A 115,343-nucleotide genomic window follows, 5' to 3' on the forward strand; every position below is an offset into this window, starting at 1 on the left:
GCCAGATATGGAAGGCTTCCAGCNNCGTGCTGGCCCCCTGCTGGAAGCCTTCCATATCTGGCTCACGGAAACCCAGATGCAGGTGGCACCGAAAAGTGGCATCGCTAAAGCCATCGGCTATGCGCTGAAGCGTTGGAAGGGGCTGACGCTGTACCTCGAAGAAGGTCAGCTCAGCATCGACAATAATCCGGTAGAGCGGGCGCTGCGGGGTGTGGCCATTGGTCGCAAGAATTTCTTGTTCGTGGGCAATGACGCTGGTGGTGAACGGGCCGCGTCCTTCTACAGCATCATCGAAACGTGCAAGCTTAACGGTATCGAGCCCTTCGCGTACCTCTGTGATGTCCTCGAAAAGCTCCCGACCTGGCCCAACAAAAAACTCCACGAACTCTTGCCGTGGAACTGGAAAAAATCTGCATTAGCCTGATTGGCGCCAATCCGCAAGGGTGGGTTCGCTGAACGCTTACCAACAGACGGCTAATCAGGCAGATCGCGCAGCGAGCGGTACTCAGTAAGCTGGAATGGGGCATCATACTCGTTGAGTAAGATCCTGACGCCCTATCCGTTTCATGCTTACAGCAAACATAAGGAATGAACAATGCGTATTCAATATCCAAACTATGGGAAACAATTCAGCTGGATGGTTGCAGCTCTCTGTGTAGGGGCGGTACTGCCTTTAAGTGGCTGCGTTGCTATTGCTGCAGCCGGTGCGGGAGCCGGTAGCGTCGCTGCTGTCAATGCCGGAATTCTGTCCGACTATCATGCCTATTATCCAAGGCCACTCGGAACGGTTCAGGCTGCCGTTCTGCAAGTCTTTTCGGAAATGCATATTACCTATGTGGGTAATGTGAAGAAAAATCCAGACAAATGGATCATTGATGGAAAAACGGCAGCAGGCACGGCTGTCAACGTCATTTTGAAATCTACGAGTCCAGGGGTTACCAAAGTGACGATGGGTGTTGGACTATTTGGCAATAAAACGCTCTCCAGACAGTTTTTCTCGTTATTGAACCAGAAGCTGGGTGTCCAGGCTACCGTCAAGGCTCCATCTATTTGATGGTAGTTAAATGATAAAGGAGAGGTGGATGCAATTTTCAAAACTTACCGAAAACCAAAAGTTTTTGGGTGCTTGTATAGCGATTTTCATGTTGGGTACAGGAAGCGCTATTGCGTCAACAGGTAATGCGCCTGACAGCGTCGTGGCCAAGTTCAACATGGCGCTCATTCACTCCATGAAAATGGGACCATCCAGTAGCTATGAGAGTCGTTTTCACGCATTGTATCCCGAAATGATCCAAGCCTATGATTTTCCAAAAATCGCGCACTACAGCCTGGGGACCGCGTGGGATAAACTGTCTGCTCTGGAAAAGAAGCAGTTTGTGCAGGCACTGACCCATTATTCTGTGGCAAATTATGCCGCGCATTTCACCCATTACGCCGGTCAAAAGTTTAGCAACCCCGTCTCCAAGAGCGTGCCTGGCCACCGAATGATGGTCAGCACTACGTTGAAGTCCGGCAATGGCGGTAAAAACAACACGTTTGATTATCTGCTCAGTCAAAACCATGGCCAATGGAAAATTGTCAATGTAATGACAGACGGCGTCAGCAACCTGGCGATGCAGAAAGCGGAATTTACGGGTGCTCTGAAAAAAGGCGGGATCCATGCGCTGATGAATGGCATCAATAAACGCTCGGAAATGTTGGCCCACGCAGCGCGATAATAGCTCCGTTCATTGGATGAATGGCGCTATCCATAAAGGAGATTATGATGAATAAAACACAGGTGAAAGGTCGGGTAAAACAGGTCAAAGGTGCCGTCAAAGAAGTCGCCGGTAAAATTTCCGGAAACGCTCAGCAAGAGGCTGAAGGTAAAGTCACAAAGAAAGCAGGAGAATTACAGGAAAAATGGGGTAAATTCAAAAAGAAGCTATCCGATTAAATGTTTTCTCGTCCTCTCTTGGTTGAGAAAATTATTCCATGAGTAACTACTGGAGTTTAAGATTATGAGTACCAATCCTATTATTGCCATCAACCAGTCAAAAGTAACCAACCGGCCGGAAAGTTATGAAACCATGATGAAGGTTGGGCCCAAGGTTTGTATCACTACGGCCTCTCATCCCGGTTTTTTAGGTTTTGAACAATTGTTGCAGACGGGTATACATCCCATGGCTGGGCGCTATGGTGGTGGCGCTATTGATATGCATGAAACCCTGAATCCTATTTCCATGTTTCAGTACACCGCATGGAAAGACGTGAAGTCGCATGAAGAGATGCATCATGAAAACTTCAAGGAAATTTTTGAATTATGTGGAAGCTGCCTGGATATGGTCATAGAGGGGCCATGGGAACCCTACTATGAAGTCATTCGTTCCGATCTCCCCCTGATTATGGGTATGACCGATATCCCAGCAGTTTTAGGAAAGTCTTTCGCAGAGCAGAAGCCCGTGCCTAAAGTAGCATTATCGGCAAAGCGAAGTATTGCCATTGGTGACCATTGGGTGATGGACGGGCATGAGGAAGCTTTTGAAAAAGGGGCCATAGAGACGCTCACCTGGATGAAAGAAAATGTTCCGGGCATGATCGGCTGGATGGTCATGAAACAGTTTGGCGTTTCTGCCATTGGATCGCTTCAGCTCGATCCCAAAGGGATGCTGAAGGCCACACTGGGCGCCAACCCACCAGAGTACAACACCAACTATGGCAGCCAGGTGCCTGATAAGCCGCTGATTCCGGGACAGAAGCCAACGCAGTACTTGGTGCATATGGAATGGGAGTCTCCTGAACATGCGCATATAGGCATAGCCCATGCGATGCTGGATTACGAGTTGCGTCAGATTCACAATGAGGGTGTACTTGCCCATTTGGATAAGGGGCCTTACTACATGCTTTTTGAGCCCATGATGGAACAGGGACAATGGCGTAAAAAATTAGTAAGTTAATGGCAAGCTGGAAAAGATCTGTCATTTTCACTTACAGATCTGAACTTTTTAAAAACAGCCCTTGGGGAATTGCTTCGTAATGGGTAATGATGGGGTTGTACATCATGGTCAACTTAATTAAACAACTAAATCAAAAAGTTATGACCGCAAATTGGTTTGATGCCGTTCACTACTAACTAAGGGGGCAGGGCTGTGTAATCGACTTTCCCACCGCTGGCTAAAGTCGGTGGCTTCAAGCCACGGCTGAAAGCCGGATTCGTCGGCACCAAGACCGGAAGTGGACAAGGAAAGGACAAATCGCTTAAGATTATTATTCATATAAAAATATATAAATTATCTATTATGTAGTACATATTAAAATTTCAGATGTGGATTGCTAAGCGTGCTCAATCATTTTTTTACATTATGTCATTACCATACGTAATAACCTGCCCTCTTGATTAATTGAGATTTTTTAGAATCAAAAACCCTACGCCTTGGGTTTAACATTCCACCTGACTTAAGGATCACTCAATTGAAGCTTTTTTCGCATGATCCGCGAGAGAATTATCTCCTTGCGGCGCTTCCCTCAAATACGGAGGCAGAATGGCTATTCCCTCAACTACAATTAGTGGAAATGCCCCTTGGCATGACTCTATACGAACCGGGTCGCCCGATCATGTATGCTTATTTTCCCACGACCACCATCGTCTCTCTGCTGTATCTTACAGAAGAAGGTGGATCGGCTGAGATCGCTATTATTGGTAATGAGGGCGTCGCTGGGGTTGATCTTTTTCTCGGTGGACAGTCGACGACCAGCCAAGCAGTTGTACAAAGAGCTGGTTATGGATATCGCTTGCGTGGTGAAGGACTCGTTACAGCCTTTACGCGGGGCGGCCCGATGCAACGCTTGCTGCTCAGATACACCCAAGCATTATTGACACAAATGGCGCAAACAGTTGTTTGTAACCGCCATCACTCTCTGGACCAACAATTCTGTCGCTGGTTGTTGCTGAGTTTGGACAGATTGCCGCGCAATCAACTACAAATGACGCAGCAACTGATTGCGAATATGCTGGGTGTCCGCCGCGAAGGTGTTTCCGTGGCCGCCAAGAAATTACAAGATGCGGGCCTCATCCGTTATCATAGAGGTAAAATCGTGATCCTGGATCGTCCCGGACTGGAAGCTCGTGTCTGTGAATGCTATTCCGTGGTAAAACAGGCGACAGAACATCTGATGAACGATTTATGCATTCCGTAAAGGCGCCTGGACACCCGCAATCAGCCTCCCTTTAAAATCATGTAGCCGCAGTGGGTAATCGCTCACCGTTTCGTAATAACACCTCAAACTGTTCAGCGGCTAAGGGATGGGAGAAATAGTAGCCTTGACCTTGGTCGCAATGCAAACTAACGAGTATTGCTTGTTGTTCGGCGGTTTCGATGCCTTCAGCAATCGTGCGTTTCTTCAGATTGATTCCCAAACTGACCACAGCACTTACGATCGCATAGCTATCCGGATGGTTAACCATTTTGCTGACAAAGGATTGATCAATCTTAAGGGCATAAATAGGGTACTGCTGAAGATAGCTGAGACTGGAATAACCTGTACCAAAATCATCAATGGCAAGCTTGACCCCCATATCTACCAGTGCAGACAAGACGATATGATTGGATTCCGCATTGGTCATGAGCACTGTTTCAGTAATTTCGAGCTCAAGCAATTTGGGATCCAAACCCGCTTCAGCCAGTGTTGTAGCCACATAGCCGACAAAATTCTTACTCTGGAACTCCAACCCGGAAGTATTGATAGCAATGGTCAGAGGTGGAAGCCCGCTATCGTTCCAATGCTGGCCCTGGATACAGGCCTCGCGCAAAACCCAGCGACCGATCGGCAAAATCAGTCCTGTCTCTTCGGCAATGGAGATAAAAACCTCAGGAAGCAGGAGTCCGCGCGTAGGATGCCGCCACCGCAAAAGTGCTTCAAACCCGATAATGTGACCCGTTGGAAGGCTTACAACCGGTTGGTAATAAAGGAGGAATTCCTGTCGTTCCAACGCAGCTCGAATATCTGCCTCGATCTGACGTCGTTCCAATGCGTTGGCTTGCATATCCGGTTGAAAAAACCGGTAAGCCCCGCGCCCCTCACCTTTGGCGTGATACATCGCGGTATCCGCATTTCTGAGCAGCGTTTCTACATCCATTCCATCGACGGGGTAAAGACTTATTCCGATACTGACACCAATATGTATTTCATGGCCGCCCAGCGAATGGGGTCGGGCCATCTCGGCAATAATTTTATCAGCAAATATTGAAACGTCTTCTAAACGCTCAATTTCGGGAAGCAGTACCACAAACTCATCACCACCTTGACGAGAGATCGTATCTGAGTGCCGCAGGCAGGATCTCAACCGGTCCGCGACGGATCGGAGTAGATCATCCCCCAGTCCATGCCCCAAAGAGTCATTTACATATTTAAAGTGGTCCAGATCAAGAAACATGGCCGCGAGCGGCTTGCCCTGCCGCCGTGCCACTTCGATGGCTTGAGATAAACGATCCTGCAGCAGCAAACGGTTGGGAAGAGCCGTGAGTGCGTCATGCTGTGCGGTATAGTCCAGCTGATCACGAGCCACCTTTAATTGATCGGCTAGTTCATGGGCTTCAATAGTTGCTATCACCAACCGTGCATTTGTTTGTCGTAAAAGCAAAATCTGCTCATCGGAGAGCGTCAGCCGCGTTGCAATCGCCTCTTGATGCTGCTCCCGGCCTAACACCTTATGTTCTCTGGTGCTCATCGCCTCTTCCCGATGATGGATAGCATCCTCACGAACCTCTGCGACAGATTCTCGCGCCTCCACAATATCTTCACGAACACCCAGCATGGCCTGCGCTTCGCTCTGGAGAGCATCCTCCTGGCGTTTGCCGATAAGTCCTTCGGCTGCTTCTGCATCTTGCAAGTGATCTTCCATGAGATGATCTCCATCAGGCGGTTATATTTTCTGAGCCCGGTGGTTTTTGTTCCAGAACAAGGTGCCCTGATAAAATCCCCGAGTAATTGGTGAGCGGCAAACCGATCTCGATCCCGTCGCTGGTAATGTCAAAGAAACGGATTTCTTTGCTATGTGCGCTACCACGTACTTTGGCGACGGCCATCACTCGTGCCAGGCTACCGCCAACCTCGACATACCGCTGCATGATGATGGCATCCGCCAAAAAAGCGCTGCCAAAGGGGCTAAAACGCAACTCCGTGTAACAATCCGCAAGTTCTGAAGTCATCAAAACGGCAACCCCCATACCCGTTAGCACGGCCACCATGCGATAGAGAGACCCGCGAAAGTCTTCATGGAATTCGGGTGCCAATATGAGTTCAAAGCCAGAAAGCGAATCAAGGACCACACGTTTTGCCTGCATCTGCAGAATTAACGCCACCAGATGGTGAAGTGTTTCATCAATCGATAAGCTCAGCGAATGGGCGTCAAAGAGGCCGACATGCCCCTTTTCAACCAAAGTGCACAGGGTATTATTCAATAGCTGACTTGGACTTTTTTCAAAGGCTGCTATCACTCCTGGCTCACCTTGACGCGCACCTTCGGCAAGAAATTGCGTGGCAAGAATCGTTTTCCCTGATCCTGATGGCCCCACTACCAGTAAGCCATAGCCCATTGGCAAGCCACCTCCGAGCATGGCATCCAGACCTGGCACACCCATCGGGATACGTTGTTCTTCTTTAATGACACTACGATAAGCCGCCGCAGAATGCTGCAAGGTCACTTCTGCTCGTGGAAAAATCGCTAACCCGTCGCTTTGAATACGAAAAGAGTGCAATCCCGTTTGCTGACTTTGTCCACGCATTTTTAAAACTTGTATTTTGCGCACCATAGTATCGCGATATAGGCTCTGAGTAAGCCAAATAATACCGTCAGCAACGGTAAATATGGGGCTGGAGTCCGCCTCAGGAACCGTATATTCCCCGATTAAAAAAGTGGTTGCCTGCCAACTTGTCATGGTAATCCCAAGCTGCTGTAAGAAACGCTGCATGGCACCAGGACTATTGGTGTTGTGGAGGCTTGAATCGGCTACAGAACGAAAGGAGTCTACGAAGACCAGACTCGGCGAAAAAGCTTGCACTTCCTCAGTAATCCGCTTCAATACCCGATCAAAATCACCTTGCAGGAGATCCTCTGCCAGGTTGACGTAACGGATCGAGGCATTCACTTTGGCCGCATCAAAAAAACTGAATTGCTGCTGATATCGCAGCATTTTCAGAGACGGCTCACCCAGAACCGTAAAAAAAAGCGCACGATGATCCGGATCAGCCTGACTGAACATGATCTGATGGGCCAGAGTAGTCTTTCCACCACCAGGTACCCCGGCAATCAAATTAAAAGAGAACTCAGGAAGTCCCCCTCCCAATAAATCATCCAAACCGGGAACCCCGGTGGGCAACTGACGTATGATTACTTTAGAGTTCATGCTTAACCTTTAACCCGATGGTTCATGAGATTCTTCCAGGCAACTTCCAGAAGGCGCGTGGTCAATTGTTCGCCAATCAGCGTCGATAACAACTCTGTGAAAATAATCAGTAATTGTCTGTTTGTTTCGCGAAATTGCGAGGCGGTATTAGCGGATTCAGAGACCGCATCTGGCAATAGATTTTCAATCCCCAAAGCCCCCCCCTTCCTTGATTCTGTTGAAGACCTTTTTGCGAGAAATTGAGCTCGTGCATAGAGCGCATCGTATCCGTCCTGTCCCACTATGGAAATAATTTCAACGGCAAGACATTTCCAGAGATCCTTGACGAAATCGGTTATCTCCTCATCAGGACAGGTGTCCAAAAGCCTATTAATAGATTGCTGAATGATCAAAATGCCCGGTCTCCAATAACATTGAACATGGACGGCACACTGCTAAGCATTGCTGACGGTTCAACTACCAATCTGTGGAAAAAGAATACGAACGTTTGAGAGACGAGGAAGGGCTCTGTTTTCAACTTGAGGTGTAGCTGTAATGGGTCGGTAATATGACGCCACCGAAGATCGTCTTAATGGCATCACTCCAAAGTGCCAAAATTGAGGACCCAAACAGATTAAAGAATGAACTTTTTTTGGTTGTTTCGCAACCGTTTTTTGGGGTTCCCTGGTGGGAGCCTGGCTTGCGCTGAAAAACTTGCAGATGACCAAGGCAACAGCCTTCGTGGGCGTTTATGTGAAACATTCGGACAACGTTGCCAGTATTGTGACACCCCTCTTCCCGCAGGGCCAAATCATCCCTCGTATACCCGTCATGGGAGACTCCCAGACCAGCATCCAACATCAATCGGAATTTGGGAAGGATTTCCGCCGGAATCCCATCACCGATTTGATGATACAGTAAACCAAAATGGTCGCAATTCTCGAAAACTGTTCTCAAAAGACTTCTACGGTTTACGGCCACCGTGACGAGTTGCGAAAACAGGATGGGCAATCCACCGAATGACCGCTTCCGCTGCTGCAAAGCGACCCTTCGCAAGGATAAATGTAGTATTACCCAAACCCGCTTTTCAGCCTTGTCCAATATGAAATGAGTCTGAAGGATGGAACGTGTTTCCGTGCTTATCCGGTTAGCTCCCAAGGCTACTAGTGTAGTGTTGCATTCTGTTTGCTGCTTAAGTGGCTGTTGGCGCGAATGACCTTTTGCAGGATGTCGCGTGCGGTTTTGGTCCAGATAAAGGGTTTGGGATGGGTGTTGTGGTGGTCGATGTACCCCTCAATGGCCTGGATGAGTTCAGGCACACTGGTGAACACCCCACGACGTAACCGCTGGGTCGTGATATCCCGAAAGAAACGCTCGACCATGTTGAGCCAGGATGCCGAAGTGGGCGTGAAGTGCATGTGAATACGCGGGTGCTTGTCGAGCCACGCCTGTACTACCGGGTGTTTATGGGTCGCATAGTTGTCGGCGATCAGATGCAGAGCCTTGTCCTTGGGCGTCTGCCGATCAATTTTCTTCAGGAACTTCAGCCATTCCACATGGGTATGGCGCTGTTGACACTGTCCGATGACCTGACCATCCAGCACGTTGAGTGCGGCAAACAAGGTCGTAGTGCCATTACGTTTGTAGTCGTGGGTCATCGTTTCTGCGCGGCCCTTTTTGAGGGGGAGTCCCGGTTGGGTCCGGTCCAGGGCCTGTACCTGACTTTTTTCATCCACGCAGAGCACCAAGGCATGCTCCGGGGGAGACATATACAACCCCACAATATCTTCCAGCTTTTCCACAAAATGCGGGTCTCGTGACACCTTGAAACCACGCAGCAGATGAGGCTTGAGGCCATGCTTGCGCCAATGCCGCGACACACTGGCGGCACTGACACCCAGTTCTGCCGCCATCCTGCGCGTACTCCAATGCGTCATCGCTTCCGGCTTACTCTGCGTGGTCAATTCTACCAGACGGGCCAAATCCATTTTCACCGGAGGGGCGCCGCGCGGTAAATCGCGTTCAATGCCCGACAAGCGGTGTTCCAGATAACGCTTGCGCCAACGTGCGACTTGCAGGCGATCCACCCCCAGGCGCTCCGCAATTTCTTTGTTCTGCAAGCCCTCTGCCGCCAGCAATATCATCCGTGCCCGTAATGACAAGCGGACACTGCTTAATCGGGAGGCGACGATACGCGACTCCATTCATACCCTCAACATGAAGCCATTTTATCATAATCAATTTTATGATTCAGCAAGAATGTAACACTACACTATGTCTTTGTTTTACCTGTATCAAAGACGATATCTGACACCGAGCAAGTCGGATTATTCCATAGAAGGAACCTGAACTGGTGTAGCTTCGGATTCTGCTATGGGCGGTGCAGCTTTCGGCGCAATCACGGGTGGAGTAGCTGTATTCTTCTCCATTAGTTCAAGAAAGGGCTTTACGAGATCAATTGGCATCGGGAAAATGACGGTTGAATTTTTTTCTGCGCCAATTTCAGTCAGCGTCTGCAAATAGCGAAGCTGCATCGCCGCTGGAATGCTTGACAAAATTTGCGCCGCGTTCACCAAGGTCTGGGATGCTTGAAACTCGGCTTCTGCGTGAATAATCTTGGCTCTACGATCACGTTCAGCTTCCGCCTGCTTGGCAATCGCACGGATCATATCATCGGTCAACTCAATCGTTCTAATTTCGACATTACTGACTTTAATCCCCCAAGTATTGGTCTGTGTGTCCAGAATTTCTTGAAGATCATCGCTGAGTTTTTTTCGGTCCGACAACATCTCGTCAAGGGTATGCTGCCCCAATACTGCACGTAGCGTAGTTTGGGCAAGCATCATGGTCGCAGGTACAAATGATTCCACCTTGATAATCGCATGTTCAGGATCTATCACATTGAAATAGAGGATGGCATCAACCTTCATTGAGACATTGTCACGAGAAATAAGATCCTGAGCTGGAATTTCGACGACATGTATTCGTAAGTCTACCCGTACGATCTCCTGAACAAAAGGAATTATAAAAACTAACCCAGGTCCTTTTACGTACTGAAACCTACCAAAAGTGAAAATCACGGCTCGTTCATATTGGCGTAGAATTTTTACCGATGCCTTAATGAGAATAACTAGAATTACGAGTACAACTATGGGCGCAATAAAGTTCGTGGCAACATCGTGCAGTATATCAGACATGTAGCACCTCTTAGATCCGTGAATGCAATGAAGGATAATTAAAATTATCAAATTAGGTGCAAAGAAAACCGCTTTCTTCACAATGGACCCATGAGTCAGGACTGTCAAACAGCGCTTTTGGTTGATCAGATTTCAGCATGGACCAGCGTTAAGATTTTTCTACTTTTTAATATAGCCAACATTCTGTAATTTAGTTAAGTTAATAAGTAAGTTATCGATAATATTTTCACGATATGGGATGGTAAAACTTGATATTGACGGCTAACTAATGCTGCTGATTAACAGTCTGCTGGAGTGGCGTATGTGTCCTACCGTACAGACGACTCACTATAAACTGCATATGATAGATCAGTCAGTCGGCCTAAAACATTATTGGTCCTAACAGGTATAGAAAGGGATGATCTGGCGTTTAAACGCACCATACGTCAAATCTATTCCAAATACGGCAATACCAAGGATGCTGAGCAAGATGATAGAGGCCACTGAGTGTACAGCGCAAGGGTCTGAACACCGCTTCTTGGTTTCCACACCCACTTCTCTGACAAGCCAACATCGCATGGGCGGGAGTGTGCGGTTTTGAACCCGTTTTGCATGATAACCAGGTCTGTCATGATGGAGACGCTGATGACAAACCAGGCGGTGTTAGCATGCAAATAAAATGATCTAGCAGCCTGTCGGACTTTCGGTTTTGAAGAAACGCAACACATTGATTACTAAACGGTTTAATAAATTTCCAGAAAACGGCAGGTGCAATATAATCAGTGGGTTACGCGAATAATCCGACAGGCTGCTAGGCAACAGAATATCTGTATCAACGGCCGGGAACTTCAGGGCTGCGGAAAAAAGTCAAAGTGATCGTCCCGATGCTCTTCAGAAAGACGTCCAGAAAACTTTGCAACCGCTGGTTGAATATGTCTATGGATTGACACAAGTTCAGCAAATTAGCCAGCGAAAAACGCCCGATGTCATAACCTGAAAATCCATCTCACTAGATACGACCGCCGAACACTACCTGAGGAAGCACAATTATGGAATCAACCTTCAGTCATCAGATGAATCCCAATGAAGTCCCATCGACGACCCTTGCAGATTCTGTGCGCATTGATTTAGCCAATCACCAAGGCCACACACGGTATTTACAAATTCCACATTCGACCTTTGATCAACTGAGTCTATGGACCGGCAATGTGAACAAAGCCAAGCAATGGTGCATTGCGCACTATCACGATGTAGACAATCTGTCGGTCTCAGCGATTGAGAGCTACCTGAGCCTGATGCTATGCGCATACCTACAACAGGAACGACAATTAACGGTCTGCCTCATGGAGCAATGAAAAATGACCGTCCCTTTAACACAGTTGTCCATATGGCAGGATTTACAGGTCTACTGGGTGGCTACTTCGGCGAGAACCTGCCGGGATTGGATGCAAAGAAACCCTAGATCTTTGCCCTAATGATGCGCAACATCTCTTTCTGGACTCAATTATCTCGGCACGACGAAAAACTCAGTATCCGCAGCATGCGGAGTGGGCGAACCAATTTGCAGCCACATATGCGCATTCTTAATTGGCTGTCAGGGTCATCAGAATATCGGCGTACCAAGTGCAATTAAGGCCCAGCGATTCATCTACCTCGACATCTCTCCCTCCCATATCAATACGTGCTGAGTGCACCCCCAGCAGTTTCCACGGTAAATTCTGGTCCCTGTTCGCAGAGCGCAGGACCACTGGGGCGCCACTGCTGCCCCGATGTGTCCGGGCATCCGTTAGAAAATACCCCTGACCCTGAAAACGTAAACCGAAAGAAGAGGCAATAACGGCTTGCCGTACTACCGGTAAATGGTGCAGCGTATCATGGAACCCCAGCGGAAAGCCCACAACCAATAAAAAACTACCCACTTCAATTTCTTGGAACGCACTCTGCAAATGTGCGGGTGTAAAACACTGGATCACCACGGACTCCGGTAAGTCGTTACGATTGATTTCAATCACTGCTACATCAATTTCACCGCCGCTATCTTTACCCTGACGCCATAGACTCTTACCATCATGGTATAGATCAATAGATAATGCGGTTGCACAGGTCAAATTTTCAGCATCGGTATGCAGTTCAATCTCAATGCGGTTGGGGAAATGTTTGCTGGGCTTATCAGTCAATACATGCCGGCTGGTCACAAAAAAAAGGTGGTCGCCCCGGGCGAAAAAAAAACCACTGGCGCGCGTGAGTAGACGCGTATTGTCAAACGTCGACACGCGAACCGTGGTTAAGAGCAATGGTTCAATCATGGGAATCCTTAGTGCCAGTCATCCGTCGACAGGGCGGAGGGCACCCTCTGCGGCAAGACAAGAGAACCATTGGCATCGGCAATGGCCTCAATACTTATCCATGGTGGGGAAGATACCACCTCTCCAAAAATCGTCGCGAACGCTACATCAGCGGCATCACGGCCCGTACCCAATCGTAACAGTCCCATAGGAATCGCGATGCCAGAAGGGTCGAATAAATACCAGCCTCCAACCAAGTAAACCTCTACATAAGCATGGAAGTCGAAAGTGTCATAGGTCAGATTTACGCCATAATTAATACCTGTCGCAAACCGTGCGGGAATATTGCTGGCACGGCAAAGCGCAATCATCAAATGCGCGAAGTCGCGACAAACCCCCGCCGTTTCTATAAGTGTGTCAATAGCAGAACTGTTGGAGTCGGAGGTGTTTTTTACATAGGTAATACGCCCCGCCACCCAGTCACAAATTGCCTGCACACGGCTATATCCTGTTTGACAGTGGCCGAATTCTCGCATGGCGAGCAGATAGAGACGATCTGATTGACAATATCTACTTGGGTATAAATACCTCAGCGACTGAAATGGCAATTGCGCCACTGGAATCTCGCCTACCTGTTCCGGTTCAGCTATGTGATGGCTTAGTTCGATAGACGCCGTGTACCTTACCTGCAGAAGTCCCGTTGCCGCGCTTAGGCGTAAAAAGCGGTTACCCGTTGAAGGATCGTCTTCGACGTTCCACGGTACATTCTGGTTGATGATTAAATATTCATGAACCACTTTCTGCCGCTTCGTTTGCGCGGCATGAATGTTGAAAATAAAATCGCTTCCGGGCGCATTCACTTCATAACTCAGCGCCAAGGATAGTTGCAGATGAATCATAGCCAAGGCATCTCTCTGCGCAATAACTGGGCGGCTCTGGTTTCAAGTCTGGCCCTATCGTATATCTCTTTGTCATGCTGAGCCAGCTTTGTTGCTGCAACCAGTTGAAAAATATAATTTATATGATTGATTTGAAAGGGGCTTCTTCAAAATATGAGTCAACAGTCATAGTGACGGGTTTTGAGAACGTGATGGTCAGTCCACCGAACGACCGCTTCCGCTGCAAAATCGCCCATTATTCACCTTATCAAGCTGCGTGGCGTTCAAGCACCTCATAACCGATACAGGCCAGCCAAACGGTCTTTGGTATCGGGCGAGAGCCATTTTTGTAGTAGGCCATCATGCGCCGAGTCATACCGATGGCTTCCGCCGCACGGCTTAAGCTGAGCTTGTTCCGCTCCATCCAAAGGATGAAGTCCTCACGCGTTGGTAATCCGTTCTGTTTCCTCCCCAAGGCATAGAGACGGTCTGCGCCCAGATCCAGTCCGCCGGGCCAACTCAGGCCATCGCCCCAGTCATCTGCATGCCCCTGAGCAAAGAAAGCCAGATCATGAAGTGCACAAAAGGGATCTTCCTCCCGTGGCGGGCCAATAAGATCCTTAAGATCTGTGGTAAACACTTCGCCGGTGGACCAATGGATTTCTACCTGGAACAGGCCAGTAATCGTCGCCGTTTCAATTTTGGGTGCTTGATTCATGGATTCAACCTCCGATATTCCGTCAATAGGGCATCCCGATGCGTCTCAATCCAGGTCCGCACCGGTTCCAATCGCTTTCGGGGCGAGACATGGCCGACTAGAAGCGCGCCTGTTTCAATGGCCAGCGACACACGGGATCCGTCACGAAACTGCACATGGACGTGCGGAAGCGGATGCTGCTCCCGGCCATTGATGCGTACACGCCAGTCATCCCCTACGGAGTAGTTGGTCATGGCTTCATGATAGGGAAAACATTGCACTATCTCAAGGCCAAAACCAATTCTGCTACACTTCCGTCTGTTCGGCCATTTCCAAAGCATCATCGACCTCAATGCCCAGATAACGGACGGTGCTCTCCAGCTTGGTGTGCCCCAGCAGAAGTTGCACGGCGCGGAGATTCTTGGTGCGCTTGTAAATCAATGTGGCCTTGGTTCGGCGCATGGTATGCGTGCCATAGGCGGACGGATCCAACCCTATGGAAATAACCCAACGCTCTACAACACGCGCATACTGACGGGTGGAAAGATGAGGTGAGGCGTGTTTCCTGCTGGGGAAGAGAAATTGGTCATCCTTGAGTTTGGCATGGGCGATCCATGTGGTCAGGGCCTCTCGGGTTTGCTCGGTGATCTCAAATTGGACGGGCCTCTGAGTTTTTTGTTGGAGCACGATGGCGCGGTGCATGACGGTGTGACCATGTGCGATATCGGAAACATGCAGTCCCACGAGGTCGCAGCCCCGCAATTTGCTATCGATGGCGAGGTTGAAGAGGGCTAATTCACGGATCTGTTGGGCCAGTTGCAGGCGAATTCTAATGGCCCATACCTCCTGTAGTTTCAAGGGCCGTTTCTGACCTATAATTTTGTCTTTGTTCCAAGGGGTTTGAAGGTGTTGGTTTCCGTTGTGTTCTGTTGGCATGACACGGTCTCCATGGTTGTGAGAAGAAGACCATTGTTTGCGAACTCAAAGGGCGGTGCCAGACTGGAAGCGGACGTCTGATTATGGGTCGCTTTTTAGAAGCATTGACGAACGCCAGGCCGTCAAGGTAGCATTTTTTGTTTCAAGATCTGACGACAAATGACGACGCATAATTTGTGCGATCTTCTTATGTCCCAGTTTCGCGATTCAATATGGCCTCGCGTGCGACCCTAAGCTAAAAATAGGTAATACAAGTTCTATGTCGCATTAGAATTAAAGGGGGAAGATAACAATGGCGAACGATGTGCATATTTTTATAGACACCAATATTTTTCTTGGTTTTTTTGAAACAAAGCCAGATAGTTTAGCCGAATTAATAAAATTAATTGAAATGGCTAAAAATGGGAATGTAGTCCTGTGGCTTCCAGAGCAGACAAAACGCGAATTTTGGAGGAATAGAGAAAAGAGCATAAAAACACACTTAAAAGAATTTGAGCAGAGGGATTCTCTTGGTGCGGCTCCGGTTTTAGTTAGAGAGCATGAAGAATTTGAAAAACTAGTTAAATTTTGCAGAGATGCAGACAATTTAAGAAGATCAATATCAAGCTCTATAAAAAATGAAATAGATAACCAGAACACATATGCCGACAGGATTATACGACAATTATTTGAAATATCACGACCGATAAACACGGATGAAGATGAAATTTTTAGTGGGGCGCGAAAAAGAGCTTTATGCCATATCCCGCCGGGGAAAGAAGCCGATATTGGAGATAGACTGTGTTGGGTTGGTTTACTAAAATCTTTACCCGAAGATTCAACTTTCTATGTAGTGTCAGGCGACAATGATTATAAAAGTGAGGGCTTTTCTGAGAACATCAGGCCATACCTTGAATATGAATGGAGAGAAAAAAATGGTGGCACCGTAAAATTGTTGAGCAGAATATCTCAGCTTGTCGCAGAATTATTTATTGACGCTGAAAAAACCATAGAGGAAGAAAAAGACAGTTTGGCAAAGGAGTTAAAAGAAAGTAGTTCTTTTGCTGAGACGCATGCCATAGTTGCAAACCTTAAAAAGTATAATGGCTTTAGCGATAATCAATTGAGACAGATTATTGACGCAATCATAGATAATACTCAGGTTAGGTGGATAAGAAGCGATGAAGACGTTGCTGATTTTTACCTATCAATCCTAGAGGAATATAAGGACAAAATCGGCTCTGATTATGTTGATGCGTTAAATGAGTTGCTAAAAGTCAGGGTAGGCATACTCGTTGACGAAATAGGATGTGAAAAAAACAATATTGACATTGATAAATATATCGAGCATTTAACAAAGAGTTTATCTGAGCATTATGATGTTAGGATAACAAAAACGCAAGCGGTCTTTGGCGTAGATTATAGCAACACCTATCACTTAACATCAATTGTTGCAACTCCTCTTAAAGAAGAGCATCGTGCTGAAATAGAAAGGCGAGTGTACGACGAGGCGAAATCATTTTTTTTGATCCAAAAAAATTGATCGTAAGAATGAAGCCTACATCTTCAATTCCGGCGTTAATTTTGCATATTATTCTGTGCGCTTTTCAGTTTGCCATAAATGAATGGGTAAGGGGGAACGTTGGGGTGATCAATGACCGCTTCCGCTGCCCTGCCGCCGTTGAGTCCTGATGGTCGGCAGCAGACTGATAACGGTCATTCGCTCACACGTCTGGCTGGTTTGTACCTCAGGCGTTTTTGGCATTTACTCAACGGGGTATCGCATCGCTCCTTATTCTGCATAGCGGCCAGGCGTTTGATTTCTGGTTTATGAACGTCGATGTTGTGCTGCCGGACCAGCCGCCTTGCCGCAAACTGCACACCACGGGTATGCTTGTGCCCGTTGCGGACAGAAAGATCAAGCAGCACGAGATAAATGGAGCTTGCCCCAAATTTCCAGACGCGCCTTAACATGTTCAGGTTTCTACGGATGTGGTGAATGGCCCATGGTATGCTCTTATAACCCATTCGCGCTTCGGCCCAGGCCGCGAATGCGTCTGTCAGTGTCCTGGCGATGATGAGTGAATAACTGTCTCTTTGCCGTGCTTTCTGTGCGATATGCCAGGTGTCTTCCGGACTGTCTGCCCAATAACCCATGGCGATCTCCACTGCCCACAGAATAGCTTGTATGTTCCCGTATTTTGCATCCGGTAAGGTGTGTCGCACCTGTGCCAATCGTGCCCATCCTTCGGCAGAGCGATCCTGCAGAGCATCAATGATAGACAAATAAGCCATGGCATATTCTCGATAACGGTCACCGATGGCGAGGAACAGGGGTTCTGCCCACGCTTCATGCCATCCGTCCACTGCCTGTTGCAGGTGGGCTTTTGCCTGTTCCAGATGCCCAAGCCATAAGTTATTCCACCCCAGTACATAATGCCCAACACCGGCCACCAGTTGCGGATCCACCTCTGGATCAAACCGGGTATTGGCCAGTTTTCGGGCCTGATGCAGGCCGGCTAGGGCTCCCTTTGCGGCATTCTCGGCAATCCATCGCCCATATTGGGCCGCGAGTAAATGCCATCCCCGGTGATTTTGGCAGAGGCAGGTGTTTTCCAGATCATCGAGCGCTTGCGCCATTTCGGTGGAATGCCCTCGCTGCAAGCGTAACAAAAGAAAATAAGTGGTTTGCGCTCTCAGCAGATCCGGATCTTGCGGTCGATCACGCAACAGAGCGCCTGCACGGCCATAATGAAGCGCGGCCACCTCGTAAAGACTGAAACGTAAAGCCTGCTGCCCCGCCAGGAGGTGATGTCGAGCAGCGATGTGGGGTTCTCCCCCTTTTTCAAAATGATCAGCCAGGACGCCATGGTCAAACGGCCCCTGATTTTCCAGCCATTGCGCCACCTTTTTGTGCAGCCATTGGCGTCGATCGCCGGGAATGCGGTCATATACCGCTTCTCTGAGCAGATCATGACGATAGACCCAGCCCCGGTCTGTGCTGACCCACAAGCCATGGTCCACCAGACGGCCCGCCGTGTGGTCCAGTACCTCGGTCGTCCTATCCGGAAGCAACGACTGCAGATCACGCAAGCTCACTTCGATGCCCAGCGTGGCCGATATCTGCACCAGGTCCTGGGCAAAATCGGTCTGCGCAATGGTGAATTCCAGAATGCTCTGGATGTCCTGGGGGAGTTCGGAAGATGTGCCTCTAAAAATCGTTTGTCTGGCCAGACTATCGAGATACAAAGGAACACCGCAACCCTGGTGAATGAGGGAGTCTTCGGTAGGGAGGTCGGCTGTCCAGTGGGGAAGACTCCGCAAATAGCGGCGTGCGGTGTGCGTGTCCCACGGTGCAAGCGTCAATGTCGTTTCATGACGGGCGATTTTTTGCAAACTGGGTATGGGCCGCCGGGTGCTGACCAGCAGGAGTGCCGGGTGTTCGTGCAGATGCACCAGATAAGCTTGTATCCATTCCAAAGAGGCGGAGTCCGCCCAATGGATATCCTCAAGCATCAAAACGCGATCCATGGGGAAAAGGTGGCTCGTCAATGCCAGCATGAGGCTATCGAATAACAGTTTCTTGTAGTCCCGCAGGAGTCCCATTTCGGGGTGCTCGCCTTCCAGACCGAGCCAGGCGCACCAGACCGAATGCACCAAACCATCCTCTTCACCGATGGCCTGCAGGAACTTTTGAAGCGCGTCACGCGCCTTTTCGGGAGATAAGGCCGATAAATTCAACGCGTCTCGGATCACCACGCGGATAGGATGGAGCAGGCTGTGCTGATACATCGGCAGACAGGCATAACGCACCACCCGCATATTCTGGGACAAACGTTCGGCCATTTCCTCCATAAGCCGGGTTTTGCCGATTCCGGCTTGCCCTTCGATCCAAAGAATTCGGCCCTGCCGTTCCGTTAAAACCGTCGCCGCCAAGCGGAGAATGCGCAGGCACTCTGCATCACGCCCCATAAATGCAGCCCTTCCAGATTTTGGAAGGGATGACGGTTGCGTGGTGCTCAGCCAAAAGAGCGAGATGCCTCTGCCGGCGACATGAACAGGAGCGCGGGTCTGGGCAGCCCCCTCCATGGGAAAGGCATGCGCCAATGCTTCATGGGCGGCCCCGGTGAGGATGAGCCCCACATGTTCTGTGTTCGCCAGCGCGGCGGCACGTACCACCTGCAAGGGTAACCCTGTCAGGGTGTGATCAGGGGCCACCAGAAGGCGTCCACAATGCATGCCGATTCGGGGGAAGTGTCCAGGATCCGCGAGACGACGTAATTCAAAAGCAGCACGCAAGGCGTGACGCGGACTGTCTTCCAGTGCGTTCTCCAAACCAAAGCGCAATTCTATGACCCCATCGGGGGCACGGTGTGCAACGCCGCCACAGGCATGGCCCACCTGACTGGCCAGACTCCAGCATTGCAGCAAGTGCGCTTCCAGAAGATCCTCCGGGATCTCTTCCGTGTCCGCATCCACACAGATGGCCAGTAGGGTAATGAACCGATGGCGGGTCCCCTCAGCAGGAACGGTCATCGGCTCCGGCGTAAACGTGTGTATGTGCGTCAGCCGTAAATAGTCATGAAAAGCCTGTACCTCATTTCCCGGCTTTTTCCCCATCTGGGTGATCCGGCGCGCCTGGTAAGCCGAAAAAAGGGCTTCGGCCTCATTACTGCGCCCCCTGCGCACGAGTAATTGCATGGCCAGCAGATGGGGTGCGTCGGACAACGGCTGTTGGTCCATCCAGCTTTCGGCCCAGTGCAGCGCCTGTTCAGCATCATACAGCGTTTCGGCCTGGCGAATCAGATACGCATAAAAACGGGCAAGTTGCTTGTCGACCGCCTGGCGTCGATCTTGTACCCACTCGTCCCAGGCGCTGCGATTATTGTCGGTCTCCTCGTCGAGAAAGGGACCCCGGTGGTGATCCAGGCGGGAAGTATCCTCGACAACGTCAGCCATGCTGAGGTCCATAAAGTCGGCATAGTCACTGGTGATCGGGAAGTCCGGGTTCCGGGTCACGGAATCCCGGGTGGCTATCAGGGGTGACCCATAGCGTGCACCTATCCCTGACAGGCGGAACAAGGCCTGCCGTAATAAGGTTCGGGCGTTTTCCGCAGTGCGATACGGGTAGAGCAATTCTGCCAGAGACGGTCGGGCATAGGGCCCTTCCTCCAGGCAGAGATACACCAGCAGGCGTCGCGGTATGCGCTGCGGCAAGGGCACCAGTTTTCCGGCGAAAGTGATTTCCAATGGACCCAGAAGAGAGAGATGCAACGTGGGGGTTCTGCGCTGTGCCATGGTTGCTGCATCCGCTCGTGACTTTTATCGCATTGAATAATAGATGAAAACGAGGAAACGGACAAACGATGTCAGGTTGTGCAAGAATATCAGCATAATACGACTTGTAAGCTAAAAGGTCTGCGGGTTTTGTGAATCGAATCTGCACACTTTATTTTCATCATCGTAACTGAAGCGCGCACAAGCCTAAACTGCCGTCATCGAAATACAGGAAGACATAACCGTGAATAGAATTTATCGTCTCGTTTTTAATGTTGCGCATGACGAACCACAGGTGGCCTCAGAGCATGCCAAAGGGCGCGGTAAAGGCGGTCATAACTCGGACGGGGTATTAAAAACCCGTTTCTCGACACCCATACTTGGTGCTAAAAGGCGACGCTTGTCGCCTGTTTTTATCGCTATAGCAACGATGTTGCTGGCGACATCACCTGTATCGGCTTTTGCTGCTTGGAATGTCACCATTAAAACGGGCGGAACAACATCCTTTTCCAATCCGTTCAGTGCTACGAGCCAATCCACCATTAGCCCAACCAGCATTGATAGCGCACTGACGAATGGAAGGACTGTTGAGGTTTTTACCGGCTCAGGTGGGGTTCAGAACGGTGACATCACTGTGGATAGTCCAATCACAGCCGATGGAAGTGGTTCGCTCTACTCGGAGGCAACGGGCAATATCCCTGTCAATGCCAATATCAGCAGTTCTAGCAGCACGTCTCCACTCAACCTGTACCTCTGGGCAGGTTATTCAGATCCATCAATAAGTCAAACATATACTGCGGGTGCTGACCCCACTGCTGCTGTCGATATTGGACAGACAGCTAATGCGAAAATAAATACTGGCGGTGGTAATGTAGATATAAATACCGGTGATGCCACGCACGCCGGAGGCGCCGTCAACATTGGTATTGGCAGCATTGCAGGCAACATCAATACAGGTGGCGGCGCGCTGACGGTGAACGCGACTGGGATCACGCAGGGTACCGCGAGCGGTGATGCGCTGACGGTTGGGGGTACATCTACGTTCAACGCCGGTGCGGGTGTGCTGGATTTGGGCAGTAGTGTCAATGATTTCACCGGAGCGGTAAGCCTCAACAACAGCGGTACGAACGGCGTCACGCTGAACAACGGCAGTCACGCCCTGGAATTGGGTACTTCCAGCGTGGGTAGCAGTCTGGATGTTACGGCAGGTAATATTTCGCTAACCAAAAATGTAACTGTCGGCAGCACGGTGGTTCTGGATTCGGGAGGCACCATTGATCAGACGGGCGGGATTCTAACGGCTGGGACGCTAACGGGCCGTTCGGCGGGAAGCACGACGCTGGATGGTGCCAATCTGATCACCGATCTGGGAAGTTTTACGGCCGCCGGATTCAGCTTGAGCGATGCGAATACAAATGGATTGACGGTTAATGGGCCAGTTGATTCTGTCAATGGCACGACTCCCGAGGACGTCACATTATCGACGACGAAGCAGGATGGCGACCTCACGATTGACGGCACGGTGGATGGAGCGAAGACCACCCTGACCTCAGACGGGGATATTTCGGAAGGCGCAAACGGAGTAATTGACGCTTCTAACCTGACGGGCAGTTCGGTGGGAAGCACGACGCTGGACGGAGTCAATCTGATCACCGACCTGGGAAGTTTTAAAGCAGACGGATTCCGCCTGACCAACGCACAAAACCTGACGGTGTCCAGCGGTGCCACGGTGAACGGTGGTAACAGTACAGATCTGACGACGACGAAGGGTGGCAACCTCACGATTGACGGCACGGTAGATGGAACGACGACCACCCTGACCTCGGCGGGTACGATAGGAGAAGGCGCTGGCGGTGTGATCAGCGCCACCGATCTGACGGGCAGTTCGGTAGGAAGCACGACGCTGGATGGTGCCAATCTGATCACCGATCTGGGTATCTTCACGGCTGCCGGATTCAGTCTGACCAACGCACAGGCGCTGACGGTCAATGGTCCGCTGACGACGACTGGCAATACCGGGACGATTGATCTGACCACAACCAAAGGTGAGTTAGACGTGAATACGGGCCTGACAGGTGGTGCGATTACTCTGAATTCGGCGGGAAATCTTCCCCTGACTCAAAACATCAGCGGCAGCACGGTGGTTCTGGATTCGGGAGGCACCATTGATCAGACGGGCGGGATTCTAACGGCTGGGACGCTAACGGGCCGTTCGGCGGGAAGCACGACGCTGGATGGTGCCAATCTGATCACCGACCTGGGAAGTTTTAAAGCAGACGGATTCAGTCTGACCAACGCACAAAGCCTGACGGTGTCCAGCGGTGCCACGGTGAACGGTGGTAACAGTACAGATCTGACGACGACGAAGGGTGGCAACCTCACGATTGACGGCACGGTAGATGGAACGACGACCACCCTGACCTCAGACGGAGATATTTCGGAAGGCGCAAACGGAGCCATTGTTGCTTCTAACCTGACGGGCAGTTCAGTAGGAGGCGCAACCCTGAACACTAGCAACAATAGCATTGCCAACCTGGACACATTTACAAATACGGGTTCGGGTGGGCTTACGCTGACGGATAATCAAGCCCTCAATATCGTTGGTGCGATTAGTGCAAAGAGTTTCATCCTGAACGACTCCAATGGCGTTACCCTAACCAGTTCCATTACCGCCGCTACTACTTTGGCTTCTGGAACAGAATTGCAAATTGGGAATGGAAGTACATCGGGTTCTATTACGGGCGCAATAACTGATAATGGAGCCTTAAATTTTGACCAACCTCAATCCGATGTTGCCACATTAAATAATATCATCAGCGGTAGTGGTAGTGTTATTCAATCAGGCACAGGTTCTTTAACCCTCTCCGGTGTCAATACCTATAGCGGCGGCACCACTTTGAACAGTGGCACCACATCTATCGGATCTGCAGACAATCTGGGTAGCGGGGCTATCACCTTCGATGGTGGCACTCTCGAAACCACCGCTGCGCTTACGGATGCCGCTGCCATCGACTTAAAGACGACAGGCACGCTGAACAACGGCGGCAATAACGACACGCTCTCTGGCATTATTTCTGGTTCGGGCAGCATAGCCCTTGCCGGCTCGGGAACTACCACCCTCTCCGGTGTCAACACCTACAGCGGCGGCACCACGATCAACGGTGGCACCCTGGCTCTCACTGGCACGGGCAGTATCGCCGACTCTTCCGGTGTTACCGACAACGCCAGCTTCGACATCAGCGGAGTAACCAGCAAGGGCGGAGCCAGAATCGCCAGTCTCAAGGGTACGGGCACCACGACGCTGGGCAGCAACAACCTGACTCTGACCAACGCCAGTGGTACCGACAGCGGGTCGATCAGCGGCACAGGCGGACTGGTTCTGACCAAGGGCACGGAAACCCTCTCCGGCGCCAACACCTACAGTGGTGGCACTACCGTTGATGCGGGCACTCTGAATGTCGCCAGTGGCGGAACGCTGGGTGACGGGGCATTGAACGTCGCCAGTGGCGCTACCACCAATCTGGATAATACGGCTCAGACCATTACGGATCTGAACGGTGCAGGCGTCCTCAATCTTAATGGCGACACTCTCACCACGACGGGCAGTGGCACGGACAGCTTCTCCGGTGTCATCGGTGAAGCCTCAGGAACCACTGGTGCCCCCATCATGGACGGCACAGGTTCTTTGACCCTCTCCGGTGTCAATACCTATAGCGGCGGCACCACTTTGAACAGTGGCACCACATCTATCGGATCTGCAGACAATCTGGGTAGCGGGGCTATCACCTTCGATGGTGGCACTCTCGAAACCACCGCTGCGCTTACGGATGCCGCTGCCATCGACTTAAAGACGACAGGCACGCTGAACAACGGCGGCAATAACGACACGCTCTCTGGCATTATTTCTGGTTCGGGCAGCATAGCCCTTGCCGGCTCGGGAACTACCACCCTCTCCGGTGTCAACACCTACAGCGGCGGCACCACCGTTGATGGTGGTGGCCTTCTTAGTGTTGATTCCGGGAACAGCGTGGGTACCGGATCGATAACGCTCAACAGCGGTGCGCTTGGTAGTAGCGCGGGCGTGGCTTCCGTTGCGCTGAGTAACGTTATCAGTATCGGGGGCAATGGCGGCGCACTTATCGGCACAGATCAAACCAGCATAGACCCCACTACCAGCAATGCACTAACCCTCACCGGAAAACTATCCGGCACAGGAACCCTTCAGACCCAGGGCACTATTATCGATAATGGCACGGGGGGTACCAGTGGCGGGACCACGGTCGCCAACGGGTTACTGGAAGTTGGAGACATCAACCATGCTGCGGCCTCCCTCAGCGGACCTGTCACCGTCGATAGCGGCGCTTATCTACGCGGCCATGGCACCATCATCGGCAACGTCACCAACAGCGGCACCGTCTTTCCTGGCGGCACCATCGGCATCCTGACGGTCAACGGTAATTATGTGCAGAATCCAGGCAGCACCCTGGACATCGAGGTAACGCCCAATGACAGCACTCCGGGTGTGGGCTACGATCAGTTGAATGTTACGGGCACGGCAGCGCTCAATGGCAAACTCGCTGTGCAGGTAGGCTCTGGTACCTACACCGTCGGCGAACAGTATGACATTGTCCATGCAGATGGTGGCGTCTCCGGGACCTTTTCGGGGGAGACCTACAACCCGCTTTTCGCCGGTTACCTCACACCGCAAATCAGCTATGGTGCTCAGGATGTCTACCTGAAACTCACAGGCACCCCGCAATCCTACAACTCTGGTAGCGGCGTTGCAGATAATTTGTATGGTGTGAATGAAAGCCTGCAAAGTGCCATGGGAAGCGTGATGGATGGCTCCCAGGGTGTCGGTGGGTCTTCCCCAACATTCACAGCTACGCACGTCGGCAGCTGGGCCAAAGGTCTGGGTGGCTTCGGGCGCGCCAATGGGGCCGATGTCATGGATTATGGCGGGGTAGCCGGATACGGTAAGGCAATCACGCATCACCTGGTCCTCGGTGCCGCGTTCTCCGGCATGGGCACCCAGACCCGCACACAGCAACAGGCGGTCAGTGGTAAATCTTTTGGCCTCTACGGCTACGGGATATATGCCCATGGTGCTCTCAGGATTTCCGGCACACTCGGAACCGGCCTGTTGTCCGCCAGCTCCAACAGGAATCTAGATCCCACGGGCATGAGCGCATCGGGCTCCACCAGCGGCTGGTTCTTCGGTTCCGGCGTCCAGGCGCAGTATCTGGTGCCGCTGGGGCAGACCTTCCTCATGCCTTATGTGAGCGCTACCTACCTGCATGCGCATCTCAATCCTTTTGCGGAACAGGGTGCCGGACTACTGAATCTCTCCTATAGCGGTCAGACAGCCAACCTGGGCACCTTCACGGGTGGACTCCGGGCGGGCACAGATATAAAAGCGAGCGGCCTCACCTGGATACCCTGGGTGGAAGTAGGTGGCACTGGCACTGCGGGCAACCGGCATAACGCCAACATTGAGACGTTAGGACTTACCACCTCGACGGAAATCGGCCAGATTGCGCCAGCAGATAGTCTTGATACGGGAGCAGGGCTGACCATTAAAGGCAAGGGGCCCTGGACGGCAAAAGTCGCCTACGTCGGTCAGTTCGCCGGAAACACGCATTTCAATACATTTGATTTAACGGCGAATTATCGCTGGTAAAACGTCGGCAACAATACCATGCAAGGGCCGCCTTCGTGCGGCTTTTGTGTTTTTAAGGAACGTTTAATCGACAACACTTCGCTTCTGGACACGTTTGGGTTCAGATTCTGTCCATCAACTTGTCGATTTATCTGTTTGTAGTAAACATCACCGGGCGATTTTGCTTGCTGCCCACTAATTTCTGGACGACTGCTTCCGCTGCCCTGCCGTCGTTGAGTCTTTTTGGACGACAGCAGGACAGCGGTCGTTCAGCAGTGGAAGGGCTCTCAAAGGAACGAAGTCTGCTTCAGTATGTGAAGCCTTTGATTACGGCTTGGCATTTACGAGCTTATCTTGCGTGCGTAGATCAAAGTCACGCGCATCATGGCGTTCATGCAACTGGCTGGAAAGTTCGCCAACGATGCGGTTCACTTTGATTCCGCGTTGCACCTCAGGACGGGCGTAGATATTGTCTGTCCAGCGCCGAACATTCGGGTAGTCCTCCACCGAAAGAAACTCCGCAGCATCGTACAGCCAGCCTTTAACCAAACCACCATACCAGGGCCAGATGGCCATATCAGCAATCGTATATTCGCTACCTACGATATATTCATTTTCCGAGAGCCGTTTATCGAGCACGTCAAGTTGTCGCTTGGCTTCCATAGCAAACCGATTGATTGCATATTCAATCTTTTCGGGGGCATAGGCGTAGAAATGACCGAATCCGCCACCCAGGTAAGGGGCGCTTCCCATCTGCCAGAATAGCCATGATAGGCACTCGGCGCGCCTACTTGGATCGGTAGGCAGGAACGCCGCAAATTTCTGGGCTAAATACAGCATGATCGCCCCAGACTCAAAAACCCGAATAGGCTGTGAACCGCTGTAGTCTACGAGAGCTGGGATCTTGGAGTTTGGATTCACCGCTACAAAACCACTTCCAAATTGATCCCCGTCACGGATACGGATTAGCCACGCGTCGTATTCTGCACCGACATGACCCTGTGCTAACAACTCTTCTAGCAGGATTGTCACTTTTTGGCCATTGGGCGTCGCCAGAGAGTACAGTTGCAATGGGTGATGACCGACGGGGAGTTTTTTATCGTGGGTTGCTCCTGAAACAGGACGGTTGAGAAGCGTGACAGCACTAGCTGCTTCAGTCTTGTTCCAGACCCAAATCTTAGGGGGCACGTAGTCCGTTGAATTGGTCATGAATGATTCTCCTTGGATTGAACCAGGTTGCAATTTAACCATACTCGGTCATCACAACAATCGCTTCAATGCAACCCATGCGCATCAAACGGACAGGTTGCCGCATCTCGCCTTTGACGTGCTCAAATTTGGCAACCATTCTACTCTAATCAAGCCCTTGTATAAATTGAATTCAAGACGTTATCCACATCGTCAGGAGCTATGCGCGCCACGCAAAAGCAGGGATGTTGTGGTAAAATGAAGGGATTGATGGGGTACTATTCTCACTGACAAGCCCAAAATTATCGGATTTTCATTCGCGAGGTGAATTGATGGAATATCGTCAACTTGGTCGAACCGGTTTAAAGGTGTCTTCTCTTTGCTTAGGAACCATGACATTCGGCTCCACGTTTTACAATATCGCGACAGTTGGTCAGTCGGAAGCCGACGAGATGGTGCGTCATGCATGGGAGTCGGGAATTAATTTCTTCGATACGGCTGATGTTTATTCCCGTGGAGAGTCCGAAGAAATTCTTGGGATCGCCATGAAAAATAATGGGATACATCGGGACTCTACCGTTATAGCTACCAAAGTACGCGGCATCATGAGTGATGTAGACCCCAACGGATCTGGTCTTTCTCGCAAGCATATCATGACCGCTTGCCATGCCAGTCTGCGTCGCCTCGGAACAGACCATATCGATCTTTACCAAGTCCATGGCTGGGATAGCCACACACCCATGGACGAAACGCTGCGCGCCCTGGATGATTTGGTGCGTAGCGGCAAAGTGCTGTATGTGGGTTGTTCCAATTGGCCGGTTCGACACATCGCGCGTGCGCAAGCGTTAGCGGATGTCGGGCAGTGGACAGGTTTTTCTTCATTGCAAGCGTACTACTCTTTAGTTGGTCGGGATCTGGAACACGAACTGCTTCCTCTTTGTCGCGAGTTGGGTCTTGGAGTTCTTCCCTGGTCACCGCTATCCGGCGGCTTTCTCACGGGTAAATACCGTCGTGATGCCACCGCACCTGCCGAAGCAAGGCGGAAAGACTTTGATTTCCCGCCCATCGACCAGGTCCATGGCTATGATGCTGTGGAGGCTGCTGAGGCTATCGCCAGAAATATTGGTGCAACCATCCCTCAGGTGTCCATTGCTTGGCTTCTTGCCCAGACTGGCGTCAGCTCCGTTATTATCGGTGCAAAAAGAATGGAGCAATTAAGGGACAACCTGGGCGCTATTCAGGTTGAGCTAAGCGAGGAAGACGTGAAAATTCTATCCGCATTGACTGCCCCTGCGCCTCTCTATCCGCAATGGATGGTAAGTAGACAAAATGGCGATGCGTAGAGTAAGTATCTCTCAGAAAAGCTGGGAAATATTACTAACGTGTGATGCACAAAGATGACATCTGAATGGTAGGATTTAGCTCGACCTGGTCGCCGTAACTGTCGAAAAAAAGCATCTAGAAAGTTATTTGTCTTATTCATTTTTTGAAACTATTAGACTTTATTAGGATAGGTTTATGGCTGAAACCAGGGGATTATTAATCATCGATCTGCAATATGGGTTTTCACCAGATCCTGATTTGGTGGAGAGCGTCCGCGACGTGGCTACAAATTACCCCGTGGTGGTTGCGACACGTTTTGCTCCTCCTCCAGATCAAAACCCCGTCACTATCCAGGTCGCTGCAGATGGTGTCATTGATGTGGGGCATGACCTCATTATTGAAAGACCGGGCTATGGCCTCAATGCACCCGCTATTGATGCCCTTCAAAGCTTTTCTGAAATTACAGAGTGGGATCTTGTCGGTAGCCGGACAGGCGTTTGTCTGCTGGCCTGCGCCTTTTCCCTATCGGACGCCAGCATTCCATTCCATATAGTCCGACCCTTTCGCATATTGGAACCGGAGCCAGTATGTGAAGCCGTGGACCAGATTTTACAGCAGCATTTTAACGTCTGAGGCGATCTTCGGGTTCAGGCGAATAGAGATACTGCGTCCAGTCCGACGGCTTCGATACACCCGCGCAATATTTCCAAGGCCTCTGCCTGGATTTGGCGGACACTTTCTCGGGATATCTCAAGGTAGCGGCCTATTTCTTCCAGAGTAGCCCCTTCCGAGCCATCCAGCCCGAATCTCCAGAAGAGTATCTGCCGATGGTTATCCGGCATCTTTCTCAGACAATGATGAACCTGCCGCAAGCAGTCACGATCAGCGATATCCGCCTCTATGTTGCTGCCGGTATCGGCCATGCGCTCTACTAAAGCCTGGCCGTCCTCAGATCCATGCGCATCGTCCAGGCTAGTCATCCGTATGGTTCTGTCAAAACATTTATAGATTTCCCCTACCGGTAGGTTCATGGCCCCAGCAATTTCTTCCGGCGTAGGCTCGCCTTGTAAAACCTGTCGCAGGTGGCGTGTAGTCCGTAAAAACGCACTGATTTGTTTGACAACATAAATGGGAACCCTGATTACTTCTGTCTGGTTCATCAGCGACCTTTCGATATTCTGTCGTATCCACCAGGTGGCATAGGTCGAAAAACGGAATCCTTTGTCCGGATCAAATTTTTCGACGGCATGAATCAGGCCCAGATTCCCTTCTTCAATCAAATCGAGCAGGGGAAGCCCCCGGTGGAGATAGCGTCGGGCCAAATTGACTACCAGACGTAAATTGCTTTCAGTCATGGCGTTGCGCGCCGCCATATCCCCGGCTTTGACCCGGCGTCCAAGGGTGACTTCCTGTTCAGCAGTCAACAGCGGGGCACGTCCTATTTCCTGCAGATAAAGACGCACGGCATCGCCATGGGCGGTTCCTTCTTCATCGTCTTTGCTCGCCGCTGGTCTATCTGCAGCGTTCACCGAAAAGCACTGGCTATCGCTTCTGATCGCGTTGTCCATTTTTGATGTTCTCCAGAAGCCCGTTTGAAGCTTTCCGATGGTTCGGCAGAGGTCTCTAACCGAAAAAGTTTTCGATCATTACCCGCATATAAATGCCGCGTACCTCGGCACTTAACCCAGACACTTCATGCAGGCGTGATCTGACCCAGGCATTGGCCTTCGTCTCATTGCCTTTCGCTACAACCAGCCTTTTCCAGTTTTCTTTACTGATCCCAATATTAATGAGGGGAGGATTTTTATCCGGGGTAATCTCTATCAGAGTTTCTGCGTTATCCCTATGTTCCTGTCGGCCGTTCTGATTCATGTGTTTTGAATAGCCTCCAGTTGCTCGGTTCATGGATGAAACCGCATTTGCATAGAGGGTATGCTTTTTGTCGGGATAAGCATACCCAGAGTTATTGAGGGGGGTATTCACAGTACAGCGCTTCCATAAAACGCCGCATCCGTTTTTTTCTAACTTTTTACGATTTCCAGAAACTTGTCCAATGCTCTGGAGCGACGACTGGTCAGCGGCGTGGCCATAAAATTCAGACAGAGCATGTCATGACTTTCCAGCGTGGCTGCCGAAACCTGCCAGTCCGGACGGAGTTCAAGCACTTTTCTGTTCATAAATCCTATACCCAGATCGGCATGGATCATGATCCCTACCGACTCAATGTCGGCCACCTCGATAAAATGTTTGGGTGCAATACCACGGATCCGAAATTCTTTTTCAATGGCCGTGCGAACACCATTGCCTGGCTCTCTCCAGATGATCGGATAGTCATTGATTTCGTCAAACGAGACCTTCTTTTTTCCTGCCAGCGGATGATGTAAGGGCGTAACCAGGACAATTTCACTATCCCGCCAGAGGGTACTTTCAAAATAATCAGGTAACTCTGGCATCTCACCTTCCCCCTCAAAAAAGAATACATCCACTTCTCCGGCTGCGGCATGTTTCCAATACATTTCTCCACTTTTGATGTGCAGGTTTATTTGTGGATAGGCCTTTCGATAGCGTGTGAGGTAGGGAGGAAGATAGTAATTGGCGATGAGACTGGTGGAAACAATGTTGAGCTCTCCTTCCACCAGATTTTTCCGGCGGGCAATGACACTATCGATATCGCGTAACACCCTGCGTAAACGTTCGATGTCAGGAATCAGTGCCTGGCCAGCCGAGGTAAGCTTTACCCCGTTGACCTCGCGAGAGTATACGGGCTCGCCGACTAACTCCGTGAGCTTCCTCAATCGTTCCGAAATGGCTGACTGACTACGGTTCAGATGCTCTGCGGCGGCACTGATGCTGCCGTATTCCGCGATAGCCAATAGGGAAAGTAACTGCTCTTCATCTGCCATGAAAGAATTCTCCGGTTGTAGGGTTGTTGACTTTGATGCTGCATTTACAAGTTGATTTTTTGGAGCGGATGAGTAGTGGTTAATAACTGCGTCATGGACCCGTCCGGCCATCCGAACGCTCATTTTAGAATATTTTTGGGGGGGAGACATGCAGGCTTGTTTGTTGGGTAAGTATCTCTAACGTTGGGCTTCACTTCGCAACGTCCAGTCAAAAGGGAGGGCTTTGGAGCAAAATCCAGGATTAGTGATTTCTTCATCGTGCGGTACCCGTCTCCTGCCATGGTAGAATAATGTGGTTTCACAGATTTTTTCTCTACAAGACATGAAGCGCTCATAAGGCGCGCATAGGAAACCGATGCCTTCCAAGCTTTTTGTGAATTATCCATGATTACGGCGTATGACCGTGAAATTCTCCAGTTAGATCCGGTCAAGGATCACTGCCGAATCACCTTTCTGATGGCAACTTGTGCGTATCCTTTTGATATACCGCGTGCGCTTGAACTAGCCCTGTTTCGTACGTATGCGGTACCCCGCATTTCTGGTCTCCTTCGCCACACAGGAGAACTCACTGAACGCACCCGCAAACGTTACGATGATACCGACCTGCTCCTCAGTATTCATAAATAAATAACTTGTACTCACTATATAGCGGGTATAGTCTTGCGGCATGGAAGCAGACGCACTGATAGCCGCTCGACACCAAGCGCTCGAAGGGATACTGGATGAGCGGCAGAGACGGCTATATGCGGCAGTAGAAGCGAAGGTGCTGGGTCATGGCGGTGTCAAGCGGGTGAGTGAGGCTACCGGAGTCGCGCGGGGGTCCATCATGGCGGGTCTCAAAGAGCTCAAGGATCCGGAGAACAGGCTCCCGCAAGGCAGAGTTCGTCGATCGGGTGGCGGGAGAAAAAGGCTGGTGGATCGCGATCCGGACTTGCTGGTGGCCTTGGAGGGTTTGGTAGATCCTGCGGCACGCGGTGATCCCCAGTCACCGCTGCGCTGGACTTGCAAGAGCCTCAAGCAATTGGCACGGGAACTGGGCGAACAGGGGCACCGCATCAGCCATGTTTCTGTGGGCATTCTGCTCAAGGAATTAGGGTACAGCTTGCAAGGCAATCGCAAGACCTTGGAAGGCACTGATCACCCAGACCGAGATGCCCAATTCCGGTATATACAGGAGAAGACGCAGCAGGCACTGGACGCAGTGCAGCCCGTCATTTCGGTGGACACCAAGAAAAAAGAATTGGTTGGCAACTACAAAAATGCGGGTCAGGAGTGGCGGCCGCAGGGCGAACCGGAAGTCGTCCAGGTGCATGATTTTGTGGATAAGGAACTGGGGCGGGCCAACCCCTATGGGGTTTACGATCTCGCCCAAAACGCGGGGTGGGTGAGCGTGGGCACAGATCATGATACCGCCAGCTTTGCGGTGGCCACTATCCGGCGCTGGTGGTTAGGCATGGGTCACCCCCTTTATCCCGACGCCAAGGAGTTGATGATCACGGCCGATGGGGGCGGGAGCAATGGTTCTCGGGTGCGCCTCTGGAAGCTGGAATTACAAGGGCTTGCCGATGAACTCAATCTGCCGATTCGGGTGTGCCACTTTCCTCCGGGCACCAGCAAATGGAACAAAATCGAGCACCGTCTGTTTTCCTATATCAGCATGAATTGGCGGGGGCGACCTTTGGTGAGTCACGAAGTCATTGTCAATTTGATCGCGGCTACAACCACCAGCAAAGGCTTGAAAGTGTACGCCGCCATTGATCCTACACCCTACCCCAAGGGTATCAAAGTCACTGACGCTGAATTCGCTACCATCCAAATTGATCGCGATAACTTCCATGGGGAATGGAATTACGTCATCTCACCAAACAAAAAGTCCATGTAGTTTATTTATGATTCCTCAGTGAATTGATTGAACACGGCTACGATAGTCCACGAGGGCAGGCTGCCATTGAAAACATCAACCGCCAGCACGCCAGATATACGATTCGCAATGAGGACTATCTATATGTATTGTCTACGTTTATTTTTGAACCGATACGATGGATAGCGCGTTTCGGGCACCGCCCCCTGTCAGAAAAAGAACGCTTGGCCTGGTTCCACTTCTGGCGGGCCATAGGCATGCGCATGAACATTCAGGATATTCATGATGAATATGCTCAACTGGAGCAGTTTAATCGTTCCTATGAGGCAGAGCGTTTTCATTATTCCAATTCAAACCGGTATGTTGCAGACAAAACGATAGACTTGCTGCTGGGCTTTTATATGCCGCCCGTACTGTTTCGACTGGGACGGCCTGCCGTTTATGCGCTACTGGATCGCCCCTTACTCAATGCCTTGGGCTTATCTGGACAATCAATCTGGTTGAGCCGGGTGCTCACCCGTGCATTACTTTTGCGAGGACGAATAGCCAGTGCGCTACCGCTCAGAAACAAACCCGTGATGCGTACGCAATTGCACCGGCCAACCTACCCAGATGGCTATCGCATTGACGATCTTGGTCCAGAAAAACCTATGCAGAAGCGGGATTGAAGGTCCACCAAAGGCATGCTCTAGCCTTTTTCAGCCACCACCATGATTTTCTAAATTCAAGCTCAAAAGACTGCCACGATTTACAGTCATATAGACGAGTTTCGAGAACATGCTGGTCAGTCCGCCGAATGACCGCTTCCGCTGCAATATAGCCTTTCAGCCCACCTGCCACAGAGTGTGGCAAACTCAACCTGCCGAAGTCGTTACCAGCGGATTCTGGTCGTTACGCCGCATGCACGTCGTATCGTTGAATCTTATTGAGAACTGCCTGCATCGCGTGGCGCGTCACGGCGAGATCGTAATCGGTTTGCAGGCCCACCCAGAAACCGTCGCTCATCCCGAAAAACCGGGACAGCCGCAGCCCGGTATCCGGGGTAACGGCCCGCTTTCCCATCACGATCTCCCCGATACGGCGCTGCGGGACGCCGATTTCCTTGGCTAGACGATACTGGGTGATGCCCATCGGCTTCAGAAAGTCTTCCAGCAAGATCTCGCCGGGGTGAATGGGGGCAGACCGACCTTCGCGCAGATTCGCCACATCGGAAAAATCCATCTTTTCGATCTCGTCCACACGAATGCTCACGATATACCTCCATCCATCAGTGATAATCCACGATCTCCACGTCCCAGGCGTTGCTGTCGCGCCATACGAAGCAAATCCGCCACTGGTCATTGATGCGCATGCTCCATTGGCCGCTCCGATCGCCGGAGAGCTTCTCCAGGCGGTTGCCTGGCGGTACAGCCAGATCTTCGATCCGGCCGGCGCGATGCAACTGTGCCAGTTTCCGCTGCGCCATCCTCAATAATTCCGCTCCAAAGCGGCGCACTTTCAGGCCAGCGAAGACTGCGGCGGTTTGCTTGTCCGCAAAACTCATGATCATCGGTGAATACTAACGCGATCCGATAGTAGCGTCAAATAACGGTGTCTGTTAGTCCCGCACTTCTCAGTTTCCATACTGGATCGCAGGAAACAGCGCCGTCTGATGGCTGGCGCAGACTGAAAGCGGTCATTCATTATCCATGACCACTTGCAGAATTTGGTTTTGTTTCATGGCGAATCGCATCTCATATTCTTGATCTATCAGTGATGCCAATTTCCATGGTGCCAGGGTCCGTGGTGCCAATTGCCATGTTGCCAAGGCCCTGGCCTTCCATGCCCTGCCCATGGTGGCGGCCCCCGCCGAAGCCAAGGTCTGGGTCCATAGGCAACGACAGGAGGTGGCACGGGATAATATCTGACCACTGGTGGCGGCGTGTAATAAGCGACGGGGGGCGGCGCATAATACACCGGCGGTGGCGCGTAGTAGACGGGAGGCGTACCCAATTGCACGCTCAGTCCGGGAACCGCCAATCCTAAAGAAACGGCTGCCATGGCCGATGAACTGGTTAAACTCAACATCGCTGCTGCAAGGACGCAAGCAAAAATTGTCGTGCGTTTTATCGTGCGGGATTGTGGATTATTCATAAATATCTCTCGAAAAATCTCAATGGGCCGGATGGGTAATGTGCTTTCATGCATAGATTGTTATTGATAACCCGCATGCAAGCTCTCTGGAAATAAGCCTGGTGCCCTAACACTCAGTGCAGTAACAGGTCAATTACCGTTCAGGCTGTTTTCTATTTGGGGGAGAGCAGCACCTACACCCGCACCCACCGCACCACCTACCGCAGCACCGACGGCAGGATTGCCCGCAGCGACTGTTCCCAAAACCGCACCGCCAGCAGCGCCGATAGCTCCGCCACTCAGAGCACGCTGGCCCGTTGGGCTCATGTTGGCACAACCGGCTAATGCCATCACTGTTGTCAAAAGTAAGGCTGCCCGGACCCACGAAGCAGCAGGATTTGCACTTTTTATATCCGTTCCAGACATTGTAACCTCCTGTTCAGGTATTTCTCTATCAGACAATAGTCCGTAGAAATCTGCTCACACTACATTATAGCCAACATCTGAGACTTTCATCTGGCTATGATTCTCGTAGATCCAGGCTGTAAAAACCAAAGAGGATGCGGACTGGCAGGCCATAAGGCGTCAACTGTACGGTCTGCCGTGATCACTGCCATGTGTTGATATTTCATTTTTTGTTCCTATTTTTCAATGTGCTGAACGGGTATCGTTCTCCACTGTTCTTTCTTAGAACTGATAATGCAAGTACTGTGGTTTGATTTTCCAGGCACCATGTGGAATATCTAATGCAGAATGCGTGCCCCAAATTTACAGCCAAAGCTACCCCCACGAAGGATCGAATCATGACGCAAAAAACACGGCCAGACGATCACTGGACGTTAGAGAAACTGCGAAGCCTGCTGGGTTTTATCCTACGTATATTGATCGCTTGCGGCACCGCCATGATGATCAGTGGCTGCTTGCCGTTAATGGCGGCAAGCGCTGCAGGCAGTGTCATTTACTATAACATGCCGCATTCCAATAAAAATGCTGATTAAGCGTATTGTCTGACGCCCGTCCCCTGTTGCCCTGCTGTGCGCTACATGTGGCCAATGATCGCCTGACGGCGGCTATTATTCCGGGGAGATTCTCAACCTGACTGAAGAGCGACAACACAAATACTTAAAAATTAACCAGATGGAATAAGTCAGCGTCCCACTGTAGTGGACTGACTACAGTACAGTAGGGCTCGACCGAATGAAAACTGGCTGAAATCTTGTAGGAATGCTTTTTGCTGGTACGCCTTTGGTCTTTTTTATGGGAGCATCATTATGAAATCCATTCCCTCCCCCTCAACAGCTCGACGAAAATCGATGCTATGGGCGGTGGCTACCACCCTCGTCCTTTCATCGGCCGTTGGGATCGCTCCAGCACTCGCCGATGATCTTTCATTAGGCCTGGCCGTTCCGGGTCTGAGTGTTTCAGTAGGCGGAGCACCGGCCTATTATCCCGTATCCCCACCAGTAGTTTATGTGCCACCCCCACAACCCGTGTATTATTATGCGGCTCCGCCACCCCCGCCACCTCCTCCGCCGCCGGGACCTCCTCCACCAGGCCCGCCTCCACCGGGACCCGGGCCTTGGGGAGGGCCGCCACCACCGCCCCCACCTGGGCCTCCATCCGGCTATTACGCGGCTCCTACGCCTGTAGTGGGTTATGTATCCACTCCCTGGTAGGAATGTTGCGTGTATTCGCAAAACAGGATAAGAGAAAGGCCGTATTATTGGCTGATTGCGGGCACTTTATTGTTGAGCGGCTGCACCTCAACGATAGCGGCCCCACCTCCAACACCCACGTCGACGCACTATCGGCCTGAACAGATCTTACCTTATCCACCCGCCTCAACCATCTTGGCACCCACGCATCCAATCCAGAGAACATCAGGACTACAGCGCGATTGCCAGCAATACCAGGCGCAGGTGCGTCTATTGCAACAAAAGCTGACAAAACGACCGCACGCAGAAGGTCAAAGGGACGACCTTGACCAAATTAAGGCGGTCGTACAGCCGTTATGCACCAAACCGCTTTCTGGAACGTCCTATCGGATTGCCCGACAAGAAATTCTTCAGGCAACCCGGGATGTGGAACAACTATCCGGATCCCCTTCCACTACTACACCATAAGGAGCCTAATCCCCATGCAATATCCCCTTCGATTAAAATTCGGTCATCACCGGTACGGGTTAAAAGTTCTGGCGTTGGGTTTTTGTCTGATCGCCATGACTGGCTGCGCCAATATGAGCCCCACAGGACAACGCGCACTGAGTGGTGGGGCTATCGGTGCTGCGGGCGGTGCAGTGCTGGGTGCTGTTGTGGGTGGCAATCCGGCCGTAGGGGCCGCAGTGGGCGGTGCAGCAGGAGCAGCAACCGGCGCTTTGATGCACTGAAATCCTGATTCATGACCGGAGGAAACGCCCCATTTCAGAAAAATGGGGCTTTTTTTAGTGACTTTTACAGGGCATACGCGCCCATAAAATCCTTCACGGAGGGGGTGGCGGGGGCGGCGGCCCGGGTTGCTGGTAATACGCCCCGGGACCCGCTGGCCCTCCGGGCGGTGGTGGTGGGGGCGGTGCAGGATGCGCATAATATCCGCCAGGGCCTGGAGGCGGTCCAGGGGGGTACGCATAACATCCCGCCAACGCCATCAAGGTGCCGAACAAGGTCGCTACACGTAAAGCTGGTTGCCAGATGTTACGGCGCTTCAGTGACTCCATTTCATGGAACATACGGTTCTCCTGTAGGAAGATCGGTTTTTTATCTTTCCCCGAACAAATAGCTCAGGGGTTACGGTATAAAAAATGTGCATACCTCCTTTCCGCTTTGCGGTCACGCTTTTCGGACTTGTGTAGCGCTTTCCGATAATTGAGAAAGCAATAAGCGTTCCAGCACAGCGGAAGGATCTTGCGACAGAAGCGACATACTGAGCCGTGCCCGATTCCAGAAGAGAAGGGATCCGTTTTTATGGTAAGGGCATACAACAGGGACGCTATAGCCCCATATTGTCGCTAAAGTACAACAGATCTGCTGAAGAAAGGGTCATGTAGTCGCACCCTTTCTTCAGCAGACGGCGCAGACCACTGATTACATGAAAAATCTATCCCACGGGAACCTTTGGCATAAATTCTGCTGTCTTAGTCTCTGGACTCGACAGGGAGATTGTCTGCTTCTTGTCTATCCCGAGTGGCTTGATCGTAACGGGGTGACTTAGAAAGTCCTGCCATCACTTTCCGGCTGTTTTTTGACTCAACCAACAGGAGTGTTCCGATGATTCAGAAAAAAATATGGCTTACCGCATTGACCCTCGCACTGGCATTACCCCTGGGCGCAGAAGCGTCCGTATATGGCGTCATGAATCAGGTCGGGGTTTCCGGCAATGTACAAGGGGCCACCAATCGGTATGGGAACACCAACGGTGGACTCGGTCTACGGGCCAGCCTTTACAATGGTGGCTTGTTCGGCACGGCGAAATACCGCCATGAGTTCGGGGCTACCTACCAGGGTTACACCGGTGGCAATACCAACACCATTGGGCTCAAGCTCGGATATCTTTTCAACGCCAGCAATATCCTGGCTGTCGGGCCTTATGTCGGGTATGAGTATAACCGCTTTGCGCAGTCCAATGGCTATTATGGTTACCACTCTTCGCTGAGCACCAACGGTCTGGGTGGTGGTCTTTATGCGGCAGCATCTCTGCCAGGTGTCAATTTCACCGGATATGTCGGATACCTTGGCGGTATTTCGGAAACCCAGCATCTCTCTGGATTCGCACCAACCACGTTCAATCGTACTTCAGACCTTCTACAAATGGGGGTGAACGCCTATTATCCCCTAATGGCCAATGTCTCCCTGTACGTCGGATTACATGATGATGATTTTACACAGCGAGGCGCGCCGAATATTCTTCGCGGCGATGTGGGCTTGGGTATGCAGTTTTAAGGCACCATGCGGGCAGGATGGTCTGAAGCATACATCAACCCAGAGACAGCGAACCGTGCTCTGGGTTGATGCCCTTATGATTCATTGATTTTACTGAAAAGTAACGAAGCGTCTTTTAATTTCAGAAAATGCCCATGCACCGTAATAGACCATGACTCTCAAGTCATACATATATGAAAAGACCAAACCACAATGAATTTCAGGACTATATCTCGGCGGAAATCAATACCTACTTGAAAAGTCGAGCAAAAGGAGTGCCTATTTGAGCAGAGGTATAAGTAAGGCGTGCTTGTTGATTGCTTGTATGGTCTGGATATTTGCGGGCATTCCGGCCGAGGCTTACGGGAGTTATTTTCGACCTGGGCCGAAAGGAAAGGACGTCACCATTTCGAACGGCAGCCTTTCGATAACTTTGAATATTCCTTGGGACGGAGTGGTGGTTTCGGTGTCGAATCGACACGTAGCCCATGGGCTGAACATTGTCGACACCCATGATCCGGGGCGTGAATTACAGGTGGATCAGTTTTTATTTTTATCGGATGGAACGTCATCTGTTCTGCTTTTCATTGGAAATCATCACTGGACAGCTTCAGCGCGGAATGTCTTTTGTAGGATCCTCCCTGCGTCATGGGCACATCCATCAGCATTAGGATCTACAAATTGATACGTGGCCGTATTTCCGGGGTAGTTGTAGCTGTTGACAATATAACCAGGCGCTTGAACAGGGGCATCCCATCCGTAAACGGTTATCCCAATAGCATGCGCTGGGAGATATCGCTGAATAAAGTATCGGGTGATGGTCTGATTCGGATCATTCGGACAATGTTTGAGGCCCTCGTCCCATTCTGTAGCGATGACGGCGTGACCGCTGGCTGCCAGATTTCCAAACCGTGTATTCCATAAGTGGATACTGTCGGTTAGATTTCCGCGCACCACATATTGATAGGGATGCACGCTGTAGGCTGAGTTAGGCGGCATTCCATGCGGCACAGTGAAGCCGGAGAAGCCAAAATCCACACCGTCACCCATGAAAAGAAGGACATTTTCTGGAGCTTGCTGACGTAGCCATCTCCCCACCGTGAGCATGCCCTGATCGGGCTCTCTGCCACAGCCATGCGCCCAGGATTTCCAGTCAGGATGCCTGAAGGTACCGTCAGCGCATGCGCGAGTCGTTGAAGGCTCGTTAAAGACTTCCAGTATCACCTCCTTATCATGCGTCAACCGCGAATCCAGGAGTTGTTTCCAGGCTTGTTCGGTCCGGAGATCTGGCAGCTTCTGGAGTCCTCCATCCTCATAAGGCGTACAACTGTATCGCTCGGTTTGCATGCACAAGATAACAATAAGGCCGGCGCTTCGCGCCTGTTCAATCACGTTACGCACCATGTCAGTGTAGGCAGAAAGCCCATGGGTATATTCGTACTGGAGTGCTCCCTGGCTGAGGTTGAAGCGTACCGTATTGGCGTGCCAGTCCTTTACCATTGCTTGCAGGGACGCGTTATAACCGAAACCAGGCATTGCTGTTGCCGTCATGGCGGCCTGCGCTTCCTGAAGATTGGCTGCTGCGGGAGAGGCACGAAAATGGCTGCTACATAAAGAGGCAGCGTACTGCGTGGGATAGGCCAAGGAAACCGAGGTGAATCCTCGCGGTATAAATAATTGATTGGTTCCAGCCACGACTAACCGTCCGTCCACGACGGCCACTCCTGAAGTCGCAGCAGATGGAGCGGGGGTTTGCGCAGGCGTGGTATTGGCCAGAGCCTGATTGCTCACGCACGCGATACACGCAAGAACTAGCGCCGGGAGTGCAGCAGCAAGGGCGATACGCAGGGATTGTTTCATTTGAGTTCAGTTGCCTCCGACATGGGTACATATGCGAGAGTGTCGTCTCTCGTCCCCGCATTTTTGCTAAAGAGTTTTTGTACGTACTGACTGCACCTGTGCGCAGAGCAGTTTTGAAATCCCGATTCAGGTATTCGTCGGGGTTGGATTCTGGCGCGTAGGGCGGCAGAAAGGCCAGTTCAATGCGGTCTTTTTTATCTGCCAGCCAAGCCGTTACCACTTTGGCATGATGCACCCGCAGATTATCGACGACCAGATAGATTTTCTGGGGCGCGTCCTGAATCAAGGCGGTGAGAAAAGTGATGAAACGCTCCGCATCAATGCTGCCTTCGACAATCTGGAAAGCGACTTTGCCCTGCGGAGAAATCGCCGAGATCATGGAGAGCGTGGTCCATCGGGCGGGAACCGCCAATACCGGCGTTTGTCCCCGAGGCGCATACCCGCGCACCCAATGGGCATCTTCCTTGACGGCCGTCTCGTCCCCCCAATAAATCACCGCTCCCTCTTGGGCCGCTTGCGCGCGCAGGCGGGAATAATCCTGCTCCAACCACTGACGGACTGCTCCTGGATTCTGCTCCAATGCCCTTTTGACAGGGCGTTGCGGAGTGAAGCCCCAACGTTTGAGATACTTACCCACCAGACGCTCCTGTAGATCCACCCCAAAATGGTCTCGAATCAGCGCGCGTATCGCCGGTCGCGTCCAGAGCGCAAAAAGCAACTTTATTTGCTGAGGGTTACCCTTGACGATCTGATCGCGTATCCAGGCCTCGGCGGCCAGGGTCAGTTTGCGACAGGCAACTACCCGCCGACCTCGGCGCTTCTCTCCCAGCCCTTTTTCTCCTTCTATACGGCGCCCGCGCCAACCAGCCTTTAATGGTCGTAGGATGTGCGCCAGATAGCTTGGACAACTCTTTCACGCTCATCCCGGATTGCTTGCGCAGACGAACCACCAACTGGCGAAGCATCCGCCTCCCTTCCATCGTCAAGCTGCGCACGTCGATCCATTCCATGATCTATATATTATCACAGGATGGTCGGGTATTTAAGTGCCGTATTAATAGAAGGATTAGGAATAAAGCTCATAATCACCATTACTTCCGCTTTATAATAGCCGCGCAAGTACCTCCCCCAGAAGGTCCTTGATGCTCTGCACCACCAGAAACATAAAGTGTTGTTTTACCTGTTAATGCCGCCAAAACCCCGCCCACAGCCGCACGAGCGTGGCGGGTTGAAGTGACATCGGAATCAGTAAGCATAGTGTGCCGTTCACCACGTATCAAACCATCAGGACTAGCTTCTGCCTTAACAAAAATATTTACCAAGCGGTCAGAAATAACTGAATAACTCTTCAACAAATCAAGTCCAAAGTCATTGGAAAACATTTCAAGTACGCTTTTAATATCGATTGAATCATGCATGATAGTATGCGAAATAAAATATGGTGATGAAGATCCAACTAAGTTGCCAAATACAATTACAACGTTATTATCAACCTCAATGCCTGCTGAAATAGATGCACAGCCACTGTATTTATTAAAATCGGAAAGAATCGTTGAATTGTCTATTTCATTTTGCCTTGCATCACCAAGCGCAATAGCGACACCCAATGCAGAAGCAGCACGAGAGTAAGCCATCGATTTATATGTATCCTGTGTTACAGCCATTGCACCTCTAATTAATAAGTTATTTATTTTTTCATTGGTAAGTAAGGGACATTTAACCTGAACCAGATGAATATCATCAGAATTATTTAAACCAGCATCTTGCATAGCTAATTTGACAGCCTTTGCTGTCTCTAGAACTTGAGCCATAGTACCAATTTCTTCTGGAAGGAATTTTTTAGTATGAGAAATGCCTATTACAAGACCTTTTTCAGAAGATGATAAGAAGGGAATAAATGATCTAGTGAAAACTGTAAAATGTGGTGACAGTACCCCTTCTGTTCCACCAGACATAACTAAAGCAACCCGCTCTAAAACAGATTCAGGACTACAATTAAAATATGCACAAAGAAATGTGCACCAACTTTTAACAGCTAAATCACGCGCAAAATCATTTACTCCACCATTACCTTCAGTTTTTCCCATTACAGCAACTATTTCATTGGGATTCAATTCATTCTTATCGACTAACATTCGCACACCATTTAAATCAGCGGGACCGCTACAGGCTATAACATAAACTTTAACTTGCTGGCTTAATTTTTCATTCATATTATCTCTCCATAAATTCGATGCTATCAAACGATAAAAGATCATTATAAAAAGAATTAGAATCTTCTAAAAATAACTCTTTAGTTATACCATAACAAAGCCGATCAATCCCAAACTTTAAAACTGTAATACTGGAATTGCTAGCAAGGCTCATCATTGCTCCATAATTATAACAATATATACGGCGAAGAAATGGTGCAGAACCAGGTAACTTTTCGGTAAACTGAAATGAACTTGAAAGATATGGATACCTTTCAAGACCAAATTTAGTGGGATCGGTTGATTCTTTAAATTTATCACCCCATGTTGCTATTACATCATGAAAGTTTCTGAGTTCAGGTCTAGAGCTTAAATCCACAATAAAACCAGTAGCAATAATTAAATAGTCAAATTCTTTTTCCCATGCTTCTGCGGTCAATTTAATCAAGTTATTTTTATACGATACATCCTGAATATTGCAGCCTGTTTGATAATAAAAATTATTATAGGCTATACACCGATTGTAGCTGTCTTGAGTCGGCGGTTGACTTCGCTCAAAGATTAAATTCATAAACTTCCATTTTATTTCATCATCAAGATCTGAATAATGGCGTAAAAAACCAGAAAATTCCATCCATTTATTTGGGTTAACTTTAGGAATGGTTTTTCTGCGAATAAATAGTTCAACCTTACTAGCTCCATGATCTAATGCTACAGCTGCATTATCAAATGCAGATGCACCTCCGCCTATAATCGCAACCCTCTTTCCTGTTAGAGCGTTAAAATTTATTGATTCTGACGAATGAGAATAGCTATATGCTGGTAGGTTATCATGAAATATCTTGGGTGAGTACCAGGTTCCACATCCCTCTATGCCGTTTGCAAACACGACATTTCTGGCTAAAATAACATCTTTTGAATCTATTGTGTCTAAGTTAACACTTAGTATTGATTCTGAAATTGGATTAATATTTGTAACCTTTAAGCCATTTAAAACCTCAACACCAGTTGTCTTTTTAAACCATTGTAAATACTCATGCCAATCAACTTTCGGAATTTTGTCTAATTTAAACCATGATTTTACACCATGAATAGCCTCCCACCAGTATCTAAAAGAAAGACTTGGAAAACCATATTCAGGCCCGCATATATATTTAGGTGATCTCAAGGTTTTCATCCGTGCAAATTCAGTCCATGGACCTTCCCTAAATTTGGGCTCCTGATCTATAACTTTAATGTTATTGACACCTTCGCGCATCAACCTAAATGCCAAAGATATACCATTCTGTCCACCACCAATGATTAATACGTCAACAATCTTAGTACCATTAAATAATTTTTTTTTAACCCAATTACTTTTTGGATATAATAGGTACTCAAGCTCTTTTTTGACTTGTGTTTCTAACTTTTCTAATCGCATAGATCGGGATTTAAGTTTTTTCACCTTAACCTCTCAATACTTTTTAAATCTAAAGCTCAATCGCTATGGGTTTAGCCAGATGACTCATTTTACAATCTTTTAGCTTGAAAGAAAACTTAATCTCCCTTGATTATTCGGTGAAGCGTTAGACAAATTTAAACTGGAGTATCAACAATAACTGCCGGTAACTAAAGGAAAGTGTCTATGACACTGAATTGGAATTAATTTCCGATCTTCAATACTAAATAGCACAGATGGAGATTTCCTTTGTTAACAAAACTCATTTTTGATCCAGAAGCTGGGATATTATAAAATGATTTATCACCTGAAATGCATCGTGCAGAACAAGCAAGTAAAACCGAAGCGGTAATTTAGGTTTCGATTTGCTGCGGAACGTAACTTCCACAGAATCCGGTGAGCAGTAACACAGAATACTGTTCGCAGAAAGCGAAACCTGATCCGATCGTACAAAACGTTAAAAAGATTCCCCCGCAATATATTTTTTTTCAAGATAGTTTCTTTCACTTAATCTCTCCCTACTACTCAGAAATGTTAACTCCAAGAGCACACCATTGGGGTCATAACAAAATACTTGGTATAAATCCGTATTAGGAACTCTGAATTCGCGCCAATCAATATGATTACTTGTCAATCTGGATAATAGCTCTGTGAAACCTTCACACATAATCGATACATGGTCTATAGAACCTGTGTCTGTAAATGGATTGCCATTACTAGCAAGACCTTGTCTTCCACCATAAAGATGAATAATTGGATTTTTTTCATGATTAGCTAACCAAGCACCCGGATATCCGAATGGAGGTCTTTCAATGGGAATCAAACCTAAAACTACACAATAAAATTTAATTGTTTTACTTAGGTTTGAGCACTTAATGGCTATGTGAGATATATTCTTTAAGTTAAATACATTTTTCGCATCGGTAGTAGGTAGCTCTTTATCAATCATTGTCATGCCTATCGGGTAAAAAATCTTTTCATCTTTCTGACAAGTAATATCTATCTAAATGCACTAGAGCTGCAACACTATTAACTAATACATAAAAAATCAAACCAATTACAGCTGAAAACAAAATGGCGGCAAATAAAAGGGGTGTATTCATCTCATAAGATGCTTGTATAATTACGTATCCCAGACCAGCATCTGCTGTTACCAATTCGCCAACTATGGCGCCAACAACTGATAATGCCACTCCAAACTTTAAGGCTGACATTATTCCCGGAAGAGCAAGTGGCAGTGTCACAGAGAAAAAAGTTCTAATTTTACCAATGCCAAAAACTTTAAAAAGATCTATTCTTCCTCCATCTTCTACTGAAAAAGATTGTGCTATTGTTATTGTCATTGGAACAAGCGTAACTGCAAACGATGAACATATTCTAGATTCTATACCTTCTCCAAACCAAAGGACAAACAATGGAGCTATTGCAACAATTGGAGTTGTTTGCACTACTATTAAATAGGGCATTATCATTTTGTGTATAACAGTCACTCTTCCAACAAGCGGTGCAATTACCATGCTTGCAATAAAAGCAAAGACCAAACCAAAAAAACTTTCCTTAAACGTCATCATAAAAGCTGGCATCAAAATAGTATAATTGTTATTTATTGCATTAATTATTTGTATAGGTGTAGGAATGACATAACTCTTTATTCCCATAATGGTAATGCCTACCTGCCACGCACAAGCGAACAGTACACCAAAAATTAATGAAGGATAGATTTTTCTTAAATTTCTTGTCATTTCTATAATTTTTCCCAATCATTCAAACGCATGATATAATTAGTTTGCCATACCCGCTTTTTTAATTGCATTTGTAACCTCCAGTTTGGTTTTAAAATATTCAGAAACATGTTTGTTTTGTGCATCTAGCTCGAACTTCTGCAAAATACTTCTACCATCTTTTTTTGCTAAAATTATTATCTCTGAAGAAACTTTAATTGCTTCTTCAATAGAGTGTGTGTTTAATATAATCGTCAATTTTTTATCTTTAGCTAAAGTTGCAACTAAATCGGTTAAGGTTTCTCTAAGGTGATTATCTAGTGCTGAAAATGGTTCATCCATTAAAATAATTTCGGGATTGGCAGCTAAAGCTCTTGCAATTGCAACTCGTTGTTGCATTCCTCCTGATAGCTCTTTAGGGAATTTCATCTCTGCGCCCGATAAACCAACTGCTTTAATTTTCTCATTTGCTTCATGCATCCTTGTCTCCATATTTATTTTAGAGGCCTGAGAGCCAACAAGGACATTTCTTAATACATTCCTCCATGGCAGCAATGTTGGATTCTGTGGTACAAATGAAGTTTTTAACGTTATTTCTTTTCCCTTTTTAACCTCCTTATATATGTATCCTTGTGTAATATTTTCTAATCCTGCAAGTGTTCTTAGTAAGGTTGTTTTACCAACACCGCTTGGTCCCATTATACTGATAAATTCTCCCCTTTTTATATCAAACGAAATGTCTGTAAGAACTTTCTCATCGCCATATTCAACATATATGCCATCAATTTTCATAAGGTAGTTATCCATTTCACTTATTGCACCTAAGAAAATCGTTAGTATAAAAGATGTTAGGGGATGGAATCTTTGATTCTTTCCATCCTCCAAATTTTATCATTGCATTTTCCATGCTATACACCCTTTTATTTGACATCCTTCCAAAGCAATCTTGTCCTGCCATTTTTGATGTAAATAATGGTATAACAGCGCTAGCTTCCTGTTCTAATTGCTTACGCGTTTTTTGAGGATTATCTTTTAATATTATATTTATAGTCTTTTGAGGGTGTTTTATTGAAAACAACCAACCTTTTTGTGAAGCTTCTACAAACTTCTTCACTGTGTTGGGATGATTTTTTATATAGCTAGAAGTGCTGAATAAGGTATCACCATACCAATTAGGTGCATACTTAGCAAGCTTAAACTCTCTTACAGGTACTCCTGCATCCATTGATTCAAATGGTTCATTTCCAACATAACCATTCCATATCGGAATTCTACCAGAAAGAAATGGTGCTAAACTTAAAGTTTTTCTAACCGTCCTAACCTCATCAGGTTTTACTCCATTTTTCTCTAATATATATGGTAAAAGGAGTTGTGACATACCACCAATATTTATCCCGATTGTTTTTCCTTTGAAATCCTCTATTGATTTAATACTTGAATTTTTTTTCACCATAAACTCTTCATATGGTTTTTGGAAATCAGTCATCAGCATTTTCAACTTTAAACCGTGTTCATAAGCATAAAATATTGGTTCTGGGGTTTGAATGCCAAACTGAGCCGCTCCGTCAGCAACCTCCTGTACAGTATTAATATCGGGCCCACCTGAAATAATTTTTACATTCAAACCCATTTTTTTGTAATAACCGTTTGCTTTTGCGACTAAATATCCTGCAAATTGATACTGTGGAACCCATTTTAGATACAAAGAAATATTTGTATCGCCAGCATTTGCGTTCGAACTCATGAATCCAACCAGTGAGATTCCAATAAAAGCATTTCTTAACATCATTTTTCTGTTCATATCAATAACTCCAATTTAAATATTTGACCATTGTCATCATCTGCGATATGTATTCACTCTAAGCACTATTTTTTTCTAAAAACATTATCAGCTTGGTAGACCGTCTTTACAATTGCCTTTTTCGCAGATATATAAGGATAAAAATGCAACACCACTTTTCTTGTCGCCCAACAGAGTAGGACACCTCAAAAAACTTAATATCATTTGTATATGATATAATATAACTAATTGAAATAAATGAGATATGGCTGATGAAGTCCAGAAAGACCGCGATCAAAATAGATCTGTTTGCCGCAGACCTGCACCATCAGAAACTGGATCAGTTGGGAGATCCGCTTCTACTCATTGGCGCCGGTATCGACTTTACGGCACTGGCAGCACAGGTGGATGGATGCAGCGCCTCGACCGGTTAGTCCCCAGGGTGGCCCGCCCGCCTTATCCCACTGAAGTCATGGTGCGAATTCTGGCCTTGAAACGCCTGTATAATTTTTCGGATGAACAGATGGCATTCCAGCTTGTGGATCGCCACAGCTATCAACGCTTCTGCGGCCTACTGGATGCCCGCGCGCCTGACTGACCGCACGACCATCTGGCATTTTGAGAACCGCATCGGAGTAGGCGGTGCTGAAGCCCTGTTTGCAGCGGTGGAGCAACAAATTCTACAGCACGGTTATCTGGCGCGAAGGGGTATGATCATTGATGCCACCCTGGTTCCTGCACTCAAGCGTAAGCGTCTAAGCAACCCACCTTTCCAAATTTTCTGGACTGAGCAATCGTGATCTGCATTCAGCACGGAGGGATGGGGATGAAGAAAGCAGAGAAAGTCGCTTATTGGCGGCAACAAGTGGATGCCTTTCAGGCGAGCGGCCTTACGGTTAAGCATTATTGTGCGCAGACGGGGATCGCCGTTGCCACGCTGCATTACTGGCGCAAACGCTTTGCTGATTCTGAGAGTACGCCGTTGCTGGCCGCCGTGCCTGAAGGGTTTTTGCCGGTAACTCTGGCTGCACCGGTCAGGACGCCTGCTTCACCGGTAGAAATCTACCTGTTATCCGGTCGCAGCCTGAAGCTTGCAGCATCGGTAGATMCTGCGGCAGCGGTGACTGGGGATCACCGCGTGCCGCAGGATCTACCAAACCCTCCAAGGCCACCAGCAAGTCCGGATCGCGATCCACCAGCCTTTTTCTCCCGCCACCCGATCGACGAACTCTGCCTTGCGGGAGCCTGTTCTCCGGATCCTTGAGCTCTTTGAGACCCGCCATGATGGACCCCCGCGCGACTCCGGTAGCCTCACTCACCCGCTTGACACCGCCATGACCCAGCACCTTCGCTTCTACTGCCGCATATAGCCGTCTCTGCCGCTCATCCAGTATCCCTTCGAGCGCTTGGTGTCGAGCGGCTATCAGTGCGTCTGCTTCCATGCCGCAAGACTATACCCGCTATATAGTGAGTACAAGTTATTTATTTATGAATACTTAGTATTGGAAAAGGACGTCAGCAACACGATGGATATCATTGGGATCATGCAAAGGGTTCAAGCGGCAATGCGCATTTCGGAGAGACTTAAAATACAAACCGCGTTAGGATATAGTGAAGCGGAGTGAATTATCATTCTGTTTGTTAAGACTATCGGAGAAAACTGTGAAACCGTCTGCGAAAGCGAGTACCAAGGGCCCTGATGTTGAAGTTTCAGCTCGGGGCATAAGGCGTGTTAATGCGTTATACGCAAAAACCGAGCTTCGGGCTGAGGTCTATGCTGATAAAGCTCGCATGATACGAAAGAGAATTCATAAAACACCGCTTACGGTTTCGAATCCCAATAAACAGGGTATACTCAGAGATATTGAGTGTCTTCCTGATGTTCAGCCATTGCATTTCAGTGTTCAAAGCGCAGTTTTGTCTCTACTAAATAACGCTCAGGAAGTAGCACCCAAATATACATTGCGTGATTGTGCGGCTGTTTTGGATTCTTTAGACGCGGAGCCAAGTTCCCTGTCCGAGTTGGAATCCATGGTGGCTCGTTATCGAGAAGTTGTTCTGAGTGACGCTTAGTGCATTTTGCCTTTGCCCCATTGTGTAGAAAGCAACCTCGTGACAACTTCCAGTGTGGTGAAGCAGAGCTTGAACGTTGGATTAAAGAGAAAGCTCTTCAACAGCAGAAAAAAGGACTTTCAAGAACGTTTGCTTTGCTTGATGATGAACATCCAGAAGTTATGGTCGGCTTCTATAGCCTTTCTGCCGATTCACTATCACCAAGCGTATTCCCTGACCAGTTTTCGCATCAATACCCTAGTCAATATCCCATCCCAGCGATTCGTTTAGTACGTTTAGCAAGACATAATGAATATAAAGGCAAGAGAATTGGTGGACTATTGCTTATTGACGCCCTAAAATGTTCGGTGGATTCTTCGAAAAAAATAGGTGTGGCAGTAATTGTGGTAGATGCTAAAACTGTCACTGCAAAAAATTTCTATCAAAGATATGGGTTCAGGATATTCCCCGACAATTCTATGATGCTTTGGATGCGTATAAAAGATGCTGAATTAACATTAGCACCGATCACAGAAACACCAGCACTCTGATTGGGTTAAAATGATGACGGACCACTACCGTTTGGGCTGTATGGGACTCGCTGCCGGGGTCCATTAAACCTTGATCCAAGACTGGGCCTTCTGCTCCGGTTGCTTTTACCCATTACCTCCGTAAACGACAGGTTTTACTGGTCAGGCAGCCAGTTCCTCCCTGAAATGGGGGGCGCTTACTCGTGAGTTAGAGCAACTGTTTGATGTCTGTCATTCCAGTATCTATTGGGCGAAATCAGATGAAGCCCGCTGCTGCGCATTGGCGATACGGGCGCGACTTGCGCACTCTCGGTCAGGACAGGAGCTGATGACCCCCGTTACAGTAGGCTTCGTATTGAGGAGACAGACTAGTGACAGAACGCAGAGCCAAGGTCTATGCAGCTCGTTTTGAACGGCTGCTCGATTACATTGACCGGAACCTCGACCAGACGCTATCGGTAGATGTGTTGAGCCGTTACGCTAATTTCTCTCGCTTTCACTTCCAACGGCAATTCTCCCATTTTGTTGGGTTGAGCGTATACCGCATATGTGCAGATGCTTCGCTTGCGCCGGGCCTCATACCAACTGGCGTTTGATCCCCATCGAGCTATGCTCGAAAGTGGTGTACGGGCGCGTTACAACTGGCTTGAATGAGGTGGCGTACTGTTGCTACAAAGGGTTTCCGACTCAAAGAGCAACATAAGGAGTACGCCGTGGAAAAGAATACCGTAATAGCAGGTGGGATGGGAGAGTTGGGTCTGGGCATTGAAGGGATACTTCGACGCGCGGCACGCTCTCTGATTGAGCAGGCCATAGAGGCAGAGGTGGCGGTATTGCTGGAAGAATTTGCGACGGTGCGGATGGTTGATGGGCGTCAGGCGGTCGTGCGTAATGGGCATCTGCCGGAGCGCGAGATCATGACCGCTCTGGGTCCGGTACCCGTCAAAGTACCCAAGGTGCGGGACCGCTCAGGATCGGGGATCAAATTCAATTCGGTACTGGCGCCTCCGTATGTACGCAAATCACGAACGGTAGCCGCTACAGTACCTTGGCTCTATCTGCATGGGGTGTCTTCCGGCCACATGCAGGAAGCCCTTTCCATTTTGCTGGGTGATGAGGCCAAGGGACTTTCACCTGCGGTGTTGGGACGTCTCAAGGCGGAGTGGGCGCAAGAGTATGCCGATTGGCAACACCGCTCCCTACAGGGAAAGCGCTATGCTTACTGGTGGGTAGACGGTATTTATACGAACCTCCGTGCGGAGGAGGATCCGCGTATCTGCCTGCTGGTGATTATCGGCGTGACGGCAGAGGGCAAGAAAGAGCTGGTCAGTGTCAGTGACGGCCTGCGCGAATCCAAAGCTTCCTGGCTGGAGATCCTGCGTGACCTGCAGGCGCGCGGTCTGGAGACGGCCCCTTTGCTCGCCATTGGGGATGGTGCCATGGGGTTTTGGGCCGCACTGGATGAAGCCTATCCCGAAACTGGTCAGCAACGCTGCTGGGTGCATAAGACCGCCAACATTCTCAACGAACTTCCCAAAGCCCAACAGAGCAAAGCCAAGGCAGCGTTGCAGGAAATCTGGATGGCCGCCAATCGCCAGGCTGCGGAAAAAGCACTGGACGTGTTTGTGCGCAATTACCAGGCAAAGTATCCCAAGGCTGTGGCTAAACTGGAAAAAGATCGGGCTGAATTGCTCGCCTTCTATGATTTTCCGGCCGAACACTGGCGGCATATCCGGACCACCAATGCCATTGAGTCCACCTTCGCTACGGTACGCCACCGGACTACCCGGACGAAGAACTGTGTATCACGCAGCAGCTTTCTGGGATTGGGTTTCAAGATGCTGCAGCAGGCTGAAAAACGCTGGATTGGAATTTATGCTCCAGAGAAAGTCCTGCAGCTTTTTGCAGGGGTGAAATTTATCGATGGCATACCGGCTAACCTCACCCTGCTGGATGATCAACAGACCGCCGCCTGATCTATGTCAGAAAATGCTCATACACCAGATTTGACTATAGCTCGGCAATGCAACGAATTTGCATCCAGCGTTCGAGAACCGCGCGCCTTTGCTGCCAGAGGTTATTGATGCCCCACCAGCGTTTCAGATTATGGAAGAGGGGTTCGATCTGCCAACGATTGCCATAGAGGGTGACGATTTCAGGGGCGGTCAGATCGGTTTCGGAAGCGAGATAAAGGCGTGTGGGCGACCATCGATGGTGTTTTGTATCGTAGATAGCGCTCCAGACTGCCCGGACGGGATGGCCGTTGAGGAAGCGTGCCTGGGCGACGATGGATTGAAGACGGACTTTCTGCCATTTCCCATAGACAAACAGGGTGAGGATCTCCGTGGGGAGTGAGGTCAGGGCTTCCGGGGTCAGTTTGTCCCCATATTTCCGGGGCCGACCCCGTTGCGCTTTGGCGGGTTTGGGCGGGGGCTGCCGATACAGTGCGGTATCCTGGCGCACCTGGCCGATGAACTGGCCGCGCTGACGCAGCAGGGGCAAGAGCAGGCGGCGGCGCATGAACCAGGCATCGGTGAGCAAACGGACGGGTACGGGGATGTGGGGTATAAAGGCCCGCAGTAATGCCCCGGCGATTTTCAGCTTGTGGGTATTACCGGTGCGGGGCACGAGGCGCAAGCGAATGGGAAAGGAAAGGGCTTTGCCGGAGCGGCTCCGCAGGGTCAACGCCAGCCCTACCCAGTTCTGGGCGAGGACATAACGGGGGCGGTTGTGCTTATGGCTGTGATCGAAGTGGATGGTCGCGCCTGGGGCCTTGGTAGAGTGTCGCAGGACCAGCGTATCGTCGATGATCAACTCGACGATCGGCAGTGGCGGCAAAACGGACAGGAGCCATCGGACTTGGGCAATGGCCAGAACCTGGGTCCGCAAGGATTCACGCTCCAGGAGTTTGTAATAAGTGGTCCAATGGCAGCGCAGCGAAATATGGCTGAGGGCACGGGTGACCCAGCCATCAGGGGAGATCAGGCACCCGCAAAGCAGTTCGAGGAAGCTGCGCCGCGAGCGGGGCGGCACGGCCGCGAGAAAGTAGGAAATCCATTCTGAAAGGCGGAGGGTAACGAGACGCTGAAAGGACATGGCAGTGATTCCGAGAAGCCTAAAACGCTTCTCATTGGCCGACCCTTTTTTCCAAAGGGTCGGCCGCACGGCACTATCACGGTGTCAAGCACTTTCGTAGCAAAAATAGAAAATAAAAACCCGGCGGAGCCGGGCTGAATGTCTAAACTAGAGTTTTGAAAAAACACCCTTTTTCTGTCAGGCACTAAGTAGTACTACCCACGCACCGGCGACGGCAAGTACGTGATATCCTGTACAGCGTCTGGATGACCTTCTGGGTATGCAGAATATGGAAAACAATCGCCTCGAAATGGCAGAGCCTGCCGCTCGCGCGTCCATTGAAGCCCTTTTGGTTACCATCCATCAGCAAATTGACGTCGTCCGCCGACAAATCCAGGATCATATGGATGATCACCCGGACCTGAAATCCCAAAAGGCGCTCCTGCTGAGTATTCCCGGCATCGGCGAGGCTACCGCAGCTATGCTGCCGGCTTTCCTCAGTCCACTCACGCGCTTTCATTCCGCCAAACAGGTCGTCGCCTATGCGGGACTCAACCCGCGTATTCGTGAGTCGGGCCAGTGGGCCAGTAAAGGGCGCCGCTATAACGACCCTGTATTCACTAACTGGAATTCGCAATATTCTGTGAAATTCTTCACCACTGCGCGGAGCTTAGTTCGCTGCAAATAAGCCACGCCGAGCGTCAAGGCACGGAGTTTTTCGGAAATTTGGGCAGTCGCGAACTCTTGGTTATCCACTGTATGGGTTGTATGCACCGGGTAATTCAGAATACTAAAGCCGAGACCATTCGCAACCATGCATCGCACCATTTCCGGCTGAGAAGATTTGAATGCGAGTGAAGGGCGTAGCTCATGGCCTTCGAACAACGAGGCAAAATACTCACGACTATACGGCAAATCGAGCATCACGTAGGGTATGCGGGCTAGCTCGGCCAAAGAGATGCTTTTCCGTGACCCAAGTTGGTAGTCGCGCGGAAGTATTGCGTAAGGGGGCAAAGTCAACAATGGGCGGAATTCGATATCGTTGGTCAGGTCGAGATCGTATGTAAGTGCTACGTCGAGCAGCCCGTTCTTTAGCCCCTCCAACAACTCCTTCTGATGTTCTTCATACGTGTTGAAAGTGACGCCAGGATGTCTGGCGACAAAACCCCTGATTAGCGATGGAAGAAGCAAGGGGGCAATAGATGTCATGCACCCAAGTGAGATGGTACCTGTGGTTCCTAGATCAAAATCTTTTGCTGCCAAATGTAACTCCTCGGCTTGTTTGATCAGGACACGTGCTTTGACTAGTATGAACTGTCCAGCCTTCGTTAACGACAGACCTTGCGCGTGGTGGCGTATAAAAAGCTGTACACCAAGTGCCTCTTCAAGATCGGCTAGTGCCGATGAGATCGCCGGCTGCGAAATATTTTGTCGCTTCGCTGCAAGGGAGACCGATAGTACGTCGGCTGCGGTCACGAAGTAACGCAACTGACGCAATGAGAAGCGAAGTGGTAGAGGATCCATCTGCAACCTCAAAGATCAGTGTTGGTTATGCAGGAGTCTAATTGAAAAGCTAAAGTTTGACATGTATGAGCCGCTCCAGCTTTGCAAGATGTCATAAATCCACCCGTGCTTATCCGGGAGAGTGAACCATTCCGGGGGCTGAAGCCACTTATGCTGCATCCTTTGGCCTCGCCTGCTCATCCGTGCTCATCCCAGGGAACCAGCAGATGAAAGTTTTTCGTAGGTCATCGTTCAGGACCTGCACTCTTGTTTGCAGCAACAAATGCGCACCGCGTTGGGTCCAGCGCATCTGCTGCTTTTTCACGATGCGTTTACTGACCACGTAGTTCACCGTGAATTCGACAAAGGACGTGGAAATTACCTCATCATGCCGGTAGCGGTCGCGAGCTATGCTCGAAAGTGGTGTACGGGCGCGTTACAACTGGCTTGAATGAGGTGGCGTACTGTTGCTACAAAGGGTTTCCGACTCAAAGAGCAACATAAGGAGTACGCCGTGGAAAAGAATACCGTAATAGCAGGTGGGATGGGAGAGTTGGGTCTGGGCATTGAAGGGATACTTCGACGCGCGGCACGCTCTCTGATTGAGCAGGCCATAGAGGCAGAGGTGGCGGTATTGCTGGAAGAATTTGCGACGGTGCGGATGGTTGATGGGCGTCAGGCGGTCGTGCGTAATGGGCATCTGCCGGAGCGCGAGATCATGACCGCTCTGGGTCCGGTACCCGTCAAAGTACCCAAGGTGCGGGACCGCTCAGGATCGGGGATCAAATTCAATTCGGTACTGGCGCCTCCGTATGTACGCAAATCACGAACGGTAGCCGCTACAGTACCTTGGCTCTATCTGCATGGGGTGTCTTCCGGCCACATGCAGGAAGCCCTTTCCATTTTGCTGGGTGATGAGGCCAAGGGACTTTCACCTGCGGTGTTGGGACGTCTCAAGGCGGAGTGGGCGCAAGAGTATGCCCATTGGCAACACCGCTCCCTACAGGGAAAGCGCTATGCTTACTGGTGGGTAGACGGTATTTATACGAACCTCCGTGCGGAGGAGGATCCGCGTATCTGCCTGCTGGTGATTATCGGCGTGACGGCAGAGGGCAAGAAAGAGCTGGTCAGTGTCAGTGACGGCCTGCGCGAATCCAAAGCTTCCTGGCTGGAGATCCTGCGTGACCTGCAGGCGCGCGGTCTGGAGACGGCCCCTTTGCTCGCCATTGGGGATGGTGCCATGGGGTTTTGGGCCGCACTGGATGAAGCCTATCCCGAAACTGGTCAGCAACGCTGCTGGGTGCATAAGACCGCCAACATTCTCAACGAACTTCCCAAAGCCCAACAGAGCAAAGCCAAGGCAGCGTTGCAGGAAATCTGGATGGCCGCCAATCGCCAGGCTGCGGAAAAAGCACTGGACGTGTTTGTGCGCAATTACCAGGCAAAGTATCCCAAGGCTGTGGCTAAACTGGAAAAAGATCGGGCTGAATTGCTCGCTTTCTATGATTTTCCGGCCGAACACTGGCGGCATATCCGGACCACCAATGCCATTGAGTCCACCTTCGCTACGGTACGCCACCGGACTACCCGGACGAAGAACTGTGTATCACGCAGCAGCTTTCTGGGATTGGGTTTCAAGATGCTGCAGCAGGCTGAAAAACGCTGGATTGGGATTTATGCTCCAGAGAAAGTCCTGCAGCTTTTTGCAGGGGTGAAATTTATCGATGGCATACCGGCTAACCTCACCCTGCCGGATGATCAACAGACCGCCGCCTGATCTATGTCAGAAAATACTCATACACCAGATTTGACTATAGCTCATTCAACGCAGCATTCAGACGCTCAGTGGCAAACTGCTGGAAGAGTGTGTCGCCGTCCTGCTCGTGACTTTGCTGTTTTTATTACGGATCCGTTCGGCGCTGGTGGTCCTGATTGCATTGCCGATCGGTATACTTGGCGCCTTTATCGTGATGTATGCTCTCGATATACCGGCGAATATCATGTCTCTTGGGGGAATCGCCATTGCGATTGGCATTATGGTCGATGCGCCCGTGGTAATGATCGAGAACATGCATAAACATATGGAGAAAGGAGAAGCCCTCAATCCTTGGCAGACTGCCGGGATAGCGGCGATGGAAGTTGGCCCCGCGCTGTTTTTTTCCTTACTGATTATCGCGGTTTCCTTTCTGCCCATCTTTGCGCTGAGTGGACAGGAAGGTAAATTGTTTGCGCCGCTCGCTTTTACCAAAACCTTTGCAATTGCCGCCGCCGCCATTCTCGCTATCACCCTGGTGCCCGTCCTGATGGCCTGGTTTATTCGGGGGAAGATTCCCGTTGAACGAAAGAATCCTTTAAACCGGGTGTTGGCGAGGTGGTATCGTCCTGTCATACACGGCGTATTGCAAGCCCCTTGGATGGTCGTTATCGGGGCCGTACTGGTGGCTGCGACGCTCGTTTATCCCTGGCAAAGACTGGGTACCCAGCTCATGCCGCCCCTGGATGAAGGGACGCTGCTGTATATGCCCGTTGCCCAGAATCCTGCCATTTCTTACGGTGAATCTGCGGCGCTTTTGCAGTTGACGGATCGCATTATCAAAACCTTTCCAGAAGTGAAAACCGTTTTTGGAGAAGCGGGACGGGCGCAGACCGCCACCGATCAGTCACCCATTTCCATGTTTGATACCGTGGTCACCCTTAAACAGCCCGATCATTGGCCCGCCCACATCAGCATGAACAAACTGCGTGACCAGCTGAATCAGGCCTTGCAGATTCCCGGTCTGAGTAATAACTGGACACAACCCATCAAGGGGCGGGTGGACATGTTGACGACCGGACTGCAAACCCCTCTCGGCCTCAAGATTACGGGACAGAATTTGGCTACCTTGAGTCTTCTGGGGCAGAAAGTCCAAGCAGCGCTCCAAAAAGTGTCCGGTACCCAGACCGCCTATGCCGCCAGAGTAACCGGCGGACGTTATATCGTCGTCCATACGGATCGGGCCGCCGCCGCCCGCTATGGCATTTCAGTGGCCGACGTGAACCGGCTGGTGGAAACGGCTATCGGCGGTAAAGTTCTGACTACGGCCGTAGAGGGTGTGCAACGTTTTCCGGTGGATTTGCGCTATCCTCGCGATCGTCGGCAATCACTTTCAGCGCTGATGGACAGTCGTGTGGCAGCGCCCAATGGTGCGCAGATTCCCCTCGCACAGTTGGCGCGGGTAGACATGGTCAATGGGCCAGCCATGCTCACCAGTGATGATAGCCAACTGAACAGTTGGGTCACCATTGATCTGAAACCGGGGACGAGTATTGGCACTTATGTGGCCAGGGCGAAACGGATGCTCGCGCATCAGGTCCATCTGCCACCGGGATATACCATAAACTGGGTCGGCGAATATCAGAGTATGCATCGCGCCAATCAGCGTTTGCAGATTGTCGTGCCGATGGTTTTGTTACTGATTGCCTTACTGCTCTATCTCAATTTTCGTAATGTGGTCGAGGTGGCTATTGTCCTGGTCACTTTGCCATTCTCTCTGGTAGGTGGCCTCTGGCTGGTTTATGTACTTCATTACAAGCTCTCGGTAGCGGTGGTCGTGGGTTTTATTGCCCTCGCCGGTGTGGCCGTCGAATTTGGGGTAGTTATGCTCCTTTATCTGGACCAGGCCCTGCAGCGTCGGCGGGCCCGCGATGCCTTGCAAAACTGGCACGATCTGCAGCTGGCGATCATGGAGGGAAGTATGCTCCGTCTGCGTCCGCTGGCCATGACGTTTACCCTGGTCGTTGTGGGCCTGCTGCCCATCATGCTCAGTGAGGGCACAGGGGCCGATATGATGAAACGGATTGCCGCACCTATCATCGGCGGCATGTTGAGCGCAACGCTGTTGGCCTTGCTCGTTATCCCTGCGCTGTACGCCTTATGGCAACGGCGTCGTTTAAGATCGCAGTAATACTCAGAAAAGGAGAAATGTCATGAACAGAAGGCAGTTGTTGAAGTCGATATTATCGGCACTGGCTATAGCAGGTTATGTGCAGGCAGACCGGGCTAGTGCCTCGGGTATGGGCAGTATGATGGGAAACATGATGGGGGGTGATTCGCCTGACCACGAAGGCATGCGTGCCATGATGTCACCGGAGAATCGTGGACCCATGCGTACCGGGATGGAATTGTTCCAAGTGCATGCAGAGGTGCATCGCAAAGTGACTTTTCTGCCTAATGGGATACACGCGGTCACGATTTCGGCCGTGCCACATACGGTTGCTTTACTCCAGGCGCATGTGACCCGGATGTATCAGCGCCTGGCGGAAGACCAACCTTTCCCCTATCCGGCCAGTCGAAGCGTTCCCGTCATGTTCGCTCATCCAACGCTATACCAGCGAAAACTGGACTACCTTAAGGATGGTGTGGCGGTGACAGAAACGTCGTCAGATCCGGAAATGATCCGTGTGATTCATGCCCACGCGCGTGAAATTACGCGCTTTGTCAAAGAGGGCATGCCTGCGATGATGCGGGGAATGATGTCCTCATGAGACGCAGGGATGCGGACTCAATTTTTGGGGCATCCATACATGGAGGGTGAACCATTCCGAGGGCTGAAGCCACTTATGCTGCATCCTTTGGCGTCGCCTGCTCATCCGTGCTCATCCCAGGGAACCAGCGGATGAAAGTTTTTCGTAGGTCATCGTTCAGGACCTGCACTCTTGTTTGCAGCAACAGATGCGCACCGCGTTGGGTCCAGCGCATCTGCTGCTTTTTCACGAAGCGTTTACTGACCACATAGTTCACCGTGGATTCGACAAAGGACGTGGAAATTACTTCGTCATGCCGGTAGTGGTCGCCGTAGTTGGGGATAAACGCCTGGTTGGCATCAATATAGGTGCGAAATTCCCGTACCACCTTGCGCATTTTCTTCTTGTTCGCCGGATTCGCCTCCAGCCTCTCCAGATCGTCTTCTAAATGATTTTTCTCAATGCGACCCTAGCCTGGCTGTGACACGCTAGGCCATATTCGGAATTCACTGCAGCCTCCGGGTAAAGGGATAACGTCATGTATTTTCGACAACTGTTTCATATCGAGAGCAGTACCTACACCTACATTCTCGCGGATAGTACCTGGCGCGATGCCGTGGTCATCGATGCTGTGGCCGAGGGCAGTGCCGAAGTTTTGCAGATTTTGCATAATGAAGGCCTGCACCTGACTCATATTCTGGAAACCCATTTGCACGCCGATCATATCAGCGCTGCCCACAAACTCCGCGAGCAGACGGACGCACAGGTAGTCCTCAGTGTCCGAGCTCAAGCCGACTGTGCCGACATTGCGGTGGATGACGGCGATTTCCTGGTCTTGGGAGACGATGTCATTCGCGTAGTCGCTACCCCTGGGCATACTCCTGAGTCTCTGAGTTTTCGCTGGCATGACCGGGTTTTTACCGGCGACGCTCTGCTTATTGGCGGCTGTGGGCGCACTGACTTCCAGGGCGGCGATGCCGGTACCTTATACGACAGCATTACCACAAAACTTTTCACCTTACCTGACGAGACGTTGGTTTATCCCGGTCACGACTATCGTGGTCGCCGGGTGATCTGTATTGGCGAGGAAAAACAGAGCAACCCGCGCCTCGCCAACAAATCGCGAGAGGAATTCATCGCTATCATGGCCGCACTCAATCTGCCGCTTCCGAAATTGATCGATGTCTCCGTCCCGGCTAATCGTCTTTGTGGTGCCAAACCTTGATGTAGCCCAGATATTCTGACACTGGAGATTGTGATTTTAGGACCAATCAGCACTATCCATAATCATGAAGATATTTTGTCTGGGATAATGTCAGGCCACTCTATTACGTGAAACCTGTATACCTTTGCTGCCTACTCCGGGCAACATCAGAGAACTCGTGCGTCCGTTCTGTGGGGTGACCACATGGGCGGAGGCTGTGTTGGAAGATCAGCATCACATTTACTTCAGGACGCATGTTTTTGCGCCCGGCTATTGCTGGGTTTCTTATGATCTTTTGCCATTCTTGCGGGTTTTGAAGGGTAGCAGGCCACAAACGCGGTGTAAAACACCGTGCTGCGCTCCAGATCAGCAACGCGCAGGCTCATGTGGAATTCATGGGCGGCAGGAAATGCAAGTGAGGAAGTCATGTTGGTCTTTCCAGAGATCGGTGAAGTCGGTGGGCGCAGCGATCAGGATTCGCGCGGCGGTTTGTCCAGGCCCAGCCAGGTGCCGTAGAACAGGCGCGGCAGGATGAGCAAGGCCAACAGTGCGCCGACGATCTGCGCTGCAATGAAGCCGGGCGCGCTGGCCGGGGCGATGCCGGCAAAGGTGTCGGTGAGAGTGCGGGCCAAGGTCACTGCCGGGTTAGCAAAGCTGGTGGATGAGGTGAACCAGTAGGCCCCGGCAATCCAGGCGGCCACCAGCACCGGCACTTGTCCGGGCATCTGGCGTTTGCCGCCGAGGATGGTCAGGATGAGGCCGAATGTGGCGATGACTTCGCCCAGCCACTGGCCGCTGCTGCCGCGCAGATGGGTTGAGACCTGCAGCACGGGCAGATTGAACATGGCATTGGCCAGCCACACTCCCGCTACGGCGCCCAGCAGTTGCGCCAGGATGTAGCCCAGTGCAAGCGATCCCCTGATTTCGCGCTTTAGCCAGAACACACCGGTCACGACCGGGTTGAAATGCGCACCCGAGCGCGGCCCGAAGACCGTGATCAGTACATACAGCGTGCAGGCTGTGGCGATGGCGTTGGCCAATAACGCCACGCCGGTGTTGGTCGGCGAGAGCTGCGCCGCCATGATGCCTGAGCCGACCACGGCGATAAGCAAGATGGCGGTGCCGAGAAACTCCGCCAGCATGGGGCGCCCCAGGCGCTCCCAGGCGCTCGGGGCGGAGTTGGTGGCAGCGGTGGGCACAGCCATTCAGTCAGCCAGCACGAGACGGCGGGTGAGGTAGAACGGCTCCACCGGCCCCACTACGGCTGCAGCCCCCACCGGCCCGGCAGCCTTGATGAAGCGCGGATCCAGATGGGAGTTTTCGTGATCCCATACAGACTGCCAGACGCCATGCATGATATAGGCACGCAAAGCGCCGTCGGGATGGGCATTGCGAAGAATTTCAGTGGTCAGCGCCTTACGGTAGAAACGATTGGTACTGGTTCCCGCCCGTCCAATTCCACTGGGATCATCCTGGGGCTCGAAAGTATTTTGTGCCACAGCCAGCAACGCCATCACTTTGGGTTCCCACCCGGCAAGATCGGCATCATTGATCATCACATGATTTTCCACGGTGACCGTGGCATTTTCAGTCTGATCAACGGGCGCGCGCAAAAAGCCTTCAATCTGCTCTGGCGTGGTATAAATGCCGTTACGGTCACCAGCACCCACGGTCTGATACACGGCGCGATAAGCCAGCAATTCCGGAGATTCAGGCTGTGGACCGGCATGCAATAAAGGCTTCAGGTCTCTGGTAAAGGCCTCTTCAAGTTTGGCATCTGCAGCCGTGGCGGCATCCACAAAGCGGATGAAAAGGCTATAAAAATAAGGCTGGACATTTTTTTCAACACCATCGAGATAGGCTGTTGCCAATATCCCTTTGAAACTTTCCGGATAATTTTTCACCATGGTGGAATCGCCGCTCATCTGCTTGAGGGCGACTTGGATAAATCCCGGCATCTTGCGTAAGTTTGATCCCAGGGCGTCAATGGCCACCAGGAATGCTGCATGGTGTGCCGCTGTAACCCGCAGCTCGGCGTACAAGGTCACTGCGCCCTCAAGTCCCTGAAATGCTTCTTTGCTCCAGTATCTGGTCGATAAGTTCATGCTAAGACTCCTGTTTGGATGGCAAATAATTATTCAAGCCCGGTCAGAGCATCGAAAATCGGTTCGGCGTCACCAATCATTTTAGTTGCCATGGCAAAGCGTACAATGCGTACCGTCTCCAGAACCTTATCCTTGGGAATGCCTTGCAGGGCGATCTTGTCAGACATTGCCCGGACACAGGCTGGGCTGCTGCCCGCCAGTGCAGCTGCAAGGTAGACCAGAACGCGCGTCTGTTCATCAAGAGCGCCCTCCTGAGGCATGGCATACATGCGTGAGCGCATGTGCTCCTGAATCAGGCTTTCATCCACCACCGTGGATTTCTCGATAGCAGCCGGCACACGGCCCATGCCAGCACGCATTTTGGCCAATAATTCCTGGGCAGAGGGGTTCGTTGTGTTACTCATAATGCACTCTCCTTTTGACAAGTCGTTAAAACGTATGGGTCCTGTATAGGAAGACGGACCCGCCCTGAAAAGGATGCACATTTCTTACTGGAAGGAAGGTCCGACGATTCTAAGGGGTTTGGCCCAAGGCAGTGCCGCGACTTTGGCCCAGCCGGTTCAGGACGGCTTTTTGTGAGGGAGATGACAACAGACCTGCCCCGAATCTGCATCAAACCGTACTTCACAGGCGGTCAATAAAGCCGCACGCAAGCGCAACCGGGCACGCAATAACCGGGATTTGGCGGCAGCTAAACTGAGGCCATGTGATGCGGCATAGGCTTTTTGGGTCATCCCCTGCAATTCACAACAGGTGAGGATATCGCGGTCAGCCGCTTCGAGAAGGGTGAGTACATGTGGCAAACAGTCGGCCAGCGAATCCACGGCGAGAACTTCTGCAACCGGTTCTGCAAGTTCTTCTGGAAGATCAACATAGTCGCGCTGACTACGAAAATTGTCCGTCAGCACATGGCGGGCTACGGTGAATAACCAGGCTCGGGGCTCGCGCAATTCACAAAACCTGCGACCTTCATGCAGCGCTTTAAGAAACACCAGCTGCAAAAGGTCGGCAGACAAATCAGCATCTCCCAGACGGTGCCGTAGAAAACCGGATATTTCTGCCTGGTGCATTTTCCAGGCACGGGTGACGCAGGTTTCCGTAGGCTTCAGCGCATGATTCATGGACGCCATCATAAGTGCCTTAGTGTGGGTGTCACAAGGGAACAACCACAACACTAACACTAAGGTAATTTACGTGCCGCCTTGCCAATACTCTCGGTAGCCATCGGAGGCCGTGCAGCAACTCGCGGCAGGTCATAGATCTTCATTCCGCCAGCAATGGCTAAACCAACTTGCCCCATCGACTGTCTGCACCAAGGCTCGGATCTTGGCTCTCCTCATCGCTGATCCGACTCTACAATGAAATCCTGTTTGGAAGGTCCTCAATCCATAATTTCCTGACTCAAAAAAATCAGGTCAAAAAAAACCAAGTGATGATCTTGTATTTTTCACGGCATCCTATAAGATATATCCAAATTAGATATATCTAAAAGGCGGTTCCCATGAAACTATCCAATGACCCAGAGGGAAAATGTTCCGAGCCTTGCCACAGATCAGGGCAAGGCCGACGGAGATCCCGTATGCTTGATCCGGGCATGCTGCGTTACGTCGTCCTGCAGCATATTGCCCAGCATTCACGTCACGGATACGAATTGATCAAGCTGTTAGAGCAACAATCCGGGGGGATCTACAGTCCGAGTCCCGGGATGATTTATCCGATGCTCGCAATGCTCGAAGATCTCGGCCATGTTTCTGTAATTCTTGAGGGAAACAAGAAACTTTACGTCATCACTGAACAAGGGCAAGCGTTTCTTGAACAGAATCGCGCGATGGTCGTGGCCATCGAAGAACGGATCGCGACCCGATGCAGTGAAGACGCGCGACAGATACGCGAACATCTCCATTTATTGCGTGATGCCGTTAGCCAACGAATACAAGCCTCTCCTTTGGTACCGGAACAGTTCCAAAGGATCAAGAAGATTCTTGAAGAGGCACTCACAGAGATTCAGACCCTCTGAATCAGGTCTGTAGATGTTTAAAGGAGTAACATAATGAATATAAATAAAAAGTCTTGTTCACAGTTCGGCGATCAGCGTTCTGGTGAAAGCCGGATGAGGTCAAGCGGTTTTGGAAATGGCAGTCGTGGAAATGGTGGCCGTGGAAATGGTGGCCGAATGGATCAACGCGGGTTTAATGCGAGCACAAACACATCTACTGAGTCTGAATTCATGGAAAATGAACATGCGGAGCAGCGCGCAGCGCACCTTGCGCAAATTCGTGCCGATATTGCTGCTTCACCGCGTGGTCTATTGACGAGCGAAGAACGCTCCGACTTGCTGTTGATGCGAGAGGAGGAAAAAATTGCGCGGGACGTTTATATTCGCTTATACGAGCGCTGGGATATCCGTCCTTTCCAAAATATTACCGGTTCGGAACAAGTGCACATGGACGCGATGCTGGCTTTGCTTGAGCATTATGGGGAATCTGATCCGGTTCGAGGGTTGGCGGTAGGACAATTCTATCGTGCTGATTTGCAAGCATTGTATGAGGATCTGATTAATCAGGGACTACGCAGCGAGGCAGACGCCGTTCGCGTTGGGTTATTGATTGAAGAACTCGATATAGCCGACCTACAAAAAGTGGCCCGACGCACCAATAAACCGGAAATTCTTGCGGTCTATGCAGAATTAGAGCGGGGCTCACGCAATCACTTACGGGCCTTTTATCGGTGGAAACAAAAGCTTAGTATCGACTATGTTCCGCAGCATCTGTCTTCTGCTGAATTCGAACGTACAGGTCTGTCTGCACACGAAATGTGCCATTGAAAACAGAAGCAGTTGGTCGGTGATGGTCATCGCAGGGTGAACATCACCGATACGATGAGTCCATATAACTTGGCAGGTGCCAGCATCAAGATGATATAATCCGAAACTTATTGTTTTTTCGATTTGTGCTTGGCGTTACGTTATCCATGTCACTTGAACTCCGCCATCTTCGTTACTTCATCGCGGTGGCTGAAGAGCTGCATTTCAGCCGCGCTGCAGAGCGTTTGGGCATTTCCCAACCGCCCCTCAGTCATCAGATTCATACGCTTGAAGAAATGTTGGGAGCCCGGCTGTTCGTACGCACTAACCGCCGGGTAGCCCTCACCGATGCAGGGGAAGCTTTTCTTAAAGAGGCTCGTGCCATTCTGGTCCAGGTGGATCGCGCCGTGGACTATGTGCGTAGCGTCGAACGCGGAGAGAAAGGAGAGCTGAACATCGGTATGACCTGCTCAACCATGTTGGCTGAACAGGTCCCCAGAGCCATATTCCAGTTTCGAACACAATTTCCGTCCGTGCATCTGAATCTGGAAGAGTTAAACTCTCTCGAACAAATAGAGGCATTGATCCACGGAAAAATACAGGTAGGTATTATGCGGGTTCAGCATTTACCGGCAATGCTGCAATCCCATATGCTCTATGCGCACCCCATAAAGGCAGTCACATCAAGGTGTCCTGACGTATTCCTCTGTCCGCATGTGTGTTACCCTTTTCATGGGAGGTCGGCCCGGCCTTGCTCAATCGGCGGCAGACGCTCAAATAACCAGCCTTATGGACAAAACGCTTGGCAGGCCGAGGGCATTTAATGAAGATAAACCTCTATGCAGTGGGGATGGTCGTGTAATAAATAGCCGCACAATATAGACTTATGTCATCTTACCTGATGGTTACCAGGGAATGGTGCGCTTACACAACACCATGCAATAAATCGAAGCGATTAAACAGCAGTAATACAAACACCTATCAACGGAATCAAGCTAAACAAGGAGGAATCAGGCATTGAGCACGGTAATTTACGATAATGGTATCCATAAATGTATTGAATTCACCGATCTGGTAGAGGGTGAAGGTATTCAAGCCAATCAGTTTCTCATCGTCCATAACGGCGAAGGCATGCTTCTGGACCCCGGTGGTAACCTCACCTACAAGAATCTGCTGGCAGAGATGGCCAGCTATTTCCTGCCAGCGCGTCTGGATTATGTATTTGCCTCCCACGAGGACCCGGATATCGTCGCCTCTGCGAATGGATGGCTGCTGATTACCGACGCGAAGATTCTCATTGCCAACGAGTGGACCCGTTTTCTGCCGCACTTCTGCTCCAAAGGGATGACGGCGGGAAGGGTGATAGGCGTCCCGCCGCAAGGTATGGAAGTGAATCTGGCGGGGCAGGATCTTTTTATCATCCCAGCGCATTACATGCATTCTGTTGGCAATTTTCAGGTATATGATCCCCTCAGCAAGATTCTCTTTTCCGGAGATCTGGGGGCCAATCTGGTCAGCGGGCAGGATGCTGCCAAGGTGATTGAAGGCGCGGAAGCTTTCCAGGTGCATCGCGCTGCGTCTGGTATGGATGGCTTCCACCGTCGTTACATGGGCGGCCAGAAGGTCTGCAGACTTTGGACCCATATGGTCCGGGGAATGGATATTGACTGGATTGTGCCGCAGCACGGCGCCTCTTTTAAGGGAAAAGAGACGGTGAAGGCCTTTCTGGACTGGTTCGAAGCCCTGGAATCCGGGCCGGATCTGCTCAGTCAGGAGGACTTTCGATTTCCCATCCCTAACCCCACCCAATGAGGAGGTGTCCTGTGAATCTGGAGCAGTTTGAAGATCTGTATGCGCAACTGATCGCCCTTACCCCGGACATACAGGGCGTAGCGCTGATAACCAATGAGGGCACGGTGCTTTTTCAGACGGGCGAGACCGTTGCCGACGAAACCATTATTGGGGTTGCCGGTGCAGCGGTCATGCGTCTGGCTGAACACATCAGCGCGGGTCTTGCTGAATGCAATATGCAGGAAATCACCATTCGCTGTCATCGACATGCTGCCTTTTTTGCAGCAGCAGGGGCGGATACGCTTCTGATGCTGGTACTTCCAGCCGATACCGATACCCGACCATTGGTGGAAATGGTGGCAAACCTCACCAATGCATTACCCCATAACAAATAACAGTACTGGGGGCAGTAAGATTATGACTGACTATCAGGATATCCTGGCTATTTTGGGGCGTTGCATTTGGTATGGGATACAACAAATACCCACGGTTTATCGTTGCGACTTTGTGTGTCATCGGCCATGCCGGTTTCATCACGCCGGGTTTCAAATAGCTTTCTGCTTGGGGCAATGAGAGCTGCCGGCGCAATAAGTAACGCCCATGTTGTGTTGTTGCGCCGGATAATGGTTTGACGGAAATACGCAGATCCGCTATTTTAGCACCCACTTATCTTAATAAGGGCATAATAATGGGCCTTAGTCGCATTTTCTGGTCCTCCCTTGTGGTGACCTGGATTCTGGGTACATCCCCTGCCTGGGCAGAAAACCTGATTGACGCCTATCAGCAGGCCTACCATACCGACCCGGTACTGGCCCAGGCCCGCGCCGAACTGGCCGCACAAATGCAGGACAAGCCCCTGGCGCGTTCAGCCCTGCTGCCCCATGTGGGGGTTGGTGCAGCGGTGGGCTTCAATACCGCCGACATTACCGGCTTTGGCAATATCGACATTAATCGCGCCTATTTGTCCGACAGCTACAGCGTCAATATCACCCAATCCGTATTCAACGGCCAGGCCTGGACGGCGCTGAAACAGGCCGACTCACGGATTCAGGCCAGCGCTGCCGGCCTGACCTACACCGAACAGCAGCTCGCCCTGCAGGTCGCCAAGGCCTATTTCGGGGTGCTGGAAGCCCAGGCCCAGGAACGGGTGGCGCAAAAGCAGAAATCACTGCTGGAAAGCATTTACCGGCAAACCGAAGCCACCCTGAAAATAGGCACGGGAGACATTATCGCCGTGCGTGAGGCCCAAGCCCGGGTTGATGCCGCCGAAGCCGATCTCATCAAAGCCAGCAACGGGGTGGCGATCGCCGGGAAACAGTTACAGCGCCTGACGCATCATCCCATTGGCGTGCTGGAACCCTTGGGCCATTATCAGGCCCTGGGTCCACAGCCCGATGATATGCAGAGCTGGGTGCACAGTGCCGTTCAGGATCAGCCGCTGATGCATCAGGCCCAGGCCCAGCTCCATACGGCCCAGCAGGAAGTCCAATACCATCAGCGCGCCCGCTGGCCGGTAGTCAACCTGCAGGGCGTAGCCCAGCATGCCCTCGGGAATCCTTTTCCGGGGCTGGTCATGAATCAGGCCGGCGTCAGCCTGAACTTGTCCGTCCCCCTGTATGAAGGCGGCAACATTTCCGCCTCCGTGCAAAAAGCCCAGGCGCAAACCGTAGCCAGTGTGGATCATGTTGCCAATGTGCGCGATGACGTCACCCTGAACACCCAAACCGCCTTTCTCAATCTGAAAAACAGTGTAGCGCAGCTCAAGGCCGCCAAAGAAACCGTAGACTCTGCCAAGCTATCCCTGGAAGGAACGCGCAAGGGTTATGAAGTAGGTACCCGCTCCATCATTGACCTGCTGCACACCGCCACCGACTACGTGCGTGCCGAGCAGGACTATAACGTCGCTTTCTACAACCAGGTGATTGCCCGGGTGCAGCTCAAGGCGGCTTCCGGACAAATCAATATGGCGGATCTGCAGGCTATCAATGCCTTGTTGAAAAAAAGCGCTTAGTCCTAAAAACAGCTACGGCATTTTCAACTGAATGGAGAACTGCAACACTGAGCATCCGCATTTAACTTAACGGCCTTTGGTGGGTAGCCTTTGCTCAGGTACCCGCCAGCACGTCCATCACCGCCTGCTCGTCATACACTTTGCTGTCCACCTTGCAGTACACCGCGCCTTCATCCTTGAATACCGCCACCTCAGCAATACCCGGAAGCGCCAGCAAACGGGTAGTCAGATTACTCTGACGCTCCGCCGCTTCTGTCAAAGTGAATACCCGGGTCGCCAGGTAACGGGGCCTTTGCATGGTCAGGGCAACCACCAGCCAGATGGCATAAATAATGGCTACCGCCCAGAAAATATCGCTGTAATTACGCGCGCCCGGAATATACAGCAAACCACCCAGCAAGCCTCCACAAAAAGCACCCAAAAATTCGGACGTGGTATACACACCGGTTGCCGTACCTTTGGCACCGGGATGACAGAATTTAGCGACCAACGAAGGCAGGCTGGCTTCAAGCACATTGAAGCCCATGAAAAACAGGAAAAGCGCTACGGCAATCAGCCAGATATTATGGGCTGACAGCGCCATCAAAATGACCGAAACCAGTAAAATCGCAATGGCGATGATGAATACTTCCTTGAGCTTCCGTTTGGCTTCGCCCACGATAATCATCGGCAGCATGGCGACGAAAGAGAGCAGCATGACCGGCAAATACAGCATCCATTGATCATTCAGACTGAGCAGCGGATGCCGGGGATCAATCAGCACCAGCGGCAGCACCACGAATATGGCCGTGAGCCCGGTATGCAGGGAAAAAATGCCAAAATCCAGTCGCAACAAGCTGGGATCGCGCAACACATCGCCCAACATGGCCGGGCTCATTTCCGCATCGCGATGAAAGCGGGTGGGAACTGCCGGAATCACCAGGTAAAGAACGCCAATGGCGGCAAGGGACAAGACCGCAGTGAGCCAGAATATGCCACTGACCCCAATCCAGTGGGCAAGGGGCGCGGAAAGAATCAGGGAAATACTGAAACTGATGCCAATGGTAATGCCGATAATCGCCATGGCCTTGGTCCAGCGTTCTTCCCGAACCAGGTCGGCGGTCAGGGCAATAATGGCGGCTGCCACTGCGCCAGCCCCTTGCACAATGCGGCCAATCAACAACCATTCAATACTGGTCGCCGTAGCAGCAATGGCACTACCAATGGCAAATATCAGCAGCCCTATGGCAATGACCGGCTTGCGTCCCCATTTGTCAGAAAGTTTGCCGAAGGGAATCTGAAAAAAGGCCTGGGTCAGTCCATAGGCTCCCAGAGCAACACCTATTAACACCGGATGGTCCATGGCACCCCGTAAACCATGGGCATAAACAGAAAACACCGGGAGAACCAGAAAGAGTCCCAACAATCTCAGGCCAAATATTCCGGCCAGGGAAAATACGGCTCGGCGTTCCTTCTGATTGAGTGCGGCTTCAGGATTTTTCATGTACAGCTCCTTGCTGACTATTTATCGGACGATTTATCCGGGTGGATTTTTTCCTGGACAACATAATGATTTTCTGGAATATCAAGACCCTTTTTGAAGAGCGGGTAGGTATAAATACTCTGTTCCAGAAACACCCGGCGCAATGCAAAAGCCGTCAGTGAAGTGACCATGGCCGGGAGCAGAATATGATAATTATTCGTCAATTCCACCACCATGACCGGCGCACTGATCAGGGCTCCAGTACTTGCCCCAACCATCCCCGCCATTCCGCACATGGCAAATAGTGGAATACTGCCATGCCAACCCAGCAAGCCCTCTGCCAGATAACCAACGCCTGCACCCATGGCCGCCCCCATAAACAGGGAAGGCGAAAAAATCCCGCCAGAACCGCCCGTACCAATGGTCAGACTGGTGGCAACGCCTTTCAGAATCAACAGTAAAATCAGAAAGCCGAGCAGATGTAAGTGACCGGTCAAAATTTCCGAAATAGCAAAATAACTGCCACCAATCAGGTAATAATGGCCGGTAAACCAGAACATTCCATACAGGAGCAACCCCACCAGCAACATGGCACTCATGTGTCGCAAATAAGGATTGGGCAAGTAGTATTTGCTGGTCTGCCCTGTCCAGGTCAGCAACTGTATGAACAAAAAGCTCATCAAACCTGCCACAATGCCCAGCAGCGCAAAAGCCGGAAGCATCAGGCTCCCGGAAAGTGTCGGTGTGGGCACATAGGCGAGAATATGAAAATTGCCCAGACCGGTTTCCGTGATCCAGGTCGCGGAAACCGTTGCTACCAGCGTGGATAACACCGTCCAGGGGCGCCAGTCGGGCACAATGACTTCCATGGCAAAAAACCAGCCACCCAGAGGGGCATTAAAAACCGCTGCGATGCCCGCACCGACTCCGCAACCCACCAGATGAATACGGCGACTGTCGGACATGGGCAGCACATGGCCCATTAATGCGCCCATTGCCGCACCAAACTGCATGGCGGGTCCCTCGCGCCCCGCAGAACCTCCCGAACCCAGAGTCAGCGCCGTCGCCAGTGGCCGTAAAACGGCAATAATGGGGCGTATGCGTCCGCCATCCGTGTGCACCGACTCCATCACCTGACTGACGCCTGCACCTTCAACTTCCGTGGTGACCCGTTGCACCAGAATGGTGACCAGAAAGGCACCCAATACCGGCACCAGAATCACCCACGGTCCCCAACGTGCTGGTGTGGATGGCAAATGCTCGTTGTAATAAAAACTCCAGCTTCCCTGAAAAAACAGGTTGTGGAGCAGCGCTACCAGATAATGGAAAAGCAAAGCACCGCCACCGGCTAACAAGCCCACAAAGGCACCGAGAAGGATCAATCCGGGCCCTTCACCCACCGGAGAAAGCCGATCATGGAGAGTGCGGCGCAGGCTTGTCCATGTCTGTTTCATCGTACGGTACCCCGACTCATTGCGGGCCTCGCTCCGGTCGCAGCAGGACCTGAGGCAGAGAGGCATAACTGAGAATATCTTCCACGGTCACCACAGCCACCACATCCTCATGATGTTCGGGGGGATCCTTTTTGCAGAGCAGCGCCGTCTCGCAGGCACAGGCGCGCAGACGGGCGACCAGATCATAAAGCTGACTGTCATCACGCACCGCCACCCAGTCGGTACTGGCCAGATCACTCAAGGGCACCTGGCGGATTTCCCGACGCAGAATTTCTGCCACCCGATGCGCAGGAATGACCGCCAAAGGCATGGTCCCTTCAATGATCAGCACATGGGGCAACTCGCGACGATGCAGGAGTATTTTCTGTAAATCCTCCAATGTCCGGTCGCCGCGCAGGCGTACCATGGGCGTTTCGATGAGTTGCGCCGCAGGACGCATCAGGTAAAGATTGCTGTGCCGGGCTTCAGGAATAAAATGTCCCCGCCGGATCAGCTTGCGCGTGTAGATGCTCTCGCGGGTAAACAGTCTGCGCACACCAAAAGCCAAGCCCGATACCACAATCAACGGGATAATGATGTGGTAGTCGTTGGTCATCTCAAAAATCATGACGGCGCCAGTGACGGCGGCTCCGGTAGACGCCCCGACCATCCCTGCCATACCCAGTGCAGCGCCCACCGCCATACCCATCTGATAGTCCGGAATCCATTGACTCACCAGGGCTGCGAAAGCGCCCCCCATCACAGCACCCACGAACAGGGAAGGAGAAAAAACCCCGCCGGATCCTCCCGAACCCAAAGTGACCGAAAAGGAAAACACCTTCAATACCAACAACAGCAGCAGAAAGCCGGGATTCAGCAGGGTACTTTCCAGAACATTCTGGACCGTGGCATAACCCACGCCCTCCACATAATAATGTCCGGTGAAGCGTTGGATCAAATACATGGCCAGGCCTACCGCAGCCATTCCCGAAATTGCGCGCAGATAGGCGTTTTTGAACCATTTGTCGAGCAGATCTTCGGTCCAGTACAGGGCATTGGTGAACAGCAAACCCACGCCCCCTACCAACAACCCAAAAACCACATAGGCTACATAATCGGCAGCTGTTTCATGTGCTGTGCTGGCAATAATGCTGGCAGGAATCACAAAAGAAGGATGATTTCCCAGAAACAGGCGTGACACAAAGGTGGCGGTTCCGGTGGCAATCATGACCGGCACCAGAGTACGGGCACTGACTTCCACCAGCATCAATTCCACCGCAAACAGAATGCCGCCAACCGGCGTATTGAAAGTGGCCGCAATTCCGGCACCGGCACCGGCAGCAATCAGGCCCAGACGCTGCCACTCATGCAAGCGCAACCATTGCGACAGACTGGACCCAAAGGCTGCGCCCATCTGGATAATGGGCCCTTCCCGACCCACTGAGCCGCCACTCCCAATGGTAATGGCCGAAGCCAGCGCCTTGATCAGGACCACGGCAGGGCGAATCACCCCGCGCTTGTAGTAAATGGCATCCATCACCTCGGGCACGCCATGACCTTTGGCCTCGGGTGCAAAGTTGCGCACCAGCCAGACCACAATCAGACCACCGATAATGGGGGCCAAAATGATTCCAGCGCCCCAGATACTGGCATCGGAATGTTGCAGTGCATTAAAAGAAAAGGACCACTGACCAAAGAAAAACAGGTTGTGCATCAGGCCGATGAGACGCCGAAATGCCACCGCCCCCAGCCCGGCAATAATGCCGACAAAAAAGGCCAGCAACAGATGGAATAAAGGGTTGCGGCGCAGCCTGCCCTGCCATCCGCCTACTTCTCTTTCGATTACATGGGTCAAAACTTCAGGAGCAATTGGGGTATTTTCCGGCATTACCAACTCTTGGAAATGATTTTGTTTTGACGGTACGCTATCCTTGAAACTCAAACAAATCGATTTAGTTGAATATTGATTCGGATTAATTGATGAATATTAGCGCAGAACAATGGCTGACCCTCTTACTGCTCGCCGAAACCGGCAGTGTCAGCGAAGTCGCCTCCCGCCTGCATCGTGGTCAACCGGCGATTTCTGAACGTCTGCATAAAATATCGGAAGAAGTCGGCGAGCCCCTCTATATCCGGGAGGGGGGCAGCATCCGCCTGACGGAAGCCGGTCAGGTTCTGTTGCCCGATATCCGCCAGCTCCGGGACAAAATCAGCGACATAGAACGCCTGGTTGCCCGCCGCCAGTCCCTGCAGAGCGGCGATTTGCGCATTGCCTCGACCAGTCTGATTGCCAACCACCTCCTCCCGGCCTACCTGCAAAAGTTTCAGAGCAATCATCCAGATATCAATCTGCACATCAAAAGTGGCGTGACTTACTGGCAGGATATTCAGCTTTCCGAAATTGACATTCTTTTTTTTGAGGGGGATATGGATATTCCCAACCTCCCCGCCTACTACGAAAAACTGCCCTGGTGTGCGGATGAAATTATTGCCATCGTCCCCCATGACCATCCCCTGGCCATTCACGCGGAAGTTCCCATTCAGGATTTTCAGGTTTATCCAATCATCTGGCGGGAACCTTCCTCGGGTGTGCGCAAAATCATGGAAGGCGTTTTTAACGCCAGAGATATTCAGCCACAACGCTACGTGGAAGTAGCTGATGTGGAATCGGTGGGCGCCATGGTTCAAGCCGGACTCGGAGTAGGCTTCATCACCCGAACGGTTTTTGAAAAACGCCTGGATTGGGGACTTCATGGTATCCGCATAGCCGCCCCCAGTCCGGTCTGGAGAAGCTATATTGCCGTCCCCAAAAGTCTGCAAAGATCCCGAGTACTTTCCACCTTCATGGATATTCTCGGCATCGACAGGAACGCCCGTAGCCGAACCCTACACGACTGATATACTCTGCGAATTCGCGGCTTGATCCACACGGAGCATACGTCAATTCATGCAACGCTTTTTTTTCCTGGCCATTTTGATTTTGCTGGGCTGGTTGACGATTCGTCTGTCTCCCGTTCTTACCCCCTTTTTACTGGCAGCCATTCTCGCCTATCTGGGCAACCCTCTGGTGACTTATCTCCAGCGTCATCGCATTGGACGCAGTTGGGGCACCACATTGGTGTTTGTGATTGTCCTGCTGATTTTTGCGGGTAGCATCATGGCCCTGTTACCGGTCATCAAGCATCAATCCCTGCTTTTTGTGGAGTATCTGCAAAAATATGGAGGATTACTGCAAAGCCGTTTGATCCCGCAAATTGCCGCAGCAACGGGTATTCAACTGGATAGCGGCGCTGTTTCCCACTATGCCACCAGTAATGCCCAGAAACTGGCCACATGGCTGGGACATGGCGTACAAGTTGCGTTGAGCTCCGGGTCAGGGCTATTGACCAGCGCATTAAGCATCATTCTGGTGCCGGTTCTGGGTTTTTATTTATTACGGGACTGGCCGCGTTTGCTGGTCCGGATTGATCAGTGGATTCCGCAAAAGCATGCACCCTTAATACGTCTTTTGAGCCGGGATGCCGACACCATGCTGATGGCCTTTCTGCGTGGCCAACTGCTGGTCATGCTCGCCCTGGGTTGCAGTTATGCCATTGGTCTCAGCATTATCGGCCTTAAAACCGCCATTCTCATTGGTCTGATAGCTGGTATCCTGAGCTTTGTCCCTTATCTGGGTGTCATCAGCGGCGTCCTCATGGCCAGCCTCGCCATGTATGTGCAAACCGGTTCGCTACTTTCGGTTGCGTGGGTATTATTGGTATTTTTCATCGGTCAGATTCTGGAAAGCATGGTATTTACCCCTTATCTGGTAGGAGACCGCATCGGCCTGCATCCTGTGGCCGTGATATTTGCCGTGATGGCCGGGGGAGAGTTGTTCGGTTTTATCGGCCTCTTGCTCGCCCTCCCCGTCACTGCCGTATTAGTGGCATTATTACGGCATTTTCAAAGCTGGTATTTGCAAAGCCCTTACTATCTGGGCAAGGAATAAACCCCTTGGATAAAGTCATCATTATCGGTGGCGGCCTTTCCGGTCTCGCCAGTGCCTATTTTTTGCAGCAACAGGGCGTGCAGTCACGCCTGCTGGAAGCGGCACCCCAAGTGGGGGGCAATCTCCTGAGCATCAAAGAAAATGGTTTTCTGCGGGATGCAGGACCAAATTCGCTGATGATCAAAGGTCAGGTGGTTCCGGCACTGATTGAGTCACTCCAACTGCAACAGGAAATCGTCGAAGCCAACTCTCTGGCTAAGAGGCGCTATATACTCAATCGCAAGCGCCAACTGGTCCCGCTCGGACCGGGGGTACTATTCAGCGGAAAGTTACTCTCCCTGCAAGGTCGCTTGCGCCTCCTCAGCGAAGCTTTTCGCGGGCGAGGCAAGTCCTCAGCGGAAGAAAGCATCGCCGGATTTGTACGCCGCCGCCTGGGCCCGGAAGTACTTACCTGGCTGGTTGATCCTTTTGTTTCGGGAGTATTTGCCGGGGATCCGGAACGACTGGCGGTAGCCGCTACTTTTCCGCGCCTGGTCAAAATGGAAAAGGAACATGGTTCGCTATTCATGGCCGCAGTTGCTGGCCGGAAGAACCCCAAAAACACCAAGCCGCGTCTGATTTCCTTCCGTAATGGCCTGCAGGCCTTACCCCTGCGCATGGCGGAACGGCTGGAGGAACCCCTGCAGTGCAACACGCCGGTAGATCTACTGCAACAACACGAGGACGGAACCTGGGAAGTATTCAGTCAACAGCAAAGCTGGCGGAGTGAAAAAATCATTCTGGCCCTGCCTGCCCATAAAGCAGCGACCCTGCTGGCAACGCTGCAGCCAACCCTGGCGGCAGAACTGAAAGCCATCAGCTATCCAGCAGTCACTACGCTTTCTCTGGGATTCCCGCGCAGCAGCGTTGCGCATCCCCTGGATGGTTTCGGCATGCTGATTCCCCGTACAATGGGCCTGGAAACCCTGGGCGTCCTGTTCTCCTCCACGCTGTTTCCAGATCGCGCAGCTCCAGAGCAGGTGCTGATGACGGCCTTCATTGGCGGCAGCCAGAATCCTTTGCGGGGTCGCAGTGACAGCGACCTTCTCCAGACCGTTTTACACGAAATCCGGCCCATTTTGGGCATAGTAGGAGAACCCAGCTTCAGTCGCTGTCAAAACTGGCCGGAAGCCATCCCCCAATATGAATTAGGCCACCTGGCGCGCCTGGAACGCATCGCCAAAATGACCCGGCAGATTCCTGGATTGTATTTCCGCGCCAACTGGAGTGACGGTGTCGCCCTGGGTGATTGTATGGAAGCCGCCCAACAACTCAGCCAGAAGCTCGCACACTAGAGTTCCTTAGACTACCGTGCGTTACTGATTTTTTCCCAGCCTGGCCAGAAGCACGTCCATATCTGTTTCAGGGGAAGAAGCGGAAGACTTTTTTGCACCTGGATTCCGGGCGTATTTGACGGAGCTTAAGTGCTTGGCCGTGCTATGGGATTTATCAACACTGCCCATCTTGCGGTGCTGATACTGCGACCATGCCAGTTCTGCTTTCGGGTCAAAATTACGTTGATAACCCTTCACCTCACCAATAATTTCTACCGGCGTACCGACCTGTACCAGCGCCGCAATTTGTTGCGCATTCCAGTTGGACAAGGCTACGCAACCCGCCGTCCAGCGACCTGGAAACACCTTGCTTTCAGGATCATCAGAAAACTGCGGACCCATACCATGAATGCCTATTTCGCCGCCCAACGGGGTATTTTGAGGTGGAGTCTGACCGGCATCAATGGCGTCCACAATCGCGCGATACTGGCTATGGGTAATAATACCCTCCTGCAATCCCCACTCGGCATTTTCCTTGTTGGGATAGGTGAGTCCCATGAAAGGGCCATACTGGGTGCCGTGGAGAATCCAGCCAATATGATAATGACCAACCGGCGTGACATCATCGCCACGGGTACGACGCAGTGCCGAACCGTTAAAGCCAATGGCCACAGGGTAAGTAGCCAGGAGCGTCTCTCCCCGATAAATCCGCAGCAGATGCGCCGTGGTTGAGACCACTATCCGCACGGGTTGCTGCTGCGCCAGCGCAGAAACTGTCGGCGATACCACCGGAGCCACAGGGGTAATGACTGGCGCCTTGATTTGCGCCGCATAATAGGCCACAGAATGCACGGGCGGCGCAGAAATATGGGGAGCACACCCGTCCAGACCCCACAGAACAAACAAGCCCAGCAGCCACCACCATTTTCTTAAATTACCCATGCACCTGCTTCCTTGGTATTTTCGTTTTAATGCTTTCATAATATACCCGAGACAGATCATCAAAGTCCATGATAATCGGCATGTTTTCACTTAACCCACCTGGCTGTAATCCAGACGATTACCCAACCAGCGCTGAATCAGAGCCTGCACGGCTTCTGGATTTTCGTGCAGCAATTGTGTGGCGAGACGTGGCAATTCGGCCAGCAGCGCTTCATCACGCATCATGTCTGCCACCCGCATCTGCAGCAATCCGGTTTGCCGCGTGCCCAGATACTCGCCAGGGCCGCGTAATTGCAGGTCTTTGCGGGCAATCACAAAGCCATCGCGACTGTCACGCATGACCTGCAGGCGCGCCCGGGCTTTTCCCCCCAAAGGCGGATGATAAAGGAGTATGCAACTACTTTGCCGTTGACCACGCCCTACCCTGCCGCGCAACTGATGGAGTTGCGCGAGGCCCATCCGTTCCGCATGCTCAATCACCATCAGACTGGCATTGGGCACGTCCACACCGACCTCAATGACCGTAGTCGCCACCAGAATCCGGGTTTTCCCGGCCTTGAAATCTGCCATGACCCGAGCCTTTTCGGCGGCAGGCAGGCGTCCATGGACCAGAGCGATGGCCACTTCCGGCAAGGCTGCCTGCAAATCGGCATAACTGGTTTCTGCTGCCTGCAGCGCCAGAATCTCGGATTCTTCAATGAGTGGACAAACCCAGTAAATCTGATCTCCTTCAGCCAGTCGGTGCTGCATGCGGGTCATCAACTCTGCCCGCCGGGTATCGGCAACAACCAGGGTTTCTACGGGACTGCGTCCCGGCGGCAGTGCGTCAATAATCGACAAATCCAGGTCTGCATGGACCGTCATCGCCAAAGTCCGGGGGATAGGCGTTGCCGTCATCACCAGAAGATGAGGAATGGTTCCCTTTTCCAGCAACTGCCGGCGCTGATCCACGCCAAAGCGATGTTGTTCATCAATAATCACCAGACCCAGTCCGGCAAATTTTACTTCATCCTGAAAAAGTGTCTGGGTTCCAACGACAATCTGGATGCGTTGATTGTGTAAATTTTCCAGGACTTCGCGGCGGGCTTTCTGACCAAGCCCGCCCACCAGAAAACCCACCTGAATACCAAGGGGTGTCAACCATTCCACAAAACGGTCATACAATTGTTCGGCAAGGATTTCCGTCGGTGCCATCAGCGCTACCTGATAATTTTGCTCCACGGCTGTCAATGCGGCCGCTGCGGCCACCAGCGTTTTGCCGGAGCCCACATCACCTTGCAACAAACGCCGCATGGGCCGGGCCTGAGCCATATTCTGGTTAATTTCCGCAATGACCCGCTGCTGTGCGGCAGTCGGTGCAAAAGGCAGTCGTTTCAGAAACGCCGTCCAGAGACTCCCACTGGCCTTTATGACCGGAGCACCCGTTTCATCACCGGCCGTACGGGCAGAGCGAATAGCCAGATGATTGGCGAGCAATTCTTCCAAGGCCAGACGCTGCCAGGCGGGATGCGCAGGCGTCGGCACTTCTTCTGCACTTTCGTGCAAAAGCCGCAGGCCCTCACCCAGGGGTGGCCACGCCGGACCTAAATATTTCGCCAGATAATCGGGGAGTTGATCCACCAGGGTCAGTGCCTGGGCAACCCAGCGCCGCCATTGTGCCTGGGTAATGCCCTGGGTACTGGGATAAAAAGGGGTCAGGTGGGTAGGCGCCTGAAAGTGTGGCTGGTCGGCCATCTGCCACTCAGGATGCACCATTTCCAGACCCTGGTAACCCGCACGGGTTTCCCCGAAACACCATAAGCGCCTGCCTTTCTGCCATTGGGCACGCATCGGCGCGAGCATGTGAAAAAGGCGGATGTACAGTTGTCCGGTACCGTCACTGAGGGTGACCAGCCACTGATCGCGACGCCCACGCAAGTGTTCCACCTGGGTAATCTCGCCCAGCACCGCAGCTTCCTGTTCAGGCAACAGTGTCCCGATGGGCAAAAGATGGCGCCGGTCCTGGTAACGGCTGGGCAGATGGAAAAGCACATCCTGGACCCGCCAGATATCCATGCGCTGCAAGCGCTGAACCAGTGCCGGACCAACACCCCGCAGCGCCGAAACCGAACTTTGCAGATAGAGAGAAGAGGAAACAGGCACCTGCTCAGTCGCTGTGCGGCAGAGCCTCGCGATGGGCCCATTCGTTCAGGATTTCGTTAAGATCTACCGCATGCATCCGCGCCACCCCGGCCAGGGTTTCGCGATCAGCAATAAAACATTCACCACAATGAATACCCCGCTCTTCCAGCAACGATACCAGCACCGGATGTTCCTGCAGCAAAACCCGCATCGGCTGGGCCAGAAGTTCGGCGCGCTCCATATCAGTCCGATTTGCCCAAGGCGACAATACCGTCAATTTCCACCTGGGCACCCCGGGGCAGTGCCGCAACCTGTACCACCGCACGGGCTGGATAGGGCTGCGCAAACTCCGCCTCCAAAGCCTGGTTAACTGCTGCAAAATTGCTGAGATCCGTCAGAAAAACCTGCAATTTGATGGCCTGTTGCAAATCTGTGCCAGCAGCCGCACAAACCGCCTTGAGATTGTCCAGCACCCGTCGTATCTGCAGTGAAAAATCCCCTTCCACCATCTGTCCGGTGCCAGGGTCCAGCGGTATTTGTCCCGACAGGTAGAGCAGGCCGTCATGGGTCATCGCCTGACTGTATGCGCCAATAGCCTGGGGTGCTGCATCACTGTGTACTGGTGTCGGCATGTTTTCTCCTTGGATTAGTTCTTGACCCGCTGTACCCGTGACACCATGGGCAAACTCCGCAAACTGCGCATGATTTTCGCCAGATGATCCCGGTCATGGGCTAATATGGTAAAGGTGATTCCGGTATAGAGTCCATCCTGGGGCTCAATATCCACATGATCAATGTTGGAATCTTCATCGGAAATGAGGGTGGCAATGCGGGCCAGAACGCCCCGGGCACTTTCTGCCACTACCCGGATAGTCACCGGGAAATCGCCATGGGCATCGGGGTCCCACTGCACATCCACCCAACGGTCACGACGCTTGCGCCATTCGCGAATGTTATGACAATCGTGGGTATGCACCACCACCCCTTTGCCTGCGCTGATAAAGCCCAAAATCGGATCGCCCGGGATCGGCCGGCAGCAACGCGCCAGTGTCACCGGCAAACCTTCAGTGCCGCGAATCAGTAGCGGTTTTTTCACCGCCACCTCGCGATTCAGGCGGCTGGGCAGCAGTTGACTTACCGCCTGCCCCAGACGCCGCGCGGTTTGCGCCAGACGTCCCCGGTCATCTTCTTCCGGCAACAATTTATGGGCCACGACCAGCGGAAACACTTCACCCATCCCAATGGCCGCCAGCAACTGGCCTTCCTCCTGAACATTGAAAGTGCCCAGAACGCGCTGCCAATCCGCCGCAGCCAACTGTTGATAATTTCCACCCAGGCTCTGCAGCGCTTTCTCCAGCAGATTGCGGCCAAGTGCTTCCGCATCTTCGCGTTGAATGGTTTTGAGATAAGCCCTGACACTGCTTCGGGCCTTGGCAGTAACCACCACGTCCAGCCAGCCAGGCTGCGGATGCGCCGAAGTGGCAGTGACAATATCCACCTTGTCGCCATTGTTCAGAGGACTGCGCAGGGGCACATACATATCATTGACACGGGCTGCCACTGCCTGATTCCCGATATCCGTATGTACGGCATAGGCAAAATCAACAGCCGTGGCGCCACGCGGCAGGCTGAGAATTTTTCCTTTGGGCGTAAATACATACACCTCATCAGGGAAAAGATCGAGCTTGACACTTTCGAGGAACTCCTGAGAGTCGCCGCCCTGGGTCTGCAACTCCAGCAAACGCTGCAGCCAGGCCCGGGCCTGGGTTTCGGCATGAGCATGATTCATCCCGGTTTTGTAAAGCCAGTGGGCCGCCACACCGGCTTCCGCCACCCGGTGCATATCTTCCGTACGAATCTGGACTTCTACAGGGTGCCCGAAAGGCCCCAGCAACACCGTGTGTAGAGACTGATAGCCGTTGGACTTGGGAATTGCAATATAGTCCTTGAAGCGCCCGGGAATCGGTCGATATAAGCTGTGAATGATGCCCAACACGCGATAGCAGGTGTCCACATCCGTCACAATCACCCGAAAGGCGTGCAAATCCAGAATGGAACTAAAAGCCATCCCTTTTTTTTGCATCTTGCTGTAAATGCTGTAAACATGCTTCTCACGGCCGCTGACCTGAGCCTCAAAACCCTCCTGATGCAGACGGTCCAGCAAAGCTTGTTCGATTTTCTGGACGGCTTCCTTGCGATGGCCACGAGCCGCCTTGACGGCTTCGTTGAGCGTATGCCAGCGCTTGGGGTAAAGATGGGAAAAGGCCAGTTCTTCGAGCTCAATACGAATGGCATGAATACCCAGACGCTGGGCAATCGGGGCATAAATATCGAGGGTTTCACGGGAAATGCGCCGTCTTTTTTCCGGGGTCATGACTCCCATCGTCCGCATGTTGTGCAGACGATCGGCCAGCTTGATCAGCACTACCCGAATATCCCGGGACATGGCCAGAAACATTTTGCGGAAGTTTTCGGCCTGGGCTTCTTCCCGGGTTTCGAAACGGACCTGACCGAGCTTGCTGACCCCATCGACCATTTCCGCGACTTCCGGGCCAAAACGCTCGCCGAGACCTTCCTTGCTGATGCCACAATCTTCAATGACATCATGCAGCAAGGCCGCCTGCACGGTAAATATATCCAGCTGCAATTCCGCCAGGATACAGGCCACCGCTACCGGGTGATGAATATAGGGCTCACCACTGCGACGGGTTTGCTCGCCATGCGCTGCCAGTGCCAGTTCATAGGCTTCCCGGACCCGAGCCACTTCTTCTGGAGTCATGTACTGCTGCAATAACGCCCGCAAAGGCGCACAGGGATCATCCAGTGCCGGCTTAACCGGTGGTAGCCGCAATACTTCACCAACCCCGGATGCCAAAGGCAATACCGGGACGGAAACCGCTTCCGCCGATTCAGACGCCCGAGGCATCCTCTGCTCCCGCTAAATCGCGACCCGCTGCGCCCGGAAAATTGGGCATGGGGGGCGGCATCTGCTCATCCAGAATGGAACGGGTTACCAAGCCTGCCGCCACTTCGCGAAGGGCCACTACGGTATTCTTGTCCCGTCCCGCTTCCACTCCGGCTATAGCTCCAGAAGCCAGCTGCCGGGCACGACGCGCCGCCACCAGGGTCAGTTCAAAACGATTGGTGACATTTTCCAGACAATCCTCAACAGTTACTCTCGCCATTTCTACTTACCTTATTCCAGAGTTAATGAATAATACCCAAAAGATGTTTCAGACGCTGATGCTGGGCATGCTGTTGGCTGCCCAGACGCAGATGTTCCGCATGGACAATGCTGCGTAAATCTGCCAGCGCCGTTTCAAACTGGTCATTCACCACCAGATAATCAAATTCGTCATAATGCAGCAACTCTTCACGCGCTGCCTCCACGCGCCGCGCAATGACTTCATCCGAATCCTGGGCGCGCCCCCGCAAACGGGTTTCCAGCGTGTCCAGTGAAGGCGGCAGAATAAAAATGCTGACCGCCTGTCCGGGTAAACGTTCACGGACCTGACGCGCGCCCTGCCAGTCTATCTCCAGCAACACATCCATGCCGGCGAACAGCTGGCTTTTGACCCAGGGCTCACTGGTGCCATAACCATTACCATGCACCCGGGCGTATTCCAGAAACTCGCCCCGCTCCGCCATTTCGCTGAATTGCGCCATTTCCACGAAATGGTAGTCTGTTCCATCCACCTCTCCGGGTCGTGCCGGACGCGTGGTGTAGGAAACCGAAGCGCGAAACTGCGAAGTCACCTCCACCAGCGCTCGCGACAAGCTGGTTTTCCCCGCCCCGCTAGGCGCCGAAATAATCCACAGGATACCGCGTTCTGCGCTGTTCGTCATGATTTTCTACTCCACATTCTGCACCTGCTCGCGCATCTGTTCGATCAACACCTTCAGTTCCACAGATGCAAAAGTCACCTGACTGTCTGCAGCCTTGGAGGCCAGGGTGTTGGCTTCCCGGTTCAGCTCCTGCATTAAAAAATCCAGACGCCGTCCAACTGCTTCGCGGCGGGTCAGTATCCGTCTCAATTCCTGCAGATGCGTATCCAGCCGATCCAGCTCTTCTGCCGTATCCTGACGCTGAAGATAAAACAGAATTTCCTGCTCCCAGCGCTGCGGATCGACCTGCACGGACAGGTCAGCAAGACGGGTCTGCAGACGATTCCGCACCGCCTCTTCCAGTTCCGGAAGATGCGCCCGCAGCGCGCAGGTCTGTTCGCCAATGGCATCCACCCGGCTCAACAGTATCTGCGCCAGTGCTGCCCCCTCACGCTCCCGGGTGGCCTGTAATTCTTCAATGGTACCATCCAGCAAGGACAAAACTTCTTCTTCCAGAACAGCACTGTCCGTGCCGGTGCTTTGCACCAGACCGGGCCAACGCAAGGCGTCCAGCGGATTCAAAGCCGTCTCGCGCAGATTCCAGCACTGCAGCAATTCGCTGTAAATGGTCTGTAATTCTACCGCCAGATCACGGTTGAGGCGCAACCCTCCACCTTCAACAGCCTGAAAGCGCAGCCAGACATCAACCCTTCCGCGCTGCAGGGATTTTTGCAAGCGTGCCCGGATCGCCGTTTCATACACGGAAAAACCTTCCGGCAACCGTAAACTGATATCCAGGTAACGGTGATTGACGGTACGCAATTCCCAGACCAGCGTGCCCCAGTCTCCATGCCTTTCACTGCGGGCAAACCCCGTCATACTTCGAATCATGTGTACCACTCCGTTGCGAGATGCCACTGTAATCCCGAAGACGGCAGTGGGCCTGCAGGCTTTGCCGCGACTTTGGCCCGCGCCGTTGTTGTTCTTGGCGAAATCCTGCGCCCGTCAGGAGAGCTGTCTGAGCCCAAAGGGCGAGTTCTCTCCTGACAGCAGGATGAGCCTTAGAACAACAGGCAAGGGACGTTGGAGCAAAAAACCTGCAGGCCCGCTGACGTCTTCAGGATAATAACCGCTTAACCTAGCACAAGGACAGAAAAGCAGCGAGAAGCGTAATTTTAGCATATAAGCATATGAATATAATTATTGACAGCACTCCCAAGCTGAACTAAACCTAAAGAGTCGTAGCCCAAAAGCACCCCATCCAATAAGGGTGCACTCATGAAATTGCACAACGGGAGAGTGTTCTATGGTTGCCACACAGGAAACGTTATTTGAATGGGACGAATGGAAAGAGCGCGCTCTTGCCCGGGGTATTGCTGAGGATTTGGCAGAATTAGGTAAAAACCTGATGCGCGACGCCTACATGCAACGCTGGCCGGAAGCCGTGCTGAGTGATTGCGGCTGGGACGATGATGGTTTTGGGATGCTGGCCCTCGCCTGCGCCAAACCTGCTGAAACACGTCGGGATTGGGAGCGTTTGTATGCCCAATATTGCCGGCGGCCGGCTTGTCCGCTGCAGCAGCCTTTAGCAGCGGAGGCGAAAGCCCTAGCACCCCTCTATCCGGCAACGCACCCACAGGGAAATAGCCATACATCGCTAATGACGGGACATCCAAAGTAATCGCCAGACGACAACGGGCAGGGAAATAGCCCCTACATAACGGCCTACAATCTGCCCCTTGTGGTTGATCAGCAAGGAGGTGGGAGTCAGGATAACGCCGCCCAGAATCTGGGCGGCCGCTCCGTTTTTATCCGCATAAAGGGGATAATCAATAGCAAAACGGGAGCGCGCCGCCACGATGGCCTGCGGCGTATTTCCGGCAACAGCTACACCCAGCACCGTAAATCCAGCACCCCCAAACCATTGCTGGAGCCAGTTGAGGGCGGGAATTTCGGCAATACAGGGAGGGCAATCCGCAGACCAGAAATTGATCAGGGTCACCTGATTTGCTCCGGGATGATACTGTACCCACTGCCCATCCGGCTTTTGCAGGGTCAGAACCGGTAATGTGGCAGGAGTAGCAACATCACTTGCGCCGCGCCATTGTGTCCATACATACACTCCGGCCACGACCAACAGCATCAGCACAATATCCAGAGCCCAGCGCCGCAGGCGATGCTTTCCCAATACTATCAACCTCATCTGATCAACATGAAATGGACTGGAGCGTAGCGGTAAATCCCGCTATAATTGATCGACTATATTCGAACCATGGCTCATGATTCAACTTCGCACTTACGTCTACATAGACTCCCTACAACCGCAACTCGCTGCATATATGGCCTCGGTCTCCCAGGGCTTTCTTCCTGTGCCCGGCGATGCGGCCTTGTGGATTGAAGTTTCCCCTGCCATGGCAATTCACCGTCTCACGGACATTGCCCTGAAAGCTACCCGCGTGCATCTTTCCCAGCAGGTCATTGAACGCGAATTTGGAGCGATGGTCGTTCATCATCGTGACCAGAGTGATGTACGGGAGGCTGGTCGAGTGGTTTTGCAGCGCATGGGTGCCAGTCAGCAGGATCGTACCGCCTGCAAAATCACCTGGAAAGAAATCATCCGTGGAATGATGCCGGATCACACCGTACTCATAAACCGCCAGGGGCGGCGCGGCTCCATGATTCTTCCGGAGCAGAGCATGTTCATTCTGGAAACTGATCCGGCCGGTTACGTCATATATGCCGCCAATCAGGCGGAAAAAGCTGCCAATATCACGCTGGTCGATGTACGTGCCGTGGGTGCCTACGGACGCCTGACCATTGCCGGAAAGGAAGCGGACGTGGATGAAGCCGCAGCCGCCGCCATCCACGCCGTGGAAAACCCTTCCTGGACTTGATGCAGATGAATCGGCAAACCCTGCAAACCCAGCTCTGCCAGTATCGCAGTCACTATATGGAAGAGCTGGCTTATGCCCGTCGGGGTTGCGTTCTTTTGCAAAGCGATCCGGATTGCTTTTTTCGGGAAGGAAGCGGCCTGCACATTACCGCTTCCACCTGGATTCTCAACCCTGCCCGTACCGCTACGCTGTTTATGCTCCACCGGAAACTGGAGCAATGGTTTCAGCCGGGAGGACATGCGGATGGTGATGAAAATGTCCTCGCCGTGGCGCTCAAGGAGTGCGGCGAAGAAACCGGGGTTGCAGAGACAGATATCCGCTTGCTGCAATCAAGCATCTTTGATGTGGATATTCACCGGACTCGCCGGCATGGCAGCGAGCCAGCCCATCAGCATCTGGATATTCGATTTCTGGTGGAAATAGATGATCGTATCCCCCTGGATGGAAACAGTGAGTCCCATGCCTTGCTTTGGATACCCCTGCATGAGGTACACGCCTACAATAAGGGACTTTCCATCCATCGAATGCTGATCAAAAGCATGGAGTGGTTGCGTCAGCACTGAAACCAGGGTTGAAGCCAGCCCGAATCAAGGTAAAAAGACCTTAATCCTCAATATGGTCGCGGACCTGGAGGCTTTGCAGCAACTTTGGACCGCGCCGTTTCAGGTTAGAAAAAAGTACCGACGGCCGCATCCAGGGCATCACGCATATCCGGATCATCCGTAATCGGGCGCACCAGGGCCATGCTGCAGGCCGCAATGGGTGCCACACCTTTCTGTATCAACGCACCGGCATAAATGAGCATACGTGTGGACAAGCCTTCATCCAGACCGTGACCCTTGAGGTTGCGCGAACGTTCGGCAATGGAAACCAGCTTTTCCGCCATATCTTCCGAAACACCCGACTCATGAGCCACAATTTCCACTTCAATCGTCCGTTGCGGATAGGAAAAATCCAAAGCCCCAAAACGCTGCTTGGTGGATTGTTTCAGATCTTTCATGGAAGACTGGTAGCCGGGGTTAAAGGAAATCACCAGCTGAAAATCAGGATGGGCCTGAATCAGCTCACCCTTCTTATCCAGGGGAAGTGTGCGCCGATGATCCGTAAGAGGATGAATCACCACCGTCGTATCCTGACGAGCCTCGACAATTTCATCCAGATAACAGATGGCCCCTATACGCGCAGCGGTGGTCAGAGGACCGTCCTGCCATTTGGTACCATCCTTGTCCAGCAGAAACCGCCCTACCAGGTCTGAAGCCGTCATGTCCTCGTTGCAAGCCACAGTAATCAGAGGCCGTTTCAGACGCCACGCCATATATTCAACAAAACGGGACTTTCCGCAGCCTGTCGGGCCCTTGACCATCATCGGCAGACGAGCTGCGTAAGCCGCTTCATACAAGGAAATTTCATCGTGGACTTCCTTGTAATACGGCTCTTTCTCAATCAGGTACTGTTCTTTTGAATCACTGTTCACCGTATCACCTCTTGATATTAATTCTTGAATTTCACCAGCCGACTGACCTGGATATCCGTAACAAACACAACACCGGTATGTTTCTCAAAAAATGGCGCGAAGCCTTCCAGAATAGGAGACACCAACTCTTCGGGAACAGCCACTATAATCATGATCAGCACATCATCTTCATTGAACATGACGTGTCCTTCATAAATACCGTGACTGCCTTTTCCAGACAAATTACCGACAATGGTATAACCTTTCACCCCGGCCCTGTCGAGAAGATCCGTGGCAAAATCCTTGTGCGCGCCCTCCATGATGATTTCCAGCTTTTTCAAAGGGCTCAAATTCAGTGTGTTCATGCGATTTCCTCCAGGAGGGTCTGTCTGTCAGGGGTTTCGGTTCGTTCTTGCAAGTGAAAGGCACCATCTTCGAGGACATAGGCGCGATAATCATCTTCCGGATCCATGATGATGACCCGGACCCACCCCCCACCCAGCAGCGCCTTGATTTTAACCAGGTTACCCACGGATCTCTGGGCAAAAGCGACCGGCGCTTCAACCAGCACAATCAAGCGCACCGGCTCATGGTAAGGCTTGCCATCCTTGAGGACGGTCTGGGTAGGCAGCCCTGTACGCAAATCACTCTGGTTGCCGGTCATCACTGCAAAGCGCCCCGCCACGTTGTGATATACCTTACTGCCACTACCATAGTGCTCCGTGTCCACAACGGAAAAATAATGTTCCAGATTAATCCATTCGCCCACCACCATGGGACTGGAAAGAATGGTTTCCAGAAGACGACCCTTGGGATCCAGGCGGTAATCGTAGGAATGGAGAAAAGCCCGGCTTTCAAGATTCAGGCCCTCGGTCAATTCCCGCCGACCGACAATAGCATAGGCATTGCGGGTCAAGCCCCACTCCGGACGGACCTGCGACCAGTCGTGGGTTTGGCGCTGAGCCATGGCCGCCGCTGCGTAGGGGTCCTGGGCCAGCCTGGCATTTCCTCCGAGCAGTGGCATGCGTTCTGCGGCAGAACGACGGGTAGCTGCTGACAAGCCATTCTGCAAACGCTCCAGATAGAGCAGATGTCTTGCTGGCAACAAGTCCACATCATACAGCTCCACCACATCTGAAGTGGTATTATGCACGGCCGGCATAAACCAGGTATCGTCAGGGATGATGATTCCCTTATCGCGCAAACGCCGACGCACCTCGGGTTTATTGGCCATCGCCGCAAATACCCGGGCATTGGGTAGCCCCTTGCCACCTCCACAGGCCCCACAATCCAGAGCCGATTCGTAGGGATTGTTTTCGGTTTCACTTTGATGCCCAACCAACAGCACAAAGCGCGAAAAATTACGATTCATGCCAATCAGCAGCAGGGCCTGAGAAATGTAGCGGACCTGCTCATCCAGACTGAAACCAATACGGCCCAGTCGCTCCATCTGCAAACTGGTTTCATGGCGTTCGACCCGGTATATGTCCCGCAATTTCTGGATGAACTCAGATTCCTGCTGGGCAGACAAATCGCGGCGTTGGGCCAGGGCACTGGGTCCAGAGATATGTTCCAGGGCAATTTCGCGCAGCTCTTTGACATCGTCGTCCGTCACCTGATCGCGCGGAACATTCCATTCCTTGATCAACGCCCGGACAATCATCGCCCGCTGCACAGCCCGCAAAATGGAATCCGCCTGATCCGGACTGAGCTTGTCCAAGAGCAGTCGCGTTACCGGCTTTTCAGCATGCAGTTTATGATGGAGATGATGATAGGTCAGCGGCGCGACAGTCTTGCCAATCAGGCCCAGACTGAAAATGAGACCCACAGCTTCTACTGCCACAAATGGGGACAACACCGAACTCTTCAGTTCATGAAGCACATGCTCCAGGGCACCATAAAGCGGTTCTTCTTCCAGTTCCAGTTCGGCGGGAATTTCCAGCACCAGATTTTTGGGGGTCTGAATCGCCGGACAAAGATGCACTTCAGTGCCACGACCATACTCCAGGAAGCTGATCGGCACCCCAAAAAACCCACCAATTCCAAAAGTCTGATAATCACCAATCGCTTCCAGATGCCGGCGCATGGGTTCCGAACGCACGTCAATACACAGCAACGCCTGGGCAAAAGGCCGTTTCTCCTCGGCTGCTGCAGACGCCTGCGGAATATGGATCCGGTTGACCAGATCCTTGATGTAGTGAGACTCCATGGACCGCAACCAGGTAAAGCCCTCCTGCTTTTCCCAGGCCCGCATAATCTCCAAAAACCTGTCGAGCTGATCCGGCGTCATCGCCAACAGTTGCGCTTCCGCTTCTGCACCCATGACTTTAGCCAGTCGCTGCAGATTCTTAATCTGACGTTCCGCTTCCCAACGGGACTTGGCAGCAATGTACTGCTGCGCCATCTTGTCAAAACCGGAACGTTTGCGCCGTGCCAGTACATCTTCTACCTGTTGTGCCCAGGCGGGCAAAATGGAACCCGTGTACAACTCCAGACGCAAATAGGCAGAAAAAGGATCCGCATGCACGAAATCCTGAATTTCTTCGGCATTGGCCGGACAGGCATGGTGCCTGACTGCCTCCTGAAGTAACGCCATACCCAGAACCATGCGTACGGCCAGAAAATCCGTCAGATCCGCCGGATACTGCTCTGCCCAGTAATAATGTTTGGCTGTACTCCGGTAGCGGATGAAACCCGCCCAACCATGCAAACGCGTCAATTGCCGGGTAATATATTTTTGCCAGGATGCTTCGGGAACTTTCAGATCCCGGAGAATATGCGCCACTACGCCTTCAGGCGTCGCTTCTGAGTCCAGAAGATTGCGCAAATGCAATCCACGCAGGAAAAAGCGCACATTATGCTGAGCCACTTCTTTCCATGCAGCAAAAAATCCCTGCTTGCGTCCCGGCGACTGCCAGGCTGACTGACCTTCATCAAAAAAGTCCAGACAGCTTTTTACCAGCAGATCATCCAGGGTACTGCCAATGTCTGTCCCGAACAGACGATCGACATTGGCATAAACTGGCCCGTCCAGGGCTATTTTATGGCTGAGAATATCTTGCAGGCGGTATTTTTGGGTTTCGTCGTCTTGATCTGGCGCTTGTCCATGGAGAACTGCATGCAGAATTCGTCCATCGAGCCAATCCGTCCTCGGGACCATCTGCTCGTTCTGGCAACGCGTCAGCAAGGACCAGAGCCAATGCTCCATGGAAATTCCGGGCAGAGTCTCGGCGTGTTTTTCGAGAAAAACATGGAGATATTTGCGCAGTGCATTTTCATCCACTTTCCCGGCCTGCCAATATTCCTGATATTCACTGCGGGAAAGATATCCGCGTCCGTGAAATAATCGGCCCGCTTCTTCCACCGCCTCTTCAAAAGGAAGGTGTTCCAGCCCGAACAGAGGGTTATGGTGAATGAAGGTGCGCATTGGCCAAAACCGGGGAATGGGCTCGCTGGCCACATAAATCATCGTCCGTACTTTCAGACGATCCCCCAAAGTCAGTTGATGATCCATATACCCCCCCAGAAGATTCCGACCAAAGCAAACACCCCCAAAGTCAGTCCACCCAACCAGGTGCCAGCCACACTCAAGTCATGCACCGCATCGCCATGGTATATACCGAAAAGTAAATCCTGCAAAAGCCGCCCTACGGTCCACCCCCAAAGGAGCAGGACCAGCAATAACAAAGGCATCCAGATGATTGGCAAACTTTCCATAGCCTGTAATAAGGCGAAAAAATTGGGAAAGATGGGTGTGGCGGTGGCGGCAAGTGCAGTCAGCGAGATCAGTACGGAAAGACGGGGCAAAACCCGGGCAAAACCGCCGCTCAGGCCCAGATAAGAACCTCCGGTTTTTTTCGTCAAAACGCCCGCCCATATCAGCATCAGCGCGGCAGGGATGGACCAGGCGAGCACAAAAAGTTGCATCTCCCAGTGTTGCGGCAGGACCCCGACCAGAAGCCAGGTCAGGGACAAGCCGGAAGTAGCCATAAAACGCGCCCAAATCTGCATATCACGGGTTCCTGCAGCGCGATAGGCGTACAAAATCGCCGTAAATAATGCCAACGCCCGCAAGGCTGTGGGCATTTCCTGGCCGAGCAGATACCAGGCCCCTGATTTCAGAAGCAACAGCAGACCCAGTTGTGGCAGGACAATAACCGTCAGAGCGCGCGCCCAGGCACCCGGTGCACTGACCAGTAAACGGTTAAAAATCCAGCTGAACGGGAACCAGGGAAGCAAAGCACCTGCGATAATCCAGATGATGATATCCATCTCAGCACCACCGTAACATAACGTTGAGACGCCGCGCCCCACTCAACAAAATCTGAGTCATGCGGGCATACAGGTCATTGACATACAGCTCTCTGGACAACAAGGCATACAGGGCCAGATAAACACCACGCCAGCGGCCCTGATCTGCGCGATCCCACCAACCGCTGGAATCCGCAAAAAAGGTCAAAGCCCAGGCACCGACAAAGAGCAGCGCAAGGATGATCACCAACACGTCAAAGTAGACGCTGTTGATACTGGCGGCACCATATATCTGATATTCCTCGTCGTGCGGATATAAAAAGTGTCCGAAGTAATGGCTGATCAGGGTATAACCAATGACCACCAGAACAAATGATCCGAGAATACCACCCATCAAACGCCAGGGGTTGGTATGGGTCATTTTATGGGTGGCAAACAAGGCCTGGGCTCCGGTCACCCAGCCGAAAAAGAGCAGGATAATGACCCCTTGTTCGTGCAGAAGTCGCGATGAAACAAATAAGTGGGACACACTGAGCACGACTACTGGTACGATAATGGTCAAGGCTGCCGCCGCCAGCCAGGGCAGCCGTGAAGGCTTGGCCGGACGCCGCTCGACAATCGAGGTGTACACTGGGTCCGCAGGGACGCCATCATGTTCCCGGGCCTCGCCAATGATATTTCCTGCTCCCAAAAACAGGGATGCCTTGAAAAATCCGTGGGCGATCAGATGGAAAATGGCCAGAGCAAAAGCCCCAACCCCGCATTCCATGACCATAAAACCCATCTGCCCCATGGTCGAATAGCCCAGTGAGCGTTTCACATCATTTTGAATCAACATCATGGCTGATCCCACTACAGCGGTAATCAGGCCTACGATAAATACAAAATGCAAAACAATACTGGCGTGTTCGAATACCGGAAAAAACCGGTTAAACAAAAATCCGCCTGCGTTGACTATGCCTGCATGCATAAGTGCAGACACTGGGGTCGGACCATCCATGGTGTAGGGTAACCAGCCATGAAGCAGAAACTGGGCAGAGCGCGCAAAAGCGGCGAAAGCCAGGAGAAAACCCACCAGCTCCGGAACCGATAAACCCCAGAAAGCGTCCAGATGCGGATACATTTGCAGCCGGGAAAAAATCACCGGAAGGGAAATAGAGTGGTAACTTCTGATCAGTACAAAAGCGGCCAACCAGAGTGGCACATCTCCGGCCCGGTAAGTAATTTGCGTCCAGAACGCATAACGTCCTGCTGCAGGACGGTTGGTATCGTGGCCCAACAAAAAATAAAGTACCACCCCCACCAGAAACCAGGCGACCAGCAAGGTAATCAGATCAGCCGCAGAAACCATGAATAAAATAGTCGCTGTCATCAAGTCAAGAAGCGCAAAAAAGCGGGTGTAATTAGCCTCTTCGACCATGTAGCGCACAGAATACATATGGACCAGCAGGCTGATTCCACTCACAAAACTCCACATGATGAGGGTTAGAGGATCAAGCCATACACTCCCCCAGAGGGTGCCGATAACCTCCACGCGCGAAAAGCCGCCCAGGGCATAACTGGTCAGCTCAATGAGCGCCAATATAAAAGTCAGCAAGGTAATGATTACGCTGATTCGCGCCGCCACCTTGCGGGCAGAATGCGCAAAGACAAAAATAATGACTGCCGATAAAATTGGCAGGAATGGAATTGCAATTGCCCAATTACCCATTCGACACTCCCTGTATTATGTTCCAATTTAAAATCATTTGGTCATGGATATATAAAGCTGCGGTAATTTTTCTGGAAGCTTGTCCACATGATCCAGCACCAGATAATTACGTTGCCCGAAAATTCTGGAAACATATTCATCGGCATAAGGGTCCAGAGACAGGCAAAATGTCCGGATACCCTTGCGGTTCAGTTCTTCTACGGCTTTTTTGGTATCAAAACGCAAATATTGTGGATCGCGCACATCATTATCTGCGGGTTCACCATCGGTGAGGAGCAGAATCAATTTTTTCTGGCTGGCACGCTGATCCAGCAGATGTCCGGCATGGCGCAGTGCCGCACCCATGCGGGTCGAAAGCTGTCCGGTCATTCCTGCCAGACGACCTTTCACTTTGTCATCATACGGCGCATCAAAGTCCTTGAACTTGTAAAACTCTACGTCGTGGCGCCCATTGGAATCAAAACCACAGAGCATATAGGGGTCGCCAATGCGCTCCAGGGCCTCAGCCAGCAAAGCCGTGGCTTCCCTGGCCAAATGCAGCACACTGACATCTCCTTCCGAACGCGTACGCAGCAGGTCATTGGTCGATTCGGAAAGATCAACCAGCAACATGACGGAAAGATCACGAATATTCAGACGGGTGCGAATACCTATACGCGGATCCGGCTGTTGCCCCATGCGGATATCCGTCATCGCCAGAATGGCCGCATTAATATCAATTTCATCCCCATCTTCGACTTTGCGCGTCCGCACCACGCCCTGGGGCTGCACCGCTTCAATCAGCTTGCGCAGCCTTTGCACCAAAGGCTTTTGTTGTTCGAGCATGGTATTAATTTCTGAGGGATCTCCCATTTTGGGATGTTTTTCATACACGGTCACCCACAAGGGACGTTCCAGCTGGGTCTGATAATCCCACTCGGAATAATTTACCGGTTGCGATACCGGCGTCTTGCCCTCTTTTTCGTTAAACGTCAGACCATCGTCGTCATAGAACTCTGTGGCGAGCACCCAGACTTCCTGGGCATCATCTCCCGCTGTTTCCACATCGACGGCGTTGATCATTTCCATGATGCTGACATATTTGCGTACCTGAGCCTGACCGCCGGAGAGAGGATCGCCACTCCAGTCTGTGGCAGGCGCCGTCCAGAGATAGCGATTATCATCGCGATATGGGCTTTCAGACTGATCTTTCTGCACAGAGTAATTCCAGGAAGATTTTTCACATTCTTCTGCCAGTTTTTCAGCAGCCGCCATCAGCACATCATAAACGTCTTCTTCGGCTGCCAACACCCGGATAAACGCTTCTCGGGCGTTGGCCACAAAGGGATGTGGATCAGCATAGTCAGCATCGAGCAGTGCGAGGCTGATACGATCCATGATGGCTACGGTTTCAGGTTCTGCTGCCTGTTCCTCACAGGCCGGCAAACGGCCTAAATGTTGCCATAGAGGGAAAAGGCCCGGGAATTTCTGGATGGCAAGATGCTCAACCCGGGCATCTTCCAGAATACCAATCCACAAACGTTGCAAGGGCTTTGCCAGCTCAAAACGGGGATCGTATCTGGAAAAAACCACATGCGCTGCGGCGTGTGCCGCTGCAGCACGATACAGCTCCAGGGCGGCTGTTTTTTCCCCTTGGGCGTTTTCCACATCGTCGTAGGCGTCGGGAACATGAATGAAGTAATTTTCTATGTAGGGCTGGTAACCTTCTCTGGTTTCATAATCTCCGGAAGTGGGTCGCAAAAAAAAATCACGACCCCACAAAGCGCGCAGATACATGATCAAACGGCGTTGTACGTCAATGAAAAGAACACCGCGACGTTCCTGCTGAAGCACGGCAAGGGATTGTGGCGTATTCAGACCGAAAAATTCTACCTGTGCGGCAAAATCACTGCGATAGGCGGAAATACCCCAGCTGGCCCAACGCCGCAAACCACCCAGGGTCATTTTTTCGAGGAGCACTTCAATTTTGCCCAACATCGGACGAACACCACGCGGTGCCTGGGCGAGTAACTGATCAAGCAGCAGCAGATAGCCGCGAAACAATTCCAGTTCACCCAAACGACGGGAAACAATCGGAGCACTGGTGAAAAATAAGGCCAGCACTTCGGCGCTGGTTTTGGAAAACATGCGAATGGCCATGGAAAGCATTTCGAATACAGCCTGCTCGCCAATTTCACGGGCAACCTGTGGGGCACTTTCTATAAAAGCAAGAACCAGATCAGTCCCACGCCCCAGCGCCTTAAGGCTGCTGGCACCCTGCAGATAGGATTCGAGACCACGTCGACCAAAAACCCGGGCGGCTTCATACCAATTAGCCTCCAGGACTTCGGCGGCGTGTGGCCCCAGATCTTCCAATATTTCCGGATAATCCGCCAACTGAATGGACATACCTAGCTCACCCCATTTTTATCGCAAAGCACCCTATACCCATGTACTACACACAGGTCGGCCGAAATATATCAGCAAGAAGGCGGTGCTAGTCTGGCCAAATACGCTGAGGATTGATTTCACGCCCACCACCCGCATTCAGATCACTCACGCCTGGCGTTTCTTTGGGCGTGCTTTTCTGAGCCGGTTTACTGCTCGTTTCCAGTTTATTGATCGTAGTTGTTTTTTCGGCATCTGCCGCAGGAGTGCTGTTTGCACTGGCGGCCGGAGTACGCCGTCTGGGACTCTGGATACTCGCGTTGAGTTTGTTCTCCAAATTGCTCATTTCAAGATCTCCTCAATAATTCCTTCGAATTCCTGTACGGCAGCCGTGGCCCGCTTCCCCATCTGATACACACTTTTGCCTTCAATGGCTGCATTCCGGTATATGGCCCGGCGGGCAACCTGCACGGGTAACACATTCAGACCCATTGCCTGAACTGCAGATTCTGCAGCACGAGACAAAGCACTGTGACTTTCAACCTGATTCAGCACAAATGCCGCATTTCGGGTTGCTTTACCCGCTTGCAGGGCCGAAATCACTTCCACACTACGTTGGCTCGCCCATAAATCCAGTGGCGAGGGCAGCACTGGTAGTAATATCCAGTCCGCCATCGCCAGCACTTCCCGGGTTTCAGCGCTCTCCAGGGAAGGCGGACAATCAATCACCCAGTAGGCAAAATCAGCGGATTGCCCCGCACTTTGTTCTGACCAGCTTTGTACAGACAAAGCATGACCATCAGCTTCAGCAGCCCAATCCGCCCAATAGCCCAGGCTCCCCTGAGGGTCGGCATCCAGCAGTAAGGTGGCACCGCGTTTGGACAAGCCCATCGCCAGGTTCCAGGCCAGAGTGGTTTTGCCACAACCACCTTTGGCATTAAAAAGGGCAATCCGCCTGGCGGTGGTCATGATCAATGTTACTCCCGTGCCTGCACTGCGCAGTACTCAGCCGCTGCGGCAAATTCTGCCCGCTCAGGCTCCACGGCATCTCCTTCAAATTGAATTGCGACGACCACGTAGGTTTTCGCAAAATTCAGGTTTGGATAATAGTCAAGTTTCTCAGAAAGTCCCGTCAGCAAATCCAGAAAATGACGAGTTCGTGCATAGTCGGAAAACTCAAATCGTTTGCTCCACCCCAAAGGACGACGCTGAATTTCCCATCCCTCGGGAGCCTGGATATCCTGGAGATCCTGGTTCACAAACATCCTCCAAACTTAGTGAAAACGCTCCAACATTTCGGCAAGCGACCGCATATGGCCTTCTTCATCGGCGCGCAGATGGGCAAACACCTCGGCAGAAGGAATATCCCGCATACGCTCGGAAAAATTCTGGGCTTCGCTATACAATTGCACAGCCGAATACTCCAGATCCTGATCGTGCGTCAACATTTCGCGCAAATCCCTACCCGGGCGCGGTGGCAGTAATTGCGCACCCGTCGGCGCTATTCCCATCAGCAAAAGCTGTTGACTGAGAATACCGGCATGATCCAGCTCTTCCCGCGATTCATGACGAAAATATTCCGCCCAATCTGCCATGCCCCAGAGCGTACAAAGACTTGACTGGGTACGGTACTGCTGCACCGCCGTGTACTCATGAGTCAGCGCACGCGTGAAAAAACCAATGATGCGTGGATGATGATTACGCATCCCATTCATGGGTTTCAGCTCAGATTGCCGGTAACATCACCATCCCGGCCACTACCATCAGCGCTGGGAGACTGAGGTAAAATATGTTCCACCTCGGTGTGTACCCGGGCAATAATGTGGGCAGCAACAAGGCCGTCACCAACTCTTTCACAAGCATCCGCACCTGCACGAACAGCCGCATTCACTGCACCCGTTTCGCCACGCACCAACACGGTGACATATCCACCACCAACAAACTGACGGCCAACCAAACGGACTTCGGCTGCTTTGGTCATCGCATCCGCTGCTTCAATAGCCGGTACCAGACCGCGTGTTTCAATCATACCCAGAGCAATACCCGTAAGTGCTGCCATCTGTGTCTCCTTTATATTGATTACATCTGCCAGGAAGGGCGTAGGAACTACGCCCGCTCACTCGCGTTCATTTAAGCGACAATCAAACCGGTTCAGGCTGATGGTGCTTTCGGCAGAATGTGTTCAACCTCGGAATGGACACGGGCGATAATGTGGGCGGCTACCAGACCATCACCGACCCGTTCGCAGGCATCAGCACCAGCACGAACTGCAGCATTTACCGCACCCGTTTCGCCGCGCACCAACACGGTGACATAACCACCACCGACAAACTGGCGACCAATCAAACGGACTTCAGCAGCCTTGGTCATCGCATCAGCCGCTTCAATAGCCGGCACCAAACCACGGGTTTCAATCATACCCAACGCAATACCTGTTACTTCTGCCATTTCATCAACTCCTTCAATAGACAATCTAAAAATCAGAACCGCTGGATGCCGCTGCTTTAAGCAGTGGCAGCCTTCGGCAGGATGTGCTCGACTTCAGAGTGCACACGCGCAATGATGTGTGCAGCCACCAGGCCGTCACCCACCCGTTCGCAGGCATCAGCACCAGCACGAACTGCAGCATTTACCGCACCCGTTTCGCCGCGCACCAACACGGTGACATAACCACCACCGACAAACTGGCGACCAATCAAACGGACTTCAGCAGCCTTGGTCATCGCATCAGCCGCTTCAATAGCCGGCACCAAACCACGGGTTTCAATCATACCCAACGCAACACCTGATACATCTGCCATTTGCACCCCTCCTTACGAGAACAAAACCCAATATAGAGAACGTTTCAAGGTTCCCAAAAGTCAATGATTCCACCAATGGTCAAATCAGTATGAATCTCAAAGTCGCCCGCCGCATAACGCGCCGCCGAACCTGCTACCGTAAACACCCACTTACCCGGTGGAACCCCCACGGGATCTATCGCTACATTCAGTTTCCCTGCTGCATCAGACAACACCCGTAACGAAATTTGCTTCAGTCCAGGAACCCGACGGGTGACCACCAGCTCCGAAACCACCTGCATAATCTCCACGACTACAGAGGGTCCCAATTATCAATGATGCCAATAATCGTCAGATCTGATGGATAATCCTTACTGCCAGCAGCTTCGCGCGCTGCCGAAGATCCCACACAAATCACCCAATCACCGGGAATACAACCCACAGCGTCCACCGCCAGTGAGCGCGGTCCACCTTCCTTTTCCTGAACCACCAGTAGAGGACGATGACCCATTTCTGCAATACGGTTGGTCGATACCAGAGTTTTTTCCACACGCATGATCTTCATGTGAGTGGCACCTCCTCCAATGGGCTGCCCAGTTTCTGATTCTGGACGCTGCCATGTAAATAAAGCATACCTTCGGACAGTAAATCACTGTACCGTGCTTGAATAGCTGCTGCCACGCGCTGTAATTTGATAATGATGCGTTCTCTGTGGCCAGGAACATTGGCGTCATATCTGTAATTAATCGCCATGGGTATGGGTAAACCCTGCTCGACATTCAGATGTCGAAAAATTTTGACCCCCACATCCAGATCCGCAGCTCCCTCTTCCACAGTATCCAGGTGCGCGTAATAAGACAGATTACGCACCTGCAACTCCTGAAAACCGTCACCAATACTCATAAAGCGTTCGCCATGTCCTCTGTCAGGATACCAGCCCCCGAAGTTTTCAACGACATATTCTATCTGGCTCAGATTATTGATAAGCAGGTTGGCAATCAGGCGCCGCATCCCGTCATGGGGTTTGCCGTCACCCTGCCCCCATCCGCCGACATCACTGGCATTGGCGATGGCTTCATAAATTGCAAGGCGTGCCTGATCGGCATTCATACCCAGAGTCTTTTTATAGAGTTCGGCATTGTCCACAGAGCGGAATAGACTCAAATCTCCCTGACCATCCGGCACATGAATGCGAATCGCATCAGTATCCGTATCGAGGCCAATCAGCAAAATATCGGTACTGGCACCACAACAAAAAGCATTTTCAATACCATGGCGAAACTGTTGCAAGCGTTCCAGAGCAGCTTCCATAGCTACTTTTTCATTGCTCTGATGCGCTGCACAACCCTGATGCATAGGATCCAGTGAACTGCGGTGATATACGGCCACCTTTAGATATCTGGTACCACTATCAGAAGTACTGGGATACCCCTCACGGAAGCGACGCAATTCCGCAGCCTGCCAGTCAAGAATATCGTCTTCTACATCAAACAAAGTTCCAGCAAAAGTAGAGTATCGTAATAAATCCGAAGCAGGCAGCCTTAAAATATAGGTAAACAGGCCTTTCAAACGACCATCAGCACAGGCTGAAACATTGATTGCGTGAAACCCGCAGTCGACCAGCAAGGCATCCAGACTTTGAGCATCGGCTACTTCCTGATGGATGCGCTGCGAGAATTGCTCAACGCCTGCCGCCAATGCCGAAAAGATGCTGGAACTATACAAGGTCGGCACATCCACACCATGAATCCACGACCTCTCCAAAACGCCTTCAGGAAAGGGATGACCTAAATGCTGTTCTGCCAGACGGTTAGCCTGCTCGGTAAAGTCACGCGATGCGCCCAAAGCAGCCACTTCTTTCAGAACCGGCACAATTTCATCAAAGCGCCGCTTGATACTTGATTCGAAACGGGCAAGACGATCATTTTCCGTTTTATTCACCAAAGCATGGTGGCATTGGCGAGCGGGCAGGCTGGCGCAGGCTGGATGCACAGCTGGCTTACCGTCAGCCTGCTGGGGAACCTGAACGTGCACAGCCTGAGAGAACTGCCTGGCCATGGGCATGGGCATGGGCATGGGCATGGAATCTGGCGTACCTATACCACGCATGCGTCTGATTTTACGTGTATCCAAGCTTCAGCCCTCAACCTGCAAAGCTGAATCATCCCGGTACAGATGCCGAAAATCCATCATCCTCGCGCGCCTCCGGAATAAGTAACCAATGAACCCCGGGAAGAACTCCCGCTGCTGCCGGTCAACTTGGATTCACTCAACGCTGCCGACAAAGCCTGCCCTTTGTTTACGCCCGCAGACATGACACAAATTTTCGCATCACCGCGTTGCGTAGGATTACGCTTTTGGGCCCAGTGTCCTTCTGTGCCGGTGACGCGCTTACTCCGACTCCAGTCGTCACCAGTAATCTGCCAGGCACCACGTTCGGGCACAGCCATTACCGAAGAAGCAGCTTCCGGGCTGGCAGACATGCCTGGCTGCACGGAAAGCGGAGTACCTTGCGGCATTTCCCGAGTCCGGAACTCCGGCGTACCGGTCACCAGCCCTCTTGCCAGATTGACCGGGCCAGTGACACGATCATTCTGATCCGCACTATTGCCGGTAATGCGATTGAGCATCTGCCGGGACGGAGGAACAATACTGAAGTCCTGCGGCGCATTCACTACGGCCTGAGGAGACTGCGATGCAACCGGGGCGTCCACAAAACGGGTGCTGGTCGGTTCCACTTGTGCCATTGCCTGTTTTTTGAGGGCACAGTTACTGCAGCATGACGGTTCCTCTTGAGGCGCACTTGAAGCTATGGCTGACTGCATCACGGCCTCGTGAGGAGTTGATTCGGTCAGGTTGCTGAGGGCATCGCCCGCATAGGGCGTTCCAGAAACGGCTGAAAATGCCCCAGCCTCATTACCTGTTACATTTTCTGAAGGTGTTAGCAACGGTCCACTGACCAGCTGTCCAGTGGCGGTCCGAGTTACACCCACTTTGGGAGCTTCAGCATGCGGAGTGCTCGCGCATGCAGCATAATGCTCTGCCCCATAATATTCCGTACCGGTGACGGGCAAGCACTCTCCACGCTCGTCACCAGACATTTTTGGGTGTGAACTCACTCCTGTCCCTGTCAGGGCGGTACCCGACAGACTGGACATCATCCCCACCTTATCGACACCACCGCCGCACAAGTTCGCCAGAGCGTAGCCTGTACCGGTTACCCGTTGACAACTACCAGGCTCATTACCGGTGACCTTTTCCGAACGATCTACCAGATTGCCGGTAATCCGCATCCCTTTATCGGTATTACTGATTCCGACCTTCGAAGGTACCGGCTCCGGCGCCGCCGTACGGCACAAAGACTGAAAGGTTTCCTGACTCAGATACTCCGTTCCGGTAACTGGCCGACATTCACCGGAGTCAAGTCCCGTAATTTTGCTTGAGCTGTCCACAGCAGTTCCGGAAATCTGTTCACCTGCCAGTGTGTGTGTTTGCGAAACCTTGGGCGGTGCGCCGTTAATGGTCATCCGGGCCACTCCAGCATCAGAATACTGGGAACCCGTAATCCGCTGCTGAACGCCCGTCTCGGAACCCGTCACAGCGGCGGTTCTTGCCTCATCTGAGCCACTGATCGGCAGGTGTTGTTTCGCCGAAATACCCATCGCCACTTTCTGAGGTCGGGCAGGCAGATCTGACTGGCAAAATGCACCAAAGTTTTCCATGCTCAGGTATTCGGTACCGGTGACTGCCGTACACGTACCGGCTTCATCGCCTGTCACATCAGCAGATCGGCCCAGTTGCGTACCAGATACGGACTGCCGCGCAGTGGTACTGGACTGCCCTACCTTGGCAGGATTTGGCGCCGGACGACTGTTGCAAAAACTGGTGAACTGATCAGTACCAACATATTCTGTGCCGGTAATTCCCCGACAGGATCCTGCCTCATTACCGGTAACCGCAGCCTGACGAGTCACTTGCGTTCCGGTCACTTCCGAACCTGCCAAAGTGGTATCCACTTCAACTTTCTGTGGAGCCCGATACTTTCTGGAACGTAACTGACCGGCAGCCCGGGAAGGTTGCGAGCGACCCCGACCATGCTCGGCCTGTTCCTGACGATGCAAACGGGCGAATTCGCGGCCATTACCATTTTGCAGATAACGCAAGCGCGCAGCGGCAGAACTCAGACCACGCATCACCGTAAGCGCCACCTTGCCCTTTTGGGAGAGCGTCTGCCGCCGTGCCTTGCAGAGCTGGCGCACTGAACTTTCGCGCCAGGCAAAATCAGACGGGTTTGACTCAGCCATTTCACATACGGAATCCAGAAACGATTCTTCCACACCGGGAATCAGCGGCTGCACAACATTTTCAGCAACCATCACTGCTTGGCTGCTTTCTGCCGGGGCAACCCGACGACGGCTGCGCGAGCGCCGCTGTTCCGGATCAGACCAGCACTGCGCACCCGTACATCTTTGGGCACGATGCGCTAATGCGGCTTCTCTCCCGGAGTTTTTCTGAGAAATGTTATCAATGTGTACGGATGGCGACATAACCACTGCTGCTGTGGATTCTGTCTTCATCGAATTCGGTACAGACTTTGGCTCAGCAGCTGCTGGCACTGACCGTGTTCTATCGGTTTGCTTGCGCACGGCCTGCTGGCGCCGCATCTTCTGCGCCAAAGCCCGACCACGCAAGTGACCGGAAGCGGATAATTCAGACATATTGCCTCCCTTGATGTAGCCGCCGTAAAAAACACGGCGGCTTCGTCACTGCCGCCCCTGTTTAGGAGCCCCGGTAAACCACAAACGCCAGACCTTGACTCTGGGTATAGTTGTCGTAACCGATCAACTTTACCAGATGACCCGGATATTCGCGGTGGCAGGCTTCCAACTCGGCCAGAATGGCGTCAACACTTCTTTCGCCAAACATGGGAAGCTTCCACATGTACCAGTAATGCGTGAACGATCGACTGGGCTCGACATGTTCTACTGCAGGGTTCCAACCCTGAGCGACAATGTACTGAATCTGAGCCCGAATCTGTTCAGCAGACATGGGGGGCAGGTATGAAAACGTCTCATACCGGCGGACTTGCTTATAATCTTGCACATCGGCCATGATGACCTCCTTCCTGAATAAGCTGATGAATTACCAGAAATTAGCGGTTCTGCACGTCGAGCTTGTCGACCGTATCGAACTCAAACTTGATTTCTTTCCAGGTTTCCAGAGCGATCTTGAGTTCTGGCGAATGGCGAGCTGCATTCATCAACACTTCCTTGCCTTCCTTCTCGATCTCGACCCCACGGTTACGGGCTTCCACGCACGCTTCCAGAGCAACACGGTTAGCCGCCGCACCTGCCGCATTACCCCAGGGGTGACCCAGAGTACCGCCACCAAACTGCAGTACGGAGTCATCACCGAAAATACTCACCAGTGCCGGCATGTGCCACACGTGAATACCACCGGAAGCTACGGCAAAGGCACCGGGCATGGAACCCCAATCCTGATCAAAGAAAATACCGCGACTGCGATCTTCAGGAATGTAGGATTCGCGAAGCAGATCAATCCAGCCCAGGGTAGAAGCGCGATCGCCTTCCAGCTTACCTACCACGGTACCGGTATGGAGATGATCACCACCGGACAGACGCAGGGCCTTGGTCAACACCCGGAAGTGAATACCATGGTTGGGGTTACGATCAATTACCGCATGCATGGCACGGTGAACGTGCAACAGTATGCCATTTTTGCGGCACCAGCGGGCCAGACCGGTATTTGCACAGAAACCACCGGTGAGGAAGTCATGCATGATGATGGGCATACCCAGTTCTTTGGCGAACTCGGCGCGCTCGTACATTTCTTCCGGAGAAGGCGCAGTCACGTTCAGATAGTGACCCTTGCGCTCACCCGTCTGAGCTTCGGCATTGTGGATAGCATCAGCCACGAAGAGGAAGCGGTCACGCCAGCGCATGAAAGGCTGGGAATTGACGTTTTCGTCATCCTTGGTGAAATCCAGACCACCACGTAGGGCTTCATACACGGCACGGCCATAGTTCTTGGCAGAAAGACCCAGCTTGGGCTTGATGGTACAACCCAGCATCGGCCGACCATACTTGTCGAGCAAGTCACGTTCTACCTGAATACCATGGGATGGACCGTTACAGGTCATGACGTAATGCAGCGGGAAGCGCACGTCTTCCAGACGCAGGGCACGAACCGCTTTAAATCCGAATACGTTACCCACCAGCGAGGTGAATACGTTAACCACCGAACCTTCTTCGAACAGGTCGATCGGATATGCGATGAACGCATAAAAAGCCGCGTCGTCACCGGGGACGTCTTCAATGCGATACGCACGACCCTTGTAGTAGTCCATGTCGGTAAGCAGGTCAGTCCAGACCGTAGTCCAGGTGCCGGTAGATGATTCTGCGGCTACCGCCGCCGCTGCTTCTTCCCGATCCACACCAGGCTGCGGGATAATCTTGAAACACGCCAAAAGATCCGACTCAAGCGGCACGTAGTCCGGAGCCCAATATGTGTGGCGGTACTCCTTGACGCCGGCTTCATATTTACCAGCCATAAGATTCCTCCTAAAGTATCAGTCTAACTTGACCTGCAAAGCTGTAACCCTTGACGAATGTACAAAGTGCCTTCCATAAGGTAAAGTAAAAAGAAATTAATATTACCTTTTGGAAAAGTAAAACCTTGATAATCCGCCATCCGACCCTGCACCAATTACGTATTTTTACGGTGCTTGCGCGACACCTTAACATGACCCGCGCTGCAACGGAATTACACCAGACGCCTTCAGCACTGTCCATACAGATCAAGCAACTTTCTGAGACCGCCGGCGAGCCCCTGTATGAACAAATGGGCAAAAAACTTTACCTCACGGCTGCCGGAGAAGCCGTTGCCAGGGCCGGAAACGACATTCTGCGTCGTCTGGATGCACTGAATCAGGAGCTCAACGCCCAGCGCAACCTCGAATCAGGGACACTTAACCTGTCCATCATTTCGACGGCAGAGTACTTCGCGCCGCGCCTCATTGGTACCTTCTGCAAGGAACATGCAGGTATTGAAGTCCACCTTGAAATTGCCAATCGCGACAGCATCCTGGAACGACTCAAGCAAAATCTCGACGACATTTACATCATGGGTCAGGTTCCCGATGATATTGATGGTGTTGCCCGCCCCTTTATGGAAAATCCGCTGGTTGTACTCGCCCCCGGCGATCACCCGTTAGCTGAACAATCCCGCATTGCTCCAGCGCGATTAAAAGATGAAGCATTTATTCTTCGGGAGGAAGGTTCCGGAACCCGGCTGACAGCCCAGAATTTTTTCCAGGAACAGGGAGTCCAGCTCAAAGTCAGAATGACCATGAGCAGTAATGAAGCGGTCAAGCAGTTGGTCGCCGGGGGACTGGGACTGAGCGTTCTGTCCCGCAACACCATTGCTGCCGAAGCCAATGCTGGAAACATTGCCATTCTGGATGTCGTGGGTTTCCCCATTCTCAGACAATGGCACGCCGTGTATCGCAAGAACAAACGGTTAACCGCCGTAGCGCAAAAGTTCATGGACTTTTTGCTGGAAGGTAATTATTGATCTTGGCTGTTTCAAACGGCCGTGCCATTATTCTGGGATGCTTCCATCCTCTTTTGTGCGTTTATGAGTAAACACCCACTGCGCAGTGTATTGAAAGTCGGAAGCAATACCATGCTTTCCCGACTGCTTGGTTTCGCCCGCGACATTATACTTGCGCATTTGTTCGGGGCCGGGGAAATGGCTGATGCTTTTTTTGTGGCCTTCCGGATTCCCAACCTGTTCCGCAGGCTGTTTGGAGAAGGCGCCTTCTCGCAATCTTTTGTGCCGGTTCTGGGTGAATACCGGGCCCAGCGTTCGACGGAGGAAGCTCAGGCGTTTGTCGCCGATATCAGTGGCTGGCTGGCTCTGACCCTGGCCGTGGTCACACTGATCGGCATTCTCGCTGCCAGCGCCGTAGTTTACGCAATAGCTCCGGGGTTTGCTGCTAACCCCGGCAAATTCCAGCTGACCGTGGAATTACTGCGGATTACTTTTCCCTATCTCTTTCTGATCTCACTGGTGGCGCTGGCTGGTGGTGTGCTCAATACCCACGGTCATTTTACGGTGCCTGCTTTTACGCCGGTTTTCCTGAATCTCAGCATTATTGCCACGGCATTATTCTGGGCACCGCATCTTGCCCAACCGGTTATTGCCGTAGCCTGGGGTGTTTTGATTGGTGGCGTGGTGCAGCTTCTGTTTCAGTTTCCGGCCCTGAAAAAACTGGGATATTTGCGCTGGCCGCGCCTGCGCCGCCGTGATCCGGGAGTCGCCAAGGTCTTGCGCCTGATGGGGCCAGCCGCTTTCGGCGCATCGGTCGCCCAAGTCAATTTATTCCTGAATACCATCCTGGCCTCTCTGGTCGGGGCTAATGTGGTTTCCTATCTTTATTACTCTGACCGGCTGGTGGAATTTCCTCTGGGCGTTTTCGGGGTCGCTTTGGGAACCGTGGTATTACCTCTGCTATCCAGGCAGGCGGCCGAAGGTTCTGCGCAATTTCCCGAAACCCTGGACTGGGCGCTGCGCCTGACCTGGCTGATCGGCCTTCCGGCGACGGTCGGTCTGCTGGTTCTGGCGCAGCCACTTTTGATCAGCCTGTTTCGCTACGGTGCCTATAGCGCCGAAGATGCCTGGCAGAGCAGTCTGAGCCTGATGGGTTATGGTATTGGCATATTACCCATCATTGCCGCACGTGTCCTTGCCCCCGCTTTTTACGCCCATCAGAATACCCGAACACCCGTCCGTTTCGGCATGATCAGCGTGGCAGTCAACATGGTCATCAGCGTGATTCTCGCCTGGCCCCTGCAACAATTGGGTTTGGCGATTGCCACCAGCACAGCGGCACTGGTGAATGCCATTCTGCTCTGGCGCCGCCTGCATCGAGATGGTGTTTATAAAATGCAGGCGGGCTGGCTGCCCTTCTTGCTGAAATCTGGTGCCATGGCGATTATCATGGGCTTGGTGTTATTGAGCTTGCGCGGTGGTACTGCACTGTGGCTGGCCCTGCCCTTGTGGGAAAGACTCCTGCGGATTCTCGGCCTGGTGCTTTTAGCGGCCGTTCTGTATTTGGGTGGTACCTGGGCTTTGGGCATCCACGAGTTGCGCGACATCATCCGAAGGAGAACTGACCGTGCCTGAAACGGACGGATTACATGGACATGGAGATTCGGTATTTGCCATTCAGCGACCGGGTCAGATTCGGGTGTTCACCCTGCTGGAAGCCCGGCAAATTTTTCCTTTGGTCCGCAACATTACCGCCCAGGCTGTTGATGAACTCTCTCCGGTTTTGGAGTCGATGCGGGCCAACATGGGAAACCACCCTATTTTACAGCAACAGGAAATCCACTACGAAGAAATTGTGCAGCGCTGGATCAATAAAATGGAGCGTCTGGGCGTGGTTGTTTCGGGATTATGGCTGGTGGATTTTGATACGGGCGATGGTTATTTGTGCTGGCGCCATCCGGAACCTGTGCTGGGTTACTACCATGGTCATGAACAGGGCTTTGGTCAACGCCGCCCTTTGCAGGAGGTCATCCGGGAACAGCAACCCGAGTGGGCAGACTGCACACCCATGATCTAGGGTTCTCCATGAATTTAGGCTAGTATGTCGCCATTTTACCGCGAAACGGATCGCAAATAATCCCGCATGAATTTCCCAGGCTTTTTCCATCGACGCAGCGATTGTCCTGCCAGCTCAGCGCTGGCGGTCAGCATCGGCAATTTTGACGGTGCCCATAGAGGACATCAGGCCTTGCTGCAGTCCCTGCGTCAAAGTGATTTACCGACGGCCGTTTTGACCTTTGAACCCCTGCCCCGGGAATTTTTTCTGGCATCCCAGGCCGCACCCCGGCTGAGCAGTCTTCGTGAAAAGATCAGCGTGCTGCGTCACTACCATGTGGATCAAATTTACTGCCTGCCTTTTGATCAGGCTCTGGCCCGCCTTTCCGCTGAAGATTTCATTACGCGCATTTTGGTGCAGCAATTACAGTGCCGCTTTCTGGTGGTTGGTCATGATTTTCGTTTCGGGGCGGCGCGGCGGGGCGATCTGGAGATGCTGCAGCACTTCGGTCGCCAGTATGGTTTTACCGTACACGAGCAACCCCCCTTCAGTCTGGACGGCCAACGTGTCAGCAGCACGGGTATTCGTGCGGCATTACTGGCGGGTAACCTGGACCAGGCCAGGCACTGGCTGGGCAGACCCTATTCCCTCTGTGGCAAAATCGTTCACGGTGATCATCTGGGTCGGGAACTGGGCTTCCCGACCGCCAACATTCCCCTGAATCGCCGCCCCGTTCCGGTCAAGGGCATTTTTGCCGGGCGTCTTCACAGCCCTCAGGGAAGCTGGATAGCCGCCATCAGTATCGGCTTGCGACCTACCGTCGGCGGTAAGCAAATGGTGCTGGAGGCACACTGCCTGGATGCAGACAGTCCTGATCTTTATGGACAACGCGTTCAGGTAGAACTGCATCAGCAATTGCGTCATGAAGAAAAGTACCCGGATCTCGATGCCCTCAAGGCAGCCATTGCCCGGGATATTATCAATACCCGCCGTTTTTTTGCCGAACACCCTTAGGATTTTCAAAACTCATGGACTACAAGCTGACACTGAATCTTCCCCAAACGGACTTTCCCATGCAGGGCAAACTCCCCGAACGCGAACCGGCAACACTGGCGCGCTGGCAGGAGCATGATTTATATGCCGCCATCCAGACGGCGCGCAGCAATGCCCCGACATTCATCCTGCATGACGGCCCTCCCTACGCTAACGGCAAAATTCACATAGGCCATGCGGTCAATAAAATCCTCAAGGACATCATCAACAAAAGCAAATTGAGTGAAGGTTACCGGGTACCCTATGTGCCGGGCTGGGATTGTCATGGCTTACCCATTGAAATCCAGGTAGAAAAAGAGCTGGGACGCCCTGGAGAAAAAGTCAGTGCCCAGGAATTTCGCAACGCTTGCCGGACTTATGCGGAAAGTCAGATTGTTGGACAAAAGCAGGATTTTGAACGACTCGGCATCCTCGGCGACTGGCAGCATCCCTATCTGACCATGCATTTCGCAGCAGAAGCCAATATTCTTCGGGAACTTGGTCGCTTGACCGTCAATGGTCAGGTAGTACGCGGTGCCAAACCCGTCCACTGGTGTGTGGATTGTGGTAGTGCACTGGCCGAAGCGGAAGTCGAATATCAGGATCGCACGGATCCCTCCATTGATGTGGCTTTTGCCGTCGCCGATCCGGCTGACCTGCAGCAACGGCTGGGGCTGAAGGAGGCTGTCGCCGCCAGTGTGGTCATCTGGACTACCACCCCATGGACTTTACCAGCCAATCAGGCGGTCGCCGTACATCCCGATTATGCTTATGTGCTCCTGCGCAGCGGGCATCGCCATATTCTGGTGGCTGCCGATCTGGCCGAAAGCACCCTCGCCCGTTATGGGGAAACTTCGGAAAATGGTCCTGCCATTCTGGCAGAATGTAGCGGATCGCAGCTCGAAGGACTGATTCTGCAGCATCCTTTTCTGGATCGTCAGGTTCCAATCATTCTCGGCCATCATGTCACCCTGGAAGCCGGTACCGGATGTGTGCACACCGCGCCTGCGCATGGCGTAGAGGACTATGAGGCCAGTCGTCATTATCATCTGCCGGTAGAAAGCCCCTTGCAGGATAACGGCCGCTTGCGTGATGACATGCCCCGTGGTCTCGCCGGGCTGAATATTCGTCAGGCCAACGAAAGAATCATCGAACTGCTGCAGGAGGAAGATGCCTTACTGCATCTGGAAAAAATCCGCCACAGCTATCCCCATTGCTGGCGGCACAAGACGCCCCTGCTGTTTCGGGCGACACCGCAATGGTTTATCAGCATGTCTGCCAACCAGCTCCGCGACAAGGCTCTCTCTGCCATAGAAGCAACGCGCTGGATTCCCGACTGGGGTCAGGAGCGCATTGCCGGCATGATCCGTCAGCGTCCGGACTGGTGTATTTCCCGGCAAAGAGCCTGGGGCGTACCCATTGCCCTGTTTTTCTGCGGCCAGTGTGGTGAACCGCTGCGCGATGCGGCAACTTTCGAACGGATTGCTCAGGCGGTGGAAGCCAATGGTGTTGATGCCTGGTTCAACCAGCCTGCCGGGGATTTTCTGCCTGCAGGAGCCCATTGTGCAGCCTGTGGACATGATCATTTCCACAAGAGTACGGATATTCTTGACGTCTGGTTTGATTCCGGCTCGACCCACGCCTTTGTCCTGGAGCAGCGTCCGGAACTGCACAGTCCTGCCGACCTGTATCTGGAAGGCTCAGATCAACATCGTGGCTGGTTTCAGTCCTCCCTGCTGGAGTCTGTGGCGAGCCGGGGGCGTGCACCATTCAAGGCGGTTTTGACTCATGGCTTCACGGTGGATGGTGAAGGCCGCAAAATGAGCAAGTCAGTGGGTAACGTCATTGCCCCGCAAAGCATTATCGACCGTTATGGTGCGGATATTCTGCGCCTCTGGGTGGCTTCGGCAGATTACCGGGGCGAAATTCCCATTTCCGATGCCATCGTCAAGCAGTTGGGGGATAGCTATCGGCGCATTCGTAACACGGCCCGCTACATTCTCGGCAACACCCACGATTTTGACTGCGCAAAAGACGCACTCCCCGCAGCAGAGTTGCTGGAAATGGATCGCTGGATGCTGGCGCGCACCGCACTGCTGCAGGAAGAAATTCGTGCGGCCTATGCTGAATACCAATTTCTCAAGGTCCAGCAAAAGCTCCATCATTTTTGTTCCATTGATCTGGGCGGCCTCTATCTGGACGTACTCAAGGATCGCCTCTATACCTCACCGACTGCCTCTCGCGCCCGCCGTTCCGCACAAACCATCCTCTGGCTGATGCTGGAAGCCATGGTGCGCTGGATGGCACCCATACTGAGCTTTACCGGAGAAGAAATCTGGCAGGAAATGCGGGATCGGCCGGCACCCAGCGTGTTTTTTGGTGAATACCCGGACCTCCCTCTACCCGAGGACTCAGTCCTGCTCAATGCCCGCTGGGAGCGTCTCAGCCAATTACGGGATGCCGTCAATGCGGCACTGGAACTGCTGCGTCAGGACAAAAAAATTGGCTCCGGTCTGGATGCCGAACTGCAGATTTATGCCAACGATGACTGGCAGGCTTTTCTGCACCCTCTGGGAGAAGAACTGCGCTATTTTTTGATGACTTCCGCCTGCAGCATCCATGCCTACTCCGGGCGACCGGAAAACAGCGCCGAACTGGTTCCCGGGGTTGCTTTGCAGGTACAAACGAGCACGGCCAGCAAATGTGCACGGTGCTGGCATCGCCGTCATGATGTCGGCCAGCATGCCGGACATCCGGAAATTTGTGGTCGTTGTGTAAGCAATCTTGAATTACCAGGCGAACAACGGGAGTTCTGCTGATGTTACGTTACCTTTGGCTGTCTTTTGCCGTCATCCTTGCAGATCAGGGCGTCAAACTCTGGCTGAGTCACATCTGGCGCGTGGGACAGGGTATTGTCGTTATCCCCGGCCTCCTGAATTTTCGCCTCGTCCACAACACGGGGGCTGCTTTCAGTTTTCTGGCAGGTGCAGGCGGTTGGCAGCGCTGGCTGCTCATTGGTATTGCCCTGCTGGTCGTTGTCGTCATTGTCGCCATCCTGCGTCGTCTCAAACCCGGCAGCACCTGGACCGCCATTTCTCTTGCACTCATTCTTGGCGGTGCTGTAGGCAATCTGATTGATCGCATTCGTCTTGGCTATGTAGTGGACTTTATTGGGGCGCACTGGGGTTCTTTATATTGGCCTTACTTCAATATTGCCGACAGTGCCATTTCCATCGGCGCTGTGATTCTAGTTCTGGACGCTTTCCGCCGTCATTAGCCTTCCGGTTACAAAAACATCCCATTGAGCAGTGGGGAGTTTTTGCGACACCGGCAGTTATCCTAAAACCGGTGGTGGGCTGGGAAGCTTTGCAGCGACTTTGGCCCGCGCCGTTGGCGCAAAAAGCTTCCCAGCCCACCGCCGGTTTTAGGGGGCACCCTGTAAAAACGGGCACCTTGTCGTCAAAACGTGACAGAAAGCGGCCAACTGACCGTTCGGATAATTTTAGTAAATTGATTTTTCACAAGCATTTTTATTGGCACACTCCTTGCTTTATTGTTTTCAATAGAAAGCTAAGGAGACAGCAGATGGATAACAGCACAAATTTGTTAGCGGCTTTGCGTCGGGTTCGCAGCTTCCCCAGCTACGCTTCTTTCATGGCAGGACATGAAAGACAACGCATCAAACGGGAATTACAGAAACGCCTGCTCCGCTTGCGCCGGCAACGACAGGTTCAGCAACGTCCCAACTTTGTGACCAAACAACAACAAATAGCGGGCGGTATTTTCCAGCATATTTTTCACTGAAGCCTAGACGCAGGTGCGCTGAATTTTCTTTCCGCACTGGGTACATACGCAATTTTTCTAGAGCGCCCACCAACAGGTGGGTGAGGGCATTTCAATCTCGATGAACCAGCCCGGCCCGCGCCTGAGCGCGCGGTTTTATGATGATCTCATCAATATTGACATGAGCAGGACGGCTGACCACCCAGCTAATGGCGTCGGCAATATCTGCTGCCACCAAAG

112 protein-coding genes and 7 pseudogenes (1 of these 119 running past the window's edge) are annotated in these 115,343 nt (G+C 51.9%); 47 read left to right on the top strand and 72 right to left on the bottom strand.

Annotated elements, in window-relative coordinates:
• The 6 genes from H7F11_RS09145 to H7F11_RS09170 form a co-directional block, all read left to right on the top strand.
• The coding region (locus H7F11_RS09145; protein WP_227485384.1) for an IS66 family transposase at window positions 1–424 on the top strand (424 nt) is incomplete at its 5' end.
• Window positions 425–595: 171 nt separating this feature from the next.
• The gene (locus H7F11_RS09150; RefSeq protein WP_193650023.1) at window positions 596–1,054 is read left to right on the top strand and encodes a DUF3568 family protein; all 459 of its coding nucleotides are present in this window, start codon (window positions 596–598) and stop codon (window positions 1,052–1,054) included.
• Window positions 1,055–1,082: 28 nt separating this feature from the next.
• Entirely contained in the window at window positions 1,083–1,718 is a 636-nt protein-coding gene (locus H7F11_RS09155) for an ABC transporter substrate-binding protein (RefSeq protein ID WP_193650024.1), read from the top strand.
• A gap of 47 nt (window positions 1,719–1,765) precedes the next feature.
• On the top strand, window positions 1,766–1,936 hold the full coding sequence (locus H7F11_RS09160) for a CsbD family protein (protein ID WP_193650041.1): 171 nt from the start codon (window positions 1,766–1,768) through the stop codon (window positions 1,934–1,936).
• A 64-nt stretch (window positions 1,937–2,000) separates the two neighbouring features.
• Complete coding sequence (locus H7F11_RS09165) at window positions 2,001–2,936, top strand: sulfur oxygenase reductase family protein (RefSeq protein WP_193650025.1); 936 nt, start codon at window positions 2,001–2,003, stop codon at window positions 2,934–2,936.
• A gap of 514 nt (window positions 2,937–3,450) precedes the next feature.
• A complete protein-coding gene (locus H7F11_RS09170) occupies window positions 3,451–4,176 on the top strand; it encodes a Crp/Fnr family transcriptional regulator (protein WP_031572447.1) in 726 nt (241 codons plus the stop codon).
• Between the two features lie 37 nt (window positions 4,177–4,213).
• Here H7F11_RS09170 and H7F11_RS09175 read toward each other — a convergent pair whose 3' ends face one another.
• From H7F11_RS09175 to H7F11_RS09200, 5 genes are all read right to left on the bottom strand, one after another.
• Entirely contained in the window at window positions 4,214–5,881 is a 1,668-nt protein-coding gene (locus H7F11_RS09175; RefSeq protein WP_193650026.1) for a putative bifunctional diguanylate cyclase/phosphodiesterase, read from the bottom strand.
• A 13-nt stretch (window positions 5,882–5,894) separates the two neighbouring features.
• The gene (locus tag H7F11_RS09180; RefSeq protein WP_193650027.1) at window positions 5,895–7,385 is read right to left on the bottom strand and encodes an ATPase domain-containing protein; all 1,491 of its coding nucleotides are present in this window, start codon (window positions 7,383–7,385) and stop codon (window positions 5,895–5,897) included.
• Window positions 7,386–7,387: 2 nt separating this feature from the next.
• Window positions 7,388–7,777, bottom strand: coding sequence for a hypothetical protein (locus H7F11_RS09185; protein WP_193650028.1), 390 nt, complete (start codon window positions 7,775–7,777; stop codon window positions 7,388–7,390).
• A 750-nt stretch (window positions 7,778–8,527) separates the two neighbouring features.
• Window positions 8,528–9,568: an IS630 family transposase gene (locus H7F11_RS09195; RefSeq protein WP_193658113.1), complete on the bottom strand. Its 1,041-nt coding sequence runs from the start codon at window positions 9,566–9,568 to the stop codon at window positions 8,528–8,530.
• A 123-nt stretch (window positions 9,569–9,691) separates the two neighbouring features.
• Window positions 9,692–10,561: a slipin family protein gene (locus H7F11_RS09200; protein WP_193651915.1), complete on the bottom strand. Its 870-nt coding sequence runs from the start codon at window positions 10,559–10,561 to the stop codon at window positions 9,692–9,694.
• A gap of 1,028 nt (window positions 10,562–11,589) precedes the next feature.
• On the opposite strand from H7F11_RS09200, the gene H7F11_RS09205 reads away from it, so the two are divergent.
• Window positions 11,590–11,895 carry a hypothetical protein gene (locus H7F11_RS09205; protein WP_193651914.1) on the top strand — a complete coding sequence of 102 codons (306 nt, stop codon included), beginning with the start codon at window positions 11,590–11,592 and terminating at the stop codon, window positions 11,893–11,895.
• 228 nt (window positions 11,896–12,123) lie between these two features.
• Here the strand turns inward: H7F11_RS09205 and H7F11_RS09210 are convergent, their stop codons facing one another.
• The 5 genes from H7F11_RS09210 to H7F11_RS09230 all read right to left on the bottom strand — a co-directional run bounded on the left by H7F11_RS09210 (window position 12,124) and on the right by H7F11_RS09230 (window position 15,336).
• The gene (locus H7F11_RS09210) at window positions 12,124–12,846 is read right to left on the bottom strand and encodes a S1 family peptidase (RefSeq protein WP_193649310.1); all 723 of its coding nucleotides are present in this window, start codon (window positions 12,844–12,846) and stop codon (window positions 12,124–12,126) included.
• An 8-nt stretch (window positions 12,847–12,854) separates the two neighbouring features.
• Window positions 12,855–13,724: a transglutaminase-like domain-containing protein gene (locus H7F11_RS09215; RefSeq protein ID WP_193649309.1), complete on the bottom strand. Its 870-nt coding sequence runs from the start codon at window positions 13,722–13,724 to the stop codon at window positions 12,855–12,857.
• Between the two features lie 247 nt (window positions 13,725–13,971).
• Window positions 13,972–14,421, bottom strand: coding sequence for a DUF2442 domain-containing protein (locus H7F11_RS09220; RefSeq protein WP_193649308.1), 450 nt, complete (start codon window positions 14,419–14,421; stop codon window positions 13,972–13,974).
• The gene (locus tag H7F11_RS09225; RefSeq protein WP_193649307.1) at window positions 14,418–14,654 is read right to left on the bottom strand and encodes a DUF4160 domain-containing protein; all 237 of its coding nucleotides are present in this window, start codon (window positions 14,652–14,654) and stop codon (window positions 14,418–14,420) included. Before H7F11_RS09225 ends, H7F11_RS09220 begins: the two co-directional genes overlap by 4 nt.
• Before the next feature lie 52 nt (window positions 14,655–14,706).
• Entirely contained in the window at window positions 14,707–15,336 is a 630-nt protein-coding gene (locus tag H7F11_RS09230) for a tyrosine-type recombinase/integrase (RefSeq protein ID WP_193649306.1), read from the bottom strand.
• A 292-nt stretch (window positions 15,337–15,628) separates the two neighbouring features.
• Here H7F11_RS09230 and H7F11_RS09235 point away from each other — a divergent pair, with 292 nt between their 5' ends.
• Complete coding sequence (locus tag H7F11_RS09235; RefSeq protein WP_193649305.1) at window positions 15,629–16,858, top strand: PIN domain-containing protein; 1,230 nt, start codon at window positions 15,629–15,631, stop codon at window positions 16,856–16,858.
• Window positions 16,859–17,031: 173 nt separating this feature from the next.
• Here the strand turns inward: H7F11_RS09235 and H7F11_RS09240 are convergent, their stop codons facing one another.
• Window positions 17,032–20,613, bottom strand: coding sequence for an AAA family ATPase (locus H7F11_RS09240; protein WP_193658115.1), 3,582 nt, complete (start codon window positions 20,611–20,613; stop codon window positions 17,032–17,034).
• 223 nt (window positions 20,614–20,836) lie between these two features.
• Between H7F11_RS09240 and H7F11_RS17250 the strand changes: the two are divergent.
• A pseudogene (locus tag H7F11_RS17250) lies at window positions 20,837–20,890 on the top strand (hypothetical protein); the annotation flags it as partial.
• A 35-nt stretch (window positions 20,891–20,925) separates the two neighbouring features.
• On the opposite strand, the gene H7F11_RS09245 reads toward H7F11_RS17250, so the two are convergent.
• Window positions 20,926–21,150, bottom strand: a complete 225-nt coding sequence (locus tag H7F11_RS09245) for a hypothetical protein (protein ID WP_193651849.1) — start codon at window positions 21,148–21,150, stop codon at window positions 20,926–20,928.
• Window positions 21,151–21,226: 76 nt separating this feature from the next.
• On the opposite strand from H7F11_RS09245, the gene H7F11_RS17105 reads away from it, so the two are divergent.
• On the top strand, window positions 21,227–26,272 hold the full coding sequence (locus H7F11_RS17105) for an autotransporter-associated beta strand repeat-containing protein (protein ID WP_193651850.1): 5,046 nt from the start codon (window positions 21,227–21,229) through the stop codon (window positions 26,270–26,272).
• A 306-nt stretch (window positions 26,273–26,578) separates the two neighbouring features.
• Here the strand turns inward: H7F11_RS17105 and yghU are convergent, their stop codons facing one another.
• Entirely contained in the window at window positions 26,579–27,460 is an 882-nt protein-coding gene (gene yghU / locus H7F11_RS09255) for a glutathione-dependent disulfide-bond oxidoreductase (protein WP_193651851.1), read from the bottom strand.
• Window positions 27,461–27,771: 311 nt separating this feature from the next.
• Between yghU and H7F11_RS09260 the strand changes: the two genes are divergently transcribed.
• On the top strand, window positions 27,772–28,782 hold the full coding sequence (locus H7F11_RS09260; protein WP_227485385.1) for an aldo/keto reductase: 1,011 nt from the start codon (window positions 27,772–27,774) through the stop codon (window positions 28,780–28,782).
• A gap of 175 nt (window positions 28,783–28,957) precedes the next feature.
• On the top strand, window positions 28,958–29,395 hold the full coding sequence (locus H7F11_RS09265) for a hypothetical protein (protein WP_193651852.1): 438 nt from the start codon (window positions 28,958–28,960) through the stop codon (window positions 29,393–29,395).
• Window positions 29,396–29,409: 14 nt separating this feature from the next.
• Here H7F11_RS09265 and H7F11_RS09270 read toward each other — a convergent pair whose 3' ends face one another.
• The 3 genes from H7F11_RS09270 to H7F11_RS09280 are packed head-to-tail and all read right to left on the bottom strand — an operon-like array spanning window position 29,410 to window position 31,665.
• A complete protein-coding gene (locus H7F11_RS09270) occupies window positions 29,410–30,330 on the bottom strand; it encodes an RNA polymerase sigma factor RpoD/SigA (RefSeq protein WP_193651853.1) in 921 nt (306 codons plus the stop codon).
• Window positions 30,331–30,385: 55 nt separating this feature from the next.
• On the bottom strand, window positions 30,386–30,745 hold the full coding sequence (locus H7F11_RS09275; RefSeq protein WP_193651854.1) for a hypothetical protein: 360 nt from the start codon (window positions 30,743–30,745) through the stop codon (window positions 30,386–30,388).
• 38 nt (window positions 30,746–30,783) lie between these two features.
• Window positions 30,784–31,665 carry a LysR family transcriptional regulator gene (locus H7F11_RS09280; protein WP_193651855.1) on the bottom strand — a complete coding sequence of 294 codons (882 nt, stop codon included), beginning with the start codon at window positions 31,663–31,665 and terminating at the stop codon, window positions 30,784–30,786.
• Between the two features lie 384 nt (window positions 31,666–32,049).
• On the opposite strand from H7F11_RS09280, the gene H7F11_RS09285 reads away from it, so the two are divergent.
• From H7F11_RS09285 to H7F11_RS09295, 3 genes are read left to right on the top strand one after another with little or no spacing between them, the layout of a single operon-like run.
• On the top strand, window positions 32,050–32,292 hold the full coding sequence (locus tag H7F11_RS09285; protein WP_227485386.1) for a hypothetical protein: 243 nt from the start codon (window positions 32,050–32,052) through the stop codon (window positions 32,290–32,292).
• 40 nt (window positions 32,293–32,332) lie between these two features.
• The gene (locus tag H7F11_RS09290) at window positions 32,333–33,547 is read left to right on the top strand and encodes an ISAzo13 family transposase (protein ID WP_193651453.1); all 1,215 of its coding nucleotides are present in this window, start codon (window positions 32,333–32,335) and stop codon (window positions 33,545–33,547) included.
• Window positions 33,548–33,570: 23 nt separating this feature from the next.
• Window positions 33,571–34,194, top strand: coding sequence for an oxygenase MpaB family protein (locus H7F11_RS09295; RefSeq protein ID WP_227485387.1), 624 nt, complete (start codon window positions 33,571–33,573; stop codon window positions 34,192–34,194).
• A 223-nt stretch (window positions 34,195–34,417) separates the two neighbouring features.
• On the opposite strand, the gene H7F11_RS09300 is transcribed toward H7F11_RS09295, so the two are convergent.
• Window positions 34,418–34,777, bottom strand: coding sequence for a HigA family addiction module antitoxin (locus H7F11_RS09300; protein WP_010642615.1), 360 nt, complete (start codon window positions 34,775–34,777; stop codon window positions 34,418–34,420).
• Window positions 34,778–34,793: 16 nt separating this feature from the next.
• Window positions 34,794–35,075, bottom strand: a complete 282-nt coding sequence (locus H7F11_RS09305) for a type II toxin-antitoxin system RelE/ParE family toxin (protein ID WP_126604773.1) — start codon at window positions 35,073–35,075, stop codon at window positions 34,794–34,796.
• 489 nt (window positions 35,076–35,564) lie between these two features.
• Between H7F11_RS09305 and H7F11_RS09310 the strand changes: the two genes are divergently transcribed.
• Window positions 35,565–35,726, top strand: a complete 162-nt coding sequence (locus H7F11_RS09310; RefSeq protein WP_193651454.1) for a hypothetical protein — start codon at window positions 35,565–35,567, stop codon at window positions 35,724–35,726.
• Window positions 35,727–35,788: 62 nt separating this feature from the next.
• Here the strand turns inward: H7F11_RS09310 and H7F11_RS09315 are convergent, their stop codons facing one another.
• The gene (locus H7F11_RS09315; RefSeq protein WP_227485388.1) at window positions 35,789–36,064 is read right to left on the bottom strand and encodes a glycine zipper domain-containing protein; all 276 of its coding nucleotides are present in this window, start codon (window positions 36,062–36,064) and stop codon (window positions 35,789–35,791) included.
• Window positions 36,065–36,441: 377 nt separating this feature from the next.
• Here H7F11_RS09315 and H7F11_RS09320 point away from each other — a divergent pair, with 377 nt between their 5' ends.
• Both H7F11_RS09320 and H7F11_RS09325 read left to right on the top strand, forming a co-directional pair.
• Entirely contained in the window at window positions 36,442–36,636 is a 195-nt protein-coding gene (locus tag H7F11_RS09320; RefSeq protein ID WP_065974578.1) for a hypothetical protein, read from the top strand.
• A gap of 1,139 nt (window positions 36,637–37,775) precedes the next feature.
• Window positions 37,776–38,024, top strand: coding sequence for a YMGG-like glycine zipper-containing protein (locus H7F11_RS09325; RefSeq protein WP_010636705.1), 249 nt, complete (start codon window positions 37,776–37,778; stop codon window positions 38,022–38,024).
• Window positions 38,025–38,117: 93 nt separating this feature from the next.
• Here H7F11_RS09325 and H7F11_RS09330 read toward each other — a convergent pair whose 3' ends face one another.
• A complete protein-coding gene (locus H7F11_RS09330) occupies window positions 38,118–38,363 on the bottom strand; it encodes a hypothetical protein (protein WP_193658117.1) in 246 nt (81 codons plus the stop codon).
• 538 nt (window positions 38,364–38,901) lie between these two features.
• On the opposite strand from H7F11_RS09330, the gene H7F11_RS09335 reads away from it, so the two are divergent.
• Window positions 38,902–39,573, top strand: coding sequence for a hypothetical protein (locus H7F11_RS09335; protein WP_075324170.1), 672 nt, complete (start codon window positions 38,902–38,904; stop codon window positions 39,571–39,573).
• Between the two features lie 576 nt (window positions 39,574–40,149).
• Here H7F11_RS09335 and H7F11_RS09340 read toward each other — a convergent pair.
• The 9 genes from H7F11_RS09340 to H7F11_RS09375 all read right to left on the bottom strand — a co-directional run bounded on the left by H7F11_RS09340 (window position 40,150) and on the right by H7F11_RS09375 (window position 48,564).
• Window positions 40,150–41,265 carry a cellulase family glycosylhydrolase gene (locus H7F11_RS09340; RefSeq protein WP_193649685.1) on the bottom strand — a complete coding sequence of 372 codons (1,116 nt, stop codon included), beginning with the start codon at window positions 41,263–41,265 and terminating at the stop codon, window positions 40,150–40,152.
• Window positions 41,159–42,259: an IS630 family transposase gene (locus H7F11_RS09345; protein WP_413773195.1), complete on the bottom strand. Its 1,101-nt coding sequence runs from the start codon at window positions 42,257–42,259 to the stop codon at window positions 41,159–41,161. The genes H7F11_RS09340 and H7F11_RS09345 overlap by 107 nt, the downstream gene beginning before the upstream one ends.
• Window positions 42,147–42,422, bottom strand: coding sequence for a helix-turn-helix domain-containing protein (locus H7F11_RS17255; RefSeq protein ID WP_413773193.1), 276 nt, complete (start codon window positions 42,420–42,422; stop codon window positions 42,147–42,149). Before H7F11_RS17255 ends, H7F11_RS09345 begins: the two co-directional genes overlap by 113 nt.
• An 81-nt stretch (window positions 42,423–42,503) precedes the next feature.
• Entirely contained in the window at window positions 42,504–43,625 is a 1,122-nt protein-coding gene (locus H7F11_RS09350) for a ring-opening amidohydrolase (RefSeq protein WP_193650172.1), read from the bottom strand.
• 1 nt (window position 43,626) lies between these two features.
• Window positions 43,627–45,048 carry an NAD(P)-binding domain-containing protein gene (locus tag H7F11_RS09355; RefSeq protein WP_193650171.1) on the bottom strand — a complete coding sequence of 474 codons (1,422 nt, stop codon included), beginning with the start codon at window positions 45,046–45,048 and terminating at the stop codon, window positions 43,627–43,629.
• 451 nt (window positions 45,049–45,499) lie between these two features.
• Window positions 45,500–45,991, bottom strand: coding sequence for a VOC family protein (locus H7F11_RS09360; RefSeq protein ID WP_193650170.1), 492 nt, complete (start codon window positions 45,989–45,991; stop codon window positions 45,500–45,502).
• A 28-nt stretch (window positions 45,992–46,019) separates the two neighbouring features.
• Entirely contained in the window at window positions 46,020–46,784 is a 765-nt protein-coding gene (locus H7F11_RS09365) for an ABC transporter permease (protein WP_193650169.1), read from the bottom strand.
• Between the two features lie 39 nt (window positions 46,785–46,823).
• The gene (locus tag H7F11_RS09370; protein ID WP_193650168.1) at window positions 46,824–47,555 is read right to left on the bottom strand and encodes an ABC transporter ATP-binding protein; all 732 of its coding nucleotides are present in this window, start codon (window positions 47,553–47,555) and stop codon (window positions 46,824–46,826) included.
• A 16-nt stretch (window positions 47,556–47,571) separates the two neighbouring features.
• Window positions 47,572–48,564 (bottom strand): ABC transporter substrate-binding protein, encoded by a 993-nt coding sequence (locus H7F11_RS09375; protein ID WP_193650167.1) that lies wholly within the window; start codon window positions 48,562–48,564, stop codon window positions 47,572–47,574.
• 251 nt (window positions 48,565–48,815) lie between these two features.
• Here H7F11_RS09375 and H7F11_RS09380 point away from each other — a divergent pair.
• Together H7F11_RS09380 and tnpA are read left to right on the top strand one after the other, a co-directional pair.
• A pseudogene (locus H7F11_RS09380) lies at window positions 48,816–49,292 on the top strand (transposase); the annotation flags it as partial.
• Window positions 49,293–49,369: 77 nt separating this feature from the next.
• Window positions 49,370–49,621, top strand: a pseudogene (gene tnpA, locus H7F11_RS17260) (IS66 family insertion sequence element accessory protein TnpA); the annotation flags it as partial.
• Window positions 49,622–49,658: 37 nt separating this feature from the next.
• On the opposite strand, the pseudogene H7F11_RS09390 reads toward tnpA, so the two are convergent.
• Window positions 49,659–49,985: pseudogene (locus H7F11_RS09390) on the bottom strand (ISAzo13 family transposase); the annotation flags it as partial.
• A 630-nt stretch (window positions 49,986–50,615) separates the two neighbouring features.
• On the opposite strand from H7F11_RS09390, the gene H7F11_RS09395 reads away from it, so the two are divergent.
• Window positions 50,616–51,146 (top strand): GNAT family N-acetyltransferase, encoded by a 531-nt coding sequence (locus tag H7F11_RS09395; protein ID WP_193651925.1) that lies wholly within the window; start codon window positions 50,616–50,618, stop codon window positions 51,144–51,146.
• Between the two features lie 722 nt (window positions 51,147–51,868).
• Window positions 51,869–53,101 (top strand): IS256 family transposase, encoded by a 1,233-nt coding sequence (locus H7F11_RS09400; protein ID WP_227485402.1) that lies wholly within the window; start codon window positions 51,869–51,871, stop codon window positions 53,099–53,101.
• Window positions 53,102–53,135: 34 nt separating this feature from the next.
• On the opposite strand, the gene H7F11_RS09405 is transcribed toward H7F11_RS09400, so the two are convergent.
• The gene (locus H7F11_RS09405; RefSeq protein ID WP_075323980.1) at window positions 53,136–54,221 is read right to left on the bottom strand and encodes a transposase; all 1,086 of its coding nucleotides are present in this window, start codon (window positions 54,219–54,221) and stop codon (window positions 53,136–53,138) included.
• A gap of 184 nt (window positions 54,222–54,405) precedes the next feature.
• A complete protein-coding gene (locus tag H7F11_RS16740) occupies window positions 54,406–54,720 on the bottom strand; it encodes a hypothetical protein (RefSeq protein WP_227485408.1) in 315 nt (104 codons plus the stop codon).
• On the opposite strand from H7F11_RS16740, the gene H7F11_RS17265 reads away from it, so the two are divergent.
• Window positions 54,682–54,888 carry a transposase gene (locus tag H7F11_RS17265; RefSeq protein ID WP_413773196.1) on the top strand — a complete coding sequence of 69 codons (207 nt, stop codon included), beginning with the start codon at window positions 54,682–54,684 and terminating at the stop codon, window positions 54,886–54,888. The genes H7F11_RS16740 and H7F11_RS17265 overlap by 39 nt on opposite strands.
• On the opposite strand, the gene H7F11_RS09415 is transcribed toward H7F11_RS17265, so the two are convergent.
• On the bottom strand, window positions 54,801–55,724 hold the full coding sequence (locus H7F11_RS09415; protein WP_075323978.1) for a LysR family transcriptional regulator: 924 nt from the start codon (window positions 55,722–55,724) through the stop codon (window positions 54,801–54,803). The genes H7F11_RS17265 and H7F11_RS09415 overlap by 88 nt on opposite strands.
• Window positions 55,725–55,872: 148 nt before the next feature.
• A pseudogene (locus tag H7F11_RS09420) lies at window positions 55,873–56,106 on the bottom strand (ISKra4 family transposase); the annotation flags it as partial.
• Between the two features lie 141 nt (window positions 56,107–56,247).
• Here H7F11_RS09420 and H7F11_RS09425 point away from each other — a divergent pair.
• From H7F11_RS09425 to H7F11_RS09435, 3 genes and pseudogenes are all read left to right on the top strand, one after another.
• A complete protein-coding gene (locus H7F11_RS09425; RefSeq protein ID WP_226832717.1) occupies window positions 56,248–57,480 on the top strand; it encodes an IS256 family transposase in 1,233 nt (410 codons plus the stop codon).
• A 40-nt stretch (window positions 57,481–57,520) separates the two neighbouring features.
• Window positions 57,521–59,647, top strand: a pseudogene (locus H7F11_RS09430) (efflux RND transporter permease subunit); the annotation flags it as partial.
• A 22-nt stretch (window positions 59,648–59,669) separates the two neighbouring features.
• The gene (locus tag H7F11_RS09435; RefSeq protein ID WP_193651496.1) at window positions 59,670–60,227 is read left to right on the top strand and encodes a hypothetical protein; all 558 of its coding nucleotides are present in this window, start codon (window positions 59,670–59,672) and stop codon (window positions 60,225–60,227) included.
• Between the two features lie 73 nt (window positions 60,228–60,300).
• Here the strand turns inward: H7F11_RS09435 and H7F11_RS09440 are convergent.
• Window positions 60,301–60,660, bottom strand: a pseudogene (locus tag H7F11_RS09440) (ISKra4 family transposase); the annotation flags it as partial.
• A gap of 84 nt (window positions 60,661–60,744) precedes the next feature.
• Between H7F11_RS09440 and H7F11_RS09445 the strand changes: the two are divergent.
• Complete coding sequence (locus H7F11_RS09445) at window positions 60,745–61,431, top strand: MBL fold metallo-hydrolase (RefSeq protein ID WP_193651495.1); 687 nt, start codon at window positions 60,745–60,747, stop codon at window positions 61,429–61,431.
• Between the two features lie 224 nt (window positions 61,432–61,655).
• Here the strand turns inward: H7F11_RS09445 and H7F11_RS16745 are convergent, their stop codons facing one another.
• From H7F11_RS16745 to H7F11_RS09470, 5 genes are all read right to left on the bottom strand, one after another.
• Window positions 61,656–61,838, bottom strand: coding sequence for a hypothetical protein (locus tag H7F11_RS16745; protein WP_227485389.1), 183 nt, complete (start codon window positions 61,836–61,838; stop codon window positions 61,656–61,658).
• Between the two features lie 42 nt (window positions 61,839–61,880).
• Window positions 61,881–62,552 (bottom strand): aquaporin, encoded by a 672-nt coding sequence (locus H7F11_RS09455; RefSeq protein ID WP_227486612.1) that lies wholly within the window; start codon window positions 62,550–62,552, stop codon window positions 61,881–61,883.
• A 63-nt stretch (window positions 62,553–62,615) separates the two neighbouring features.
• Complete coding sequence (locus H7F11_RS09460) at window positions 62,616–63,515, bottom strand: hypothetical protein (protein WP_193651493.1); 900 nt, start codon at window positions 63,513–63,515, stop codon at window positions 62,616–62,618.
• Between the two features lie 29 nt (window positions 63,516–63,544).
• Window positions 63,545–63,919, bottom strand: a complete 375-nt coding sequence (locus tag H7F11_RS09465; RefSeq protein WP_193651492.1) for a carboxymuconolactone decarboxylase family protein — start codon at window positions 63,917–63,919, stop codon at window positions 63,545–63,547.
• 156 nt (window positions 63,920–64,075) lie between these two features.
• On the bottom strand, window positions 64,076–64,636 hold the full coding sequence (locus H7F11_RS09470; RefSeq protein ID WP_227485390.1) for a sigma-70 family RNA polymerase sigma factor: 561 nt from the start codon (window positions 64,634–64,636) through the stop codon (window positions 64,076–64,078).
• A 458-nt stretch (window positions 64,637–65,094) separates the two neighbouring features.
• Between H7F11_RS09470 and H7F11_RS09475 the strand changes: the two genes are divergently transcribed.
• The 6 genes from H7F11_RS09475 to H7F11_RS09500 all read left to right on the top strand — a co-directional run bounded on the left by H7F11_RS09475 (window position 65,095) and on the right by H7F11_RS09500 (window position 70,120).
• Window positions 65,095–65,532, top strand: a complete 438-nt coding sequence (locus H7F11_RS09475; RefSeq protein WP_193651491.1) for a PadR family transcriptional regulator — start codon at window positions 65,095–65,097, stop codon at window positions 65,530–65,532.
• 33 nt (window positions 65,533–65,565) lie between these two features.
• The gene (locus H7F11_RS09480) at window positions 65,566–66,339 is read left to right on the top strand and encodes a DUF2202 domain-containing protein (RefSeq protein WP_193651490.1); all 774 of its coding nucleotides are present in this window, start codon (window positions 65,566–65,568) and stop codon (window positions 66,337–66,339) included.
• A 146-nt stretch (window positions 66,340–66,485) separates the two neighbouring features.
• On the top strand, window positions 66,486–67,142 hold the full coding sequence (locus tag H7F11_RS09485; protein WP_227485391.1) for a LysR family transcriptional regulator: 657 nt from the start codon (window positions 66,486–66,488) through the stop codon (window positions 67,140–67,142).
• A 193-nt stretch (window positions 67,143–67,335) separates the two neighbouring features.
• Window positions 67,336–68,130 carry an MBL fold metallo-hydrolase gene (locus H7F11_RS09490; protein WP_193651489.1) on the top strand — a complete coding sequence of 265 codons (795 nt, stop codon included), beginning with the start codon at window positions 67,336–67,338 and terminating at the stop codon, window positions 68,128–68,130.
• Between the two features lie 11 nt (window positions 68,131–68,141).
• Window positions 68,142–68,504: a roadblock/LC7 domain-containing protein gene (locus tag H7F11_RS09495; RefSeq protein WP_193651488.1), complete on the top strand. Its 363-nt coding sequence runs from the start codon at window positions 68,142–68,144 to the stop codon at window positions 68,502–68,504.
• A 293-nt stretch (window positions 68,505–68,797) separates the two neighbouring features.
• Window positions 68,798–70,120 carry a TolC family outer membrane protein gene (locus tag H7F11_RS09500; RefSeq protein ID WP_193658121.1) on the top strand — a complete coding sequence of 441 codons (1,323 nt, stop codon included), beginning with the start codon at window positions 68,798–68,800 and terminating at the stop codon, window positions 70,118–70,120.
• Window positions 70,121–70,214: 94 nt separating this feature from the next.
• Here H7F11_RS09500 and H7F11_RS09505 read toward each other — a convergent pair whose 3' ends face one another.
• The 3 genes from H7F11_RS09505 to H7F11_RS09515 are packed head-to-tail and all read right to left on the bottom strand — an operon-like array spanning window position 70,215 to window position 74,903.
• On the bottom strand, window positions 70,215–71,603 hold the full coding sequence (locus H7F11_RS09505) for an MFS transporter (RefSeq protein ID WP_193651047.1): 1,389 nt from the start codon (window positions 71,601–71,603) through the stop codon (window positions 70,215–70,217).
• Window positions 71,604–71,620: 17 nt separating this feature from the next.
• Window positions 71,621–73,036, bottom strand: coding sequence for a chloride channel protein (locus H7F11_RS09510; protein ID WP_193651046.1), 1,416 nt, complete (start codon window positions 73,034–73,036; stop codon window positions 71,621–71,623).
• A 16-nt stretch (window positions 73,037–73,052) separates the two neighbouring features.
• Entirely contained in the window at window positions 73,053–74,903 is a 1,851-nt protein-coding gene (locus tag H7F11_RS09515) for a chloride channel protein (RefSeq protein ID WP_193651045.1), read from the bottom strand.
• A 92-nt stretch (window positions 74,904–74,995) separates the two neighbouring features.
• Here H7F11_RS09515 and H7F11_RS09520 point away from each other — a divergent pair, with 92 nt between their 5' ends.
• From H7F11_RS09520 to hemG, 3 genes are read left to right on the top strand one after another with little or no spacing between them, the layout of a single operon-like run.
• Window positions 74,996–75,913, top strand: a complete 918-nt coding sequence (locus H7F11_RS09520) for a LysR family transcriptional regulator (protein ID WP_193651044.1) — start codon at window positions 74,996–74,998, stop codon at window positions 75,911–75,913.
• 49 nt (window positions 75,914–75,962) lie between these two features.
• Window positions 75,963–77,003: an AI-2E family transporter gene (locus tag H7F11_RS09525; RefSeq protein WP_010637933.1), complete on the top strand. Its 1,041-nt coding sequence runs from the start codon at window positions 75,963–75,965 to the stop codon at window positions 77,001–77,003.
• Between the two features lie 5 nt (window positions 77,004–77,008).
• Window positions 77,009–78,337 (top strand): protoporphyrinogen oxidase, encoded by a 1,329-nt coding sequence (hemG, locus tag H7F11_RS09530; protein WP_193651043.1) that lies wholly within the window; start codon window positions 77,009–77,011, stop codon window positions 78,335–78,337.
• Window positions 78,338–78,358: 21 nt separating this feature from the next.
• On the opposite strand, the gene H7F11_RS09535 is transcribed toward hemG, so the two are convergent.
• The 8 genes from H7F11_RS09535 to H7F11_RS09570 all read right to left on the bottom strand — a co-directional run bounded on the left by H7F11_RS09535 (window position 78,359) and on the right by H7F11_RS09570 (window position 86,095).
• Window positions 78,359–79,258: a L,D-transpeptidase family protein gene (locus H7F11_RS09535; protein WP_193651042.1), complete on the bottom strand. Its 900-nt coding sequence runs from the start codon at window positions 79,256–79,258 to the stop codon at window positions 78,359–78,361.
• A gap of 90 nt (window positions 79,259–79,348) precedes the next feature.
• Entirely contained in the window at window positions 79,349–81,400 is a 2,052-nt protein-coding gene (recG, locus tag H7F11_RS09540; protein WP_193651041.1) for an ATP-dependent DNA helicase RecG, read from the bottom strand.
• 4 nt (window positions 81,401–81,404) lie between these two features.
• The gene (locus H7F11_RS09545) at window positions 81,405–81,620 is read right to left on the bottom strand and encodes a DUF1858 domain-containing protein (protein WP_193651040.1); all 216 of its coding nucleotides are present in this window, start codon (window positions 81,618–81,620) and stop codon (window positions 81,405–81,407) included.
• Window position 81,621: 1 nt separating this feature from the next.
• A complete protein-coding gene (locus H7F11_RS09550; RefSeq protein WP_193651039.1) occupies window positions 81,622–82,011 on the bottom strand; it encodes a Rid family detoxifying hydrolase in 390 nt (129 codons plus the stop codon).
• A 14-nt stretch (window positions 82,012–82,025) separates the two neighbouring features.
• Window positions 82,026–84,305 carry a RelA/SpoT family protein gene (locus H7F11_RS09555; protein ID WP_193651038.1) on the bottom strand — a complete coding sequence of 760 codons (2,280 nt, stop codon included), beginning with the start codon at window positions 84,303–84,305 and terminating at the stop codon, window positions 82,026–82,028.
• Entirely contained in the window at window positions 84,289–84,564 is a 276-nt protein-coding gene (rpoZ, locus tag H7F11_RS09560; protein WP_193651037.1) for a DNA-directed RNA polymerase subunit omega, read from the bottom strand. The genes H7F11_RS09555 and rpoZ overlap by 17 nt, the downstream gene beginning before the upstream one ends.
• A 22-nt stretch (window positions 84,565–84,586) precedes the next feature.
• Complete coding sequence (gene gmk / locus H7F11_RS09565; RefSeq protein WP_193651036.1) at window positions 84,587–85,225, bottom strand: guanylate kinase; 639 nt, start codon at window positions 85,223–85,225, stop codon at window positions 84,587–84,589.
• 6 nt (window positions 85,226–85,231) lie between these two features.
• Entirely contained in the window at window positions 85,232–86,095 is an 864-nt protein-coding gene (locus tag H7F11_RS09570) for a YicC/YloC family endoribonuclease (RefSeq protein ID WP_193651035.1), read from the bottom strand.
• A gap of 415 nt (window positions 86,096–86,510) precedes the next feature.
• On the opposite strand from H7F11_RS09570, the gene H7F11_RS09575 reads away from it, so the two are divergent.
• The gene (locus tag H7F11_RS09575) at window positions 86,511–86,885 is read left to right on the top strand and encodes a hypothetical protein (RefSeq protein WP_193651034.1); all 375 of its coding nucleotides are present in this window, start codon (window positions 86,511–86,513) and stop codon (window positions 86,883–86,885) included.
• Here the strand turns inward: H7F11_RS09575 and H7F11_RS09580 are convergent.
• A complete protein-coding gene (locus H7F11_RS09580) occupies window positions 86,862–87,407 on the bottom strand; it encodes a TlpA disulfide reductase family protein (protein WP_227485392.1) in 546 nt (181 codons plus the stop codon). The genes H7F11_RS09575 and H7F11_RS09580 overlap by 24 nt on opposite strands.
• 76 nt (window positions 87,408–87,483) lie before the next feature.
• Between H7F11_RS09580 and H7F11_RS09585 the strand changes: the two genes are divergently transcribed.
• Window positions 87,484–88,098 carry a BMC domain-containing protein gene (locus tag H7F11_RS09585; protein WP_024893627.1) on the top strand — a complete coding sequence of 205 codons (615 nt, stop codon included), beginning with the start codon at window positions 87,484–87,486 and terminating at the stop codon, window positions 88,096–88,098.
• A 5-nt stretch (window positions 88,099–88,103) separates the two neighbouring features.
• A complete protein-coding gene (locus H7F11_RS09590; protein ID WP_227485393.1) occupies window positions 88,104–88,661 on the top strand; it encodes an NUDIX hydrolase in 558 nt (185 codons plus the stop codon).
• A 104-nt stretch (window positions 88,662–88,765) separates the two neighbouring features.
• On the opposite strand, the gene H7F11_RS09595 is transcribed toward H7F11_RS09590, so the two are convergent.
• The 19 genes from H7F11_RS09595 to H7F11_RS09685 all read right to left on the bottom strand — a co-directional run bounded on the left by H7F11_RS09595 (window position 88,766) and on the right by H7F11_RS09685 (window position 107,231).
• Window positions 88,766–89,572, bottom strand: a complete 807-nt coding sequence (locus H7F11_RS09595) for a CbbQ/NirQ/NorQ/GpvN family protein (protein ID WP_193651033.1) — start codon at window positions 89,570–89,572, stop codon at window positions 88,766–88,768.
• Between the two features lie 17 nt (window positions 89,573–89,589).
• Window positions 89,590–89,916, bottom strand: coding sequence for a P-II family nitrogen regulator (locus H7F11_RS09600; protein ID WP_010637896.1), 327 nt, complete (start codon window positions 89,914–89,916; stop codon window positions 89,590–89,592).
• Complete coding sequence (locus H7F11_RS09605) at window positions 89,913–93,065, bottom strand: DUF2309 domain-containing protein (RefSeq protein WP_193651032.1); 3,153 nt, start codon at window positions 93,063–93,065, stop codon at window positions 89,913–89,915. The genes H7F11_RS09600 and H7F11_RS09605 overlap by 4 nt, the downstream gene beginning before the upstream one ends.
• Complete coding sequence (locus H7F11_RS09610) at window positions 93,050–93,823, bottom strand: hypothetical protein (protein WP_193651031.1); 774 nt, start codon at window positions 93,821–93,823, stop codon at window positions 93,050–93,052. Before H7F11_RS09610 ends, H7F11_RS09605 begins: the two co-directional genes overlap by 16 nt.
• Before the next feature lies 1 nt (window position 93,824).
• Window positions 93,825–95,513, bottom strand: coding sequence for an NADH-quinone oxidoreductase subunit L (locus H7F11_RS09615; RefSeq protein WP_010637891.1), 1,689 nt, complete (start codon window positions 95,511–95,513; stop codon window positions 93,825–93,827).
• 33 nt (window positions 95,514–95,546) lie between these two features.
• Complete coding sequence (locus H7F11_RS09620; RefSeq protein ID WP_193651030.1) at window positions 95,547–97,901, bottom strand: nitric oxide reductase activation protein NorD; 2,355 nt, start codon at window positions 97,899–97,901, stop codon at window positions 95,547–95,549.
• An 88-nt stretch (window positions 97,902–97,989) separates the two neighbouring features.
• Window positions 97,990–98,226, bottom strand: coding sequence for a hypothetical protein (locus H7F11_RS09625; protein ID WP_193651029.1), 237 nt, complete (start codon window positions 98,224–98,226; stop codon window positions 97,990–97,992).
• Window positions 98,223–98,849: a ParA family protein gene (locus H7F11_RS09630; RefSeq protein ID WP_193651028.1), complete on the bottom strand. Its 627-nt coding sequence runs from the start codon at window positions 98,847–98,849 to the stop codon at window positions 98,223–98,225. Before H7F11_RS09630 ends, H7F11_RS09625 begins: the two co-directional genes overlap by 4 nt.
• An 8-nt stretch (window positions 98,850–98,857) precedes the next feature.
• Entirely contained in the window at window positions 98,858–99,145 is a 288-nt protein-coding gene (locus tag H7F11_RS09635; protein WP_193651027.1) for a hypothetical protein, read from the bottom strand.
• Window positions 99,146–99,154: 9 nt separating this feature from the next.
• Entirely contained in the window at window positions 99,155–99,595 is a 441-nt protein-coding gene (locus H7F11_RS09640) for a ferritin-like domain-containing protein (protein WP_193651026.1), read from the bottom strand.
• Between the two features lie 5 nt (window positions 99,596–99,600).
• The gene (locus H7F11_RS09645; protein ID WP_010637882.1) at window positions 99,601–99,939 is read right to left on the bottom strand and encodes a BMC domain-containing protein; all 339 of its coding nucleotides are present in this window, start codon (window positions 99,937–99,939) and stop codon (window positions 99,601–99,603) included.
• A gap of 92 nt (window positions 99,940–100,031) precedes the next feature.
• Window positions 100,032–100,328, bottom strand: coding sequence for a BMC domain-containing protein (locus H7F11_RS09650; protein WP_010637881.1), 297 nt, complete (start codon window positions 100,326–100,328; stop codon window positions 100,032–100,034).
• Window positions 100,329–100,384: 56 nt separating this feature from the next.
• On the bottom strand, window positions 100,385–100,681 hold the full coding sequence (locus H7F11_RS09655) for a BMC domain-containing protein (RefSeq protein WP_010637879.1): 297 nt from the start codon (window positions 100,679–100,681) through the stop codon (window positions 100,385–100,387).
• Between the two features lie 44 nt (window positions 100,682–100,725).
• On the bottom strand, window positions 100,726–100,962 hold the full coding sequence (locus H7F11_RS09660) for a carboxysome peptide B (RefSeq protein WP_227485394.1): 237 nt from the start codon (window positions 100,960–100,962) through the stop codon (window positions 100,726–100,728).
• 11 nt (window positions 100,963–100,973) lie between these two features.
• Complete coding sequence (locus tag H7F11_RS09665) at window positions 100,974–101,225, bottom strand: carboxysome peptide A (RefSeq protein ID WP_010637873.1); 252 nt, start codon at window positions 101,223–101,225, stop codon at window positions 100,974–100,976.
• On the bottom strand, window positions 101,222–102,793 hold the full coding sequence (locus H7F11_RS09670) for a carboxysome shell carbonic anhydrase (protein WP_227485395.1): 1,572 nt from the start codon (window positions 102,791–102,793) through the stop codon (window positions 101,222–101,224). The genes H7F11_RS09665 and H7F11_RS09670 overlap by 4 nt, the downstream gene beginning before the upstream one ends.
• A gap of 56 nt (window positions 102,794–102,849) precedes the next feature.
• Window positions 102,850–105,378 carry a CsoS2 family carboxysome shell protein gene (locus H7F11_RS09675; RefSeq protein ID WP_193651024.1) on the bottom strand — a complete coding sequence of 843 codons (2,529 nt, stop codon included), beginning with the start codon at window positions 105,376–105,378 and terminating at the stop codon, window positions 102,850–102,852.
• A 61-nt stretch (window positions 105,379–105,439) separates the two neighbouring features.
• Window positions 105,440–105,772, bottom strand: a complete 333-nt coding sequence (locus tag H7F11_RS09680) for a ribulose bisphosphate carboxylase small subunit (RefSeq protein ID WP_010637868.1) — start codon at window positions 105,770–105,772, stop codon at window positions 105,440–105,442.
• Window positions 105,773–105,812: 40 nt separating this feature from the next.
• Window positions 105,813–107,231 carry a form I ribulose bisphosphate carboxylase large subunit gene (locus H7F11_RS09685; protein ID WP_193651023.1) on the bottom strand — a complete coding sequence of 473 codons (1,419 nt, stop codon included), beginning with the start codon at window positions 107,229–107,231 and terminating at the stop codon, window positions 105,813–105,815.
• Window positions 107,232–107,356: 125 nt separating this feature from the next.
• Between H7F11_RS09685 and H7F11_RS09690 the strand changes: the two genes are divergently transcribed.
• The 7 genes from H7F11_RS09690 (at window position 107,357) to H7F11_RS09720 (ending at window position 115,124) form a co-directional block, all read left to right on the top strand.
• On the top strand, window positions 107,357–108,253 hold the full coding sequence (locus H7F11_RS09690) for a LysR family transcriptional regulator (protein WP_193651022.1): 897 nt from the start codon (window positions 107,357–107,359) through the stop codon (window positions 108,251–108,253).
• A gap of 63 nt (window positions 108,254–108,316) precedes the next feature.
• On the top strand, window positions 108,317–109,867 hold the full coding sequence (gene murJ, locus H7F11_RS09695; RefSeq protein ID WP_193651021.1) for a murein biosynthesis integral membrane protein MurJ: 1,551 nt from the start codon (window positions 108,317–108,319) through the stop codon (window positions 109,865–109,867).
• Window positions 109,860–110,309 carry a DUF2203 family protein gene (locus tag H7F11_RS09700; RefSeq protein WP_142086905.1) on the top strand — a complete coding sequence of 150 codons (450 nt, stop codon included), beginning with the start codon at window positions 109,860–109,862 and terminating at the stop codon, window positions 110,307–110,309. Before murJ ends, H7F11_RS09700 begins: the two co-directional genes overlap by 8 nt.
• 66 nt (window positions 110,310–110,375) lie before the next feature.
• Window positions 110,376–111,302, top strand: a complete 927-nt coding sequence (locus H7F11_RS09705; RefSeq protein WP_193651020.1) for a bifunctional riboflavin kinase/FAD synthetase — start codon at window positions 110,376–110,378, stop codon at window positions 111,300–111,302.
• Window positions 111,303–111,316: 14 nt separating this feature from the next.
• Window positions 111,317–114,139: an isoleucine--tRNA ligase gene (gene ileS / locus H7F11_RS09710; RefSeq protein ID WP_193651019.1), complete on the top strand. Its 2,823-nt coding sequence runs from the start codon at window positions 111,317–111,319 to the stop codon at window positions 114,137–114,139.
• On the top strand, window positions 114,139–114,597 hold the full coding sequence (gene lspA / locus H7F11_RS09715; RefSeq protein ID WP_193651018.1) for a signal peptidase II: 459 nt from the start codon (window positions 114,139–114,141) through the stop codon (window positions 114,595–114,597). The genes ileS and lspA overlap by 1 nt, the downstream gene beginning before the upstream one ends.
• Window positions 114,598–114,905: 308 nt before the next feature.
• Complete coding sequence (locus tag H7F11_RS09720; RefSeq protein ID WP_193651017.1) at window positions 114,906–115,124, top strand: hypothetical protein; 219 nt, start codon at window positions 114,906–114,908, stop codon at window positions 115,122–115,124.
• Between the two features lie 91 nt (window positions 115,125–115,215).
• Here H7F11_RS09720 and H7F11_RS09725 read toward each other — a convergent pair whose 3' ends face one another.
• Window positions 115,216–115,343: the 3' end of an SDR family NAD(P)-dependent oxidoreductase gene (locus H7F11_RS09725; RefSeq protein ID WP_193651016.1), read on the bottom strand. The gene runs 619 nt beyond the window's last position; only the last 128 of its 747 coding nucleotides appear in the window; its start codon lies beyond the right edge, outside the window; it ends in the stop codon at window positions 115,216–115,218.

Source organism: Acidithiobacillus sp. HP-2, assembly GCF_015100155.1.
Classification (GTDB): Bacteria; Pseudomonadota; Gammaproteobacteria; order Acidithiobacillales; family Acidithiobacillaceae; genus Acidithiobacillus.

Excerpts from the sequence above, each read along its gene's own strand:
- H7F11_RS09150 (WP_193650023.1), top strand. The coding sequence starts at position 596 with ATGCGTATTCAATATCCAAACTATGGGAAACAATTCAGCTGGATGGTT.
- H7F11_RS09155 (WP_193650024.1), top strand. The coding sequence starts at position 1,083 with ATGCAATTTTCAAAACTTACCGAAAACCAAAAGTTTTTGGGTGCTTGT.
- H7F11_RS09160 (WP_193650041.1), top strand. The coding sequence starts at position 1,766 with ATGAATAAAACACAGGTGAAAGGTCGGGTAAAACAGGTCAAAGGTGCC.
- H7F11_RS09165 (WP_193650025.1), top strand. The coding sequence starts at position 2,001 with ATGAGTACCAATCCTATTATTGCCATCAACCAGTCAAAAGTAACCAAC.
- H7F11_RS09175 (WP_193650026.1), bottom strand. The coding sequence starts at position 5,881 with ATGGAAGATCACTTGCAAGATGCAGAAGCAGCCGAAGGACTTATCGGC.
- H7F11_RS09180 (WP_193650027.1), bottom strand. The coding sequence starts at position 7,385 with ATGAACTCTAAAGTAATCATACGTCAGTTGCCCACCGGGGTTCCCGGT.
- H7F11_RS09195 (WP_193658113.1), bottom strand. The coding sequence starts at position 9,568 with ATGGAGTCGCGTATCGTCGCCTCCCGATTAAGCAGTGTCCGCTTGTCA.
- H7F11_RS09200 (WP_193651915.1), bottom strand. The coding sequence starts at position 10,561 with ATGTCTGATATACTGCACGATGTTGCCACGAACTTTATTGCGCCCATA.
- H7F11_RS09205 (WP_193651914.1), top strand. The coding sequence starts at position 11,590 with ATGGAATCAACCTTCAGTCATCAGATGAATCCCAATGAAGTCCCATCG.
- H7F11_RS09210 (WP_193649310.1), bottom strand. The coding sequence starts at position 12,846 with ATGATTGAACCATTGCTCTTAACCACGGTTCGCGTGTCGACGTTTGAC.
- H7F11_RS09215 (WP_193649309.1), bottom strand. The coding sequence starts at position 13,724 with ATGATTCATCTGCAACTATCCTTGGCGCTGAGTTATGAAGTGAATGCG.
- H7F11_RS09220 (WP_193649308.1), bottom strand. The coding sequence starts at position 14,421 with ATGAATCAAGCACCCAAAATTGAAACGGCGACGATTACTGGCCTGTTC.
- H7F11_RS09225 (WP_193649307.1), bottom strand. The coding sequence starts at position 14,654 with ATGACCAACTACTCCGTAGGGGATGACTGGCGTGTACGCATCAATGGC.
- H7F11_RS09230 (WP_193649306.1), bottom strand. The coding sequence starts at position 15,336 with ATGCCAACAGAACACAACGGAAACCAACACCTTCAAACCCCTTGGAAC.
- H7F11_RS09235 (WP_193649305.1), top strand. The coding sequence starts at position 15,629 with ATGGCGAACGATGTGCATATTTTTATAGACACCAATATTTTTCTTGGT.
- H7F11_RS09240 (WP_193658115.1), bottom strand. The coding sequence starts at position 20,613 with ATGGCACAGCGCAGAACCCCCACGTTGCATCTCTCTCTTCTGGGTCCA.
- H7F11_RS09245 (WP_193651849.1), bottom strand. The coding sequence starts at position 21,150 with ATGCTGGTTGGGCTAATGGTGGATTGGCTCGTAGCACTGAACGGATTG.
- yghU (WP_193651851.1), bottom strand. The coding sequence starts at position 27,460 with ATGACCAATTCAACGGACTACGTGCCCCCTAAGATTTGGGTCTGGAAC.
- H7F11_RS09260 (WP_227485385.1), top strand. The coding sequence starts at position 27,772 with ATGGAATATCGTCAACTTGGTCGAACCGGTTTAAAGGTGTCTTCTCTT.
- H7F11_RS09265 (WP_193651852.1), top strand. The coding sequence starts at position 28,958 with ATGGCTGAAACCAGGGGATTATTAATCATCGATCTGCAATATGGGTTT.
- H7F11_RS09270 (WP_193651853.1), bottom strand. The coding sequence starts at position 30,330 with ATGGACAACGCGATCAGAAGCGATAGCCAGTGCTTTTCGGTGAACGCT.
- H7F11_RS09280 (WP_193651855.1), bottom strand. The coding sequence starts at position 31,665 with ATGGCAGATGAAGAGCAGTTACTTTCCCTATTGGCTATCGCGGAATAC.
- H7F11_RS09285 (WP_227485386.1), top strand. The coding sequence starts at position 32,050 with ATGATTACGGCGTATGACCGTGAAATTCTCCAGTTAGATCCGGTCAAG.
- H7F11_RS09290 (WP_193651453.1), top strand. The coding sequence starts at position 32,333 with ATGGAAGCAGACGCACTGATAGCCGCTCGACACCAAGCGCTCGAAGGG.
- H7F11_RS09305 (WP_126604773.1), bottom strand. The coding sequence starts at position 35,075 with ATGATCATGAGTTTTGCGGACAAGCAAACCGCCGCAGTCTTCGCTGGC.
- H7F11_RS09310 (WP_193651454.1), top strand. The coding sequence starts at position 35,565 with ATGGCCGATGAACTGGTTAAACTCAACATCGCTGCTGCAAGGACGCAA.
- H7F11_RS09315 (WP_227485388.1), bottom strand. The coding sequence starts at position 36,064 with ATGTCTGGAACGGATATAAAAAGTGCAAATCCTGCTGCTTCGTGGGTC.
- H7F11_RS09320 (WP_065974578.1), top strand. The coding sequence starts at position 36,442 with ATGACGCAAAAAACACGGCCAGACGATCACTGGACGTTAGAGAAACTG.
- H7F11_RS09325 (WP_010636705.1), top strand. The coding sequence starts at position 37,776 with ATGCAATATCCCCTTCGATTAAAATTCGGTCATCACCGGTACGGGTTA.
- H7F11_RS09330 (WP_193658117.1), bottom strand. The coding sequence starts at position 38,363 with ATGTTCCATGAAATGGAGTCACTGAAGCGCCGTAACATCTGGCAACCA.
- H7F11_RS09335 (WP_075324170.1), top strand. The coding sequence starts at position 38,902 with ATGATTCAGAAAAAAATATGGCTTACCGCATTGACCCTCGCACTGGCA.
- H7F11_RS17255 (WP_413773193.1), bottom strand. The coding sequence starts at position 42,422 with ATGGAATGGATCGACGTGCGCAGCTTGACGATGGAAGGGAGGCGGATG.
- H7F11_RS09350 (WP_193650172.1), bottom strand. The coding sequence starts at position 43,625 with ATGAATGAAAAATTAAGCCAGCAAGTTAAAGTTTATGTTATAGCCTGT.
- H7F11_RS09360 (WP_193650170.1), bottom strand. The coding sequence starts at position 45,991 with ATGATTGATAAAGAGCTACCTACTACCGATGCGAAAAATGTATTTAAC.
- H7F11_RS09365 (WP_193650169.1), bottom strand. The coding sequence starts at position 46,784 with ATGACAAGAAATTTAAGAAAAATCTATCCTTCATTAATTTTTGGTGTA.
- H7F11_RS09370 (WP_193650168.1), bottom strand. The coding sequence starts at position 47,555 with ATGAAAATTGATGGCATATATGTTGAATATGGCGATGAGAAAGTTCTT.
- H7F11_RS09375 (WP_193650167.1), bottom strand. The coding sequence starts at position 48,564 with ATGAACAGAAAAATGATGTTAAGAAATGCTTTTATTGGAATCTCACTG.
- H7F11_RS09400 (WP_227485402.1), top strand. The coding sequence starts at position 51,869 with ATGGGAGAGTTGGGTCTGGGCATTGAAGGGATACTTCGACGCGCGGCA.
- H7F11_RS09405 (WP_075323980.1), bottom strand. The coding sequence starts at position 54,221 with ATGTCCTTTCAGCGTCTCGTTACCCTCCGCCTTTCAGAATGGATTTCC.
- H7F11_RS17265 (WP_413773196.1), top strand. The coding sequence starts at position 54,682 with ATGCTGCCGGCTTTCCTCAGTCCACTCACGCGCTTTCATTCCGCCAAA.
- H7F11_RS16740 (WP_227485408.1), bottom strand. The coding sequence starts at position 54,720 with ATGAAAGCGCGTGAGTGGACTGAGGAAAGCCGGCAGCATAGCTGCGGT.
- H7F11_RS09415 (WP_075323978.1), bottom strand. The coding sequence starts at position 55,724 with ATGGATCCTCTACCACTTCGCTTCTCATTGCGTCAGTTGCGTTACTTC.
- H7F11_RS09425 (WP_226832717.1), top strand. The coding sequence starts at position 56,248 with ATGGGAGAGTTGGGTCTGGGCATTGAAGGGATACTTCGACGCGCGGCA.
- H7F11_RS09435 (WP_193651496.1), top strand. The coding sequence starts at position 59,670 with ATGAACAGAAGGCAGTTGTTGAAGTCGATATTATCGGCACTGGCTATA.
- H7F11_RS09445 (WP_193651495.1), top strand. The coding sequence starts at position 60,745 with ATGTATTTTCGACAACTGTTTCATATCGAGAGCAGTACCTACACCTAC.
- H7F11_RS16745 (WP_227485389.1), bottom strand. The coding sequence starts at position 61,838 with ATGACTTCCTCACTTGCATTTCCTGCCGCCCATGAATTCCACATGAGC.
- H7F11_RS09455 (WP_227486612.1), bottom strand. The coding sequence starts at position 62,552 with ATGCTGGCGGAGTTTCTCGGCACCGCCATCTTGCTTATCGCCGTGGTC.
- H7F11_RS09460 (WP_193651493.1), bottom strand. The coding sequence starts at position 63,515 with ATGAACTTATCGACCAGATACTGGAGCAAAGAAGCATTTCAGGGACTT.
- H7F11_RS09465 (WP_193651492.1), bottom strand. The coding sequence starts at position 63,919 with ATGAGTAACACAACGAACCCCTCTGCCCAGGAATTATTGGCCAAAATG.
- H7F11_RS09470 (WP_227485390.1), bottom strand. The coding sequence starts at position 64,636 with ATGAATCATGCGCTGAAGCCTACGGAAACCTGCGTCACCCGTGCCTGG.
- H7F11_RS09475 (WP_193651491.1), top strand. The coding sequence starts at position 65,095 with ATGCTTGATCCGGGCATGCTGCGTTACGTCGTCCTGCAGCATATTGCC.
- H7F11_RS09480 (WP_193651490.1), top strand. The coding sequence starts at position 65,566 with ATGAATATAAATAAAAAGTCTTGTTCACAGTTCGGCGATCAGCGTTCT.
- H7F11_RS09485 (WP_227485391.1), top strand. The coding sequence starts at position 66,486 with ATGTCACTTGAACTCCGCCATCTTCGTTACTTCATCGCGGTGGCTGAA.
- H7F11_RS09500 (WP_193658121.1), top strand. The coding sequence starts at position 68,798 with ATGGGCCTTAGTCGCATTTTCTGGTCCTCCCTTGTGGTGACCTGGATT.
- H7F11_RS09505 (WP_193651047.1), bottom strand. The coding sequence starts at position 71,603 with ATGAAAAATCCTGAAGCCGCACTCAATCAGAAGGAACGCCGAGCCGTA.
- H7F11_RS09510 (WP_193651046.1), bottom strand. The coding sequence starts at position 73,036 with ATGAAACAGACATGGACAAGCCTGCGCCGCACTCTCCATGATCGGCTT.
- H7F11_RS09515 (WP_193651045.1), bottom strand. The coding sequence starts at position 74,903 with ATGCCGGAAAATACCCCAATTGCTCCTGAAGTTTTGACCCATGTAATC.
- H7F11_RS09520 (WP_193651044.1), top strand. The coding sequence starts at position 74,996 with ATGAATATTAGCGCAGAACAATGGCTGACCCTCTTACTGCTCGCCGAA.
- H7F11_RS09525 (WP_010637933.1), top strand. The coding sequence starts at position 75,963 with ATGCAACGCTTTTTTTTCCTGGCCATTTTGATTTTGCTGGGCTGGTTG.
- H7F11_RS09535 (WP_193651042.1), bottom strand. The coding sequence starts at position 79,258 with ATGGGTAATTTAAGAAAATGGTGGTGGCTGCTGGGCTTGTTTGTTCTG.
- H7F11_RS09545 (WP_193651040.1), bottom strand. The coding sequence starts at position 81,620 with ATGGAGCGCGCCGAACTTCTGGCCCAGCCGATGCGGGTTTTGCTGCAG.
- H7F11_RS09550 (WP_193651039.1), bottom strand. The coding sequence starts at position 82,011 with ATGCCGACACCAGTACACAGTGATGCAGCACCCCAGGCTATTGGCGCA.
- H7F11_RS09555 (WP_193651038.1), bottom strand. The coding sequence starts at position 84,305 with ATGCCTCGGGCGTCTGAATCGGCGGAAGCGGTTTCCGTCCCGGTATTG.
- rpoZ (WP_193651037.1), bottom strand. The coding sequence starts at position 84,564 with ATGGCGAGAGTAACTGTTGAGGATTGTCTGGAAAATGTCACCAATCGT.
- gmk (WP_193651036.1), bottom strand. The coding sequence starts at position 85,225 with ATGACGAACAGCGCAGAACGCGGTATCCTGTGGATTATTTCGGCGCCT.
- H7F11_RS09570 (WP_193651035.1), bottom strand. The coding sequence starts at position 86,095 with ATGATTCGAAGTATGACGGGGTTTGCCCGCAGTGAAAGGCATGGAGAC.
- H7F11_RS09575 (WP_193651034.1), top strand. The coding sequence starts at position 86,511 with ATGGTTGCCACACAGGAAACGTTATTTGAATGGGACGAATGGAAAGAG.
- H7F11_RS09580 (WP_227485392.1), bottom strand. The coding sequence starts at position 87,407 with ATGAGGTTGATAGTATTGGGAAAGCATCGCCTGCGGCGCTGGGCTCTG.
- H7F11_RS09585 (WP_024893627.1), top strand. The coding sequence starts at position 87,484 with ATGATTCAACTTCGCACTTACGTCTACATAGACTCCCTACAACCGCAA.
- H7F11_RS09590 (WP_227485393.1), top strand. The coding sequence starts at position 88,104 with ATGAATCGGCAAACCCTGCAAACCCAGCTCTGCCAGTATCGCAGTCAC.
- H7F11_RS09600 (WP_010637896.1), bottom strand. The coding sequence starts at position 89,916 with ATGAACACACTGAATTTGAGCCCTTTGAAAAAGCTGGAAATCATCATG.
- H7F11_RS09605 (WP_193651032.1), bottom strand. The coding sequence starts at position 93,065 with ATGGATCATCAACTGACTTTGGGGGATCGTCTGAAAGTACGGACGATG.
- H7F11_RS09610 (WP_193651031.1), bottom strand. The coding sequence starts at position 93,823 with ATGGATATCATCATCTGGATTATCGCAGGTGCTTTGCTTCCCTGGTTC.
- H7F11_RS09615 (WP_010637891.1), bottom strand. The coding sequence starts at position 95,513 with ATGGGTAATTGGGCAATTGCAATTCCATTCCTGCCAATTTTATCGGCA.
- H7F11_RS09620 (WP_193651030.1), bottom strand. The coding sequence starts at position 97,901 with ATGTCCATTCAGTTGGCGGATTATCCGGAAATATTGGAAGATCTGGGG.
- H7F11_RS09625 (WP_193651029.1), bottom strand. The coding sequence starts at position 98,226 with ATGAGCAATTTGGAGAACAAACTCAACGCGAGTATCCAGAGTCCCAGA.
- H7F11_RS09630 (WP_193651028.1), bottom strand. The coding sequence starts at position 98,849 with ATGACCACCGCCAGGCGGATTGCCCTTTTTAATGCCAAAGGTGGTTGT.
- H7F11_RS09635 (WP_193651027.1), bottom strand. The coding sequence starts at position 99,145 with ATGTTTGTGAACCAGGATCTCCAGGATATCCAGGCTCCCGAGGGATGG.
- H7F11_RS09640 (WP_193651026.1), bottom strand. The coding sequence starts at position 99,595 with ATGAATGGGATGCGTAATCATCATCCACGCATCATTGGTTTTTTCACG.
- H7F11_RS09645 (WP_010637882.1), bottom strand. The coding sequence starts at position 99,939 with ATGGCAGCACTTACGGGTATTGCTCTGGGTATGATTGAAACACGCGGT.
- H7F11_RS09650 (WP_010637881.1), bottom strand. The coding sequence starts at position 100,328 with ATGGCAGAAGTAACAGGTATTGCGTTGGGTATGATTGAAACCCGTGGT.
- H7F11_RS09655 (WP_010637879.1), bottom strand. The coding sequence starts at position 100,681 with ATGGCAGATGTATCAGGTGTTGCGTTGGGTATGATTGAAACCCGTGGT.
- H7F11_RS09660 (WP_227485394.1), bottom strand. The coding sequence starts at position 100,962 with ATGCAGGTGGTTTCGGAGCTGGTGGTCACCCGTCGGGTTCCTGGACTG.
- H7F11_RS09665 (WP_010637873.1), bottom strand. The coding sequence starts at position 101,225 with ATGAAGATCATGCGTGTGGAAAAAACTCTGGTATCGACCAACCGTATT.
- H7F11_RS09675 (WP_193651024.1), bottom strand. The coding sequence starts at position 105,378 with ATGTCTGAATTATCCGCTTCCGGTCACTTGCGTGGTCGGGCTTTGGCG.
- H7F11_RS09680 (WP_010637868.1), bottom strand. The coding sequence starts at position 105,772 with ATGGCCGATGTGCAAGATTATAAGCAAGTCCGCCGGTATGAGACGTTT.
- H7F11_RS09685 (WP_193651023.1), bottom strand. The coding sequence starts at position 107,231 with ATGGCTGGTAAATATGAAGCCGGCGTCAAGGAGTACCGCCACACATAT.
- murJ (WP_193651021.1), top strand. The coding sequence starts at position 108,317 with ATGAGTAAACACCCACTGCGCAGTGTATTGAAAGTCGGAAGCAATACC.
- H7F11_RS09705 (WP_193651020.1), top strand. The coding sequence starts at position 110,376 with ATGAATTTCCCAGGCTTTTTCCATCGACGCAGCGATTGTCCTGCCAGC.
- ileS (WP_193651019.1), top strand. The coding sequence starts at position 111,317 with ATGGACTACAAGCTGACACTGAATCTTCCCCAAACGGACTTTCCCATG.
- lspA (WP_193651018.1), top strand. The coding sequence starts at position 114,139 with ATGTTACGTTACCTTTGGCTGTCTTTTGCCGTCATCCTTGCAGATCAG.
- H7F11_RS09720 (WP_193651017.1), top strand. The coding sequence starts at position 114,906 with ATGGATAACAGCACAAATTTGTTAGCGGCTTTGCGTCGGGTTCGCAGC.